Below are 115343 nucleotides of genomic sequence, written 5' to 3'. Positions count from 1 at the left end.
TACCCAGGGATAGTGAAAGCAAAGCACCGCCCCAACACCAATTGCTCCTAACGTCACCGAAAGAGCTCCGCTGATCCAGCCGTGCCCAAAGTGTTTTGGTTGTTCGTTCGCGATCATTTTAGGACTATTGAGATTCGCGGATCACCAATGAAATCAACCACCTGAGACCGCAGTAAAGATAGCAAGTTCGTCACCGTCGCTAATAATCTCATTGCCATCAGCGTATTGCTGGTTAAGTGAAATATGCAGTTCATAGGACGAGAGACTCGGGATTTGCAAAACGATAGCCTCAAGAACTCCGTTGGCAGTTAATCCATTTCCGACCGTCACACTAACCTCTCGCTTTTTCGCAATATGAGCCGTCGCACCGAAAAATAATACCCGAGCTGACATACCTTACTTTATCGCTCCGTCGATAGGACTTGACGCTGATGCATAAAGCCTCTTTGGCATTCGACCTGCGAGATAGGCAAGGCGTCCGGCTTCGACTGCAAGTTTCATTGCGGTAGCCATTTTCGCGGCATCGCGTGATTCGGCGATGGCTGTGTTCATTAAAATGGCATCGGCACCGAGTTCCATTGCGATTGCGGCATCGCTCGGGACACCGACTCCGGCATCGACTATGATAGTCGCATCAGGTAATTGTTCGCGCATAATGCGTAAATTAGCAGGATTTTGCACCCCCAATCCGGAACCTATCGGAGCGGCAAGCGGCATCACAGCCGGACATCCTGCGTCGAGCAGCTTTTTCGCCATTATCAGGTCGTCGGTAAAATACGGCAGGACGATAAACCCTTCTTTTACAAGCACTTTAGCTGCTTCGAGAGTTTGTTCGTTGTCGGGAAGCAGCGTCACCTGATCGCCTATGACCTCAAGTTTGATCCATTCGGTATCGAGAGCCTCGCGGGCAAGCCTTGCCGTGCGAATTGCGTGTTCAGCGTCATAACATCCGGCTGTGTTCGGCAGGATTCGCATTTTCGGGTTGAGGTGATCGAGAAACGACTCTGTTTTACCGTCCAGCGGCACACGATTAACGGCGACCGTCACCATTTCTGCTCCGGACGCCGTGTGAGCGGCCTTCATCTCGTCATAAGAACGATATTTGCCTGTCCCGATTATGAGACGTGAGTTGAAAGTTGTGCCTGCTAACAGAAAACTATCCGACATAAGAAAAGTTCACCACAAAGGCACAAAGAACACAAAGTAAGGAGAGTGCTAACTTTGTGTTCTTTGTGCCTTTGTGGTGAAAAAAATTAACCCCCGCCGACAAAATGCACGACCTCGATCTTATCGCCTTTGTTGACCAAGGTTTCGTGCCAATCGGCGCGGCGTACGACAGCGCCGTTCAACTCGATCGCCACTCGCTGTTTTGGCAAAGAAAAAAGATCAAGAAGTTGTTCTAATTTGATTTCGTCGGGAACTTCGCGGGTTTCACCGTTAAGTAATATGTTTACAGCGGCCATTTCTTAAATCTTCCGCTTTGGCCGCGTTAATTTCAAATTTGAAATTTGAGATCTGAGATCTTGTGAGATCAGCCCGGCGTGACAATGCGCCGCAGTTCAAGTTCTTCACCGCTGCTGATCGCTCGAATTAGAACAGCGGCACGACCGGCTTGAAAGTGAGGCAATTGCAGATGAACCTTTGCAAGCCCGTTTTGGTCGGTCTTGGCGTGAAAGATCAGCGGCCTGAAGCTCGATCCGAGAACCTTTATCATTATCTGCGCGTCGGTAACGACCTTGCGGGTGGTGCCTCGGCAAACCATTATATTGACGGTGGAGCGGTCGCCGCCTTTGAATTTTGTTTCGCCGAGCAACTCGAGGCTGAGCTTATTATGTGTAGGCCGGTCGGTGCCGGAAAGCTCACTGACAACCGCTACAGCTTCTGCATCAAGAACAGTTTCTTCCTCGACGATGCATACTGCGTCAAAGATCGGGCCGTCATCGAGTATCTCAAGGTCCAGACTGGAAATTGCGCCGTCGTCGGGCATTGAAATAGGCGTCGGAGACAATTCGTCAGCCGAAGCGGGAGAACTATAGGTAACGACCGTGTGCAGATCGACCACGCCGATCGGCTGAGGTTTATTGACGATCGGCTCGTAGGCAGCTTGAACCTCCGTTACCTGCTCTGCCTTTTCGCTCGAAGGTTTTTTGCCGATGTCGTCGGTCATTGCCTTCAGGTCGTTTATCCTGCCGGCCTTAACCGCTGCGCATATAAGCTTGTGCTGTTTCTGAAGCCGTTCCGCAAGCACATTTTCATCGAGTGTTTCGTTAGCAATATCTTCGTAAGACGAGCGCCTGCTGGCGAGAATTGTCCCACGATCATAGACCAGTGAGACAATAAGGCGCGACTTAAGGCCTTTATCTTCTGTCTGGATATGATAGACGACGTCGTCGAATTTTACGTCTGTATTAAAACCTGAGATCACTATGCAATTACCTGAAAGATTGGAGGAAAACGGCGGTTTGGCGATGTACTTCGCCAACATTAAAGTTACCATACGCTTATATTTGGGGTCAATGAATAAATGTTTTGGTAATGGGTCAATTTGAAATTTAGTTGTTTTTTTGTGGCCTCTGTTTCTTTACCTCAGTGACCTTTGTGTTTAGCTGATCTTTTAACACAGAGAACACGAATGTGAATACACAGAGGGCACAGATGCCATAGCGGTATTGCTGGTCCATTTTAGATCACGGAAATTATCGATATTTATGAAGCGGCTCGGAACTAATGCCACGTCTTTTTTAGTAAAAAAAACTGAGATTTGCCGATGGCTTTTTGGGTGTCTCCGATGGCTTTTTGGGGGGTCTCCGATGGCTTTTTGGGGTCACAAAATGGCTTTTTTTGACATGCTTTCTGATAAACCCTTGCAGATCATGTATTTAGCCTGACATCACAGCCATTTTGGAGCGCGCTGACGCTTCTCGTCCAGTATTCACACCCTCGTCAATTGCATCAGGCATTATTGGTTTCGTTTTGATAGTCAAACCCCTCCGTTTGCTGTCATTTAGAGGTGGGGAATTGGCTGTAATACAGAGATCGCAAAGCTAAACACACAGACGTTACGAAAAAACTGCGGCGGAGTCTTGATTTCGAGTTTTCTTTGGACGGTCGAATTGTGCTGATTTAGACACCTTGACACTATTGAACGCTTAACTTACGATTGAGTTTGTGCCAAAATTCTCAATGTTTTGAGTTAATTAAGAGCGGTATTTTCTTCACTTGATGTTGGAAAACCGGAAAAGGACGGCAGCCCGTAAATGTCTGAATACAATGTGTTCGATTACGTTCCGATAGCGATCATGTTTTTGGTCGCTGCGGGTTTCGGTGTGAGTCAGTTACTTGTCACGCAGCTTATCGGTCCGCGCAAGAGAACAGCAATAAAACTAATGCCGTACGAATGCGGCAAAGACCCGGTGGGCTCTGCTCGAGATAAGTTCTCGATCAAGTTTTATATTGTTGCTGTAGTTTTCCTTTTGTTCGATATCGAAGTCCTTTTCATCATTCCGTTTGCGGTTGCTTTCAAGAGCCTGATGGCAGAAGAAAAACTCAGCGGGATAGCGTTTGGCACAATAGCTTTTATCGAAATAATGGTATTTGTTTCGACACTTGTCATCGGTTATATATACGTTTGGAAAAAAGGCGTTTTCGATTGGGGCCTACAGGCCCGTGCGGAGGCCCGCGAAGAAGCAAAAGCAATGCTCAAAATTCGCCGCGAAGAAGCCGCGAGGATGAAGATAGCTGCTTAGGAAGTGGCGAGTTCGCAGAGTTCGGCGAGTTTTCAGACTCGTAACTCGCTGAACTCTGGAAACTCGGTAAACTATTCAATTATGGGCTTAGAAAATAATCTATTCGACTCGCTACCCGACGTGGTGACCGTCAGACTCGATGCCATTGTCAATTGGGCACGCAAATCGAGCCTTTGGCCGGCAACGTTCGGCCTCGCTTGCTGCGCGATCGAAATGATGAATACTGTTTCTGCCCGCAACGATCTTTCAAGGTTTGGTGCTGAGACATTTCGAGCCTCGCCTAGACAGGCAGACGTAATGATAGTCTCGGGCCGCGTTTCACGAAAGATGGCTCCGGTGCTTCGCAGAATTTACGATCAAATGCCTGAGCCTAAATGGGTTATCTCGATGGGTGCTTGTGCTACATCGGGCGGTGTATTTGATAATTATGCCATCGTTCAGGGCGTTGATAAGATCGTGCCGGTTGATATTTACGTTCCCGGCTGTCCGCCCCGGCCCGAAATGCTTGTACACGCTATCATGATGCTTCAGGACAAGATCATGAAGGAATCAGTAAAAGATCGCCGCGATACGTTTGAGTCCGAATCGCGTGAGTCGATGGTTCCCGGCACTTTGCCTGTTACAGAGGGCACCGCTTTAGAGCGTGAAATGGAAGTAGAGGTCGCAGCAGGCGAAACCTCGCGGCCATATTCAGTGCCGTCGCGTCACGAAAAACGCAGAAGTTCGTAGTCCGTGTCAGTAGCCCGCACGTAAGTAAGGGGCTTTCACTTACCAGAGGAGCCCTTACTTACGTGCGGGCTACTGACAGGTGCGGGTTACTGTTAAAAAGGTTTATATGACTGAAAAGCTCCACGCTTATGTGGAAAAGCTGAAAGAAAAGAACGAGACTTGGGTTAACACTGTAACCGAAGGCCACGGCGAAGTGACGGTTACTGTGCCGCGCGGATCGATAGTTGATGTGTGCCTTTTTCTAAAGGAAGGTCAAGGCTTTGATATGCTTGCCGACCTGTGCGGAGCAGACCGCGGTCCGGAAGAAGATCCGCGTTTTGAGGTCAATTATCACTTGTTTTCGACGACACATCACAGCCGTTTGCGGCTAAAAGTGCTTTTGAGCGAGGACGAGGCGAGTGTGGCGACGGTTTCAGGCCTTTGGAAAACGGCAAATTGGCATGAACGCGAGACTTACGATCTGGTCGGCGTAAAATTTGAAGGACATCCAGATCTACGCCGCATTTTGCTGCCGAGCGATTTTGACGGCCACGCATTGAGAAAAGATTATCCGCTGCGAGGCTATGAGCCGTACAGTTTGAACTAGTTATATGTCCGTTGGTGTAGACAGCATATCGAACCAGACAGGAGTGCTCGACAACGCGCTTGAGTCCGAGATGACTCTTTCGATGGGGCCGCAGCATCCTTCGACGCACGGTGTTTTGCGGCTTGATCTGCGGCTTGACGGCGAGCTGGTCGTCGGGTGTATTCCCGACATCGGTTATCTCCACACGGGAATGGAGAAGCTCTTTGAATACAAGAAATACCAGCAGGGAATCGTCATCACCGACCGAATGGATTATCTCAATCCGTTGGGGAACAATCTGGCGTATGTGATGGCGGCAGAGAAACTTCTCGACCTTGAGATTCCCGAACGGGCGCAGGTCATTCGCGTTTTGATGTGCGAATTACAGCGTATCGCTTCGCACATGGTTTGGCTGGGAACGCACTGCCTCGATATTGGAGCAATGTCCGTCTTTTTCTACTGTTTCCGGCAACGCGAAAAGATCTTGAACCTGATCGAAGCCGCGTCGGGCGGACGTATGACGCCGAGCTATTTCCGCATCGGCGGCCTGATGATGGACCTGCCTGCGGGATTTGAACGGCGATGTAATCAGTTCATGGCGGATTTTCCAGAGGCGATGAACACGTTCGACACGCTCGTCACCGGAAATACGATCTGGCACAGCCGAACGAAAGGCATCGGAATTATCGAGCGCGAAGAAGCCATTAATTGGGGCCTGACCGGCCCGTGTCTTCGCGGCAGCGGAGTAGATCTCGATCTTCGCCGTGACAATCCTTATACCGGTTACGAGACTTACGATTTTGACGTGCCCGTGGAACAGGATTGCGATGTTTGGGCCAGATTCAGGGTTCGTATGCGCGAATGCCTCGAATCGTACAAGATCGTTCGCCAGGCTTTAGACAGATTAAAACCGGGCCCGATCAAAGCCGATTCGCCAAAGGTCGTTCTGCCCGACCGAGATGATATGCGAAAGCATATGGATTCTCTGATCCACCATTTCCTGATCGTCGCCGAAGGCTTCAACGTTCCCGAAGGCGAGGTTTATCATGCCATTGAGGCCTCAAAAGGGGAACTCGGCGTCTATATGAAATCCAACGGCGGCCCAAAACCCGAACGCGTCCATTTCCGCGGCCCGAGCTTTGTAAATCTAGCCGCGCTACCAGTAATGTGCGAAGGCGAAATGGTTGCGGATGTTGTAGCGATCATCGGGTCGCTGGATATTGTGTTGGGGGAGATTGATAGGTAAACATCGATTATGTCTGAAGACAAATTAGATAAAATATCTAAAAAATTAGATGGCGTGGCAGATGATGTCCGATCTTCGAGTTACCGTATCGATAAGCTTGAAACCAGATTTGATTTGATGGGTGAAAAAATCGATACGCTCACGGATGTTATCCGTGATCTTTCAGGCAGCGTGAAAACAATGTCCGGTCAAATAAATTCGGTTATTCCGAAAATTCTAGACCATGAAGAACGTCTTAAATCTGTTGAATCTCGCGTGACCATGCTCGAGGCTGAAACACACTAATGGCAGCTCATACCGCAACAAGTTTTACCGACAAGGTTCTCGTTTCTGATGAGGTGGCGGAGTTTTCTCCGGCGGTCATTGACGAGATGAAGATGCACGTCGCTAAGTATCCGGCAGATCGCACACGGTCGGCTTTGATACCGCTTTTGTTTGTTGTTCAGCGCGAGCGCGGCGGGTGGCTTGATAATCCGGGTATCAATTTTTTGGCGAAGTTTTTGAATCTTGAGGTGACTGACATCTGGGAAACGGCGACGTTTTATTCGATGTTCAATCTGCGACCGGTCGGCCGTCATCACATACAGATATGCAAGACGCTTTCGTGCCGGATCATGGGCGAGCCTGATATCACCGAACATATTTGTTCAAAGCTAGGTATTCATCCCGGCGAAACGACCGAGGACGGCAAATTCACCATAACGATGGTCGAATGCCTCGGAAGCTGCGGCACGGCGCCGATGATGCAGATAGGGTTTGATTATCACGAAGATCTGACTACTGAAAAAGTGGATAAGATACTGGCGGAATGTAAATAGATGGAAATCAAAGCAATAGGCTGTGAACCATTGTCATTAAAGCGTATTGGCGTCAAAGACGGCCACACTCTTAAGGTGTATGCAGAGACTGGCGGTTACAAGTCGCTCGAAAAAGCGCTTTCGATGACGCAGGACGAGATCATCCAACAAGTAAAAGACTCCGCTCTGCGTGGACGCGGCGGTGCAGGATTCCCATCGGGAATGAAGTGGTCATTTGTTCCGCGTGATTCACCAAAACCGAAATATATCGTGTGCAACGCAGATGAATCGGAGCCTGGTTCGTTCAAGGATCGCTACTTGATGGAGTATGATCCGCACGCCCTTATTGAGGGAATGATCATCGCAGCCTACGCGCTCGGATCAAAAACGGGCTACATCTATGGACGAGGCGAATATCGATATCTCCTCGACATTATGGATGTCGCGATCAACGAAGCGCGCGAAGCCGGAATTCTCGGAGCAAAAGTGCTTGGCAATCAGAATTTCTCGTTTGATCTACACACGCACACTGGTGCCGGTGCTTACATTTGCGGAGAAGAAACCGCATTGCTGAGTTCGCTCGAAGGCTATCGGGGCCATCCGCGTATGAAGCCGCCGTTTCCTGCTATCGAGGGGCTTTATGCCTGCCCGACGATCGTGAACAACGTCGAAACATTGACTTCAATTCCTCAGATCATCGAAATGGGCGGAATCAAATGGCGCGATCTCGGCACAGAAAAATCGGGCGGAACTAAACTCTGGTCGATCAGCGGCCATGTCAAAAAGCCAGGCGTTTACGAGCTTCCAATGGGCTACGCCGATATGGAAAAGTTCATTTTCGAAGATTGCGGCGGAATGCTTCGTGACGACAAAAAGCTCAAAGCAGTCATTCCAGGCGGATCGAGCGTTTACATCATGAACGCTAGCCAGATCCTGGGTAAAAATGTGACGCTCGACTACGAAGGATTGGTTTCGGCAGGCTCAATGCTCGGAACAGGCGGAATGATGGTCATGGATGAGACGGTCGATATAATGGACTCGACCAAAAATCTGACCGAGTTTTACAAGCATGAATCGTGTGGATGGTGCACGCCTTGCCGCGAGGGGACGGATTGGCTCGTAAAGATTTTTAACCGTATCTCGATCGGCGAAGGCAGGCCCGAAGATGCACAGTTAATGCTCGACATATGCGACAACATCGAGGGCAAATCGTTTTGTCCACTCGGTGACGCAGCTGCGTGGCCGATACAGAGCGCGATTAAACAATTTCCCGGCGATTTTAAGAAATGGCTTTCGGATAAAGCCGGTCCAAACAGAGTATCGCCGAACGTATAAATGACAGGGAAAAGATTAAAAAGTAAGACGGAGAAATAAAACAATATGGGAAAGGGCGATAAACGAACACGAAGAGGCAAAATCTTTGCCGGCAGTTTTGGAAAGACACGACAGAAGCCGAAAAAAGCAGCTTTTGAAGCTCGGCCGGAAGGCTCGGCGGCCGCCGAAAAACCTGCTAAGAAAAGAACGGTGAAGCGAGTTCCGGCAGCCGAAGTGGCAGAATGAAATTTGGAGAGTCAAAAGAGAGCGGCTTTCACTCACAAATGGCAGGGCTGGTTGGTGAGTGGCGGGGCATGACGAAAACGTGGTTCGAGCCTGATAAATTGGCTGACGAATCCCCGATGTCCGGTAGTATTAGGACAATTCTTGACGGGCGGTTTGTTATGCATGAGTATTCAGGCAGTTTGCAAGATAAGCCGTTTGGGGGCGTTGCGATCTACGGCTTTGATCTTGCGACGAGTAAATTTCAGTCAGCGTGGGTTGACAGCTTTCATATGTCAACGGCGATCATGCTCAGCGAAGGTGAGGCTGACGACAATTTTAATGTGATGGGCAGTTATTTTGCCGGCGAAGGCGAACCTCGTTGGGGGTGGCGAACAGAGATCAGTGTGGTTGACGACAGCAACATTGTGATTACGGCTTATAACGTTACTCCTGATGGGGAAGAGGCAAAGGCAACTGAAACGCGCTACATGCGAAAGAATTGATGTCAGAACAGATAAAAGTAACCATAAACGAGATGGAATTCGACGTCGATAAAGGCGCACGGCTGATTGACGTGTGTCGCGAGAAAGGCTTTGGAATTCCGTCGTTTTGCTATTACAAAGACCTTGAATTGCAGGCCTCGTGCCGGATGTGTTTAGTGCGCATCGAGAAAATGCCGAAGTTGCAAACCTCTTGCACTATCATCTGCACCGACGGAATGGTCGTGACAACGCAGTCTGAGGAGGTCGAAAAAGCGCAGCGTGCGATGGGTGAATTTTTGCTTACAAATCACCCGCTCGATTGTCCTGTCTGCGACCGGGGCGGCGAATGTGAATTACAGGAAGTCATATTCGATTGGGGCGATGTCGAAGAGCGATTTTCAGAGAAAAAGAACGCTCAGCCGGAAAAATATCTATCGCCTATCGTCGCAAACGATCCTCAGAGATGTATTCTCTGCAAACGCTGTACGCGCGTATGCAGCGAGTGGATGGGAGAAGACGCTATTGAGGCCGGCAATCGCGGGTCGAATACTGTGATCGGAACATACGGCGGCTGGCTGAACTGTTCACAGTGCGGCAACTGCATAGAAGTTTGCCCGACCGGAACATTGCTCGACGGAGTTTACCGTCATGAAACAAGGCCGTGGGAACTCGACCAGACGGTCACAACGGATGTTTACGGTTCGGACGGAATGCAACTAAGCATTGGCTCACGCGGCGGTGCGGTACACCGTATTGTTGCCCGGGATCGCTACGTAAACGGCTTGAACGGTGAATTCCTGGATGTAAAGGCACGTTTTGCACACGAATTTATTAATCATCCTGATCGAATCAAGACACCGATGATCCGCTATTCAAAAGGCGGAAAGCTGATACCGGCGACATGGGATGCGGCGATAAAATTTGCCGCAGATAAGCTGAAGGAACACGGGAAATCGGTCGGCGTCATCGCAAGTCCGCGGCTGACAAACGAATCTGTGTTTACCCTTAAACGTTTCGCGTCAGATGCGGTCGGCAGCGATAACTTTGCTGTTTCGGATGTAAATGATCAGGCACCGGCTTTTAATAATCTCAGCGTGCCGCTTTGCACTCACGAAGAAATTCGTCACGCCAAAACAATTATTCTGATCGGCGGCGAGCCGGAAGAGGAACAGACCTACACCGCCAAACAGATCCGTCAAGCGGTTCGCAACGGCGGAGCGAAGTTCATTTGCGTTAACGATACACCGATAGAACTCTCACGTCGAGCAACTCAGTTTGTTCATGTAAATGCAGGCTCCGTTGATGCTTTTGCATTGGCCTTGGCAGATGCGGGCAGCGGTCAGATGGCCGCCGGAAAGCTCGGGGTCGATGCGGCACAGATCGATGCAGTCGGAAAGGCTATAAACGAGACCGAGGGTGACTTGATAATCATGTTCGGCAGCGAACTTTCACCTAACGCGCAGGCTGCGATCGCAGCGTCAGCCGGTTCTTTTAGTGCCGAAAATCGTCGTGTGTTGCTTCACCCGCTTCCGCGATATAACAATTCGGTCGGCGCTCACGATATGACGACGGGTCGAAGATCTGTCGATGAAGTCGTAAAGAATTCAAAGGCCGTATTGATTGGCGGAAGTTTGCAGGACGCAACCGCGCTGCAAGGCAAGGATTTTGTTGTTGTCCAAGAGCTTTTTCAGACGGATACAACAGAATTTGCAGATGTAGTGTTCCCCGCGGCAAGTTTTGCCGAAGTTGACGGAACATTTACAAATAACGCCGGCAATGTTCAACGTGTCCGAAAAGCTATCGAGCCAATTCACCAATCAAAACCCGATTGGATGATAGCCGCACTGATCGCTCGTGAAATGGGCATTGAATTTGGTTATGATTTTTCGGCCTCGATGGTCTTTAAAGCGATCGCTGATAGTGTTCCGGCCTATAACGGACTTCGCTATCCGATGCTGAAGGACGAATCAAATCCGGTCCAGGCGAAATACGCGATCACTGTTGGCAAAGATGTTTCAGCACACGTTCAGACGTTGAGAACGAAAGTTGAGGCAATGAGCGACTCGGCCGCGAAAAATTTTGAAGTTCCGAAAGTCGGACACAAACTGCATCGGCTGACAACGATGACCAGCAAGACGGCTCAGTTTCATCTATTGGCGCACGGTAATCCTAAACCGGAGAATCTGTTGGTTTCGCCGCTTGTTCAGTTTGGGCTTGATGGTGTTTCGCGTGAAGATGGAAAGGCAGAGGCCGCAACAGTGCATGCTTCTGACCGCTCTGCTCCGGTCAAAATAGTTTGATATGGAATCTGTACTAAAAACTGCATTTCCTTTCATCGTGATCAGCGTCGGTATCTTGCTCGCCTTTCAGGGCGTGCTGATGATCGTCGCTTACACGGTGCTTGCAGAACGCAAAGTGCTGGGCTGGATCCAAGGCCGCATCGGGCCAAATCGCGTCGGGCCGTGGGGCGTTTTGCAGCCGTTTGCCGATTTGCTCAAATTTATCTTTAAGGAAGATCTCGTTCCGGATAAATCGACGAAATTTGTTTATTTTCTGGCACCGATGGTCGCGTTGACGTGTGCGTTGATGCCGATCGTTGTTTATCCTTTCGGTCCGAGAATTAAAGATCCTCTGACTTGGATCTCTCCTTATTTGATCTCTGCTGTCGGATGGATTCCGGCTGTTGGCAGTTCGCTCGTGGATGCGATCAATTGGCTCGTGCCGCAGGCGATGAATATGCCGCTCACGATCGCCCGGATCGACGTAGGCGTGCTTTATGTTTTGGGCATAACGTCTGTCGGGGTTTACGGCATTGCTCTTGCGGGTTGGTCGTCGAATAGTAAATACAGCTTGATGGGCGGCTTGCGTTCGTCGGCGCAAATGATCTCGTATGAACTCGCGATGGGAGCGTCGGTGATCGGCGTTGTCATGCTTGCTGGAACGCTCGACCTCGGCGGTATCATTGACGCCCAGGTAAATTCGCCGTTCAAATGGTTTATCATCCCGCAGGTCATCGGTTTCTTTGTTTTCCTGATCGCGGCCTTTGCCGAGACGAATCGTGTTCCTTTTGATCTGCCTGAGGCTGAAACCGAGCTTGTTGCCGGTTTTCACACAGAATACTCGGCACTTAAATTCGCACTGTTTTTCATGGCTGAGTACGTGAATATGTTCACGGTCTCGATGATGTGCACCGTGCTCTTTTTAGGCGGCTGGTATTTGCCCGGATTAGGTTGGTTTGCCAGCGTTACAGGCTTGCAGGCTTGGATCGGCTGGGGAACTGTCGGTTATGCGTTGATCAGCCACATCGGATTTATCGTCAAGATATGTGCGTTTTTGTTTCTTTATATTTGGATACGCGGAACGCTGCCGCGATTTCGTTTTGACCAGTTGATGAATTTTGGCTGGAAGTTTTTGCTGCCGGTCGCTTTGGGAAATGTGATCCTGACGATCGTCGTAGTGTTTTTTTTGAATCGATAAAGAAATGGTCTCAACCGTTCTATTTTTCTTATTTGCTGGCCTTGCGATCGCTTCGGCGATCTCGATGGTCTATCACCGTAATCCGCTTTACAGCGCGATCTCGTTGGTTGGCGTGTTTATCTCGCTGTCGTGCATTTATGTGACTCTTGCGGCTCCGTTCATCGCGGCAGTGCAGATATTGATCTATGCGGGTGCGATCATGGTTTTGGTCGTTTTTGTGATCATGCTTCTTAATCTGGATGAGGATAAACCGCTTAATCGCCTGAAATATCTCTACGCACTTGGCGGCGGACTCGGCCTGATCTTGCTCGTTCAGACATTTTTTATTTTTTACGCTGTGATGCGTGCTCCGAATGTTCCGGCCGATCAATCCATAACTGCCGGAAAGACTTTGAGTATCGGACAAGCGATGTACACCGAATATTTATTGCCGGTCGAGATCGTCGGAGTTTTGCTCCTGATGGCGATCATCGGAGCGGTCATGTTGTCGCGGCGATTGGCGCAGCCTCAGTTGGAATTGGTCGTCGAGCATGAATCCGATCTGAGACATGACGAGCAGTGATGTCGAGTTTTTATTAAGTTGAGTGTTACGCCCTTGCCTTGTGCGGGCATTTGCAAAAGACATGGAACCGAGCTTAGCCAGCTATCTGGCGTTATCAGGAATATTGTTCACGATCGGCTGCGTCGGCGTTATTTTCAAACGCAACGCGATCGGGATGTTTATGTGCATCGAGCTGATGCTCAACGCGGTAAATCTGACGTTTGTGGCGTTTTCGCGTTATTACGGCGATGTCACGGGACAGCTTTTTGTTTTTATGGTAATGTCCGTCGCCGCCGCCGAAGCCGCCGTCGGCTTAGGCATCATCATCGCGTTCTTCCGCAACAGTCAGTCGATCGATGTGGACGATGCAAGTATTTTAAGGAATTAGTCACCGAGAATGGTTGAAAATAACCTTTTGAGTCTAATAATTTTTGCACCTCTTGCCGGGGCCGTGATCAATTGGCTGATCGGCGGTCGGCTGAAAAACGAGATGTTCAGCGGCCTGGTCGCTTGCGGTACTATTGCGGTCTCGACGGTTGTGGCGTTTATGATCGCTTTCGGTCATAACGGTGCTTTGCATTCGGAAAAGCCTGTTCTTGATCATCTTTGGACGTGGATACAGGTAGGTAGTTTTCGAGCTGATTTTGGGCTGGGAATGGACAGGCTGTCGGGCATTTACGCTTGTTTTATAACTTTTGTCGGCCTTTTGATCCATATCTTTGCGACAGGTTATATGAAAGGCGATAAAGGGTTTTATCGCTTTTTCGCTTATCTGAACCTGTTCATGTTCTCGATGTTGACTCTCATTTTGGCGGATAATTTTCTGCTGATGTTTGTCGGTTGGGAAGGTGTCGGCCTTTGCTCGTATTTGCTGATCGGTTTTTATCTCAAAAAAGATGAAGCACGGCGAGCCGCAAAGAAAGCGTTCGTAATGAACCGCATCGGCGACTGGGGCGTGCTCATCGGAATATTTTTGATCTTTTCACTGACCGGAACAATATCGTTTTTTGATAAAACTGTTGACGGCCAGCAAGTGCAGAGCGTTTTCACTTTTGTTCTTGCTAATATGTCGGCTGATCCGTTCACTTGGGGCGCGATCTTTGCCGGTGGATTGACGTCGGTCGGCGTGCTTTTATTTATCGGTGCGACGGGTAAATCGGCACAGATACCTCTATTGACCTGGCTGCCTGATGCTATGGCCGGCCCGACGCCCGTGTCGGCTCTCATCCACGCAGCAACAATGGTCACAGCGGGCGTTTATCTTGTTGTTCGTTCGAATGCTATCTATCAAATGTCGCCTACTGCGATGTGGATCATAGCAGTCATTGGCGCTGCGACAGCGATCTTTGCCGCGACAATCGCTATCGCCCAAAACGACATAAAAAAGGTGCTCGCATATTCGACAGTTTCGCAGCTCGGATTTATGTTTCTCGCCGCCGGTGTCGGAGCGTTTGTCGTAGCGATCTTTCATGTGATGACACACGCTTTCTTCAAGGCTTTGCTTTTCCTCGGTTCTGGCTCCGTCATCCACGGAATGCACCATGAGCAGGATATGCGAAAGATGGGCGGCTTGAGAAAGCACATGCCGATCACTTTCATCACGATGGCGATGGGCTGGCTGGCGATCTGCGGCATCCCGATCTGGGCAGGTTTTTTCTCGAAAGACGAGATCCTCTATAAGACATTTGCTACCGACAAATACTTTCCCGCTGGGCCGTTTCCCGGCGAAGAGGTTTTGTGGGCAGTCGCGGTTTTCACGGCTGTGCTTACCGCGATCTACATGACGCGAATGATGGTCATGACTTTTTGGGGCGAAGAGCGTTTTCACCATCAGATCGAGGGCGAGCATCATGGCGACGATCACGACGCACACGAGGATACGCACGCTCACGTTCATGACGACCACGATGAAGAGCATCACGCTCTGCCCCCGAATTTCAAACCGCACGAATCGCCTTGGGTGATGACCATGCCGCTTGTAATCTTGGCATTTCTTTCAACGGTTGGCGGTCTCGTCGGTGTGCCGTATGCGATGAGCTCCATATTTGGTGTGAAGGACGCGAATGCATTTGAACATGTTCTCGAACCCGTCGTCGCCGAAACGAAGATGCCAACTGCAATTGCCGCTCGTGAAGCTGCCAAATCGCATGCTCCGGAAGTCGTGCAAAAAGAACGCATGCTCGCCGGCCTGTCGATCGTGATGGCTGCGATCGGTATTGCGATCGGGTTTGCCCTGTTCCTAAAAACTCCGCTTCGAAAGATGCCGAAGATCCTCGAAGAGAAATGGCGGCTCGACGAACTTTACAACGGCTACATAGTCGATCCGATCACAAATCTGTCGAGAAACGGCCTGTGGAAGGGCTTTGATGTTGGATTTATTGACGGCATGGTCAACGGTATCGGGCATTTCGTGATAGAGGCAGGTTCGCTTGTTCGTCAGATACAGGTCGGCTTTGTCCGCAGTTACGCAGCGATTATTTTGCTCGGAGCTCTGGCCGTGCTTGGGTATTTTATTTACTACGGATTGAAATTGGTTGGCTAATGGACTTTATTACTAAAAATCTGTTGACGATCTTGATCCTGCTGCCTTTGGTTGGAGCGGTGTTGACGCTTGGCCACCAAATGTTTTGGAAGCAGGAAAGCCAACTAAAGTGGCTGACGCTCGGATTTACGCTGCTGAATTTTGCGGTTTCACTTTTATTGCTTACCAACAATGGTACGACATCTGCCAGCGGCTTCTATTTTGAGCAAAACGTTCCGTGGATCAGGGCGATCAATACCAATTATCACGTCGGCGTTGACGGATTAAGTTTGTGGCTGGTGATCTTAACGACTTTCATAGTGCCTATCGCGGTCGTCTCGACGTGGCACGCGGTCGAGAAACGGCGGACAGCTTTTTACATCTTTTTGCTGCTCTTAGAGAGCGCGATGCTTGGCGTTTTTGTCTCACTTGATCTGCTTGTTTTTTACCTGTTTTTCGAAGCATCGCTCGTGCCGATGTTTTTCCTGATCGGCATTTGGGGCGGCGACAATCGCATCTACGCGGCGGTCAAATTCTTTATTTTTACGGCGCTTGGCAGTTTGCTGATGCTGGTCGCTATCATCGCACTTTTTTACATTTACGCAGATCAGACAGGCCTCGGCGGCTCTTTTGATTTTGTTTCAATATTAAGTGCAATGAAGTCAGGCACTTTAACTATCGCTCCGCAAACAGGTGCGTTACTGTTCTTTGCATTTGCACTGGCGTTCTCTATCAAGGTTCCCCTTTTCCCGTTCCACACATGGCTGCCTGACGCTCATACCGAAGCTCCGACCGCTGGCTCAGTTATCCTCGCGGCTGTGCTTCTGAAAATGGGAACATACGGCCTGATGCGTTTTAATTTTGCATTGTTCCCTGATCAAAGCCGTGAATTTGCTCCGCTCTTCATCACGCTTGCGATCATCGGCATCATTTACGGAGCGTTGGTCGCGATGGTACAGCCGGACGTCAAACGTCTCGTGGCGTATTCGTCCGTCGCACACATGGGTTTTGTGATCTTGGGTATGTTCTCGTTCACCGAACAGGGAATGCAGGGCGCTCTTTTCACAATGCTCGCTCACGGCGTGACGACCGGTGCGTTGTTCCTACTAGTTGGATTTATTTACGAACGTCGGCATACTCGCGAGATCACGCAGTTTGGCGGCCTTGCGAACGTGATGCCGGTTTACGCGACGATCTTTGTCATCACGACGATGGCGTCGGTCGGACTGCCTTTCCTGAACGGCTTTGTCGGTGAATTTCTTATCATGGTCGGAATGTTCAAATCGACAGTCCTGAGTATGTCCGGCGCAACAAATTGGAACATTGTCGCAACGATGCTTGCCGGAACCGGTGTAATCTTTGCGGCTGTTTATCTGCTCTGGATGGTGCAGAGAGTTTTCTTTGGAAAGGTGACGAATGAAAAGAACAAAACGCTCGCAGATTTGAGCTGGCGAGAGATCGGACTGATAATTCCGCTATTGTTTTTGATGGTTTACATGGGCGTCTATCCGAAACCATTTTTGGCTCGAAGTGAAGATGCGATCAAGGCAATTCAAACGCGAGTGATGGGCCGGGCCGGCGGCAGCGTTGATCACGCCGAAGATCGTGGTCACACTCCGGTCGAAGTAGTTTCTGACGGCTGTGTCTGTGAGACGGAAACGAAGACGGAACAATAAATGAAAGCGGCAGTTCTATTGATAATTACAATGGTTGCTCTTGTGTCGGGCATTTCGGCACAGACTTTTTACGAAACGGATGACCTGACAGTTTTTAGAGAAGGCCGCGATAAAGAATTTCGAGATCGTAAAGAATCGCCGCTAAAGGAAGAAGATTTTGCCGCTTTCAAAAGGTTGAACTATTTTCCGGTTGATAATAATTTTCGCGTAGCGGCGCAGTTGACGCGAATGTCGAGTGAAAAGTGGATACAGATGCCGACGTCATCCGGTGTGACAAAGAAATTTATTAAATTCGGCATTTTGAAATTTAAGATAAACCGTAAACCGTTGACCTTGAGTGTTTATCAAATGGATCCGGCGGTCGCGGCAAAATTTCCGGAGTACGCAGATCTTTTATTTGTTCCTTTCAAAGATTTGACGAACCGGACAGAAACATATGGCGGCGGCAGGTATATCGATATAAAAATGCCAAAGGGTACATCGGTAATTCTAGATTTCAATCTGGCATACAATCCGAACTGTGCGTACGGTGGAGAAAAGTGGAATTGCCCAATACCGCCAAGCGAAAATTCGATAAAAGTAGCGATCGCGGCTGGTGAAAAGCGATTTGCCTACTCGGGCAAGGCTCAGTAGAGAATGATGAGTATTATGTTTGCAGCAGACCTGATAAATCCTAATGCCGATGTTAAGATCATTCGTCCAGAATTGGTCGTCGCAGTCACCGGGATCATAGTAATGGTCTATGACAGCTTCTTTCCGAAGCAGCGTTCGGTGACTGGCACGATCTCACTGCTTGGACTCGCCATATCTGCGGCTCTTTTAGGAACAATGTGGGACGGTGTTTACGGCTCGACATCGGGCTGGAACGGAATGATCATCCACGACAGCTTGCGGCTGAGCTTTTCATTCGTTTTTTTATTCGTCACGGCGATGACGATCTTGATATCGACGGTCTGGGTTGAGCGAGAGAATGTTCCAGCCGGCGAATATCATGCGCTTCTGATGTTTGCTACGTTCGGAATGATGATGATGGCGGCGGGCAATGATCTTGTCATCATTTTTCTGGGGCTCGAGACGCTTTCTATTGCAACTTATGTAATGGCAGGGCTTCGCAAAGGGGACCTTCGCTCAAACGAATCCGCGATGAAATATTTCATCCTCGGCTCATTCGCGTCGGCGTTCCTGCTCTATGGAATGGCGCTAATTTATGGAGCGACCGGCTCGACAAATCTCACTAAGATCGCAGGGCTTATGAACAGTCCTGATCTAAGTGTAAATTTCCCAGCGCTTCTGCTCATCGGCGCGGCGATGATGATCGTTGGGTTTGGATTTAAGATCGCTATGGCGCCGTTTCACGTCTGGACGCCTGACGTTTACGAAGGTGCTCCAACGCCTGTCACTGGCTTCATGGCCGCCGGGCCAAAGGCAGCGGCTTTTGCATCGTTCGTACGCATTTTTGTACTCGGCTTTCCGCTTGTCGCAGGGATGCAAGCATCGGGTTACCTTCATCAAACTTGGATAACCGCGATCGCAGTAATGGCGATGCTGACAATGTTTGTGGGCAATATCGCTGCGATCATGCAGACCAACGTCAAACGAATGTTGGCATACTCATCTATCGCACACGCAGGTTACGCGCTGGTTGGTTTTGTCGGCGCCGGAATGGCAAAAACTCCACAAGCCCGCGACGAGGCCGTCGCGTCAGTGGCGTTCTATCTGCTGACCTATGCGGTTACGAATCTCGGAGCCTTTGCAATAGTCACTCTTCTCGCCCAAAAGAATGACCGCCGCAACGATTTCGAAGATTACAACGGCATCGGATTCAAAGCTCCGGCGCTCGCATTCACTCTTTCGCTCTTTATGCTTTCGCTCTTGGGCTTGCCGCTCACTGCTGGCTTTATGGGCAAGGTGCTTGTGTTTCTTCCGGCGTTGGAAGCAGGAAGTGTGCTGCTCACCATCTTGGTCGTTGTTGCGGTGATCAATACCGCGATCTCGGCATACTATTATCTGCGGCTGATCGTCGTGATGTTCTTTCGCGAACGCACGAGCGAATGGAGCGCTCCAAAAATGCCTGTGGCCCTTACTGCGGCACTAATTATTACGGCTGTTGGTGTATTTTATCTAGGAATCTTCAGCGACAGCGTGATCGAAAAGTTTTCCCAATCGCCGACTTCCGCCGTCAGGGCTGAACGTTAATGAGTCCATGTTTACCGAATTAGACCTCGACGCCTGGCCCAGACGCGCCACCTACGAGTTTTTCAAAAATTACGACGACCCTTTTTTCAATTTCACTGCAACGGTCGATGTGACACATCTGTATAGTTTCTGCAAGCAGAATGATCTTGCATTTTCGCTGACGGCATTGTTCTGCTCGCAGCGTGCGGCAAATGAAATCCGCGAATTTCGCATAAGACTACTTGAAGGACGGCTCGTAGAATTCGATAAGATACATGCCACGCAGACGATCCTGAACGAGGACGAGACGTTTTCATTCTGTTATTTCGAGATGCAGGATGATGTGTTCGAATTTAATCGAGCCGGCCGCGCCGCCCTTGAAAAGTACAAGGCCTTAAGGAGCTTTGATGTCGAATCTCATCGTCTTGACATGAACTATTATTCCGTCATTCCTTGGGTCTCCTTCACAAGTTTCAAACACGCAAGCCGTCTAGATAAAACACAGACCGTACCGCGAATCGTTTTCGGAAAAATGTTCGATGAAGGCATCTCGAAAAAAATGCCGTTGTCTGTCGAAGCAAACCACACAATAATGGACGGCATTCACGTCGGTAAATTATTTAACCGCTTTCAGGAGATCGGCGATTCGCTGTAAGAAACAGGCCTTTTGTGAAGATCGAAGAAAAAATTCGCGAAACGCTTTCCGACGATTGGCTTCCGCACGTTTATAAAACAAAGGTGCGGCTACAGCGGACTCGTTCGGTACATCTCAACATTGCCGCGCGTGAGAATAAAGCTGAAATACTATATACGCTTCTTGGCATTGAGCTAAAGGTCGGTCGGCGCCGGTTTTCGTGTCCAGATCTGGCGACTGCGAGATATTTGCGTGTTTTTGCGCGCATTGGATGTCATGACTTTGCGATTCCCTACGACATTACACAAATATCGGGCATTGCCGACGAACTGGAGACGTCATGGCAACGATCGCTCGTTCTCGCCGAAGGGAAGCCGTCAAATCGGACCGCGCTGGTAAAGGCTTTGCGCTCAGAAGTCAACGCCTATGGTCCCGGCGACCCGATGCCGCTTTTTGACCGGGAGACCAGACAACGAAAGGGAGAAGATGGGTAAAAAGCCATTTCCAACCCCGAAAAAGCCATATCTGAACCTCAAAAAGCCACTTCAGAAGCCCAAAAAGCCACTGAAAAAAACGTCAGCGAACGATGCATGATACTCCCCATCATGGTTTTCCGCGTATAGGATCACCCGTTCCCATTACGATGCCCTTCATTGCCACCTATAACTCTAGTCACCAAATCCTGCTTTGTGTTCGAGAAATTGATGGTATAATCGGAAAATACGCCTAGTTTAGGCGTGTAATGTAGATTTAACATAGCTATGTACGATGCAGTAACAAAGGTAACCGAGCCCGAAAAGCTTCCTTTTCCGTATAACAAGAGCACGTTTTGCCGTTACGAGCCGATCGAGAAGCGGATCGACTATGCAAAGGTCTTGATCGTCAACGATCTGCTTAGGTACGAGTCCGACCTGTCCGAACTTGCCCACAAAGACTGGAACGGCACGACCAAAAGCAAGCTTGAGTTCGAACGCAAGGTTTCGGGCATGGCTTGCAACAACATTGCAAAAAACGTTTTGCGGCTAGTAAAAAATCCCAAAACAATGACCGTGCATCTCTCAGAGATTGCCGACGCAGCGGAAAAATTTGCTCCGGATGCGATCGTGATGAGCGGAACGTTTGCCGATTTTGATTATTACAATCCCGACCACATAGCGAGCTTTAAGAAATTCATCCAAGAGACAAAAATTCCTGTGCTTGCGATCTGCGGTGCGCATCAATTGGTCGCAATGGCATTTGGGGCGTCGCTTAAAACGCTTGACGATCTAGACCTCGATAAAAAACGCACCGACCGCGTGGTCGAGTATCAATACCGCTTTGTAAAGATCGTCGATAAAACGGATCCGATCTTTGAGGGTAACGATGACGAAAGATCGGGCATTTGGCAGGATTATACAAAGCAGGACGACATCTTGCGCGTCTGGCAAAATCACGGTGTTCAGGTCAACGGACTGCCAAATGGATTTAAGCTTCTTGCCACTTCATATCTCTGCAAAAATCAGATGATGGTCAAGAAATCCGAAGACCAGCTTATTTACTGCGTTCAATTTCACCTCGAAAAATCATTCGAGGACTGGTCAAAAAATCCGACCCGCTGGGAACACCCGAACGAAAGCCGCGACGGCCGCGTTTTGTTTGAGAGTTTTCTTAGATTGGCTCTAGAGCACGCACACGCTGACTAGCCTTTATTCAACACCTTTTCAAGATCATCTAATTTTCTCGCCAAGTGTTCGTGGATGTGATCCACTTTTTCGTGAAGGTGTGAAATTTCCATCTCGGCTTTGATGTTGACGTCGTATTCGATGTCGGCGCGGATCTTGTCTTTTGCTGCCTGACGGCTTTGTGAGATCAAGACAAAACATGACAAGAAGATCGCTTCGAGTGAGACGATCATTGTGAGCAGGCCAAAAGGGAACGGATCGAACTGCTTATCGGGCGGCGGAATTGTGTTTGCAAGTATCCAGAGCATGAACCAAAGGCCGTTGATGATGAGAAACTGCATACTGCCGGAAAACCAGGCGATCCAGTCTGCAATACGCTGCAGCGTGGGCAGCTTTTCTTCCATCTCATCATTAACATTGCGCGACACGCGCGTGCGTAGCAGCTTGTCAGCTTCGCGCATCATGTCGCCCATCGCTGTGAGCATGTTTAGAGCGGCGTCGGGTTTTTTCTGAAAGAGAAGCAGCAGGTCATCGCGGTCGAGAACGAATAGTTCTGTATCGGTCATTGCAACCGCAGTCGCCGAACGTGGGCGATTATCAAGCATCGATATTTCGCCAAACAGATCGTCCTCTCCGGCAACTTTCAGTACGATCTTTTGCCCAGCCTTGTCCTTGATCGACAGCTCAACCTTGCCGAAATTTACTATGTAAAGACAGTCGCCAAGATCACCCGCGCGAAAGATTATTTCTCCGCCAGCGATCTTTTCCGAATCGATCACGGCGGCTAGTTCGTTAAGCTCGTCTTCGTCGAGGAACTCAAAGAGTCTGACCGTGGATAGATCTTGAGCATTACAGGGCATTGTGGTTTAAATTACTGAGATATCGGCGGGCTAATCAAAGCACTTCTCGGGTACATTTTCGAGCGTGTTCTTCATCAGCATATCGACGACGGCGTTAAAATCACCGCCCGATTCTTCGAAAACACGCAACTGTTCATCTGCCGAAGTGCCGCGTTCGAGTATCGTATGAATATGATTGATCTCGTCGCGTGAGCCGAGCGGATCGACGACCTCATCGACAAAATCGAGCAACTCGCGGATCAGGTCGCGTGCCGGAACTTCTTTTTGTTTGCCGAGATCGAGCATCATTCCGTCGAGGCCGTAGCGGATCGCCCGCCATTTATTTTCGAGGATCAAACGTCGCTTATAGATGCGAAATCCGATATTGCCCTCATTCAGCACCATCAATTTTGCGACGATCGCCTGAAACAAAGCGGCGATGGCGATAGTGTCGTCAACGCGCGTCGGGATATCGCAGATGCGAAATTCGAGCGTCGGGAACAGGTGATGCGGCCGTACGTCCCACCAAATTTTTGAGCCGTTCTGGATACAGTTCATCTTGACCAAGAGGTCAACGTAGGCTTGAAACTGCGGATACGATTCGAAGGTGTCGGGAATCTCAGTGCGAGGAAATTTCTTAAATACTTCTGACCGATACGATTTCAGCCCGCTGTTGTGTCCCAGCCAGAAAGGCGACGACGTTGTCAATGCCAAGACATGGGGCAAGAAATAACGTGCCGCGTTCATTACCTGAATACGTTTCTCGAGATCGGGTATCCCGACGTGGACGTGTAACCCGAAAATCAATAGCGAGCGGGCGACCATTTGCAGTTCGTCAACCAGCAATTTATACCTGTCGCCGTCGTAGATCTCCTGCTCCGACCATTTTGAAAATGGATGCGTCGAAGCCGCGACGATCGCCATTCCCTTTTTCTGTGCAAGCCCGGAAATGATGCAGCGCAGCGTGGAAAGATCCTCGCGCGCTTCTTGAATATTGGCGCACACGCCGGTGCCGACCTCGATCATCGACTGGATCATCTCAGGCTTGATCTTTTCGCCGAGAAGCATTTTGCCTTCTTCGAGGATCTCGGAAACATGCGACTTCAACTCGCGCGTCTCAGGATCGACTATCTGAAATTCTTCCTCAATGCCTAGGGTAAATTGATCGAACATAATTTTTATGAGTCTTGAGTCGCTAGTCTTAAGTAAGAACTCTCAGTCTTTCTCAAGACTCCAGACTTTCGACTCCAGACTAATTCTTACATTAGTGCCAGTTCCTGCCGCAGAATGCCTTCGTCACTCTCGTTTAGGTCCTTGAATCTCACACCGACGCCGTGGCCGGGATCGGAATAGACGACGACGCCTTTGAGGTCTAGTTTCTGGCCGTTGATGCTGATGGTCATCATGATAGGCATACCTGTATCGAGATCGGCGGTCGTGGTCATATACATACCGCCAACCCCAATGTCGCGCGTATTCGCGATGCCCGTTCCGTCGCCGCCGTCAAACCGCACATCGACAATCAGCTTCTTACGTTCGGACGTCCGCCTCTCCGATGGTGAAACCGCCTCACCCAAATCTATCTCAGCCATATTTTTCCGCCTGTTTTAGAAGAATAAACTATTAACCCAACGAATTCCAACAAAAACTTTGCTTCACATTCTAACCCAGATCGCCGTCGATAGTGAATAGTGAAAAGTGAAAAGTGAAAAATGAATAGTGAAGAGATTCCTCCTCTCCAACACTATTCACTGTTCGTTATTCGTTATTCGTTATTTACCCGCTTTCCCGATGATCACCGTTTTGTTTAGTTCGAGCCGCATCATACCTTCGCGGTCGATCTCGATTGCGTGAAACAGCACCGTCCGGCGAATGTCGAACCCGAAATTTCTGCAAAAAGGGCTCATATGGACGGTTCGGAGATTATGTTTGCCCTTCTGTTTTACCGGAAAGGAGTTCGTGTGTTGCGGGTCACCGGGCTTGAGGCCGATCACTCGCCTGTTCTCCTCATACATCAGCTTCACCGCCGCCGGCGAGCCCAAACCCTCATACGCCACCTTATTCATATGAAGCACGCCCCGATTATTCAACGTCACCCTAGCCTCATCCGCACCGACCTTATTCGGCCTCCCCTGAAACTCCGTCCATATCTCTGTCTTATGTGTTCTCCTTTGTCTTTTGTGTAAAATTGGAAATTATCCGTTGAGTATATTTGCACAGCTGCAACACGCTGTCAAGTGCGAAGTTCCAGAATGTCGCCTTGTCAGAACCGGGAGCGATAGCGACTGGGTTCTTCGGTTTTTTTGATCTGCGGCTCCGCCGCCTCACAGTGCGGTTAGGCTTGCCTGACCGTTTGGACAAAATCCCCGCGTCGCGTCAGCAACGGCTAAATCTTTCGGGCTTAGCCCAATCGCCAAGCGGAAAGGCTATGCCTTTCCGTGAAGGTGCTATCTAGCATTTGCGGCTATGCCGCTTCGCACTGCGGTTAGGCTTGCCCGACCGTTTGGACGCCCAGAATATTTTCTCCCCCACTTCTCCCGCATCCTGAGACCAAGCTCGGCCTCAGGATCCGGGAGAAGTGGGGAGAAAAGGAATGGACTTCACGCAAGTGTTGCAAGCGCGCGTTCATTTAAATCTTTAAGCCAATTGATTGCAATCAAGACGCGCGAAGCGATAACAATGAATTCATTTACCAGCATGTCCGTAGAGTGCGGAATGGCAGTCCATGCCAAAAAACTAGCCCTGTAATTATTGTCATTAGCGTGAGCTAAGTCGCCATATAACATTGTGTCTATCATCTCGCGACGGGTAAGGAATTTACCCTTTTCTTCAAGCCGAATTTCGTGCGTATCATCTAAGTATTCATTTAATGTTTTTCGAATGTCTCGAAACTCCTCGCGGATATCTTCAGGTAATAAGATACTGGAATAACAAGATTGAAGATTTCCGATGGAACACTGGTCGTTATTCTGAAGAAACATTCGAAGCGTTAAAACGAACGCGTCAATGGATTCGGCATCTGGTCCTCGTCGCTCGCTAGTCACCGTAAACAACCCGTCGTCACCTCTCTTTCCTGAAATGCTCAATCCAGTGTCAGTTTTCTGAACAATTTTGGCAAAACTTAGGGAATTAAGCTTTTCCGCCTTAAGATTAAATAACTCCAACTGCTTTTTGATTTTGATTGCGTCACTCATTCTATGCGCCTTCAACAAGTTTAATTTCGTCGGGGGTTAGGTCGTAGAGTTTATAGACTGCGTCGTCGATGGTTCGCTCCAGCGAATCATAACAGGAGATGTTTCACCCGTTGCTGGCGCGATGCGGATAATTTTACAACAGCTTTCCGTGGGTTGAAACTCACGGCTACATTCATTCTTGCCGCTGACGCGGCAAAAGGCGGAAACGGTGACGAGATAGAAGTGACCGATTCGGTGAATTCCACGCGAATCCGTTGACGAGATTGGGGTTGCCGATTCGGTGAAAACAGTGAATTCGGTTGACGAGGTTAGCACTGACGGATGCCAAAATATGAGCGACGCTGGAGTGGAGGGTTGAAACTGGTCCTTGGCAAAATGGCACTAAAAAGGCGGTTTTAAAGATGGCTTTTTGGGGGTCTCCGATGGCTTTTTAGGGGGTCTCCGATGGCTTTTTGGGGTCATAAGATGGCGCTTTTTCTCCGCTTTGACGATAAACCATTGCAGATCATACATTTAGCATAGATTCACGGCTTTTTTGACGCAGGAAGGCCGTTATCGTCTTCTATCCACATCCTCGTCAATTACATCCGGCATTATCATCATTATTTCACTTGTCGCGCACCTGAAAAACGGCATTACGTTCAAGTTGAGTGTAACGCCCTTACTCACGTGGGGGCTTTCGCATAAATCAGCGAGATTCGTTAGCCCTTTCCTGTCCAAAGATATAAAATCTATTACAGATAAATTACGTTTTTATGGGTTTTTCAACAACTGCTATACACGCGGGCAACGAGCCTGACATTGCCACGGGAGCGGTCAGCGTTCCTATTTACCAGACATCGACCTACGCCCAGGAAGGGCTTGGGCGGCATAAGGGTTTCGAGTATGCTCGTACCCAAAATCCGACCCGTTCGGCACTCGAAAAGAACATCTCGGCACTCGAAAATGCACGGTTTGGCTTTGCGTTTGCGTCGGGAATGGCGGCTATCGACACGACGCTAAAGCTTGTAAAATCCGGCGATCACGTTATTCTCGGTGACAACACTTACGGCGGTACGTACAGGCTTTTTAGCAAGATCTTATCGAACTACGGCGTCGAATTTGACCTTGCTGATACATCGGATGTTACAGGGCTTGAAAGTGCATTTAAACCGAACACAAAGATGGTCTTTGTCGAGACTCCGACCAATCCGATCATGACCATTACCGACCTAAAAGCCGTCTCAGATATGGCCCACGCAAACGGTGCCAAGGTCGTCTGCGACAACACGTTCATGTCGCCTTATTTTCAGCGTCCGATCGATCACGGCGTCGATATTGTCGTGCATTCAACGACAAAATACCTGAACGGACACTCGGACAGCGTCGGCGGTTTTATTGCCTTAAATGACGAAAAGGACGCCGAATGGATAGGCTTTGTCCAAAACGCCATTGGAGCGATCCTTTCACCGTTCGACTCGTTTTTGGTGCTACGTGGAACGAAAACGCTTGCTGTTCGGATGGAAGCTCATGATCGTAACGGCCGCGTGATCGCAAATTTTCTTGCCGAGCATCCAAAGGTGCAAAAAGTCTATTATCCCGGCCTTGTATCTCATCCGCAGCATGAATTGGCAAAACGCCAGCAAACAGGCTTCGGCGGGATGGTCTCATTCGAGACAGGCTCGTTAGAAAATGCGAAAAAAGTGCTCGAAAGCGTCAAATTATGTACTCTTGGCGAGAGTCTCGGCGGTGTCGAAAGCCTTATTTCGCACCCTGCTTCTATGACTCACGCATCGGTTCCAAAGGAAACTCGTGATAAACTTGGCATTACCGACGGGCTCGTAAGGATCTCGGTCGGCATCGAGGACGTTGAGGACATTATTGCAGATGTCGATCAGGCTCTTTCATAATCCTGAGTTAAATTTTGACTCACGACTCACGACTCTATAAACTCTTGACTGGTAAATATGTTCACTGTTGAGATACACGCAACCTCACATATCGGACGCGTCCGAAAGGGAAATGAGGACAACTATTTATTGCTCAACATTTCCGGAGCAAAGGCATGGACAGGTTCTCAGGACGACGGTGAATTTGTTATCGAGAGCCAGCAGTTTGACGTTGACGAGAACGGTATCGTAATGGCCGTGTCAGACGGCATGGGCGGAGCACTCGCGGGCGAGGTAGCCAGTACGATGGCCGTCGAGACCGTAAGCGAAAAGCTCCTCGACGAAGACCCGGAAGAAACCATTGCCGCCGATACCATCGATCATCACCTTATCCACAAGCTTCACAGCGCGACGGTTTTTGCTAATTATCTCATTCATCAACAGGGACGCAGCGACCCGCAGTTTCAGGGTATGGGAGCGACGTTTACCGGCATGGGCATAACGCCGAAAGGCGCCGACATTATCCAAGTCGGCGACAGCCGTGCTTATCTTGTGCGTAACGGCAAGATATATCAGGTCACAAAGGATCAATCGCTTGTTCAGCAACTGATCGACGCAAATCAAATCACTCCCGAAGAGGGGGAGACTCATACCCTAAGAAATGTGATCTTGCAGGCGCTCGGCGCTCAGAATGAGATATATCCGGTTTCGGCCCGAGTAACGCCGCATCGGAACGACGTTTTTCTGCTTTGTAGCGATGGGCTATCAAATAAAGTTCCGGCAGCAGAAATGCAGCGGATCGTTGTCGATAATTTCGATGAGCTTCAAAATGCCTGTGTTGAACTGGTAACAGAAGCCAATAAAAATGGCGGCGAAGACAACATCACGGTTATCGTCGCAAAATTTAGTGGTGAAGGCCTGTCAGAACCGATTGATGATGAAGTTAAGCTGGAATTTTTAGAATTTGGAGAGGGCCTTCATGACACAGCAAATCCAGATGATATAGACACCGCAGAGAACCTAGATATAACAGAGACGGCAGACAGTCCGGACAAATAAATACTTCAAAACTTAGATCATTGCGTTCGCCATTCGGGCAGTTCGTCTCGGACTCGCCGGACGTAGAGCGACGAACCTTTAACCTCGACCACCTCAACTTTCTCACCCGCAGTCAATGCTGTTTCACCATCGATAGGAAATGCTGTCCATGTCGATCCGAAGACCTTAACTGCCGCTTCGTTCAATGCTCCATTGCTTGCCGTTGAAACCGTTCCGATCTTGCCAGGCAGAGAATCGACGCCGGACTTCATTGCGTTGTTGTCTCCATGCGGAAAGTACTTTGAAAAGATCGTGCGTGACATCGCCGTAAGTGCGATCGACACAACCGCAAACGCCGCAAACTGCCACGCCAACCCAAGTCCCGCAAATGCGACGACCGCCGCTGCAAACGCTCCGATGCCAAACCAGAGAAGTACAAACCCAAGCGTAAATGTCTCGGCAATAATTAACCCAACCGCAAGCACAAGCCAAAGAATCCAAGCAATTTGATCCATCGCTTTCAATATACACGAATTGGCGTGGCAAGTCTTGAGTCTGGAGTCTTGAGTATGAAGTCTTGAGCTTCCTACTTAAGACTCCAGACTTAAGACTCTCGACTCGCGCCTTAGATGCCAAACGTGATAATCTCAAAATCGCGTGCTGGGATGGCGGAATTGGTAGACGCCCAGGACTTAAAATCCTGTGCCTTTAGGGGCGTGCGGGTTCGATTCCCGCTCCCAGCACCACCTTTGCTCGAAAAGAGTACAACCTTTCAACCCTTAAGGAGAAAAGCTATGTTGTCGTTTACACGCAGGCATCTCGTCATCGCCATTGTGTTCTCTTGCTGCGCGGTTTTTGCACTGGCAAATTTCAGCTCGATCGGAAAAGCATATGTTGATAGTGCGATAGTAGTGCCTAAGACAGCGGCACGAGTTGGCGGCATTTCGGTCTCGTTGCCACATGTTAATGCGATGCCGGGAATTGTGTTGATACCAATTACTGTTGGAGATACAACGGGGCAGGGCATAATCTCCTATGACCTGAACATCGATTTCAATCCTGCGATAGTGCAGCCTGCAAGTCCCGCGTTTGAACAGGCAGGAACGTTGAGCAGCGCGATGTCCATCACTCCAAACTCGAACAATCCTGGACACCTTATTGTTTCAGCTTTTCAGGCGGCGAATTTAACAGGCGCTGGAACATTGTTGATATTGAGATTTAACGTGATCGGAGGTGCCGGACAATCGACAGCTCTGACTTTTGCGGATTACACCGATCCGGGCGGTATTTTCCATCCAGGGTTTGTGTTCAATGAAGGCGATCCGACAGTTTCGCTGACAAACGGCAGTGTAGCAATACCGAGCGATCCAACTCCGACCAGCACAGTTACCCATACTCCGACGAATACCAACACGCCTACAAACACACCGACTCCGCCTCAGTATCAGATATTCGATATTGGCGTTGTACAGTCGGGCGACGGTGCGTCGCAGGGAATGGGCGTTTCACCGGGCGGCCTTGCGGTTGGGCGTTCGGTTCGAACGGGTGGAGCACAGGCATTTACTTATATCGGCGGAGCGGGCATTGCCGGACTTCCAAATCTCGCGGCTCGTCCGTTCTGTGTTTCAAATTCGGCAGCCGATACGGGAATTGGTCATATCGTTGGAACGTGCTCGACGACCTTATTTGGTACGAGCCGTCTGCCGACGATCTGGCAAGGCGGAGCGGTTTCGCAACTGCCGTTGCCGTCGGGCGAGACACTAGGTGACGCCTATGATATGAACTCCTCGATCATTGCTGTCGGGTCGGTGGGTAGCGGCAGCTTTCAACGCGGAGTTATTTACAACGGAGCAACGGCTACCGTCATTTCGCAAACAACCTCGAACGGCAGCTTCTTTACAACGGCGTTCGGCATCAATGACTCGAACCGCATTGCGGGCATCGGTATCGACCCCAACAACGCCGCACGTAATGTCCCGATGGTCTATGACATTGGAGCAGGCTCTGCGATCGACATCGGTGCATTGTCCGGCTTTAACGGCGGCATCGCGTTCGGTATCGGCAACGGCGGACACGTTGTTGGTTCGAGTATGTTAAATCAAGGTTCAGGCCTGCCGTTCATCTGGACTCAGGCCGGAGGTATGGTTGCGATCCCGCTGCCTGACGGAACTACACAAGGCTCAGCAAGAGGCGTCAATACCGCAGGCTGGGCGGTCGGAACCGCTTCGTCGGCATTTGCGATACCATTTCTTTACACAGGCTCAGCGACGTTCAGGCTTGCCGATCTCATCCCGTCCGGCACTGGCTGGGACCTCTCAACCAACACTTCCTCATCCGCAATGGGAATCTCCGACAACAACATTATCGTCGGAACCGGTGTTCTCAATGGTGCGGTTCATGCTTATGCGATGGTTCCGGCTTTCCAATCCACACCCACAAGTACAGCAACAGCCACAGGTACGGTGATAAATACCGCAACTGCAACGGCAACTGGGACCGTGTCATTCGAAACAACGACGCCGACACCGACGAATACGTCGACAGCAACGAGTACACTAACAAACACGCCGACGGCAAATCCAACGATGACCATTTCGCAAACAGGAACACCAACACCGACGGCGACAAACACGCCGAGGCCAACTGATTTTGGGACTATGACGCCGACATTTACGTCAACTGCGACGCCCTCGGCAACCCCCGTCATTACGTTCAGCTCGGCAACGTATATCGAGGATGAGTCGCAGATTGCGATAATCTCGATAACCAGGACCGGCAATTTATCGGGTACAAATGTAGTTGCTTTCTCTACTGCAGATGGCACGGCGACGGGAGGAGCGTCTTGCAGCACCGGCGTTGATTACATCAGTGGCAATGGGCAGCCTGTAACCTTTTTTCCGAACGATCAGACGGTGATTGTCGTGGTCACGATCTGTGGTGATTCAATCACCGAACCTGACCAAACTATCAATCTTTTGTTGAGTGGGGCAAATCTCGGCTCGCCTTCGACAGCTGTGTTGATGATAAATGATACGGCATCGACCTTCCGCAGTACGACTCCTGTTGTATTTAATCAAGGCCAACCGGCCGCACCTTATCCGTCGAACTTAACTGTTACTGGCGGTCCGACGCAGATCGGGTCGATGCGTGTGACTTTGTACGATTTTACGACTACTTCGGTGTCTGTCCGCAACACGCACTTTCTGCTAGTAAGCCCCTCAGGACAACATTTTGTTTTGATGGCCAACACCGGCGGAACTGCAACTAATGGACTGGCAACTGTAAATTTTACCGACACCGCCGGACAGATAGTTCCTAACAATGCTTTCCTTGTGACAGGAGATTATGAACCGACGTCTTTGGGAACGGTTCCGATCTTTCCATCACCGGCACCGTCGCCGCCGTACAATCTGCCGGGCGGCACGGTTGGAGGCACGGGAACGCAAACGCTATTAGGCAATTTTGGCGGAACGAACTCGAATGGCGTTTGGAGTTTGTACATACGGGACTCAGGTAATGTGTTCGTTCCAAGCGGCTCTGCCGGTGAAATATTCGGTGGTTGGGGACTTGAATTCTTGCCATCCACGGCGGCTGGCGCTTCGATCTCTGGACGTGTATTAACTGCCGACGGTTTCGGCATACGCAATGCGAAGGTTGTTATTAGCGGCAACTCGCTTAGCGAACCGCTTGTCGTGACGACGGGATCATTCGGGTACTTCACATTCGACGGACTTGCGGTCGGCGAGACGTATGTTGTGACGGTCAATTCGCAGCGTTACAGATTCAGCACGCCAAGCCGAGTGATCAGTCTTATCGATAATGTGACTGAAGCCGATTTCGTTGCCGATCCTTTGGAATGAGCGTTCTCGACATTGATTAAAAGAAAAAGGCGGCTTTCGGGCCGCCTTTTATCATTATCAAACTGCAAATAATCTATATTGTCCAGATGTTAAAGGATATCAGAGCCCGAGGCGGATTCGTGAAAGAACAAATGTGTAAGGCGTTGTCGTTGTGATTTGCTGGGGTTGAGATCGTCCGCCAGATCTTCAAAATGGGGCAGTATCTCGCCTTCGCCGCGTTTTAGGATCTGTTCGAGGTCATGCGGAAGGGTATAAACGTATGTGTGGCCCGTGAGAAAGGCGCGGTGTTCCGTTGGGGAATTGTTGTCGTAGATCGGCACACGGTCAGGCCATTGGAGTATCTCGGCCTCTTGCGGTGCCCATAAACGAAGATCCTCGATTCGAAATTGAAACTCAGCCATTGTTTAGATTGATTACTGCTCCTTTATTATAGTTGCTTACAATCGTACAGTGCATTGAACAAGTCAAAAAATACATCGCAGCCGCATTTTATTTCGAAACTGTAACATTATTTGCCTCAAGCGTTTTACCAATAGAACGATTGAATTCCGAGACAGCTTTGTTGAGATCGGTTCGCGCCTGAAGTTCCCGTCCGCGAGCTGTGCTTAACTCGGTCTGGCGCTGCAACACAAGATAAAATGTCGTCGTGCCTGCTCGAAACTGCCTCTCTTCGCTTGCGTAAAGCTCTTCTGCTGCGGCGCGGGCATTTGTTGCGGATTCGAGACACGATTCCGCAGAGCGCAGCGTTTGCAAAGCATTTCGAACATCAGCCTCGACGATCTGTTCCTGCTGAGCACGATTATTTGCAATCTTGTCGCCCTCGACTACCGAGCGACCGAGGTTGGCCTTTGCGGTTCGATTCCGCAAGGGCAGGGAGATATTCACGCCGACATGATACGACGGATAACGCAGAGCAGCCAAATTTCCAAGTGATGTAAACAAACCTCCGACAAGTTGCGGCGGAACGCGGCTCAGACCGGTCGTGGGATTGATCGACGCGGGCGTTTCGGTACCGGAAAGGCCTTGCGATGTGTATGTTGTGACAAGATCGATCTGCGGCTTTGTTTGATTGCGAAAGAAACGCTGGTCAATGCGGTTAATGTCCGCAGTGATCTCAAGCTGGGTGATCTCGGCACGATTCCTCATTGCTTCTGTAACCGCGACATCAAGACCGATTCGCGGAACGTCGGTATTCACCGGCGTAACGGGCGTCAAAGCCCGCGACCATTCCGCCGATGTTCGGTCGGGAAGTATAAAAGTTTTCAGTACATTCTCGGCGCGCGTTATGTTTTCCTGTGCAGTATAAACCGCTTGTTCAAATGTTGAGATCTGAGCGTTCGCGGCAACTACCTCAATAGGAGCAAGCACGCCCTTTGCGGCGAGCCTTTTATTGCTCTCAAGCTGTTCCTTTGACTGTTTTAGAGTATCGATCTGCACTTGCAGATTGCGCATCGCGAACGCAAGGTCCCAATATGCCTGCTCGACTCCATACACAACCGTAACGGCTTTGAGCTTAAGCTGTTCGTCGGAAAGGTCGATGGTTTTTTTGGCGATCTGGATCGTCCGGCGGTTATTGTCTATAGACCGATTTCGCCAAAGAGGCTGGACGTATTCAAATACAAGCGACGACGGATACTGCGGATTTAGAAAGGAATTTGTGTTGCTCGTCGTCGTTCTTGAAGCGTTGAAAACCGTCGAATAATTTCCGCCGGCAAAAGGAGAAAACCCGCTCAAACCTGCAGTGGAAAAAAATCGCTTCTGCGTCACCGCACCATTTACCGCACCGCCGATCGCTGAGGCAGTTGGTGTAGTCAGGCTTTCGTAGTAATTTTCCGAGACCAAAAGCGGGTCGTAAACACCTTTTGCTCCCAAAAGACTGAAGTCGCTGATCTGTGAATCGTTTCTTGAAGCATCAATATCATTATTGTTTTTGAGCGCCATTTCGATGGCCTGCTCAAGCGTCAAAGACAACTGATTATCCAGCTCGACGCCGACTCTTTCCGAGCTTGGCAATGGGCGAGCAGGCGTGTCGAACGTCGGAGCGACAGGCATCGGAGCGTCGGGTGTTGGAGTGAACGCGACGGTGGGTGTAGTAGTTTGTGCCGCGCTATCGATGCACAGCATAAGAACGCATACGGCGAACATAACTGCCGTCAATGCTCGCTTTTTTCTATTAGCACTCAAGATCATCAATTCTTTTCTAAATGTACTGCATCTTCATCAGCTTTATTCCGCTTAAATATAGATGTTACAGATCCGAGACGACGACCGATGGATCGAAGAATGTTTGCCTCTTGCGCGTCGTCGAAAAGGGAATAAAATACCGGAACCGCTAGCAGCGTAAGAAGCAGACACATCGATTGTCCGCCGACAACTAAAATGCCGATGGAACGATTTGTCGCTGCGCCCGCTCCGCTGCCAATGACTAAAGGTATCATCCCGGCAACCAGTGCAATTGTTGTCATCAAGATCGGTCGCAGACGGTCGCGATTTGCCTGAATTATTGCGTCGTATCGGTTCATGCCTTTCGCTCGCAAAGTATTAGTATGGTCGATCTGCAAGATCGCATTTTTCTTTACTATTCCAAACAGTAGCAAGATGCCTAGCGCCGAGAATATGTTCAGCGTTTGTCCTGCTATCGCTGTCGAGAGCAAAGCAAAAGGTATCGAAAGCGGCAGCGTAATAAGGATCGTTACCGGATGGATAAACGATTCGAACTGAGCCGCCAAAACCAGATACATAAAAACGAACGAAAGCAGAAACGCCAGCATGAAAGAACTGTATGCACGCTGAAGCTCTTTTGACTGTCCCGTCACACCAGTCGAATATTCTGCTGGTAAATTCAACTGCTTTACATACTGTTCGAGCTTTGCGAGAGCATCGGATTCAGAAGAGTTTGGCGGCAGGCTCGATGAGATCGTAACAATACGCTGGCGGTTGAGACGCGGAATCGAGGACGGGCTGACGCCTTCTTCGATGCTAACCAATTTGTCGAGGCTCACTGTTCCGCCCCTCGACGACGATACGGTAAAATAGGCAAGATTTTCTCGCGTTCGGCGAAAAGGCTCATCGGCCTGTACCAAAACATCGTATTGCTTCGTGCCCGAACTGAATGTAGAAACACGCTGGCCCGCTGCGGCAATATTCAAAGCTCGCGAAATATCAGCTGCCTGAACTCCCAGATCTGCTGCCCTCACTCGGTCGATAACAAACCGCACTTCGGGCGAGCCTGTATCAATTGACGTGTCAGGGTCGCGAAACGTCGGATCCTGTTGTAATTTCGCAAGGACCTGATTTGCGTAATCGTTCAGCTTGTTTGTGTCCGGCCCGGAAATGAAATAACCGACTCCCGAACCGCCGCGTCCCAAACCGATGCTGCCTGCGATCGACGATGCCGCCGAGACCGTCACGCGATAATCTTTTGACGAATATTTCTTAACCAGATTTCGAGTTCGTGCGATCAGATCCGACTGAGAATGCTCTCGCTCGCTGAGGGACTGTAGGCTTACATTTACTTGCCCAGAATTTCCACCGCCACCGCCACCACCACCGCCGCCACCGCCGATATTGACGACGGTATCTTTCACGCCGGGCACTTGCTCACGGATGTCGCGCGCGATCCTATCGAGCATCGACTGAGTCGCCGCGAGCGATGTGCCTTGCGGCGCTCGTAAGTTCACTTGATAAAGCGACTCGTCTTCGTCCGGCAAGAACGCCATACCGACAAAGTTATAAAGCGGAGCTATCGATGCTACAGCAATGACACAAATAAGCACGATCACCCACCGAAACCGCATTGATAAATGGAGCATCCATGTATAAATGCCGTCGATCTTTCCGTAAAACCAGCCCGACTTAGAACCGCTTTCATGCTCAGAATGTTCATTTTCGCGAACGCCGTCAAGGATGATGGCGTCATCTTTTGGATCAGCACCTGGTTTATGTTTTGGCTTGATCCACCGCGCCGCAAGCATCGGTGTGAGCGTGAAGGAAACTATCAACGAAACGGCGATCGCGGCTGCCGACGTAAGTCCAAAGGACGACATAAATCTACCGACTATGCCTGTCATGAACCCAACCGGAATAAAAACTGCGAGCAGAGCCAAGGTTGTCGCAAGCACCGCGAGACCGATCTCTCGCGTGCCTTCGACGGCGGCGCGAAACGGGTCCATCCCTTTTTCTTCGACAAAACGATAGATGTTTTCGAGAACTACGATCGCGTCATCAATAACAATGCCGACCATAAGCGTCAACGCCAGCATCGTCATCTGATTGAGCGTATAGCCCATCGCTGCGATCGCTGCAAAAGCCGCAATTATCGAAGTCGGTATTGCAAGCGCAGCGATAAAAGTAGTTCTGACATTCCACAGAAAGAGAAATACGATAATGGCCGCAAAAATGCCGCCGAGGATCAAGTGTTCTTCAATTGCATGAAGCGAGGTCTCGATAAATTCAGATTGGTCGCGAATTACGCTAACCCTGACATCGTCGGGCAGCGTCGGAATGATCGCGGCCATTCTTGTTTTGACGTTGTTGATAAGGGCGACAGTGTTCGAGCCCGATTGTTTTCGGATCGCGACGGAAACCGACTGGACGCCATTGAGCGAAGTTGACGAAGTCGCGTCCGCTCCCGCTTCTTCCACTCTGCCTACGTCTTTGAACTTGACTGGAAATCCGTTGATCGTTGCAATAACGATCTCGTTAAACTCTTTTACGTCGGTCAGCTTGCTTAGCGTTCGGAGCCCGACCGTTTTCGCTCCCTCGACAAGCGTGCCGCCGGGCAGCTCTTGATTCTGCGCCGTGACGGCATTTGTGACCTGCGTGACGGAAAGGTTGTAAGCACGCAACCGGTCAGGATCAACATAGAGTTTTATCTGCTTCGAGCGTCCGCCAAAAATGACGACCTCGCCGACGCCGTCAGCAGACTCGATGCGTTCCTGTATCAAAGTCTCTGCCATGTCTGTCAGATCGGCGACCTTTCGCGGAGCGCTTATCGCATACATTAAGACCGGCTGCGAATCGGGGTCGGACTTGCGAGCGACGGGCGGATCCGCATTCTCCGGCAGCCTGTTAATAACCGTGCTGAGTTTTTGCTGGACTTCCTGAAATGCCTGGTCGGGATCTTTTTCGAGATTAAAGGTTAAGGTAATGTTCGAACCGCCGCGTGACGATGTTGATCGCATCTCGTCGATGCCGGGAACGGTGTTGAGAGCACCTTCGATAATGTCGGTGACCTCATTCTCCATTTCTTCAGGAGCTGCACCGGTATTATTTGTGGATACGGAGATCGTCGGAAGATCGATCTTGGGAAAACGGTCAACGCCGAGCGTAAAGAAGCTGAAACCGCCGACGACCGTCAAAAACATCACAATTACGGTCGCGAAAACCGGACGGTGAACACAGATCTCAGCCAGCCATTGCATAACGAGAAACTAGAAACTAACTTTTGCTCCTTCGAATAATTGGTCAAGATTGCTTGTAGCGATGGTTTCATCCGCAGCGACGCCGGATAGTATTTGATATGAGTCGCCCTCTTCGATACCAAGTTGGACAACGCGAAGTCGTGCGACATTTTCTTCGATGACAAAAACCTTGAAGGATTGCGTTGACTGGTCGTTGAAAACCGCGATCTTTGGAACGAACACAGCCATATTGCCGCCTTCGCGATTGATGGTCGCGGTGACGAACATACCTGAACGAATTGCGTTGTCACCGTTCTCTATAGTTGCTTCGACTTGAGCAGCACGCGACGCAGCATCTATCGAAGGATTGACGGCGGATACCGTGCCGGCAAATTTACGGTCTTTGTAAGCATCAACCTCGATCGAAACGCCTTTGCCTATCGAGACAGAGGGCACGTCTGCTTCGGCGATCTGTATCTGAGCCTTGATCGGATTTGTTCTAAGTACTGTCGCTACGATCGACGCCGACGAAACATATTCGCCGACCGCAACAGGACGGCTGCTGACAAAGCCTGAGAACGGAGCCAGGATAATTGTATCGGCAATCGCTCGCTTTGCGTTTGCTACTTGTGTTTGCGCAGCTTCGACCGCAGCTTTTGCGGACACAATTGCTTGATTGCTCTCGCGTGCATTATTAGCTACTGCATTTAGCATTTCTTTGGCATTGTTAGCTTTTGCTCGAGCCGTGTCGCGGGCAGTGAGGTATTGCTCATAAGCGATCATTGCAACGTCGCCTGACTGCACTAGGTCGCGATAGCGAGCCTCATTCGCTTCTGCCTGTTTCTGTTCGGCGAGTGCTAGCTGATAATTTGCATTTGCGGCGCGAACCTCAGGGATAGTCGATGCATTGAACGAACCATTTGGCTCAAGCCCAAGTTTTGCCTCCGCCTGACGAACGGCCGCGACAGCCTGCTTCACCTCAGCCTGTGAGGTTGCCAGCTGTGCTTTTGCATCTTTGTCGTCGATCTTTGCGATAGGCGAACCGCTCTGTATAAAACGGCCTACGTTCACATATACATTTGAGATCTTTCCCGCGGTTTTTGGAGCCACGTCCGAGGTTTCGTCGGCGAGCAAACTTCCTGTTGCTTTGATGGCCGATGCAATTTGCCGGGATTCGCTTTTGCCAACGGTGATAGCGATGGCAGTATCCGTTTTGCTTTGATCGGTGTTCGAGTTGCCGCGGCCAGTTCGGTTTGAGCTTTGCGAGCCGCAAGAAAGCGACCCAAGCAAGAACGCCGCGCACACAAATAGTTTCAAGGATTGATGAACCATAAAGAAGAGGGCCGATGCCCGTCACGTTAGCTGCCTGTCGGCTATCCAACTAATTTATCAAAATCTGCTGATAAACGTTGTATTCGAGCATACTTTACGAAACAGTTTCGCCCTGTGATGGATGGGGAAATTAAGCGCTACTCAGGTCATTAAGATGCCGCAAAAAATGAAAAAGTCGGTAATTTTTGCCGAGCCTAGTCATAACCATATCGTGCATTCTGTAACGGAATAGTGAGCAAAAGAGTTTCATAGTCATTTTTTTAGCAAAAAAATACTCGTATATACAGCGTTTTGTGTTTTGGTGCATCCAATAATTTACTGGCACACGCGTTGCTTAGTGATTTGTGAAGATTGGCCCTTGCCGCAAGGCGAAGGTCATTCAGGAAAAAGCCCGATGCGAAGGGGAGAGCGCATCGGGTTTTTTCTATGTGTAGAGATAATCCGATGCCGATATTTGCGGGAATTTTCTACTCAGCATAAAATAGGTTCTTTAATTACACACGCAATTAGATAACTATTTTAAGAGAGGAAAATAATGACTGGAAGAAATAAGGTTACGGTCGTCGGTGCTGGAAATGTCGGCGCGACGGCTGCTCATTGGATCGCTGCTAAGGAATTGGCGGACGTGGTTTTGGTTGATATCGTCGAGGGAACACCGCAAGGCAAATGCCTCGACCTCGCACAAGCTGCTCCAATTGACGGTTTTGATGTAAAACTTGTCGGTGCAAACAGTTACGAAGAAACGGCTAACTCAGATGTTGTCATTATCACGGCCGGATTGCCTCGCAAACCAGGTATGAGCCGCGATGATCTTTTGAAAACAAACTCAGACATCGTCGGCCAGGTTACCGATCAAGTTGCTAAATATTCGCCCAATTCGATCATCATCGTCGTTTCAAATCCGCTTGATGCCATGGCACAGGTCGCGTTTCGTCGCTCGGGTTTCCCGAAAAACCGCGTTATGGGCATGGCTGGAGTGCTTGATTCGGCTCGTATGCGTTGCTTTGTTGCTGAGGAATTGGATGTGTCAGTCGAGAACGTCACATGTTTTGTGCTAGGCGGACACGGCGACACGATGGTGCCGCTGCCGCGATATTCGACAGTCGCCGGTATCCCGATTACGGAACTCATCGCCAAAGACAAACTCGACGCGATCATCACCCGCACAGCCAACGGCGGAGCCGAAATCGTCGGCTTGCTCAAGACCGGCTCGGCCTACTACGCACCAAGCTTAGGTGCGGTCGAGATGACCGAAGCGATCCTCAAAGACAAAAAGAAGATCCTGCCCTGCGCAGTCTTTCTCGAAGGTGAATACGGCGTCAGCAATCTTTTCGTTGGAGTGCCCGTAAAACTTGGCAAAAACGGCATCGAGCAGATCATAGAGATCAGCCTGACCAACGACGAGCGCACCGCTCTCCACAAGAGCGCCGCTGCGGTTCAGGAGCTTGTCGATATTCTGAATGTATGATCTTTTAATGTTCGGTTTTCTCTAGATCTTTGTTAGAGAACAAGATTAAGGCTGCCTGAGAAGGCAGCTTTTTTTGTTTTCATTTTCTTCAAAAAAGATGGAAAGATTTTTTCAAAAAGTGAATTTAAAAATCGCGCTTGTATGGCCAATTTTAAATGTGGCACGTGCCACATTGTTGTGATTTGTTAGCAAAATCGCTGTTCTTTTCTCGAATAAGCTAAAGTGTGGGGTTATGCTGTCAGTGTTAAATTGTTGAATTTATTGTACTTGTTCGAATTGCCTATTTTCTTTTTGCCAAAAAGCCACCTTTGAGGGTCAAAAAGCCATCGGAGACCCCCCTAAAAGCCATCGGAGACCCCCAAAAAGCCATCGGGCGAAAGGCGATTTTTTGGCTTTTTTAGAAAAGTCTCCATTCAGGTTCTGTCGTTCTCTTCATTAACCTTTTCCATTCGTGTTCGTCGGTGTCCTCATTGGCGTAAATGACACCGATGGCATCTGGTTCGTCACGGCTTCGTTCACTCCTAGAGCGATTGCAGCGATCATGGAGACCACTCACACACCATTGTTATTTTCCGTCATGCCGTAAGAATCTGCTCATCGAGGAGAAATGTTCCAAAGGAAAAGCTGTTTGTTTTCAACGACATACGGCCTCTAATAACTTTCTAATAACTTTCTCATCGAAAACAAAGGACTTTTTTGGGAAGAAAACCCGAAGATGTGATTTTCAAACGTGCTTTTTATTTGAAAATGGCACCATTCGCGCCGGACAGGAACTTAACGGGTTCGCACCAAGAGATAATCAACAGGAAAAACCATGAACAAGAAATTTTACGTCGTCACATTAGCTATATTTTTGATGCTGAACTTAGCGTTGGCTGCTCGGGCGCAGTCGGCACTCGATGGTTTCGAACCTAACGCCAACGGCATAGTTCAAGTCGTTGTCGTTCAGCCGGACGGCAAGATCCTGATCGGCGGTGATTTTACCGTTGTTAAGGGTATATCACGCAACCGGATTGCACGGTTGAATCCTGACGGTTCGCTTGACGCTCTGTTCGATCCAAGTTCATCAGGCTTTGTGTCGGCCATCGCTCTACAGGCTGATGGAAAGATACTGGTTGGCGGCAGTTTTAACGGCGTCAACAGCATCGGCGGACAGACGCGCAACTACATCGCGCGTCTGGACGCGGTTACGGGCTTGGCGGACTCTTTCAATCCGAACGCGGACGGTCAGGTCAGCGCAATCGCGGTGCAGGCCGACGGCCATATCTTGGCAGGAGGACAATTCGCCAGCATCGGCGGGCAAACACGTAATCGAATGGCGCGGCTGGATGCTATTACGGGATTAGCAGATGCGTTCAATCCAGCCGTTACCGGCCTACAGGTCAACGTCATCCTGCTTCAGACAGATGGCAAAATTCTTGTCGGCGGAACTTTCGGTAACATAGGGGGACAGCCGCGCAGTCATATTGCCCGACTCGATCCGGCCACCGGGCTGGCTGATTCGTTCAATCCGAGCGCGAGCGCAGGGTTTTTTGCTGTTACAGCCTTTGCGGTGCAAGCGGACGGTAAGATTTTAGCAGGCGGCATTTTTAACAGCATCGGCGGGCAGAGCCGTAATCAAATTGCGAGACTCGATCCAGTCACAGGTTTGGCAGATTCGTTCAATCCAAACCCGGACAATATTATCCGCACGATCGCTGTACAGCCTGACGGCAAGATTCTAGTCGGCGGCGATTTCACTAACATCGGCGGACAGATACGCAACCGGATCGCGCGGCTTGACGCCGTAACCGGGTTGGCCGAGTCGTTTAACCCTGACGCATCCGCACCTGTTAGTTCCATAGCAGTACAGCCCGACGGCAAGATCCTGGTAGGTGGATATTTTGTCAATGGTATCGCCCGAGTCGAAACCAACGGCCTGCTCGACCAGACACTTAATCTAAGCATAGTCGGAACTGTGGTGTACGCCACCGCCGTTCAGCCGGATGGCAAGATCCTTATAGGTGGCGAATTTACCTCCGTTTTAGGTGTGACACGTAACGGCATTGCACGATTGAATACCGACGGCACGCTCGATACTGCTTTCGACCCAAACCCGGACTTAGGCAATAAAATCTATTCCATAGCTATACAAGCGGACGGTAAGATCTTAGTGGGCGGACGGTTCAGCATCATCGGAGGGCAGGCGCGGAATAATATAGCTCGGGTTGATGCGACAACCGGATTGGCTGATTCGTTCGCCCCGAACGCTAATAATGATGTCTTTGCCATCGCGCTACAGGCGAACGGTAAAATTCTAGTCGGCGGCTCTTTCAATGCTATCGCAGGGCAGCCACGCAACCGCATCGCGCGGCTCGATCCGGTGAGCGGAGCGGTCGATTCGTTCGACCCGAATGCGGACAATGTAGTCGATACGATCGCAGTGCAGACTGACAGCAAGATTTTAGCGGCTGGAGTGTTCTCCAACATCGGCGGACAACCTCGCCCCCGCCTTGCCCGCCTTGATGCGACGACCGGATTGGCGGATTTGTTTAGTACGACCGCTGACTTTCGCGTCCACGCAATTGCGTTGCAGCCGGACGGCAAAATTCTGGCTAGCGGGCAATTTCAAGCTATCGGGGGGCAAACGCGCCAATATTTCGCCAGGCTGGATGCCACAACAGGTTTGGCGGACTCTTTCAACCCGAGCCCAAACAGCACCGTTAATTCGATCGTTTTGCAGGCGGACGGCAAGATTTTAGCAGGCGGAGAATTCACCAGCATCGGCGGGCAGATACTTAATCGTCGCCGTATTGCCCGGCTTGATCCGACAACGGGATTGGCCGATCTGTTCAACCCGGACGCCGACGGTGGAATCCTCGCAGTTGCGGTGCAGACGGACGGCAAGTTATTGGTAGGCGGTACTTTCGTAAATATTGGTGGACAGTCGCGCCTTCGTTTCGCTCGGTTGAGTAATGACACTCCAGCTCTGCAAAACCTATCGGTCACGCAAACCACAGTGACCTGGACACGCGGCGGTTCGAGCACGAGACTCTCGCGTGTTACTTTTGAGTCCTCAACCGACAATGTTAATTACAGTTTCCTTGGCAATGGCACAGAAACTGGAAGCAACTGGGCACTGACAGGCCTGAATCTCCCTACCGGACAGAACCTATACATCCGCGCGAGAGGTCATTATCGTAGCGGCTTCCATAACGGCTCGGAGAGCATCACGGAATCAGTGCGGAATGCGTACCTCGTTGCCGGGCCGACTGCGACGGCGACGAGTACGCCGACCAATACTGCGACAGCTACACAGACGAATACTCCGACACTCACGCCAACAAATACTCCGACGCTTACACCGACGAATACACCCACAAACACGGCGACCAACACTGCGACAAATACTCCAACGCCGACGCCGACTGCGGGACCTTGCACTGTAGTTACGAATACGAACGACAGCGGCACCGGAAGTCTGCGCAACGCGATCATCTGCGCGAATGCGGCCGGAGGGGTTGACACTATCAGCTTCAACATTCCCGGCGCAGGCCCGCACACGATAACGCCGGCCACCGTTCTGCCGACAATTACCGACCCTGTAATTATTGACGGCTACACGCAGCCCGGTGCGAGCGTTAATACGCTTGCCGCCGGCAACAACGCCATACTGCTGATCGAATTGAATGGCACGAACATTTCGAGTTCTACAGGTTTATTCATTACCTGTGGAGGTTCCACAGTTCAAGGTTTGGTCATTAACCGTTTTGGCACGCAGATCCAGTTAGATAGTGTTGGCGGCAACACGATAACCGGCAACTTTATCGGCACAGACCCGTCAGGAACCGCATGGGCAACGCTCGGATCAGGAGTTCTGTCCGGCATTCTTGCTAATTCGGGAAGTAACCAGTTGGGAGGCACTAACGCTGCGGATCGAAACATTATTCTCGCAGGAAGCAACTTTTTTCAGTCACACGCTATTGAGATCAGCGGCTCAGGCAGCATCGTACAAGGCAACTATATCGGCACGAATAAAGATGGCACCGCTAAACTCGGAAATGTGGCGGTCGGCGTGTTTCTTGCCAACGCGAGCGGAAGCAATAATACGATCGGCGGCACAACCGGCACAACACCGGGCGGCGCCTGTACCGGAGCTTGCAATCTAATCTCAGGCACAAATACGGGTATCCAAAGCAACGGACCCGGATCGAACACTATCATACAGGGCAATTTTATAGGAACAAACGCTAGCGGCACTGCCGCGATAGCCAGTAGCAACAATGCCATCCGTTTCAGTTTTCTATCTGCGGGAACCGGCCACCTGATAGGCGGAACGACCGTTTCGGCCCGAAACATAATCAGCGGTAATGTTGGCCTCCCGATCCAGATAGAAACCGGCCCGACCGTAACAATACAAGGAAACTACATCGGGGTTGCGACAAACGGGACATCGCCGGTAGCCAACTTAGGCGCTGGCCTTTACCTGCAAGCCAATAATACGACGGTAGGCGGAATTATCACCGGAGCAGGCAATGTGATCGCTTATTCCGGCGGCCTCGGAGTGCAGGTTGCGGGAAGCGGGATTTCGATCCGCGGCAATAGCATCTACTCGAACAATAACCTCGGCATCGATCTGGGCTCCGATAACGTCACTGCTAACGACAATACCGACCCAGACACGGGTCCAAATAATCTGCAAAATTATCCGGTTGTGACCAGTGCCGCCATAGGCAGCACCACGGTTGGCGGTACTCTCAACAGTTCGCCGGGCCAATCGTTTTCGATAGATGTTTATTCGAACAGCGTCTGCGACCCTTCCGGTTACGGCGAAGGACAGACTTATCTTGGAACAGCGACAAGTGCCATCACCGATGGTTTGGGTAATGCAAGTTTCACCGTCACGGTGCCTGCAATTGTCGCCGGCCAGCCCATAACGGCGACGGCTACCGATGCGGGAGGCAACACATCGGAGTTCTCTCTGTGCTTCACTCCGGCAGCCAGCACGCCAACCGCGACAAACACATCAACACCGACACCGACACCTGCGGAAACGCCGTCTGTCAGCGGAACGGTTATTTATGGTAATCCGGCGTCGCCGACGACGAAGTTCATTTCGAACGCGGAAGTCAGCACCGCCGGCCTGGCCGTTCAGTACACCAATCCTCCAGGCCCGACTGCGGGACAATATACGATGACCGGATTTGAATCAGGCCTCTATATTGTCTCGGTCTCGAAATCAACCGGACAGAACGGCATTTCGTCGGCCGATGCGGCGAGGATCGCGCAGCACGTTTCGGGTGTTTCGCTCATTCCCACCGACCGCCAGAAGATCGCTGCGGATGTGACAAACAACGGTGCAATATCATCAACCGACGCAGCACAGATCGCGAGGTTTGTGACAGCGCTTGGGCCGCCTGTTGGGCTTACAAGTCAATGGCGATTCTTCGTGCCGGACGTATCACAACCGACTTTCCCAATCGGAGGATCACCGACGACGAGGTTTTACATTGATCCGACCGGCAATCAAACCGGCCAAGACTACATAGGCATTCTTGTCGGCGATGTCACAGGCAACTGGAACCCGACAGCGGCAAGAGGAGTGAACAGTGGACAGTGGACAGTGGACAGTGAAGAAAAGGACTCCGAACGGCAACCGATAGCGGTAGCGGTCCAGGAAGTTTTGACGGCAGCGGATAAGGAGATCGTTGTTCCGGTGACTGTTGAGGGCATTGCGGACAAGGAAGTGATCTCTTATGAGTTTGATTTGCGTTACGATCCTTCGATGATGCAGCCGCTTGTTGAACCAGTCGATGTTTCGGGAACTGTCAGTCGTGGACTTTCGGTGGTGACGAATGCGACTGAGCCGGGGCTTTTGAGGGTGGTTGTTTATGGGGCGTATCCGATAGACGGCGACGGAGTGTTGTTGAATTTGAGGTTTACGTCTGTCGGTGCTGTTGGTTCAGTGTCGCCGATCTCGTTCGAGCGGATAATGTTTAATGAGGGCGAGTCGCGGGTTATCGTGACCGACGGGAAGATCGAACTGTTTTAACTTAAAGCTCGATGCAGAAGCCCGCGCATCAGCGAGGGCTTAACATTCAGGTTGAGTGTTAAGCCCTTACTTACGTGCGGGCTTCTGCAAAAGAATGGCCTTACTTCGTGCGGGCTTGTGCAACTGGCCCGCTGCTTACGCAGCGGGTTCTGACACGATGTGTCTTTTTGTGGTTGAAAATCATTCAATCTGACCGATTCGGTCATTCGGATTGACTGAATTCTTTGCATTCCCAGCGCCCTCAAATTCCCGCAACCTTAGTTATTGCTTCATTTAACGCTTTGGCACGAGAGTTGAAATAGATATTCCCGACAACGGCTGTGTGCCGGAAATAATTTTGAACCTTACGAGAGGATATTATGTTCAACAAACTTAGATTCAAACAAACTTTTGCCAAGCTGGTGCTATTAGCATTATCGATCCAGCTGGTTTCTTTTAGTGTCATTGGCCAGTCGTTTAAGAACGCCAGGTCTGAAGAGGTTGCGACCGAGAAACAGATCGACCCGATCGATGAGGCTCCGCAAAGCAAGATCGCTCCGGACCTGCAGGAAAAAACTGACGACCTGTTTTCGGGCCGTATAGGCGACAGATCGGAAAAGGTAATTATCCGATACAAGTCTGACAGCAGTCTAAACGACATGTCGGGTAACGACATGAGCGACAAAGAACGAGTTCAAATGTTTGCTCAGGAAGCCGAAAGCAATCAGGAAATAGCGGGCATTCTTGTTACTGACCTTATTTCGTTGGGCGGGGGAGTTAAGGAATCCTACGCCAAGGTTGGAATGGCAAGTGCTGTGCTTCCGCTGTCGAAGATCCGGGAGCTTTCGGAGAATCCGAACGTCGCTTATGTTTCGCCTGATCTGCCAGTCCAGTCTTTCGGAAATATTACAGCCACAACCGGTAATGACAATCCAGGAATCTGGGATAACGGTGATGCCGATCCGAATACGTATCTCAATGGAAGTTTTGGGACGATGGTGGTGATCGACAGCGGCATCGACGTAAACCACCGCAATTCAAAGTGGAGCGATGGAAATGTGAAGGTCGTTTATAGTCAGGATTTCACCGGCGAAGGCGTAACTGGCGATCCGTATGGACATGGAACCCACGTTGCGTCCATGGCTACCGGCGATGGTCTCGCCAACTGGGCATACACTGGGCCGTCTGCGGGCGCATCGGTAATAAGTCTTCGCGTACTGAACGGCCTTGGTATTGGCTCCACAAGTAATCTTATAGCCGCATTGGATTGGACGGTTGCGAACAAGGCAGCAAACAACATCCAGGTCATCAACATGAGCCTGGGAACAGCCGCAAGGGACAGCTACACCAATGACCCACTCTGTTTAGCAGCACGACGTGCGGTAAACGCCGGTATCGTCGTTGTTGCATCAGCCGGAAATTTTGGCAAGAGCCTGACCGGCGAAAAACTCTACGGTACGATCGGTTCGCCGGGCATTGAGCCTTCGGTTATTACCGTCGGTGCAGCAAATACGCTGGGAACTGAGTATCGCAGTGACGATACGGTTGCTACGTTCAGCTCGCGCGGTCCGACTCGCGGATACAAAACGCTTGCAAACGGTGCAAGAAAGTACGACAACCTAATAAAGCCGGATCTCGTCGCTCCGGGAAACAAAATAATCGGGTCGCGTGCCTATCACAACGGCACGGAAAATCTACTGGCCAGAACATTGACCATGCTCCGAACCGGTACATCGACCGTCAATACTGAGAAGGTAATGTATATGTCGGGAACGTCGATGGCCGCACCGATCGTGGCCGCTGCGGCAATGAACCTAAAGCAAGTCAACAATAAGCTTACACCCAACCTGGTAAAGGCCATATTGATGTACTCGGCACAACCGCTTTCGGGCTTTAACAGTCTCGAACAGGGAGCAGGCCTACTCAACATCGATGGAGCCGTTCGCATAGCCCGGCTGGTTAAGACGACGTTGCCGACATCGAATGGGGCCGCGCTTCTATCGAAGTCACTTCCGACATCTCAGACAAGTTCCATTTGGGGCGAGACGATCTATTGGGGCAAGGGCGTCATCACCAATTTCGGTTTCCTTCACGGCAACGACCTGATGACCAAATGGCAGGGAATGTACGCCAACGGCGTCCTCGTCGGTGATGGAACGACGTTCTCAGGCAGCACCCTTACACGCTCGACAACGCTTACTCAAGGAACAAACATGACCTTGTATCAAGGTGCGATCAAGAACAATGGCGTCCTCGTCGGCGACGGCACACTTTGGCTTAGCTCTAACGCAATGGCTAGCAGCCCGACGCCGATCGTTAATTCGCAAGGCGTCCTGGTCAGTGACGGCGTCCTTGTAGGAGATGGCGTGCTGGTCGGCGATGGCGTATTGGTTGGTGATACATTCGCGACCATGGCACATCTCGCAATGGTCGGTGACAACACCGCATGTATGCTGCCAGTTCGTTAAAAGCCCATCGGTGACAGTGTTCTGTTAGGAGATGATACGCCGGGAATGCAGTAATAATATCGTAGCAAATAAATGTAATAAGGAGGATAAACAAAATGCTAAATCCAATTACTGCAAACATATACGAAACACCGCGATCTAAGATCGCACCCCATCTGATGGTCGCTCCGGATATGACGAGAGTCAGTGAGTTGCGACAGGAAGACACAAAGGAAGTTCTCAATTTCCTTAGCTTCAGGCCGGTACACACGGTGGTCATGACTAGCTGGATCACAGACAACGGTATCGTGAGCGACCTTAACAGAGGCAAATTCTACGGTTACCGGAATATATCCGGCGTGCTCGAAGGAGTTGCTTTGATCGGTCACTCGACGCTTGTCGAAGCCCGCTCGGATAAAGCCCTCAAGGCACTTGCAATCACGGCTAGAAAGGCAGAAACGCCGATCCACCTGATAATGTCGAGCGGAGACGATGCGGAAAGGTTCTGGAAGTATCTCGACGGCGGTGTGAACGCTCCGAGATTGACCTGCACCGAGGCATTGTTTGAGATCTCGTTCCCATTCGCGGTTCAAAGAAGCGAGTGGAAGATCGAGAATGCGACGATGGACCATTTGATGGAAGTCGCCGAGGCTCAGGCTGAGGTTGCGTTTATCGAAAGCGGAGTTGATCCGATGATCCGTGACCGTGAGGGATTTCTCAAACGTGTCGCTCGCCGGATACAACAAGGCCGTGTTTTCGTCGCACTCGACGGTGACAAGATGGTCTTCAAGGCAGACATTGTTGCTGAAACCGACAACACCATCTACCTAGAAGGCATCTATGTCTCGCCCGATTACCGCGGAAATTGTACCGGCTCTAAGTGTCTTTCGGCCTTGTCGCTCGAATTGCTAAACCGTGTGGAGAACATCTGCATGCTTAGCAACGTCGATTTCAAAGGAGCTCACAAGAGCTTTCAAAGGGCAGGGTATAAGAATACCGATCAATGTACGACGTTGTTCGTATAATATTGGTTCAAATTAGCTAAATGGAGAAGGTCGGGTTCCCGGCCTTCTTTTTTCTTCTTAGAAACCCGCTATTCAAGGATGAAAATAAATATTGTTTAACATTCTACCGTGTGCTACAGTAAAATCGTGTGCAGTGGCACACTGACCCACACTAACACCGCTCCACCTCTCACTCATTCTCGCTTCGCAACCCAAGATCATTGATGAATACAGCCAACAGGTTTGATGCCTCAAAGCTATTTATGCTTTTTGTGACGGCCGCAGGTCTAGCGGCCCTTGTATTCACTCTGTCTCAAGTGAATGCCGGCGAGTTGGGCGAAAGCTATTTGATATTCTCAATGGTCACGCTGCTATTTGCGTCACGTGTTCACGTAAAAATACCTCGCGTTGAGAGTCACATTTCCGTTTCGAATACGTTTGTTTTTCTTGCCATACTTCTCTACGGAGGAGAGGCCGCGATCATTTTGGCTGCGGCTGATGGATTGTTTTCTTCGCGCAAAGTAACAAAGAATCCGTTAACATTTGCCTATAATGTTGCGGTCTTTACCTTGTCAACATTTGTCACTGTTTTCGTGATACGTCTGTTCTTCGGGCAGATCAGCGATCTAAGCGGTCCTGAGTTTACGCCGAAATATGTTGGTGTAATTTGTCTAATGGGACTGCTGCAATATGTGATGAATTCAGGGTTAGTTGCCATTGCGGTCGCTCTGAGAGCAAAAAAACCGATATGGCAGATGTGGAAAGACAGCTTTCTCTGGACATCGATCACCTACTTTGCCGGAGCATCGGCTGCCGGTTTGATTGACAAGATGATCGGTCATTTTGGCCTCTTTGCGTTTTTGGCATCTGTGCCGATAGTGACGGTTGTTTATCTTACATATACTACCTACCTGAAAAATGTCGCGGCGGCCGCTAAGCAGGCCGAGCTAGCCGAAAAACATGTAGAAGAACTGTCCCATCACATAGCCGAACAAGAACGCATAAGCCGTGCTTTGAAGGAAAGCGAAGAGTATTTTCGCAATGCGTTCGACAATGCCGCCGGAATGGCCGTTATCAATCCCGATGGACAATGGATGCAGGTTAACGAATCTCTCTGCTCGATGCTCGGTTACACTGAGGAAGAACTGCTCGTTAAGGGATTTCAGGCGATAACCCATCCGGGCGATCTGGGGAACGATCTTGCAAATCTATATCAGTTGTTAGATAGAAAAATATCTAATTATCAACTCGAAAAACGCTACTGTCACAAGAGCGGTAACACCGTCTGGGTTCTCCAGAGTGCGTCTGTAGTTCATGATGCCGACGGGCAACCGCGTCATGTGATTTTTCAGATTCAGGATATTTCGGATAGAAAGAAAGCCGAAGAATCCATTCATCACGCCGCATTTCACGACGCTCTGACGGGGTTACCAAACAGGACTTTGTTTTCGGACCGCTTGAGAATGGCGGTGGAAAGAGCCAATATGTCGCCGGATTATCAGTATGCGGTCATCTTTGTTGACCTCGACCGGTTCAAGATCGTTAACGACAGTCTGGGCCATGACCATGGCGATCTACTTCTCATCGATCTTGCCCAGCGACTGTCGTCCTGCCTGCGCGAAGAAGACACCGTAGCACGCTTGGGCGGCGACGAGTTCGGAGTGCTTTTGGATGGAATAAGCTCACTTGAAGATGCAACAGCGCTCTCCGACCGCATTCAAGGCTCCCTGAATGAGCCTTTCAATCTTGGGGGGCATGAGTTTGTCTCGTCGGCATCAATGGGAATTGCCTATTCCAAAACAGGTTACCGAAGTCCCGAGGATGTATTGCGCGATGCCGATACGGCGATGTACAGCGCAAAAGCGAAAGGAAAAGCGCGATATCAGATATTTAGTAAGTCAATGTACGCGAAGGCGGTTAACGCTCTTTCTATCGAAAACGAGCTGAGACGTTCGCTAGAGAATGGGCATATCGTGCCCTACTACCAAGCTGTAATCGATCTTCAGTCTGGGGAAATCGCCGGATTTGAGGCTCTTGCGCGTTGGCTTCACCCGGAAAGAGGGTTGGTGTCGCCCGCGGATTTTGTTCCGCTTGCGGAAGAGACGGGGTTGATCGTCCCCATAGGACTCTCGATCCTTAGCCAGTCTTGCAATCAGTTTGCGATCTGGAAGAAGGAACATCGCATGCCAGACCTTTCGCTGAGCGTTAACTTGTCTGGTAAACAATTCGCCGAATTGAATTTAGTCGAATCGATCACGGCCGTTTTGATCGAATCCGGGCTGATGCCGGGATCGCTGAAATTGGAGATCACCGAGACCACTGTCATGGAAAATACTCTGATGTCTATTGAGATGATAATGAAATTAAAGGATATCGGCGTCAAGATATCGATAGACGATTTCGGAACGGGTTATTCCTCGCTCAGCTATCTTCACAGAATTCCATTTGACGTTCTAAAGGTTGACCAGTCTTTTGTAAGCCGCATGTTGATGGACAAGGAGAGCCGAGCGATCGTCAAGACAATAATCACGCTTGCTTCCGAACTGGAGAAATCGGTGATTGCGGAAGGTATTGAAGAAAATGGCCAGCAGGCTATGTTGGCCAAGTTGGGTTGCCAATATGGCCAAGGGTATTTGTTTTCGAAACCGGTTGATGCGACGTCTGCCGGACAATTACTGGCCGGCGGCTCGCCGTGGTCAGAGATTCAGACCAGCGTTTTTCACGATCACCTTGCAGACGTAACGATGATCAAAACCGGCCTAGAAATGTGATCTATGATGCCTGGCACCCTAACTGTGCGGCCGCCAGCGATTGCAGAAGCCTATTCGATTGGATTTTCTACATCCTTCCCAATCTGAACCCTTTAACTGCGATTGGAACATATAAATGCTCAGCCGCGGAGACTTCGAGCACGGTTGGAAGAACTTCTTTAAAGCGGATCTTATGGAAACACATCAATCCAGGACACTAGTTGTTTAACATAAGAAAACAATAGACAAACATTGTGAAATAGACGACAATTAAGAAGGCTGTTAATCGGCCTTCTTTTTTGCATATTTGGACAAGTCTTTCCCGTTCAACTCCTTCGCCACCATATTTTTTCAGTTCTTATGACTATAACGGCCCTGTGGGTCTGGAATGGTCTTGTGCTAGGCAGGTGTTTTAGTAATGGATAGGTCAAAAAGCTCAGAACGGTTTATGGCGGCAGTGATTGTCGTCGGGACTCTGTGCGTTTTGTTTGCCTTGACAAATATCGAGACTGCTCGGATCGATTTTTATCTGGTGCTACTTGCAGTATTCACTATCGCGGTGGGTTCGCGGGCCACAGTACAGATACCAAGGTTTAAGTCACATGTCTCGGTTTCCGACACATTTATTTTTTTAGTTCTCTTGTTATATGGTGGCGAGTTCGCGATCCTTCTGGCTGCGGTGGAGGCAATGGCCTCGGCATGGCGCTTTTGCAATCGTAAGATCACCGTATTCTTTAATGCGGCTACGATGGCTGTATCGACGTCCGTGGTCGTGGTCGTGTTGAGGTTGTTTGGCCTCTACACTGAAAATACATTTGACGGACGTGCATTTTTTTGGGACAACCAAATTGTCGCGCTTTCTCTGATCGCACTTGTTCAATTTCTAGTCAATACCGCTCTCGCTTCGACACACGCATCGCTTAAGGAAAACATCCCGCCGTGGGAAACCTGGAAGACGAAATATGTCTGGACATTTTTCTCCTATTTTATCGGCGCCGCCGGTGCGGGCATTCTTGTAGTCTTAACCAAGACAATGGGCCTTGGGATCGTATTGGCAGCTCTACCTGTCATTTTCTTTGTATTCCTCTCGTACAAAATGTATCTGAAGAATGTCGAGATTTCGATGCAGCAAGCTGAGCAGGCAGAAGAATACGCCAAGGTCCTAGAAACTCAGTCTGATGCTCTTCGTGAGTCGGAGGAGCGTTTCCGTAGTGCGTTCAATTATGCTCCGATCGGCATCGCCCTGGTCGCTCCGGCGGGAAAATGGCTAAAGGTCAACCGCGCCATGATCAAGATCCTTGGTTATTCGGAAGAGGAATTTTTGGCTTCTGACTTTCATTCGATGATGATGCAGGACGATCTGGGTGATGCTTTGGTCAAGGTCCACGAGCTACTCATCGGTAAGATCGCCAGCTATCAAAAAGAACGGCGCTATATCCATAAAAATGGTCACATTGTTTGGACGTCTTGGAGCGTATCGACTGCCAGCGATGGAAAATCTGAACATCCTAATCTGATCTTTCAGATACAGGACATTACAGCAAGAAAGTCTGCCGAGGAGAAACTGCAGCATGAAGCAACCCACGATGCATTGACCGGCTTGCCCAATCGTGCATTTTTCATGAAGCATCTTAGCGATGCCCTCGATAAGGTCCGCGAAGTTCAGGACTACAAGGTGAGCGTCCTGTTTATCGATCTTGACCGCTTTAAGTATGTCAACGATAGTTTGGGCCATCTTATCGGGGACGACCTGCTAAAGGAAATAGCAGCCAGGCTTATCGAATGTATGCGTCCCGAGGATATTGTCGCCCGTCTCGGCGGAGACGAATTTACGATTCTCGTACAAGGAAGATACGACATTAACGAAGTAACACGAATTGCCGAGAGGATCCAAAAGAAATTCGCAATGGCATTCAATCTTCGCGGTCACGAAGTTTACAGCTCGGCTAGTATTGGAATACTTCACGCATCTGAAAAACATCTTGTCTCGGAAGACATCATGCGCGACGCAGACACAGCAATGTATCAGGCCAAGCGCGCCGGCAAGGCAAGGCACGAGGTATTTGATGAAAAGATGCACAGTGCAGCCAAGGAGATATTACAGCTTGAAACAGACTTGCGTCGTGCTGTAGAACGCGAGGAAATAGTCGTCTGCTACCAGCCGATCTATGCACTGGCAACCGGAAGGCTCGAAGGCGTCGAGGCTCTTGCCCGTTGGAACCATCCGAAACTTGGTAAAGTGTCGCCCGGAAAATTTATCCCGCTTGCCGAGGAGATAGGCCTTATCGACCGGCTTTGCGAACAAGTGCTCCGTCGTGGCTGCCAGGAGATCGGGTCGTTAAAAGATGAGATAGGAAATGATGTTCCATTATCTATGAGCGTGAATCTGTCGTGTCGGCAATTTGCCCAGCAGTCATTGGTCAAAAGTATCGAGGGAATTCTCGATGAAACTGCTTTTTTGCCGAAGGACTTAAAACTTGAAATTACAGAATCCGTGTTTTTTGAACATGCCGATCGGGCAGTTGAGATGCTAAACAGGCTTCGTGACTTAGGGATAGAAATCGACATTGACGATTTTGGAACCGGATATTCCAACCTTAGCTATCTGATGAAACTTCCGATCTCAAAACTAAAGATCGACAGATCCTTTGTTTCAATGATCGATGACGAAGGCGGAAATGATGAGATCGTTCGTGCAATTGTGACCCTCGCTCGAAATCTAAATTTAGGTGTCATAGCTGAGGGCGTCGAGACCGAATCTCAGCTTAAAAAATTACAGATGCTTGACTGTGAAGGCGGACAAGGCTTCCTCTTTGCTAAACCTATGCCCTATGAAAAACTCAGAGAATTTCTGATCGAGGGTCAGCAATTTGAGATCCCCGGAGCGGTCTTTAGTGATATTCCTGCGATCTCATTGATCCAATAAAGGGTTTGTGAAATAGGTTCGTTTGACGAACCCGCACACTGCGGATAACAATTAAGCCTTGGACAAGGTATGTATCGCAGGCCAAAATTTTTGGAGATGCTGCTCGAGATACGTCGCGAGATGGCTCTCGAAGCAGATTACGACATGGATCTTTTTGTAGGACATGTGCGCGCCGGTTCGTCGCCTGCACAAAGTAAGGTTCTGCCCGAATCCGCACTTGTTCTTGAGCCAAAGGTTGCTTACAAGAAGGTCGCGACTGCTCCAAGACGCACTCGAAAGGTCAAGGAAGGTTAATAATGCTCCGGTACATCATTTCGTGTGTATTCGTCATGGCGGTTGTTTGTTTGGCCGGCGCATATTTTTTTCCTAAGTACTGGGTGACTCGCTATGATGAATTGATCACGCGACAAGCTCACGTTTACCGCCTCGAAGAGAAACTCGTCTGGAGTCTGATATACGAAGAAACATATTTCCGAGCATGGAAGACCGGAGCGGCGGAAGAAGTAGGTCTAATGCAGGTCACGCCGGGCGTTGCTCGTGATTGGGCAAAAGAAACCGGTTTGCGAGAATACGAAAAACAGGCGTCGGAAAATGTTGTCGAACTTCTTCGCGATCCCGAACGCAACATTCAAGTCGGTTGCTGGTATCTCGAAAAAATGCGAGAGAGTTACCGTGGCCGTCCGGCAGAAACCGCGATGATGCTTGCCGCCTATAATGCCGGAGCGAGCCGCGTCGAAGATTGGACCAAAGATATTGATGCTGCAGCGATCTCAGAAAATGATTTTATTGAACGCATAGGAATACCTTCGACAAAAAATTATGTAACTTCTATTCTCACCCGTTACCGCGCTCAACCCGTTCAACAATAAAATGAAGATCCTTACCGCTAACTATGTCTTGCCGATCGCCTCCCCGCCGATCGAGCACGGTGCTGTCGCTGTTGAAGGCAGTGAAATAGTTGCGGTCGGAATGCATCAAGAGATAGTCGGTCAATTTCCCGATGCTGAGGTTGAGGATTTTGGCGAAGCTGCTATTTTACCGGGGTTTGTAAATTGCCATTCGCATCTTGAAATTACGTCGATGCGCGGCGCACTAGACAATGTCGAACATGATTTTTCAGCCTGGCTGTTAAAGCTAAATGAAATTCGAGCCGGTTTGTCGGATGATGACATTCGCCAAGCCGCGATCGCCGGAGCGATGGAAGGTGCTCAGGCTGGCGTTACTTGTTTTGGCGATATTGGGAGATTTGGAGTCGCAGGATTTGAGGCGTTGAAGTCGGTTGGATTGCGGGGCATTTTGTTTCAGGAAACTGAATTTTCTCCCGATGACGCGACTGCTGAATCAGATTTTGAAAAGCTGATCGACAAATTTGAATCACTTCGTGAAACCGAAACCGAGCTTGTAAAGGTTGGCATCTCGCCGCACTCGCCTTACACCGTAAGTCCGCGGCTCTTTCAACTTATAGCCGACTTTGCGGCCCAGAATGAGATCAACCTCACCATTCATGCAGCCGAATCACTTGATGAAGATGAGCTTTTACAAAGCGGAATCGGATTTTTTACTGAGGTCTATAAAAAGTACGGCGTTACATGGCAAAGCCCACATTGTTCGACGATCGAATATCTCGAACGCCTCGGAGTTCTCCGCACCAAACCCCTGCTCGCACACTGCGTCACAGTTAGTGACGCTGATATCGATCTAATTGCCAAGAGCGGTTCTTCAATAGCACATTGTCCGAAATCGAACGCGAAACTCGGCCACGGACATGCGCCGTTCGAGGCTTTTCTTGATAAGGGAATCGCGGTTGGTTTGGGCAGTGATTCGGTAGCGAGCAACAATGTCTGCGACCTGCTGGAAGAATCTCGTTTCGCGGCTCTTGCGGCAAGAAACCGCGCCGGCAAAAAGCGATTTATTACGGCAAAAGAAATGCTCGAAACAGCAACGCTCGGCGGCGCAAAAACTCTAGGCCTCGATCATCTCATCGGTACTCTCAAACCCGGCAAACAAGCCGACCTCATAGCCATCTCGCTCACCCACGCCGCACAGCAACCGATCAACGACATCCATACGGCGTTGGTCTTCGCATCAAACTCCCGCGACGTGGCCATGACAATGGTCGCCGGAAATGTGATCTCCACCGCTTCCGCATCCGTAGCCCGCACGTAAGTAAGCGCCCCGATGAAATACTTGAGATCGATAAAGTTGATGAGTTCGAATCCACAATGCAGAAGCCCGCACGAAGTAAGGGCGTTCTTAGCCTTCGACAAGCTAAGCCCCGCCAAAACTTTGAGGCTAAACCATTCTGTTGCATAATTTGTAAAAACAAATATGCAAGACGACTACGGAATTGAGATTTGTGAAGAAAACGAATTTTCGATCGCTTATCTTTTGACGTTTCGCACTTTCGGCACATGGTTACATGGTGATGAACGCGAGTCGATAGGACGGGATGGAAGAAATCAGTACGGCAAGCCAAGAATTCAGCCGAAACCCGAATTCGAATTAGCGATGAAAGAGGAAATGAAACAACCTCCTTTCATTCTTACAAAACCTATGCGACGAATTGTTGAATTGGCGTTCAAAGAACTTTGCCAACGTCGTGGTTACGGTTTACGAGCAGCTAACGTAAGAACAAATCACGCTCACGCGGTCGTTTCTGCTCAGATGAAGCCTGAACGATTAGCGGACGCACTAAAGGCGAACGCAACGAAAATGCTTCGAGAGGCATTGCTGATCTCTTCGGATACAAAAGTATGGTCACGAGGTAGGAGCCGTCGATATCTTTGGAAACCTAGGCATGTTAGCGGAGCGATAGATTACGTACTTTATTGCCAGAGTGACCTGCCGTTCGACCTTGTTGATTAGTAACCGAGAACGCCCTTACTTCGTGCGGGCTTCCGCATTCGGAGTGATCGTCCTCCCGCTTAGGTAAAAAACTCTCCACGTGTGGCTACAATTATTCCGCCTGCTCCGCGGGCTTGATTCGGCTGCTGGAATTCTTGTCTTTGTACTTATTACGGTTGCGGTAATGGTTGATGACGCGGTGCGGTACGTAGGCGGTGCGCAGGTTGAGGACGAGGAGACCGTCTTCGTTGATCTCGGCATCGGGGAAAAGGATCGTCTGCGGCAGGTCGATCCGGTACTCGCGGATGAGGCGGTAAGCCCGGACCTTGATGCCATTGCGGCTGTAGGAGCAGACCCGGAAGGAGTTTTTTATTGAAAGTCCTGACGGCTGCAGGCCGATGCGGTTATTAACCTCGTCAAAAAAGATCAAAAATGCTGTGGGTTTGTCGAGCAGCTCGTAGGTCGCCTTGTTCATCGCTATTTGGCCTTTGGGATTCATCGTCACATAGATCCCGGCAAATTGCGGCATAATGTCTCCGTTCGGAACTTCTTTCCAATTTGCTTTCATAATGCAATAGTGTTTCACAGATAAAAATAAAAGTCAAGTGTAAATTAAAAAAAATAGTGTCTTAATATGATCTTTTTGTGTTCTCTGTGTCTGCCGCTCTGTGTCCTTTGTGTTAAGTGGCTTTTAACACAAAGACCACAAAGATTAAGACACGGAGTTCACAGAGGTGCGTCGTCGCGTACTTCCCAACATCAAAGGCGGCAATGAGGGCAGGATGAACCTTTGACATCGACGCGGGTACCGGAAAACATCGACGAGAGCATCAATCGCTTGGCGTCCGAAAATTTCCGATGGCTTTTTGGGGGTTGCCTGATGGCTTTTTGGGGGGTCTGCGATGGCTTTTTGGGCTCCCCAAACGGCTTTTTTGAGGTCGTTTATCCACACACTATCGTAGGCCGCGCCCTCGGCCTCTCTTGTGCTGCTAAAAATCGCTTACCAGTTTTTGATGACCCAACTAACAAAAAACACCCCGATAATGATAAAAGTTGCTGCCAACAGAGGTATTTGAAGGACAAATGCCACTACAAACACAATGGCGATAATCCCTAATGTCTCGAGAGGTCGTTTGTGGTTTAGAAAGCGTGTAATCTTCATAGTGTCCATTAGGCTTCGGAATTTTTTGCACTAACGAGCAAATCCTTCAGATCATTTTGCGAGCGTCGCTTCCAATTCCTTCAGCAGTTGTCCAGACGACCACTCATTCCCCGGCAACATCTTCGTAACCTTGCCGTCAGGGCCGATCACGACCGTTCGCAAATTATGATTGATCTGGGCCTTGTCGCTTTGATCGACCTCGTACCGCATGCCGAAGAAATCAGCGATCTTTCGCACTTCGGCATCCTTGCCAACGGCGAGCTGCCAAACATCAAATTTTGCCTTTGGATCATTCCCGAGATAGCCGATACCGTATGAACGCAGCTTTTCGGGAGTGTCGTTTGCAGGGTCAAAAGAGATGCTAAGGAGCCTGATCTTGTCTTTTAGATCGGGGTTCGCGGCTACCTGATTTGCAACGTCGCTAAAATGCGTTGACATTCGGATGCAATAATCCGGGATCGGGCATTTTGCGTAGATGAACGTTATCGCAAGCGCTTTGCCGCGAAAATCTCTGGGCGAAATGCTCTTGCCGTCCTGATTCGTCAGCGAAAAATCAGGCACTTCTTTTCCCACTTGAGCAAAATTCTCATTCAACGGTACCGGCGGCTGGTCAGGGTTTGGAGCGGCAATTATTCCAACATTTTCGAGATAATATGGATCTTTGGCTGCGTTGTCGACAACCAGTTCGGCCCGAACTTCGGAACCGGGCGTCAGGTCGTTCCATATCCAGTCGGCATGGATCGGAAAGTCCATCGTCATAGCTTCCATAAAGCCTTCGATTTTTTCATGCTCGATCTTAGCTCTTTTGGCGGTGCGGTCAACGGAAATGACTTTGCCTTTTAACTGGTAACGCTTTGCGTTTGCCGATGTCTGATTAGAATCGACACCGTTTTTGCAGGCAGTAAACAGAAGAAGTAGCGATAAGAAAAAAATAATCGTGCGCATATTAACGATGATTTTAGCAAACTTGAGCCGTTTCCTGTAAAATCACGTCAAAACAGTTATGACAGCACGGATATTAAGCGGAAAAGCCATTGCGGATGCCATACAGACTGAGATCGCCGAAAATGTGAAGGCTTTGGAAGTCGAGCACGGTTTTCGGCCCTGTATAGCTGTTGTTCGAGTCGGCTCTGATCCTGCATCGGAAGTTTATGTTGGGAAAAAGGTTAAGGCTGCTGCCGAGTTGGGCATTATTTCCGAACATCATCATCTGTCTTCCGAAACGACACAGGCTGAATTGCTGGCTCTTGTAGCCGAACTTAACGGCCGCGATGAAGTTGACGGAATACTCGTGCAACTGCCGCTGCCGACTCAGATCGATGAGAGTTTCGTTCTCGAATCGATCGATCCGGCAAAGGATGTTGATGGTTTTCATCCTGAGAATGTTGGCAAACTTTCGCTTGGCTATCCCTCGCTGGTTCCTTGTACACCGGCAGGCGTGATCGAGATATTAAAACGTTCCGATATTGAAATTGCGGGCAAACACGCGGTCATCGTTGGCCGCAGCAACATAGTTGGGAAACCTTTGGCGATGCTGCTTTTGCGCGAAAACGCGACTGTCACAATATGCCACTCACGAACGTCGAATTTGGCTGGAATGACAGAGCAAGCTGATATTTTGGTAGCCGCGATCGGTCGCGCCGGATTTATTTGCGGCAAGCACATAAAGGAAGGTTCGACTGTGATAGATGTGGGCATAAATCAAGTTGAAAGCGAAGCTGTAGCACGCGAATTATTCGCTGATGACGAAATTGAAAAACGCCTAAAGGCTATTGAGGCTCGCGGTTTCACATTAGTTGGCGACGTAAATCCGAAAGAAGCTATGGAAAAGGCCGCAAATTTCACGCCCGTTCCAGGCGGCGTCGGTTTGTTGACCGTCGCGATGCTGATGAAAAATACGATAGAAGCCGCCAGATTGAGAAGGAAGATTTAACGCAAAGTCGCAAAGATAAACACTTGTCTTTTTTAATTCGCTATCTAAATTCCTATTTTTGCGACTTGGCGACTTTGCGTTGAAAATAAATATATGAACTTTGAAGAATACCAAACTGAAGCGAGCCAAACGGCTCTTTACCCGAGGCGTTTGAGCAACCTTGAATACCCGACACTTGGGCTTGCCGGTGAAGCGGGCGAGGTTGCGAATATCGTTAAGAAGATACAGCGCGATCACGGCGGCGTGATTAACGAAGAGATTCGCGCCAAGTTACAGGACGAACTTGGCGACGTGCTTTGGTATATCTCGGCATGTGCTGATGAGCTCGGTTTAACGCTTACCGAGATCGCGGAATTTAACGTAAACAAGCTTGCCAAAAGACATAATCGCGCAGCGTAATGTTAAAAGTTGGCCTCACCGGTTCGATTGCTGTCGGCAAATCGTATGTTTGCGAGTGTTTTCGCGAACTTGGCTGTCATGTGCTCGATGCTGATAAAACCGCTCGCGATGTTGTCGGGCCTGGAACGTCAGGCCTTGTGCAAATTGTGCGTGAGTTTGGCAGCGACTTTCTGCAGCCGAACGGGCATCTTGATCGCAAAGCTCTCGCAAACTTAGTCTTTGCCGATGATGACAAGCGCCAACTTCTAAACTCAATTGTTCATCCATTAGTAATAGAGGAACAGGATGGTTGGATAAGAGCACTCGAAAGGGACGATGCTCACGGCATCGCGATCGTTGATGCAGCCTTGATGATCGAATCCGGCAGCTATCGGCGGTTCGATAAAATCGTTGTCGTATGGTGCGAACCTGCGATACAATTGAGCCGCCTGATGGCACGCGACAATTTGAGCGAATCGGAAGCAAAACAACGCATTGCTGCTCAAATGTCGCAGGAAGAAAAGAAGAGCTTTGCCGACCATCTGATCAATACTTCTGCCGATGTTGAAGATGTTCGCCGACAGGTCGCTCGGGTTTTCGAACAATTGTGGGCTAACTCGACCTAGAAATGGTAATGGATCGAAAAAATCCTGGTAAATGGAAATGGAAATCGTCCACATTTTTTCTGTGCGTGATTTCTATTTTTCTCTCAGCTTGCGCAGAGATTCAGAAACCGGAGCCTGAGCCGTTTTACGCCGAAACCGCACCGCCCGCCAAACAGGAATTTCGTTGGAGCAACGGCAAAACTCCAAAGAGTTTTGATCCGGCACGAGCTGCAGCGGCGCCAGAGACCGATATTGTCCGAGCCCTTTTCGAAGGCCTAACCGACATCGATACTCGTTCCCTAAAAGAAGTGCCGGCCATTGCGGAAAAATGGACAAGTTCTCCTGATCGCCGCGTGTGGACCTTTCAGCTTAGGAAAGACGCGCGCTGGTCAAATGGAAAACGCATCACGGCTGATAATTTTGTTACATCGTGGAAGCGGCTAGTGGCTCTTGGCGACAAGGCGGGACATCCCGAGCTTTTTCAGAACATTATTGGAATGCGCGCCAGTAGGGCCGCTCCATTACCGATCGGCGATCTTGTTGATTTTACATCTACCTTTGGCGAAGAGCTACAGCCGCATCATGAACAACCCAATTCAGTCTCGGCCACAAAAACACCGGTCATAAATACACCGCCTGCAAATACGAGTTCAAATCTGCAGACGGAAAATAAAATAGTCACAGTCTCGAAACCCGCGAATGAGAAATTTGGTGTCGAAGCTCTCGATTCCGCAACGCTTCGGGTCACTCTCGAATTTCCCGACCGGGATTTTCCAAAACTCGTTGCAAACCCTATCTTTCGACCAATTTACGGTGATGGTGCTGAATTCGACACCACTCCGCTGGATGCTGATGTTGTAACGAACGGTGCTTTTACAGTTGCGAGCGTCGGCAAAGACGGCATCGCTCTTGATCGCTCCGATATATATTGGAACAAGTCAGCTGTAAGTCTCGAACGAGTTAAGTTTGTGTTCAAGGAAAGCGCCGAAGCCGCCCTTTCCGCGTACAAAAAAGGTGAGATCGATGCCCTGACAAATGCCGAGTTCGAACCGCTGGCATTAAAGATCCTTTCCCCGTATGACGATTTTCGGCAGACCACACACAGCGCACTGAATTTTTACGTATACAATACAGAGAAAGCTCCATTCAACGATCGGCGAGTCCGTGAAGCGTTGGCAATCTCGATCGACCGCGAGCGAATTACCGACGTTGAACTCGAACGAACGGCTCGGCCTGCAACTTCGTTTTTGCCGCTCGGCGAAAGAAATAATGCGCAGCTTACGCTTGATGCTCAAAAGGCGAAATATCTGCTTGAGGATGCCGGTTTCGCCGGCGGAGCCGATTTTCCAACGATCAGGCTCGTTATCAATCGAAACGACACTCAACAGCGAGTCGCCCGAGCGGTAGCCAAAATGTGGAAGCAGAATCTAAACCTTGACACCGACATTATCGTAAAAGAACTGTCGGAGATCGATGCCGCGCGATCATTGGGAGAATACGATCTCGTTCGACGTGGCGTGGTGCTTCCAACAATGGACGAATCTGTCGGAATGGCAATCATATTTGGATTGCCGAAAAGAACGGAAGCCGTACTCGATCCGTCGCAGTCAGCCAAGGGGCGAGAGCTAAATAATGAAAAATCCTTGATAAAGACTCCGATAGAAAATAATCCGGACGATCCTGAGGCAGAGGAACATTCAGAGTTGTCACTTGCAAAAAATGGCATCCTCAATGAGGTCGATGCTTTTTTTGAACTCAATGCCATACCATTGTATTTTCCTCTGGCCTATTCGCTTGTAAAGCCCTACGTTAGAGGGTTTGAAGTGAACGGGCTCGATGCAACGTCGCTTGAGGACATTAGCATCGACAGCAGTTGGCAGCCGAAAACTGCTAAAGGTGGTTCTTAGACGGTTTGCATTATTTCCTGATTCGCATTAACTTTTTTACACGCTCTCGAATGCGTAAGCGTTAGGTGTCCAAGCCCGCAATCTTTTTTGGAGTTTAAAGTATGGCCGCAACAAGATTCCGCCGATCTCAAATGCTTGCCGCTTTTTTCGTCTTAAGCTCGGTTCTTGCGGGGTGTTCATCGTCTGCAGGCAGCCGATATTTTGGAAAGACTGTTGCGCCTAAAGATAAGGTCCTTCGCTACGTGAGTGGCTCAGAGCCGGAAACGCTCGACCCACAGCTTCCCGACGGCCAGCCGGAAGCTCGCATATTTATGGCGCTTTACGATGGTCTTGTCGAATACGGCCCAAAGGACCAGCAGCCGATACCGGCAATCGCAAAAAGCTGGGAGATAAATCCGAATCTTGACGAATTCATTTTTCATCTTCGTGACAATGCAAAATGGAGCGACGGAAAACCCATAACCGCGAGTGATTTCGTTTACAGTATGCGTCGCGGTTTTGCTCCCGAGACGATCTCACGAACTGCGATTGCGCTCGGCGGTGTGATCAAGTATGCCGAGGCCTTCAATGCTGAAGCGGTCTTTGTGAAAAAGGGCGACAAGTTTCTTCTAGAGAGCGATCTGGCAGTTGAGGGTGAGTCAAAAGCTGTTCTGCCATTTGGTCCTGATACCGAATTTCATAAAGCCGTAAACGCGACGCGTGTCACGCTCGACGGCGATGAAAAGAAACGCTCAAAGCAATTGGACGCCGATCCGAAGCTAAAAGCTGCAGTCGAAGGTGCGGAATTTGTTCCCGTTAAAGCAGAAGACATCGGCGTCGAGGCTATCGACGATTACACGCTTCGCATAACGTTAAGGCAAAGCACGCCGTATTTTGTCGGCATGCTCGCTCATCAGTATTTTCGTTTTGTGCCGCGTCAGGCTATTGAAAAATATGGCAAGGAATGGTCGCGTCCCGAGCACATCGTTACCTGCGGAGCATTTCGAGTAAAGGAACATCGTCCGTACGACAAACTCGTTGTTGAAAAAGATCCAAATTATTGGGACGCTGCAAATGTGCACCTTGACCGCATTGAGTTTTACCCGCTCGAAGAAAACGCGACCATTCTAAATCTTTACAAGGCAGGATCGATCGATGCATTTCTCAATCACACGGTTCTGACATCGTGGATAAATGATGTGCGCAGCTACAAGGATGAGTACATGAATTTTCCTGAGGCTGCGACTGCTTATTACTCGATGAACATGAAAAAGCCGCCGTTTGACCAGGTGAAGGTCAGACGGGCGTTTTTGTTAGGACTCGACCGCGAAGCTGTTTCCAGTTTTCGTAAAGTCACGCAGCCTTTATACGGAAAAGTTCCGACAGGAATCTTTCCTGCGTACGACAAGGCGGCCGCAAAGGTTAGCGAAGAACTACGTGCCGAAAAAGGTGTTTCATCCGACGTATGGTCGAATAGATATAAGTTCAACGCGGACGAAGCTCGAAAGTTGCTCGGCGAAGCCGGTTTTCCGGTGCAGAAGAATGGTGACACATTCTCGTGTCCGAGTTTTCCGACCGACCGAGTTTCGATCACGTTCAATACAAATGAGAACAATAAGGCGATCGCCGAATTTGTTCAGGCACAGTGGAAGCAGAATCTCGGCATAACGATCCCGCTCAAGACGATGGAGTTTAAGACCTATCTGCCTTACTTCAAATCGCTGCAGTACGAAGGGTTTGCGCAGTTCCTGTGGTCGGGCGATTACATGGACCCGTACACTTTTCTTGGGCTTCAGTACGGCGAGGAAAATGAAGGCGGTTCGGGATTTCACGAAACGAAATACGACAAGATGCTCGACGATGCAAACCGCGAACTTGACCCTGAAAAACGGTTGGAAATTTTGGCGCGTGCCGAGGAATATTTGATGGAGCAATTGCCGATGATCCCGCTCACGGTCAATGCGACAAACTGGATGAAAAAGCCTTACGTCAAGGGAATGTATCCAAATCCCGGCACGTTAATAGCTTGGAAATTTGTTTATATTGAGCGCGATCCGACGAATTGGGATAAGAACGTTGCAAGTATAATGACGATTCCCGATCCGCAGTTTGAAAAACAATTGCAGGATCTTGAAAGCACGCAAAAGGCAGTCGCAAAATAAATAGATGCTGAGTTTCATCATTCGCAGATTACTGATAATCATCCCAATGGCGTTGCTCGTCGTAACGCTGACGTGGGGCTTGATCAGGCTCGCACCCGGCAATTTTTATACAAGCGAAAAGAAACTGCCTGCTGCTGTCGAAGCAAACATTCGAAAAAAGTATGGCCTCGATCTGCCGTGGTATCAGCAATACGGCATGATGATGTCGAATATCGTTCGTGGCGATTTTGGCGACTCGGTTAAGTATCAAGGGCAATCAGTAAACGAAATTATAAAGCGGCACTTACCCTATTCGGCGACGATCGGCCTGCTTGGTTATCTACTCGCTCTCGCAATCGGATTGACCGCTGGAACGGTTGCCGCATTAAAGCAGAATTCGGCATTTGATTACGGATCGATGTCGTTAGCAATGCTTGGGCTGTCAGTCCCGAATTTTGTTCTCGGGCCTATTCTCGTGCTCATTTTTGGTTTCTGGTTGTATTGGTTTCCGCCTGCGCGATGGGGCGGGATCGAATCGCTCGTGCTGCCGGTTTGTTCACTTGCCGCGATCTATGCGGCCTACATCGCGCGGCTGACGCGGGCCGGAATGCTCGAAGTGATGCGTTCTGATTTTATCCGCACGGCCAGAGCAAAAGGGTTGGACGAGAAGACTGTTTTGTTTCGTCATGCAATCCGCGGCGGTTTGATTCCCGTGATCTCGTTCACCGGCCCCGCTCTTGCAGCATTGCTCGCCGGAACAGTTGTCGTGGAAAAAGTTTTTGCGATTCCCGGGCTCGGTAATATTTTTATCCAGTCGGTGCTCAATCGCGACGAACCGCTGACGCTCGGCATCGTTGCGTTTCTTTCGATCCTGATAATGATATTTAATCTGATCGTCGATATCAGCTACGGATTTTTAGATCCGCGTATTCGTTACGAGTAAATTTCTATGGCGGAGAATGTAGAAATAGTTAAAGGGAGTTCGCTGTGGCGCGATGCGTGGAAGCGCCTTTTGCGAAACAAACTCGCTGTCGTGGGCATGGTCGTTCTTGCGATCATGGTCGTCGCGGTTATCATCGGCCCCGCTATAATTTACTGGACAACAGGATACACCTTTGACATGATCCCGACCGACAGGTCGTTAGTTAAGGCAATGCCGCCTTCGCTGCAGCACCTTATGGGAACGGACGATGCCGGGCGCGATATTTTTGCACGTGTGCTGCAGGGCGGACGCATCTCGCTAATGGTCGGTGTTATTTCGACAACCGTTTCGCTTATCATCGGCGTATCTTACGGAGCAACCGCCGGTTATCTCGGCGGTCGCATCGACAACTTAATGATGCGCATCGTCGATATTCTCTATTCCATTCCTTATATATTGATCGTGATCGTTTTGCTTTCTGTATTCGGCGGGCCAAGCACGCCGGCTTGGATACAGTGGATCTCGTCCACTTTGGGCGGAGCGGGAAATCAAGGTTTGAGCCAGATATTTTTATTGTTTTTTGCACTCGGACTCGTTTCGTGGTTGACGATGGCACGCGTAGTTCGCGGTCAGATATTGAGTCTCAAAAATCAGGAATTTGTAATGGCAGCAAAGGCGACGGGCGTTTCGACCATTGGAATTATTTTCCGTCATCTCATTCCGAATGCTCTTGGGCCGGTGATAGTTTACGCAACACTCACCGTGCCGAGTGTTATGCTGACCGAGGCATTTCTCTCGTATCTTGGGCTTGGTGTTCAGGCTCCATTTGCTTCGTGGGGAAGCCTCGCTGCTGACGGTGTGAAGAACATTGCGATATTCCCTTGGCAACTTTTGTTCCCCGGTTTGACGATGGCATTGACGTTATTTTCACTTAATTTTCTTGGTGATGGTTTGCGAGACGCGTTGGATCCGCAGACGCGAAAATTCTAATTGATGAGCGAACAGAACGGCACAATTTTATCCGTCAACGATCTGAAGACCTATTTCATGACCGAGGACGGCGTTGTTAAGGCGGTTGACGGCATCACGTTTGAGCTGAAAAAGGGAGAGACGCTGGGCATTGTCGGTGAGTCGGGCAGTGGTAAGTCGGTGACCAATCTTTCGGTGATGAGGCTTATTCCTGAGCCGCCGGGAAAGATCGCGGGCGGCAAGATCGTGTTTGACGGGATCGATGTGCTTGGCCTTCCTATCGACGAAGTGCGAAAGATACGCGGCAAGCGGATGGCGATGATCTTTCAGGACCCGATGACATCGCTCAACCCATTTCTAAAGATCTCGACGCAGTTGATGGAGGTCACGCGGCTTCATCTCGGTCACGACAAGAAACAGGCGCGAGCGCATGCGATCAAAATGCTGCAAACGGTCGGCATCTCCGACGCCGAAGAGCGGATCAACAGTTATCCGCACGAATTTTCCGGTGGTATGCGCCAGCGTGTGATGATCGCGATGGCGCTCAGCTGCGATCCCGAATTACTGATCGCGGATGAGCCGACAACGGCGCTCGATGTAACTATTCAGGCGCAGATACTCGAACTTATCAAAGATCTAAGATCGCGGATGGGCACGAGCGTCATACTAATTACGCACGACCTCGGCGTTGTTGCCGGAATGACCGACAAGATAATTGTGATGTATGCCGGCAAGGTTTTTGAACAGGCTCCGACGCGCGAACTTTTCGCAACACCTGCAAATCCATATACAAAGGGTTTGCTAAAAAGTGTCCCTGACCCGGCGCACGAACAAGGGAAAGAACTATATCAAATTCCCGGATTGCCGCCGGACGTTGCGCACCTGCCGCTGGGTTGTCCGTTTGCCGAGCGGTGCGAACGCGCCGAAGATCTGTGCCGCCGCGAATTTCCGCCGTTCGTTCAGATAAACGAAGGCCATCATTCGCTCTGTCATTTTGCGAGCGACGTTTTTGCCGAATCGAAGAAAGAGAAATTGGCCGCAGATGTACGCAGATAAACACAGATTCCAGATAAACACAGATTCTTTATGCTCTGTGCTCTCTGTGTCTCTGTGGTGAAATAAATGGAAGAAAACGAAAACAACCTGATCTCTCTCCAAGATCTAAAAGTTCATTACCGCTCCGGCGGCGGGCTGTTTAGTGCGGCCAAAACTGTAAAAGCGGTTGACGGTGTATCGCTCGATATCAAGAAAGGCGAAACGCTCGGTCTCGTTGGCGAATCCGGCTGCGGCAAATCGACTCTTGGCAAAGCGATTCTTAGACTTACCGAACCAACCGGCGGCAAAGTATTTTACAACGGCAAGGACCTTGCACATCTGCCTCAATCGGCAATGCGCGACCAGCGAAAGCATCTGCAGATGATCTTCCAAGATCCGTACGCTTCGCTAAATCCGCGAATGACCGTCGGCAACATTATCGGCGAACCGATCCGCACTTTTGGCCTTGCAAAAGGGAAGTCAGTCGAATCGCATGTGCAGGAATTGATGGAGACGGTCGGCCTCAGCCGCCGCTTTGTAAAGCGTTACCCGCACGAGTTTTCCGGCGGCCAGCGCCAGCGTATAGGCATCGCGCGTGCATTGGCAGTTGACCCGTCCTTTATCGTCGCCGACGAACCGATCTCGGCTCTCGACGTTTCGATCCAGGCACAGATAATGAACCTGATGGAACGCCTTCAGGCCGAAAAGAATCTGACGTATCTTTTCATTTCGCACGATCTGCGTGCCGTTCGCCATCTTTCCGACCGCGTCGCCGTGATGTATCTCGGCCGCATCGTCGAACTCGCCGACGGCAAAGAAATTTACCGCGATCCGCTGATGCCCTACACACAGGCCCTCATCTCCGCCGTGCCAGTCCCCGACCCCGAGATCGAATCAAAACGCGAACGCATCATTTTGAAAGGCGACGTTCCGTCACCGATCAATCCGCCAACCGGCTGCCATTTCCACACCCGCTGCCAATTCGCGATCCCCGAATGCAGCACGACCGTTCCACAACTAGTCGAGATAAAACCCAAACACTTCGCCGCCTGCATCCGCATCAGCCCTGAGCATCCAAACATCAAAGAAAACGCCGACGCAAACCATGGAGCCTTCAACGTCACACGCTAGATGCAAAAGCCCGCACCCGTCAGAACCAGGAGCCGTAGCGACTGGGTTCTTATGCAGAAGCCCGCACGTTAGTAAGGGCTTAACACTCAACATGAATGTTAAGCCCTCGCTCACGCGCGGGCTTCTGCATCGAGCTTTAAGTTAGAACAGTTCAATCTTTCCGTCAGTGATCGTCACCCGCGCCTCACCCTCATTAAACATTATCCGCTCAAACGAGATCGGCGACACCGAACCCGATTCACCAACCGCAGTAAACCTTAGATTCAACAACAAACCGTCGCCATCTATCGGATAAGCCCCATAAACAACGACCCTCAAGAGCCCCGGCTCAGCCGCATTCGTCACAACCGAAAGCCCGCGACTAACCGTCCCATTCACATCAACCCCATCACCAACCGGCTGCATCACCGAAGGATCATACCTAAGATCAAACTCATAAGAGATCACTCCCTTATCCGCGATGCCTTGCACATTCACCGGCACAACGATCTCTTTGTCAGCAGACGACACTAATTGCGGCAGATCAACGGTCACCGCCTTACATTCCGCATTCCCCACTCCGCATTCCGCATTCAGATCTCTGTCCACCGCCCACTGTCCACCGTTCACTGTTCCCGCCGGTCTCGCGGCTGTCGGGTTCCAGTTTCCGGTGACCTCTCCGACCAGAATACCGATGTAATCCTGACCGGTGATATTTCCGGCAACAGGATCATAGATTCGTGTCTGCGGCGACGGGCCTATCGGGAACGTTGGGAATCCCGGGTCAGGAACAAAGAATCTCCACTGCCCTGTAAGTCCGATCGGAGGCCCAAGCCCCGATACAAACCTTGCGATCTGTGCAGCGTCGGTTGACGACAGTGCACCGTTGTTGGTAACGTCCGCAGCGATCTTCTGTCGGTCACTGGTGATAAACGATGTTCCGGCTACATGCTGTGCAACCCTCGCCGCATCGCCCGACGATATGCCGTTCTGGCCCGTTGTTTTTGCGAGTGAGACTGTATAAGATCCGGCACCAAAACCTATAAGTGTGTATTGCCCCGCCGTTCCGCCCGGAGCCGCTGTCGTCGTCGAGAGGCTCGGCGAACCAACCGTACTTGATACCGTCACATTCGAGATGAACTTCGTCGTCGGAGATGCCGGATTGCCGTAGGTAACGGCTCCCCTTATCGCAGGTGACAAACACTTTCCCTGCGTTCCCGCATCGAAAATCGCTTGAATCTCCGCTTCGGACAAGGCTCGATTAAATACATCTACTTCGTCAATTTTTCCAAGGAACTTGTTTGAACCAAGACCTCCCGAACCTATCTTAAAGGTTTCCGTAGTAGTGTTTATACTTCCGCTGAGACCGTTGACAGTCCTGGTCAAACTGCCATTAACAAAGGTCTTTGCCGTGCTGCCGTCGAAGGTTAGGGCCACATGTGTCCAGGTATTTAGCGGTACGGCTCCGCCCGAATCGACCCAACCTCCGCCGTCGTCCGGGAGCCCGTTCAAGCGGTGCTGATTCGGGCTAACCAAATTGAAGACCAGATTTCCGTTCGGGATCGAATTAACGTTAGACGAGAGTGCAAACTCGTATTGAATTGTCCAGGTAAGCGGGCTATCAGATTTGCTCAAAATGAACACCGAACCGTTACCGTAACTGGTCGGATAAACCCACGCATCGAAAGTCAACTGTTGCACGTTAAGGCTGGGATGGTTTGGAACAACGACCTCTCCGGTGCCGTCAAACGCAAACGCTTGTCCAACTATACCGCTTTCGTAAGTCACACCTCCTTGAGTGGTACCGTCGTTCAGGTTTAAAACATCACTCGCCGCTTCCCTCACCACGCCACCATCCAACGAGATTAGCGGGGGCAGTGACACAGTTTCCGGGAGTTGGAGTAAATGATGCGGTCGCACTGGGAGTTCCCGTCGCTGTCGGTGTGGTTGTCTCGGTTGAGGTTGAGGTCGGCGTGAACGTCTCCGTTGCCGTTGCCGTCGGAGTAAAAGTTTCTGTTGCCGTTGCTGTCGGAGTAAATGTTTCTGTAGCAGTTGGGGTCGGTGTATCCGTAGCAGTAGATGTTGCCGTCTGAGTGTTCGTCGCCGTGTGAGTTGGAGTATTCGTAGGCGTGCTTGTCGGCGTATCCGTTGGGGTCGGTGATGCCGGCCCAAGTCCGGATAAGACGTAAGCCGCGCCGGCAGCGCCGGAACTCTCGTTGGGCGTGGAGTTCACCCCTGTCGTGTTGCTGTCCTCCCCGTAAGCCCCGACGATTACTGTGTCGCCATCGACCGCCACCGATCCGCCAAAACGGTCATTTGACTGCGTAGCGCCGACGGCGGCTGGCTTTAAATAAGCCTGCTGCGTCCAGATGCCGGCGCTGCTCGTGAAGACGTAGGCCGCACCGGCCAGGGCGGAGCTCTCGTTTGGCGTGCTGTTCACGCCGGTCGTGTTGCTGTCCTCCGCGCTAGCCCCGACGAGCACCGTGTCGCCCTCGATGGCCACCGCAACGCCGAACCCGTCACCCGCCTGCGTGGTGCCCACGGCGGCGGGCTTGAGATAGGCCTGCTGCGTCCACACGCTTGCGTTGCGTGTGAATACATAAGCCGCTCCGGAATCGGTAGAGCTCTCGTTTGGCGTCCCGTTCACGCCCGTCGTGCTGCTGTCCTCCGAGACAGCTCCGACAACCAGTGTATCGCCCGAGACGGCCACCGAGTAGCCGAAACTGTCACCTGTCTGCGTGGTGCCGACGGCGGCGGGTTTAAGATATGCCTGCTGCGTCCAAACGCCGGCGCTGCTCGTGAAGACGTAGGCCGCACCGGCCAGGGCGGAGCTCTCGTTTGGCGTGCTGTTCACGCCGGTCGTGTCGCTGGCCTCCCCGTTAGCTCCGACGAGCACCGTATCGCCCGAGACGGCCACCGACCGGCCGAAATAGTCAACTTCCTGGGTGGTGCCGACGGCGGCGGGCTTGAGATAGGCCTGCTGCGTCCACGCGCCTGCACTGCGTGTGAAGACGTATGCTGCACCGGAGTTGAAGTTGGTGCCGCCGGTGTCGTTGGGCGTGCTGTTCACGCCCGTCGTGCTGCCATCCTCCTGCCAGGCTCCCACGACAATCGTGTCGCCCGAGACGCCTACCGAGACGCCGAATTGGTCACCGAACTGCGAGGCACCGACGACGGCGGGCTTAAGATACGCTTGCTGCGTCCACACGCCTGCTGAACGGGTAAACACATAGGCCGCGCCGGAACCATTGGCGCCCTCGTTTGCCGTGCTGTTCACGCCCGTCGTGCCGCTGTCCTCGCCGTTCGCCCCGACGACTACCGTGTCGCCCGAGATGGCCACGGAGTAGCCGAAAAGGTCACTTATCTGCGTGGTGCCCACAGCGGCGGGCTTTAAATAGGCCTGTTGCGTCCAGACGCCTGCGTTGCGCGTGAAGACATAGGCGGCGCCCGCACCACTGCAACCCTGGAATGGCGTGCTGTTCACGCCCGTGTTGCAGCTGTTCTCAAATAAGGCTCCGACCACCGCCGTGTCGCCCGAGACGGCCACCGAGTAGCCGAACTGAGCACCCGACTGTGCAGTGGCGAACGAGGCGGGCTTTAGATATGCCTCCTGGCCAATGGCTGTAATGTCGAGGGGGCGGCCCGCCTCATAAGCCGCGCGAATGCCGTCCCAATCTGACCGCGACAACCCATCCGGCACGTCATTTCCCGTTATATCTTGACTCTCGCTCGTTGGAACATCGGTCGCAGCGAACAGGTTAAAGCCAGATCCGCTGCCCCAATTGGCGTTTACAGCCACTACTGCGATAGTGATCAGGATCGAAGTGATAACAACATTCAGCGACCGTGAGAAAAACATAAAGAGATCTCCTTTTATTTCAGATATGAACTGCATGTTCGCATAAGGTAGCGAATGATATGTCGAAAGTAATTAAAAACCGGCTAAATTTCTGCTAAATTTTGAGTTATAGTTGCTAAATGTCTTCCGTAAACGATTTAGAAAAGACGCTAAAGGAAACTACGTCTCCGCATATCTATAAATTTGGCGAGTTTCAAATCGATATTGCTGAGGAAAAACTGTCCAAAAATGGCGAAACACTAAATATTAATCGGCGGATGTTTCAGGTTTTGAGCTTGATGATCGAACGGGCCGGAGAAATAGTTAGCAAGGAGGAGTTTTTCGAAAAAGTTTGGGCTGGCAGTTTTGTTGAGGACAACAATTTGACGGTGGCGATAACCGGACTCCGCAAGGTTTTAGGCGATGACGCGAGGCAAGCAAAATATATTGAAAATCGACCCCGCAAAGGGTATCGGTTCATTGGCGAGGTCCAGAGCATCGAACCCGCGCCGAAAATTCTCAAATCTGAACCCACGGTCTTACCCCCGCCGACAGCAAAAGCGGGAATCTCATCAATTTTCAAAAAACCGCAATTTCTAACTGGGATTTTGGCGACCAGCTTACTGATTTTATTGATCGTCCTCGTATTTAATTATCGAGGCGGTTCGACTTCTGCGAATCTATCAGCAAGCATCGGTCAAGTTTCATCCATAGCTGTTTTGCCATTCGAAAATCAAAACCCTGATATCGAATATCTTTCGGACGGATTAACTGACAGCATTATTAACAATCTCGCGGAATTGCCGCATTTACGTGTGATCAGCCGTAACTCAGCCTTTCAGTACAAAAACAAAGAGCTGGACTTGGCTGCTATCGGGCGCGACCTCAATGTAGGTTCAATATTGACCGGCAGGATCGAGCCGCGCGGCGATATTCTGGTTATTACGGCTGAACTACACGATGTAGGGACAAAAAGAAAGGTTTGGAGTCAGCAATACGATCGCAAACTATCAGAAACTCTTGCATTTCAACAGGAGATCTCACAAAAAATCTGCGAAATACTGCGCACAAAACTGACAAGTGAAGAATGGAAGCGGCTGACAAGCCATCAAACCGATAGTTCGGAAGCCTATTTGCTTTATCTGAAGGGAACTTATCATTGGAATAAGCGAACAATTAAGGATTTTGAAAAAGCCGCCGATTTCTTTAATCAAGCGGTCGATAAAGACCCGACATACGCTCTTGCGTATGTCGGCTTAGCCAATTGTTATTCTACCGGAGACTTTAGTTTTATCAATTCCAATCAGGATAGAACTCGGATAGTGCTAGCAACAGTCCAAAAGGCCTTGGATATTAACGGGACTCTCGGCGAAGCATACGCGACAAGGGCTCTTGTGAAGACGTATTACGAATGGGATCGGCCAGGAGCAGAGGCAGAATACAAACTTGCGATTGCGTCAAGCCCAAATTACGCGACAGCCCATCATTGGTATGCCGAGTTTTTGTCAATGGACGGGCGATTTGACGAGAGTATCGCTGAATATAATCGCGCATTGGAGATCGACCCGCTCTCGCTTGCTATACAGACGGATTTAGGAATGTCCTATTACTATGCCCATGATTTCGACCGGGCCATTGAACAGTTTGAGATGGTGAAGGCGATAAATCCCGACTATCAGCGCACATATTCCAACCTTTTCCTGACTTATCGCGAAAAAGGAATGTTTGAAGAGTCTATTGCATCTCTGGAGCAATGCCACAAACTGCAGCGAAAAAATCTTCAGATCACAGATGTAAAATTGTCGATGTTGTCGGCATGGATGCAGCGGCTTAGGAACAATGCAAAAGCTTCGGGGGCGAAAGGATACTGGCGCACTTTGATTGACTTCCAAATCGAAGAAGAAAATGGAAATCCAAGCCCTTTTTACGCAGCTTCATATCATTCGAAGCTCGGCGAAAATGACAAAGCTTTGTATTTTCTCGAAAAGGCATTTAAAATACCCGAATCCTCCTCCTTGGTATGGCTGAAAGTAACTCCAGAATTTGACAGTATTCGCCCAGACCCTCGGTTTGTGGATCTAATGCAGAGAGTGGGATTGAGGGAATGACTTATGTTAATTCGGCCGATCCTCTTTTTGCGGTTTTCGTGATGTTTGATCAGACGGGGTGGAACGGGCGCCGTTCGGACGTCGAAGATACAGTCTTCGTCGATGTCGGCGGCGACAACTGTAGCGAAGAGAATGACGATAATGAATGGAAAAGGTTAACGAGGAGAACGACAGAACCTGAATGGAGACTTTTTTAAAAAAGCCAAAAAATCGCCTTTCGCCCGATGGCTTTTTGGGGTTCTCCGATGGCTTTTAGGGGGGTCTCCGATGGCTTTTTGGCACTCTGAGATGGCTTTTCCGCAAAAAACAAATGTGCAATTCTTATAAGCACAATATATTCAACAACTTAACACTGACAGCATAACCCCACACTTTAACTCGTTTCAGCATAGCCGCTTTCACGAAACCGCGATTTTGCTGACAAATCACAACAATGTGGCACGTGCCACATTTATAAATCGGTCATTTTGGCGCGATTATTAAAAATAACCTTTTGAAAATTTTGGGCGCTAATTTTCCCCTGATTTGTGATGGGAACGGCGCAATGAAAAAGGCTGCCATTTCAGGCAGCCCCATCGAATCGTATTTCGAAATTAGTTAGAAACTTCCAGACGATGCAGCTTTGTCTTTTCCGGCATCACGGAGTTCTTTAATGCGGTTGTGGGCGGCTTGAATGCTCTGTGCTTGTTGACGAACGATGTCGTCAACATTTGCCGGAAGACTCAATTTTAATGCATCGGAGTAAGCGGCCTTAGCGCTGTCCTCACCGCGTTCGCACTCGTTGAGTACGCTGTTTTCGTCGCCTCCGGTAATTGCCGCTTTGATGTCGATCCAACCGCGATGGACCGCTCCGGCAAAGCTTCCTTCCGTTTCAGGCTCGCCGCCGAGCGACCGGACAAGGCCTTGCAGCACACCGGCAAATTCAGAGCGTTGCTGCGAGAATTCATAGAACAGCGATTTAAGGTCCGAGCGTTCGATGCCCTCCGCAGATTCCTTGTAGCCCTGCTGTCCGTCGCGGCAGATCTGTATCAAGCCGTTCAGCGTTGAGATAACATCGTCATTGGTCACTGTCGTTTCTGCGTTATTTTGATTATCCATATTTCTAACCTCCGTATTGAATTAATGCAATTTGCCGCGAACACTGGAATTATTATTACTCGCGGCGGTATCTACTTTAGGGTCTTAGAATATCCCGAAACTCCGCACCGAGTATGTCTGGTATATGACACAATGGTGACAAGCCATTAATATCACTCAAATTTAGTGAAATGTTATGCCTATTAACCGTTTTTGCGAGTTGAATGAAGTATCACTGTGATTGATCGTGGTTATCCATGGGACCAGCAAACTCGGTAATTTTCAAAGATGAGCGACGCCCAAAATATTATTGGCGGTGAGACTTTAGGCCGTCTCGCAGAGGACAACGGCATGGCAATAGCCATTGTCGATGACGATGCGCATCAGGTCGTTGTGTCAAATAACAATTCGATCTGCAGACACCTGAATCCGGGCAATACCTTCTCACCCGCCTGTGCCAAATTCTGTGGAAAGGCTCTCGAAAAAGCACTTGAAGCAGGCGGCATGATCGGCTTTGAATGTCATGCCGGCCTCGATTGCCGTGCGATCCCTTCCGGAGATTCAGAAAAGAGATTTGTGGCGATCGTCGGACGAACTTTTCTTAAAGCAGAGAACTATCGAAAGGCTACCGAACGAGCAATTACAGGCGACTGGAGCGAATTTCCGCCGGCCGAATTTTTTGAAAATACTCTTCTGTCTGGCTCATCTGACGCACTTACGAAAACAGCCGAACAGGTTGAACTCCTAATAAATGAGACGCGATCTCAACAACCGATCCTTGCAAATTCGGTGAAACAAGACGACGAGTCGCAACCCACAACTGAGCCAGAGTATCAGGAGAACGAGGTAATTGTTGCCTCGGAAGTGCCTGTTTTACAATCTGAAATTTCCGAGCCATATATTAAAAAAGCCGAAAACCGAAATGCTGAGGCACAGGCATGGCGTTCGTTTTTTGGATCGATCCTCAAGACTGATTACGCTCAGGCGATTGCTTCGATACTCGAATTTATCGCGCATCAATACGGGCTTACGGCTTTGGTATGGCTTGAAAAAAGTGGGGATAATTTTGAAAATTCGACAACGTTCGGAGAAATGAAAAATCGCAAGGTCCGCATCGGCATTTTGCCTGATGACCAACGGCTCGTTGAGGCATATCAAAACGAAATGCCGCTCGAACTGGGCGAACGTTCTGAGGAATCAACCAGAGTCATGAACTTGTTCCCGATAGGTGTCGGAGGCGATATTTCGGCGGCAGTGGCGATTTTGGACTCGATTGATTCGGATGTTACCAAGAGGCAGATCGCCCGAATCTGCCACTCGATCGCTCCTCAGCTTGAGATCCTTCGGCTTCGCAGCGAAGTGTCGGGCCGCGATGCGATCTCTAATGCTATCAGGCTGTTTGGTGAAAGCCTGAAAGGCATCGACATGGATGATTTTTGGGAGACACTGACGCGAAACGCCGCGGAGGTGATGCGTGCCGAACGAGCTTCGCTGCTTATCAAGGACGAAAAGTCCGGACGACTCGACCTCAAGGCTCTTATCGGAGCGCGAAACGAACCTGTTGAGGGAGAAGAGATCGGTGGCCGTGTTGCTAGGATCGTGTTTGCAAAGAACGAGGCCGTCGTCGTTTCCGATGTTGCCCAAACCAGCTTGCCGCCTGCTCCGGCGGAACGAAAATACAAGACGCCGTCTTTCCTGAGTTGTCCGATAAACATCGGGTCGAGAACGATCGGTGTTGTGAGTTTTACTGACCGTGTTGGCGGGGAAGCATTCGATAAAACGTCGCTGGACTTCTTTCAGGCTCTTGCTCCGCAGATCGCCGTGGCTATCGACAGGGCAACTCTTAAGGAAAAGGCCGGTGAGTTTGAACAGCTTTCAGTGACGGACGTTCTGACCGGACTGTTGAATCGTCGCTATATGGAAGAACGATTGTCGGAAGAGATCAAGCGGTCGAATCGTCATGGATTTCCGATGAGCTTCATGATGCTAGATGTCGATCATTTCAAATCATATAACGACGAATACGGTCATCCGGCGGGCGATGTAGCTTTGAAGATCGTAGCTAGTGTTATTCGCGAAACACTGCGAAGTGCTGATGTCGCGGCACGGTTCGGCGGTGAAGAGTTTTCTATTCTTCTGCCTCAGACTACGGCTGAAGAGGCCTCGGCTATTGCCGAACGCCTGCGGAGCAATATCGAGCATGCGGATTTTCCGCATCGACTCGTAACAACAAGCATCGGTGTTGCAAGCTGTTCAGCGGAACTTTGTGCCTCGGCCGATCTCGTCTCGGCAGCGGATAAGGCCCTTTACGAAGCAAAACGGCAAGGCCGAAATCGTGTGCGGACCTTTGAAGAAATGAACGCGAGTCTTTAGTAAGTTTTGATGAAACAAACTTTGTATAACAGTATTTTTGCCCGAACCGAGCCAACAGATTTTGTCGGCAGGGAAGCGGAGCTTGAACGCCTTTTGACACACGCAAAAGGTGAAAGCGATTCGAATGGACTGATTGTGTTTGCTGCTACGTCCGCCGGTACGTCCGAACTGTTGCGGCAGGCTTATGATCATCTCTTCGTCGCACATGAATCTTCGATCCCATTCTATTTCGAATTAAAATCGAGCGACCTCACCGCCAAAAATGCAGCAAAGCGTTTCTTGTTGGAATTCCTGCTTCAAGCCGTTGCTTATCGGGGTCGCGATGCCCGTATGATCAGCGTCTCACCGAAGATCGAGGAGATAGCCGAATTGTCGTTGCCATCTGACGCTCCGTGGGTCGAAAGGCTGCTGGAAACTTATAATACCGACACTAATGACGACCGCTCGTTCGTGCGAAATTGTCTGGGTGCTCCGCTGCGAGCTGCGGCAAACAATGCAAATTCGTTTGTGATGATCGACGATCTTCACGTTGCGGCACAGCTTGGCGGCGGCGAAGCGCTTATCGAAGATCTCATCGACATCTTTTCAAGAGCGTCGATCCCATTTGTCTTTGCCGGTCAGAGGCGATTTCTTTTTGCCAGAACTTCATTTCCTGCGATGGCGGTTGAGCCGCTTTCGTTCGCTGATGCCGGAACGTTTGCCGAGCGTCTTTCAGCAAGAATGAATGTGCCTGTCAACGACCAAACTCGTGATCTCATTGCTGTGCAGCTTGCGGGCAATGTGCTGCAGGTGTCATCGCTTTTTGCTGCGGCTTCGGCATATGGCGTTGTACTCGACCGTTTCGATCGCGTCGAACAGGTTTACACCGACGAGATTTTCGGCGGACGGATCGGAAAAAGTTTCGATGCGATCTTTAACAGTATCTTGCCCGACGCCGATATTCAACGAAATATTTTGCACCTGCTTTCTCAAAATCTGGCGGTCACCAATGGCAATGTTCCGGCTGCATATTGGAAAAGGCACGCCGGAATGACCGACTCGGAATTTCGTTCTGCTCTCGACGCTCTCAGGTACAGTGAGATCATTGATGTAAGTTCGGGCGTTGTTCATGTCGATCTGTCGAACATCGTTCTCTGCGATTACCTGCATGGCCGCGTCAGGCTTGAGATCGACGGAGACTCGCGTGCTCTTGTGGTCGGAGAAGCTCTGTCGGAAAACGTAAAGCGAGCTCCGCAGTTGATGGCGCGTTTCTATCGTCGAAGTTCGGCGATCGGCTTGCGTGAAATGCTGCGTACGTTTGACGGCCGTCAGGTGTCGCCTGCGTTGATTGACTATGGAAAGTTCAAGGACGAGTTCAAAGGCGGTGACGATGATAAAGTCCTCAAAGCTCTCAAAGAAGACAACTTAAAGATCAGCCTGCCGCAGATCGTTTACACTGCTCACACCGGCGATTTTTACTCAAAGCTGAACGAGCTTTGTGACATCGAGGTTTCGGCTGTTGCACTCGGATTTACTTACGCTGACGGACAAGAAGAAACGGCTTGGATAGCAGCCGAGGTCGAGTCAAAGCTAGAAGCCGGACGCGAGATCGTCGAGTTCTGGTGCGACCGTCTCGAAATGGCAGCGTTGAACTGTAACTTCGAACGTTTCAAGCTCTGGCTCATCGCTCCCGAAGGTTTTTCGCCCGAAGCGTTGGAAGTTCTGCATGCGAGAAACGCTTACGGCTCAAGCCGTAAACAGGTCGAGATGCTCGCAGGCATCTTGGAAGCAGAAATTCCGGTTTTAGCTGAGGCTGATGCGAACGAATATGAGTTCGTTTTTCCAATGGGTGAGAATACCGAAATGATCGCCGCTCACACTGTCGAAGAGATCGCTAAGCGTCACGCATTTCCGGCAAAGGCAATCAATCAGATCAAAACCGCTCTCGTCGAAGCCTGTATAAACGCGACCGAACATTCTCTTAGCCCTGACCGCAAGATCTATCAGAAGTTCTTGCTCGATGATGACAAGATCACGATCACAGTATCAAATCGCGGCTTACGGCTGGCCGATAAGATCGCCAAAACGATAACTCCCGACGAAGGCCGCCGAGGCTGGGGCCTCAAGCTCATCAAGGGCCTGATGGACGAGGTCCAGATCGAGCAAGTCGACGACGGCACCCGCATCACAATGGTGAAACGCCTCGCCTCAAACAACAACCCGCTCGTGATATAGATCGTTTCGTGAAGTCTGTCGATGCGTTTCTCGTCAATAGAAAATGACGCGAGTTGATAATGAGCACCGTTGACCCGAGCGTACATGATCGCGTTAAAAAGGGTCGCTATCCTAATGAGGTCAAAGTATTCCTCATTATGTTCCATCTCTGCTAACTGCTTTGTGGTAGCTGTGTAATTTAGTGTTCTGTGTATGTAGTGATCCATAGTTTTTCCTTTTGTGTTTTTAGTGTTTTCGTTTTTCGTTTTTCGTTTTTGTTTTCGTTGTGGTCTTCGTCGTTACCGCGTTTCGCGGCACATAGCCACGTCCCTTTAGGGCGTGGTATTCGTTCGCTCGAAAATTCAAAGGGCGTTTTAACGTCCTTGTCCGGCCTGCTTTAGCTCTAAGGCTAAAGCCGACATTGGTAAGCCCGTTAAAACGGGCTGAGAATTTCATTTCCATCTGACCACGCCATAAATGGCGTGGCTATGTGCCCTTCGGGAAAACGGCAAAGCCGCAAGGGTTTACGCGATAGGTAAATGTAACAGCCTTAACAGGTGTAACGGGTTAACAGATGTAACAGTTAACATATATATTCTTTTCAGTATCTTCTTACTTAGTAATCTCTAGTGTTAAGTTGTTAAGCTGTTAACCTTGTTACACTGTTACAGGTGTTAAGCAGCTTTTAGATATCGCGTAACAGTAACATGTGACAAACCAACTTCATCCGCGATATCGCGTGACGATTTACCCTCATCTGCCAGACTTTTTATCTTCGCGATCAACTCTTCTTTCTCTTTATCATTCGAGGCTTTCAGATGTTCTCTTTCCGTTGCGGTTCCTCTAAAAGCGAACTGCAATAGCGAATCGCGTTTCTCTATGTTGCAGAGTAAAACGTTGTCGGCGTGGTAGACGATTGCCGAGTTTCGGGATTTGATCTGCTTTAGGTATCGTGTTCCGGTTTCTTTGTGGCTTTCGCCGATGACAAACTACTTCAACTGCTAGTCAACTTTTCGGGCTTTATGAGCATCTATTCCTCGTATTGTAGGATAATGGTGAAATGATGAGAAAGATGCTGGTTCTATCCGTTCTAGTTTTGTGTTTGTCGGTAATGGCGTTTGGGCAGGCAGCGGGCGTTGTTAAGAAGGAACTTAGTCCGGCGGACATCGACCGGATAATTAAGAAATTTACGGCTAACGAAGGCGATTTTCGTGCAGCGTTGACCAATTACGTTTTTAACCGCTCGGCGACCGTGAATATTATCGGGTTGGGCGGGCAGATCGCCGGCACTTATCGGCGTGACTCGTTTATGACGTTCACTGCTGATGGTGGGCGGTTTGAAAAGGTTTTGTTTGCTCCGATAGCGACAACGCCGCCCGGATTTGTCACTCCCGAAGACCTCGAGGACTTAGGAGGAGTCAATCCTTTCGCTCTCGAACCGTCAGCCATCTCGCAATACAATATTTCCTACGTCGGCGTTGAGCGTATTGACGAACTCAACCTATATGTTTTTGATGTAATTCCCAAGATCATCCCAGACCCGAAGAAATCAAAATTGCGATTATTTACAGGCCGTATTTGGGTCGATGTTGATGATTTGATGATCGTCAAATCAAAGGGCAAGGCTGTACCGGAGACGAAGAACAACAAATTTCCGATAGTGGAAACGACACGCGAACAAATAGACGGCAAATACTGGTTTCCTTCGGATGCGAGAGCGGACGACGAATTAGTTTTCGGTGACGGGAACGTTACCAGGATAAGAATGCGTGTGAAATACACCGACTATAAACTCGGCCGCAGCGACGTTCGAATTCTTGACGATGAAGAACCGGTCAAACCAGCTCCGTCACCAACGCCGAAGAAATAGTGAAGAGTGACTAGTGGAAAGGGAATAGGGAATAGTGAATAGTGAATAGTCAAGAAAGAAATATACTCTTCACGTCTTACTTTTAGTTTTTAACTTGTTCGCGATAGCAGATCGCGTTTTTATTAACAATTCCATCAGATCATCTCCGGCATTTAGGCCTGAGGTTTCTATTGGCGGCAACAGTATCATTTCTATCTCACCGGAATAGGCCATGCCTGTTTTTTTGCCCATCATCCAATCGGTATTTTTCATAGCTACGGGAACGATAGGCGAATTGGTCTGCAATGCAAGATGAAACGCTCCTTTTTTGAAGGGAAGCAACTCGCCCGGCATCGCTCGAGTGCCTTCGGCAAAGACGCCAAAAGAGTAATCCTGTTTCATTACATCACGAGCTTTTTCCATTGATCGCAGGGCACGCTCAGGATTTGAGCGGTCGATGGCGATTATGTTTACAAAACTCAATCCCTGGCCAAACACAGGTACTTTTAGAAGCTCTTTTTTGGCAACAAGCCCCATCTTTTTACCCGCGCAGAAAAACAAAGTTGCCGTGTCGAGATATGAGCGGTGGTTTGAGATGAACACGTACGATCTGTTGGCTTCGAGATTTTCGATGCCGGTGACTTTTACCGTTGCCCCGCAAGCCTTGAGCCAATTCTTTGCTCCCCATTGAGCAATAGGAAAAAGCCAAATGCGTCGGCCAATTATCCACAAAAAAATAAGCGACGGCGTGCCCACCAACAAGAGCAACGAGCCAGCCACAAACCAACACCACCAATAGCGAAGTTTCGCGATGAAACGCGATCCAATCGGCTGTTGGACGGGAAACGTCAGCTTTTGATTTCTGTCATCGACGGTGAGCATCTTAGCAGCGATATTTTAACAAAAAGCAGAGGTTAAGCCTTTTTTTGATATTATTATTCTATGAAATTGCGAAGTTTTGCATTTATCATTGCGTTCCTCATTCTTACATACCAAAACATTTTTGCCGACAGCGGTTACGAGATCTTCACCTTAGCAAGCGAACCGTTTATACGCATAGGCTTGTCAACGAATGCCGGTTCAGTGTCTATTACTACGGCTGATTCGTCGTTGGTTGCGGTTAGTCCTGATGAACAGGGAAAGCTGCTTGCGACAAATAAGGTTACAGTTTCGGCTCGGGCATATCGTCCGCCTGAGATCGAAAATTACCGCATCGAATTTCAAAATCTGCCCACGCAAAATGATGCGAACAACTTAGCCAAAGATATTCGCGATGCGACCGGTGAAACGGCCCTCGCCAGCATCGACACGACAACGAACACCTGGAAAATTTGGGTCGGTTCGGTCAAAGATACGCCGGTCGATGCGGATGAACTTAAGGCGAAACTCGCTGACCAAGGTTTTGAAGACGCGGTCGTCATTACAGAAAAAAAGACGATCGTTTCTGCTGAAGCAGTTGCTTTGTCGCAGCAACTTAGAACTGCTGGAAAAAGCGAAGTGCGCAGCCTTACAAAAACAACTGGATCAACACAGACAACAGTAACCGGATCTGTTGATCCAAATTTGCGTGAGGTCATTATTAACGGATCGAGCGAAGAGGCAAAATACTCTTCGTTAAAATCTGTTGCATTCGCCTCGCTCAACGAGCGTGTAAATCCTGTCCGGCTGAACGGAAAGGCCTATCGCGGTAAACTCGAAGTTTTTGTAAACTCACGCGGTTCATTGACCGTTGTAAACGTCGTTCCGCTCGAAGAATACTTGCTTGGTGTAGTGCCGAGCGAACTTGGATTGCCGCAGCTCGAAGCTCAACGTGCACAGGCAGTTGCGGCTCGCACGTACGCTGTCGCAAATATCGGCGGCTATGGTAATCAAGGTTTCGATATGGTGCCGACGGTTTGGTCGCAGGTTTATAAGGGCGTTTCCATCGAGACAAAAATGGGAACGCAGGCTGTGCAATCGACACGCGGCATTGTCGCGACCTATCACGGAAAGCCGATCACTGCATTTTACACATCGACGTGCGGCGGACGAACTGAGAACAGCGAGAATATTTTCGAGAAAGCAGAACCTTATCTTCGCGGCGTCGAATGTTCGCTCGAAGGGCATCGGCATTTTGAACCATTCCTTATCAAGACCGACCGCAAGCCGGCAAAGGTCACAGACGAAGCCAATCTCGAACTCGTCCGTCTGATGTCGCTGTTTGCATCGAACGGTTTTTACCTTTCGACACCGCAGATGACCGACGAATGGTTTGAAAGCGTTCCGGCCGACAGCGAGATGTCGAACTGGTTGAATCAACTCGCAGGGCGATTTGGCAAGCCGTTTCCGAATGTGAATCGCGACACCACCAAGCCGCTTGAGCTGGCACGAATTGTCGCCTCTTTTATCTACGCCTCCGGTTATGCCGACACGCTGTTGAGTGATTCCGACGTGAATTATCAGTTAGCGTTTGAAGATGCAGCGGAGATACCAAAAGAGCGGCGAGCCGATTTTGCTGCGCTGCTTCGTGACGGATATTTTTCGCTTTATCCTGACATGACCATAAAGCCGAACAAGTCGTTTACACGAGCTCGAATGCTGCGCCTTATTCGACAGATCTACGAAAAGAAAAAATGGATGCCGGGCTTGGAAAGCGGAACGGCAAAACCAACGGGAGACGGCAAACTGATACTAAAAAGCGGCAAGTCAGAAAGACAGTTGACGGTGCGGCCGGACGTATTTTTGTTCCGCGAATTCGGCGGGTCGATGTATCAGGTTCGCGAAGCTGCACTCGTTGGCGGCGAGCAAGTTAGCTACCAACTCGACGCTCTCGGAGCGGTCAAATATCTCGAGATCAAGCCGACCAATACGCCGACCACCGCCGAAAGTATGTCGCCGTGGGTCTATTGGAACAAGTCGCTTTCAGCAGGCGAAGTGCAGTCGCGGCTTTCGCGATACGTTCGCGGCATCGGTACGCTTTACGATGTGAACGTAAAGAAAGTTGGATATTCGCGACGTCCGATCGAGCTTGAGATCATCGGTTCAAATGGCATCAAAACTCTGAAAGGCGGTAAGATACGTTCGGCTCTGCGGTTGCCGGAACAGCTTTTTATCATGAATAAACGCTACAACGGCTCAACTGTTGCGGGCTACACTTTCACTGGCCGAGGCTGGGGCCACGGTGTCGGTATGTGTCAATACGGAGCCTTTGGCCTCGCCAAAATGGGTGTTAAATACGACGAGATCATCAAGCACTACTACACGGGTGTCGATCTGACACAGGCCTACTAGAATTTTTACAAAATCAGTTTTTGTTCTACCTGTTAGCCGAACCGATATACGGTTTTGGATTGACTATAGATACGTAAACATTGTTTAATATTAATAGCGTTTCGAGACGCTCCTTTCTGATTTTTCTCCTGTAATCCTTTAATGAACTCCCGGAAGATTTTCCTCATAGGTATTTTTCTGCTTTTTTGTCTCATGGTGTGTGGACAAACGGCCGGGCAGTACCGGTTTGATACGTGGACGACAGACAATGGGCTGCCGCAAAATGGAGTGCGCCAGATCACTCAGTCGCCGGATGGATATCTGTGGTTTACCACCTTTGACGGGCTGGTCAGGTTTGACGGATTGCTGTTTACGACATTTAACAAAAGCAACACTAAGGGAATCATCAATAACCGGTTCACGGGTATTTTTGCCGACAATGACGGGACAATTTACGCAACCACGATGGACGATGGAGTTCTAACGATCTTTCGCGAAGGAGTATTTTCATCCCTTACGTCCGACGAGGTACCGGGCCACTACATTGAGCGTATCGAGCGAGGTGCTGACGGTGAATTGCGATTTTTGTGTGAGGACGACGATCACAAATCGCGAAGTTGGTATCACTTGCGGGAAGGAAAATTTGAGTTTATTGAAAGACAGGATAAAAGCGTCTTCGACATAATCTTTACAGGTAAATCCGGCACTCAATGGTCAATTCGATCAAACGGTGTCACGGAAACCAGAGATGGACAGTCGGTTTTTTGTCCGCTCGACTTGTCAGGGATCATTTTCAGGCCGGCTTACTTTGAAGATAGTGAAGCGAATCTTTGGTTGGGAGAATTTAAGGTGCACCGTGTCAAAAATGGTGAAGTGCGTACCTTTGGGAAAAACGAAAAACTGCCCGACAACACGATCTATCATTCGTTTTGGGATGAAGCAGACGGCAGCGTTTGGTTTGCCAGCGGCGGCGGATCAAGTACCGGTGTCGGTCTGATCCAGATCAAGGATGACAGATTGCACATTTGGGGAGGTAAGGATGATCTGGCAAACAGACTCATTCAAGATGTATTCACCGACCGCGATGGGTTGAAATGGATCGCCACTGACCGTGGCCTGAGCAGACGTCGCAATGAAGTCCTAAAAAGTTACAGCACCAAAGACGGACTCAATCATTCGGAAGTTTATCCACTCTATCGCGACCGGCAAGACAACATTTGGATCGGCTCGGCAAAGGGCTTAACCATTTTCAGAGACGGGAAATTTGAGCCTGTTCATTTAAATTCGCATCAGCCACGGAAAAAAACTGCAAGCGTGTGGTGGGACGGTGGAACTGCGGTGCAGTCGCTGTGGGAAGACGCGAACGGCGTGATGTGGGTTGGCGTCGCCGGCGGTATTTTTCTCATCCAAAACGGAAAAGCGGAACTGCTGCTCGAAGGCTCTCACGTCAATGCGATCAAAAATGACCGCCACGGAAATGTCTGGGCTGCGACAAGCAACGGACTGGTAAGATTTAACGACTACAAATTGTCTGCTCGGTACTCGAAGAAAGAGGGGTTGCCGAACGAGTTCATGACATTCATTTTTGAGGACTCAAAAAATAATCTTTGGTTTGGCGGTTTTGGAGGTTTGAGCAGATTTGAGGACGGCCGATTTACCAACTACGCAACCAAAGAAGGCCTTGCCGGTAATTATGTGCGGACGATCTATGAAGACGCCGACGGTGTAATGTGGATCGGAACGTATGACGAAGGCATGAGCCGATTTAAGGACGGAAGATTTGTCAGTCTCAAGGAACAGAACGGCCTTTACAACAGCGGCGTGTTTGCGATCGAGGAAGACTCGGAAGGATATTTTTGGATAAGTTCGAACCGAGGCATTTACCGCGTACAACGTCAGGAACTAAACGATTTTGCGGATGGCAAGATCTATAAGTTTCACAGCATTGGATACGGGAAAGAAGACGGAATGCTCTCGATCGAGTGCAACGGTGGACGTCAACCGGCGAGCCTTAAAGACAAGGATGGCAAATTTTGGTTTCCAACACAGGATGGTGTTGTAGTACTTGATCCGTTGGCCGAGCGATCCAATTTACCAATGCCGTCGGCGGTGGTCGAGGACATAATGGTCGAACGTAAGCCTGTTGATTTTCGCAGCGGCATAGCGATCGAACCGGGACAGAATGACCTTGAGATCCGCTACACCGGCATCAGTCTAATCAAAGCGGATCAGGTCAAGTTCAAATACAAACTCGAAGGCCACGACGAAGATTGGGTTGACGCAGGCACGCGACGGACTGCCAACTACTCGTATTTACCGCCCGGAAACTATGTGTTTCATGTGATGGCCGCGAACAGCGACGGCTTGTGGGGAAAGCAAAGTTCGACGATAAAAGTCGAGATGAAGCCGCATTTTTATCAGACAACTGTGTTTTATGTGTTGGTCGTACTTTTGATCCTGCTTGGGTTGTTCGCCGCATGGAAAATAAGCCTTCACCAAATGAAGGCACGTGAGCGTCGGCTCAAAAAACTCGTAAACGAACGCACCGGCGAATTAGCTGCGGCAAATGAAGCGCTTCATAATCTTGCCAATGCCGACGGCCTCACAAAGATAGGTAACCGCCGCAAATTTGAGAGTTTTCTAGCGGACGAATGGCATCGGGCCGTTCGTTTCAAGACTGAGATCTCGCTGATAATGCTCGACATCGATCATTTCAAACTTTACAACGACACCTACGGCCATCTGGCGGGCGACGATTGTTTAAAGAAGGTAGCGGAGGCGTTTGCAGAGACGATCAAGCGTCCGACCGATCTGGTCGCCAGATTTGGCGGAGAGGAATTTGCCATCGTTCTCGGCGGCACGGATGCTGAAGGCGCTTATAATATCGCAGAACAAGCCGTCGATAATCTGAGAAGCCTTCGGATCTCACACAGCCTGTCAACAACCAGCGAAATATTGACCGTCAGTGTCGGCATTGCAACTGTTTTTGCCACGTTTGATTTGTCCGAGGCCGACCTGATCAACATCGCCGACAAAGCCCTCTACAACGCAAAACGCAGTGGACGGAATTGTATTTACGTTCACGATGGGCAAAATCAAATGCCGCCGATACACGCCGGCGTTCTGACACAAGAACAGATAGTGAGAGATTCGCTATAATTGCAAAATGAAACTTTCCCGAAGTCAGATCATCGGAGCAGTATTACTGCTTGTCACCATTCTGATTTTCACACTCGTTCGCAGTATGCTGTGAGTGTGAGCGTAAGTTCAAAGGAAAATACCATTTATGCGATTGTCGGGCCGACGTGTTCGGGCAAGACGGCGCTGGGCGTTGCGCTTGCTTTGCATGTTGGAGGCGAAGTTATCAATTGCGATTCGGTGCAGATCTACAAGGGCATTCAGATCGCGACCGCAAAACCCACCGAAGAGGAAAAACGCGGGGTACCGCATCATTTGATCGATTATGTCGATCCGAATGTGAATTACACAGCGATGGATTGGGCACGCGATGCTGCAGAGAAGATCGTTGAGATCGAATTGCGTGGCAAAGTACCGATTTTAGTTGGCGGCACAGGATTTTATTTGCGGACGTTGCGACAGCCTCTTTTTGAAAGCCCAAAGACCGACGAAGATCTGCGGGAACGTCTGCGTGCAATACAGAAAAAACATGGCGCAGAGTATTTGCACAAGATACTGACAAGGGTCGATCCCGAAACCTCGTCAAAGCTGCAGCCGCGCGACTATGTTCGAGTCATTCGTGCTCTTGAGGTGTATTTTCAAACGGGCGAACGGCTTTCAACTCAGCAGCCGAACCGCATTGCACCGCCGGAATTTGCCGAACGGATAAGGTTATCTGTGCTTGACCCGCCGCGCGATGAGCTATACGCGAAGATAAATGAGAGAACCGAAGGGCACTTTGCCATCGGCCTTATCGAAGAGGTGAAACAATTAATTGCTTACGGCGTTAAAGATAATACCAACGCTCTCGGGGCACACGGCTATCGGCGAGTTTGTGAATATCTTCGCGGCGAACGTGACCTCGAATCGGCGATCGAGCGGTCAAAACAGGATGTGCGGAATTACGCAAAACGCCAATTGACTTGGTTTCGTGGCGAGCCTAACTCTAGCTGGCTCAAGGGTTTCGGTGATCAGCCTGACATCCTCGCCGGACTTTTGCGGGAGATCAATGACCGGTAAATACAACTATCGCCGCAAAGCCGAAATTTGATATAATTTTGATACGATCCTATGCACCTTTGTAGGGACCCGATCCCATTGTTTTTAATTGACTTTTGAAATTGAGGAATCGTTATGGAAAAGCAGGCCGCTCAGAACATTCAGGATGCATTTTTGAACTCCGCTCGACGCGAACGCATCTCGGTTGTCATTCATCTTCTACACGGATCAACTCTTACCGGAAGAATAAAAAGTTTTGACAAGTTTTCGGTCTTGCTCGATGTCGGCGGGCCGGATGTACTAATATTCAAACACGGCATTTCCTCGATCTCTCAGGAGCGGAAGCCGGTATCCGATATTCAGTCTTGAAGGGAAAATTCATCACGTTTGAAGGCATCGACGGCAGCGGAAAGTCCACGCAGATGCGTATGCTTGCCAGTGAACTCGCGAGTTCCGGCGTCGAGGTCATTACCACTTGTGAGCCTGGCGGTACTCCGCTCGGCAGAGCGTTGCGCGAGGCATTTCTCGAAACGAAAGAAACAGTCGCGCCTATGGCAGAATTGCTATCTTTCGCTGCCGACCGAGCACAGCACGTCGAATACCTAATTAAACCGGCACTTGAAATCGGAAAGATCGTTATCTCCGATCGCTATGCCGATGCAACATTTGCGTATCAGGGAGCGGGACGCGGGTTTGACGAAGAAAAGGTCAACCAAGTTATAGAACTCGCGACCGGCGGACTAAAACCTGATCTGACATTGTTTTTTGACATTACGGTTGAGGAAGCCATTGCAAGAATGGCAGATCGTGATGAAAATCACACGAAAAGAAATCGAATGGACGAGGAAACCGGTGAATTTTATACTCGTGTGCGAAAAGCGTATTTGGGAATCGCCCGACGCGAACCTGAGCGTTTTCGCGTGATCAAAGCCATGGGAACCATGGAAGAAATTCATGCTAATGTTGTTTCTATAATCTCGGAAACTCTAAATATCGATGTTTAGCAAACTCGTCGGAAAAGACAACGTAAAACATACGCTAAAACATTTACTCGCTAACGGCCGCGTGCCTAATGCTTTGCTTTTTGCGGGCGATGAAGGCGTGGGAAAACAGCAGTTTGCATTGGAGCTTATTAAGGCAATTATTTGCCCGGAACCCAATGACGGCGAAGGCTGCGGCGTTTGTGCGGTGTGCAGCCGTGTTGATGCATTTGCGATTCCTGAACCAACGGATAAGAACCGAGACGATTTCAAAAAAGTATTTTTCGGCGGCCACAGCGATGTCGGTAAGATCGTTGCACATAGACGAACGATCGCTGTCGATGCGATCCGTGACCTCGAGAAACACGCGCATTATTTGCCATACGAAGCAAAGGCACGATTTTTTATCATCGACGACGCCGACAAGATGAACGACGAATCGTCTAACGCTCTGCTAAAGACGCTCGAAGAACCTGCGCCGACATCCTATATTTTTTTGATCACGTCACGTCCTGATTCACTGCTTGCAACTGTCCGTTCGCGCTGCCAGACACTGAGGTTTGCACCTGTCGCGATCGAAGATGTTGAACGATTTCTCATTGAAGATCGAGCGTTCTCACACGACGAAGCAAGACTCGCATCAAGATTGTCGAGAGGCAGTATTGGCAGAGCGGTTTCGATAAATGTCGAAAAATTCCGGACCGCACGCGAAAGAATGCTCGGTATTGTCACAAATGCTCTCGAATCCGGCGACCGTGCCGCCATGCTCCGCACCGCCGAGGAAATGAATGATGCCAAGAATAAAGATCTGTTCGAGCAGAACCTCGATATTTTGCAATCGCTGATCCATGATGTTTGGACGCTAAACGTGAGCAGTAACGCAGTAAGAATTGTAAATACAGATCTCGCCGACAAACTTACATTGTTAGCCGACAACGCACGCTCTGCCGATCTTCCCGCGTGGCTCACCGCGATAGACACAATTCGTGAAAACCTCGTCGTAAACATTAACAAGAAGATCGCCGCCGATGCGTTGTTTATGGAGATGGCAGCATAAGTTATACTGACTGCGTTTCGTAAAGTAGTTATGCGGGCCGAACAGCAGATCACGCCTTTCACTATTTCAACAACCGCTGAGCGATCGATAGCGGCTGCTGGTGTCGCCGCGATCACCGCCGGTTCCGGAGCAGTTGCGTATTTTGATCCCTCAAAGGTCAATTTCCTTCCTGTCTGTCCACTCTTTACTTTGACCGGATTCGCTTGCCCGGGCTGCGGATTGACGCGCGGGTTTCATGCTTTATTTCATGGCGATATTTTGACGGCGGTGGATTTTAATGCGTTGATCCCTTTGTGGGTATTGGTCTTTGGCTATATTTTTGTTTCGCTTGTTTTCGTCACAGTGCGTGGAAAAGGACTGCCGATGTGGTTAACTCGTCCGAAGTTTTTGTGGGCGTTTATGATATTGCTTCTGGTCTTTGGCGTAGTGCGAAACATTCCGGCTCATCCATTTACGATTCTATTTCCTTAAGAATATTCACCACAAAGGGACAGAGAACACAAAGGTAAGATTAAAAAGCTTTGTGTTCTTTGTGCCTTTGTGGTGAATCTGCTTTATGTTATTTGGACGAGCGGTTTTTCTTTGATGAGCGATTTTGCGGCCGAGCCTTCTTTTCTTAAAATCTCGACTTCTTTTACAAACTCTTCGACGATGTCTTCGCCGGCTACGCGGCGCATCGGGATGCCGTCCTTAAATATCATTCCGACGTTGCGGCCGAATGTGATGCCGAGCTGCGAATCGTGAGCCTCGCCTGGGCCGTTCACTGCGCAGCCCATGATCGATAAGTGCAAAGGTTCCTCGACGTGAGCTAAGCGACGTTCGACCTCGGTGACGATCTCGACAAAATTATCAATATCGAGTCGTCCGCAAGTCGGGCAGGCGACGACCGTGACGCCGCGTTTGCGCAGTTCTAAAGATTTGAGAATTTCCCAGCCTACGCGGACTTCTTCATGCGGCTCGGCTGCTAAGGACACGCGGATCGTGTCGCCTATGCCTTCGTGCAATAAAACGCCGAGGCCGATCGCTGATTTAATGGTTCCGCCAAACGGTGTTCCGGCCTCTGTCACACCCAGATGAAGCGGGTAATCGACCTTGGCTGCCATCAAACGATACGCTTCGACCATTCGATTAACGTCCGAAGCTTTGAGCGAAATAATGATGTCGCCAAATCCGAGGTCTTCGAGAATGCGGATGTGACGCATGCCGCTTTCGACCATCGCTTCGGGCGTTGCGGTGCCGTATTTTTTTAACAGATCTTTTTCGAGCGAACCGCCATTGACGCCGATACGGATCGGTACTTTTTGAGCTTCGGCGGCACGAACAACTTCACGGACTCGGTCGATGTGGCCGATGTTGCCGGGATTGATACGAAGTTTGTCGATGCCGGCGTCGAGCGCCTTCAGAGCCAGCTTGTAGTGAAAATGTATGTCTGCAACGATCGGAACGTCGGTGCGTTTGCGTATCTCATACATCGCCGCCGCCGCATCATCGTCGGGCACGGCAATGCGAACGATTTCACAGCCTGCCTCGACCATTTCATCTATCTGCCGCAAGGTTCCGTCAACGTCGGTCGTGTCGGTTTTGGTCATCGACTGAACAACGACGGGAGCACCACCGCCGATCTGAATATCTCTGACCTTAACTGCTTTTGTAACTCGTTTCATATGTAACCGTGTCAGTATCCCGCACGTAAGTAAGGGATCTTCGTTACATTGGAGAGCCCTTACTTACGTGCGGGCTACTGACACGAACTATTTTCCAATCAATCTCGATACGTCAAAGAAAATCACAGTTACCATCAATAGCAGCACTATCGCGAGGCCAGTCAATTGGATCCGCTCGCGTGCGACCATCGACAGTGTTTTCCCAAACCACGACAGCACTTTCTCGATGCCGAGTACCATTATTTGTCCGCCGTCGAGCATCGGTATTGGCAGAAGGTTCATCACGCCTAGGCTGAGGCTGATCGCGGTTAGTATGAAAAGCAGTCCGAAGAAGCCGCTTGAAAACACGGTATTTACAATAGCCTGACCGATTCCAATCGGTCCCGAAACCGTGTCTCGTGCAGAACGTTCGCCCGCACCGACCTGACCCAGAGCAGTACCGGTCATTCTCAAGGTGCGAAGATTAGTATCGATCGCCCAAGAAATAGCCCCACCGACCGTAGAGGGTTCGTAATTTTCTAATTGGGACGAATCGAAGTGTATCCCGACAAGCCATTGATCATCCTTAAGGACGGCGTTGGTTGTGACCTCAGAGCGTTCGCCGTTGCGGATAAGAGAGAGTTTTATCGGTTGATCCTTCGCTTGGCCAATAAGGTCCTTCATTTCCTTAGGACTATTAACTGTCTTGCCGTTAACAGATACGATCAAGTCGCCCTTTTTAAGACCTGAGCTGGCGGCCGGCATATCGGGTTGTAATTTTCCGACGACGACTGGTTCCGTACCGTCATCAGTCGACATATCTAAGACTCCACCTGATTGTCCGCTCACGGTGATCTTGGTTGGACTTATAGAAAGCGGGATTCGTTGACCCTCGCGCTCTATGGCGACATCAATCGGCTTTTCTGGCCTAAGGAGAGCTTCTTCGTTAATCCGATCCCAAGAGGGGTTTTCAATGCCGGCAAAATTTACAATCCGGTCACCAACTTTGATGCCCGCCTTTTCAGCGGCACCATCAGCCTTTACCGAACCTATAACCGGAGCCGGAACCGCAGGGACTCCGTAAGCTAGAGCTATCCCAAAGGGTATCGAGAGAGCCAAAACAAAATTCATGAAAGGCCCGCCGAGCATTACGAAAAACTTTTGCCACCGCGGACGGAGTTCGTAAAGCTCACTTTCCGGAACCGGATCGCCTTGTGATTCGCCGCCTTCGAGCGGCCCGGTTGCTTCGTCGCCGTAAAGTTTGACGTATGCACCAAGCGGAATCGCGCTGACGCGATAGTCCGTGTGACCTACTTTAAACCCAAAGAGACGAGGGCCGAGTCCGAAAAATGAATATGCCTCAACACGCATTCCAAAAAACTTTGCCACAAGAAAATGGCCGAGTTCATGAATGTTTATGGCAACACCGAGAACAAAAAGAATAGCTAAAATTGCAATTAAAATATCTGGCATCAAAATATCCTTGAGCTAAAAAACCCTAACTTAGAGACCACTAATGCGGCGTAAGTTGTAAACTAAAAGTGTAAAACCCCCGCACAATCCAGTCAATCTAATTCGTGATCGCCGCCGAAGATACCTTTGCAGCTAATAACTTTTCCACACCGGCGCGTGCTTCGCGGTCGGCGTTCAATATGGTTTCTAGATCAGCCGCAGGCTTATTCTCGTGCGCGTGGATTACCCGTGCATTGATCTCGGCAATTTCAGAAAGTCTGATGCGTCCATCTAAAAATGCCTGAACAGTCGTTTCGTTAGCAGCATTCAGAGCCGTCGCCATCGTTCCGCCTGCCTTTAGTGCATCGTAAGCTAAGCCGAGGCAAGGGAATCGTTCGACATCCGGCTCTTCGAAATCAAGACGGCTGAGGCTGGCAAGATCGAGCGGCGGAAGGCAATTTTCGCGGCGGTCGGGATATGTGAGCGCGTATTGGATCGCGTGTTTCATGTCCGTCACGCCCAATTGAGCGATTATCGAGCCGTCGACCATCTCGACCATCGAATGCACGACAGATTGCGGGTGAACGACGACCGAAATTTGATCGGCGTCGAAACCGAAAAGCCATTTCGCCTCGATAACCTCAAAGCCCTTATTCATTAGCGTGGCAGAATCGATAGTGATCTTATCGCCCATATTCCAGTTCGGGTGTGCAAGGGCCTCTTCGCGGGTGGCGTTGGCGATCTCGGCTTTTGTCGATTCGCGAAACGGTCCGCCAGACGCTGTGAGGATCAGACGTTTCACTTCACCTCGTTTTTCTCCACGCAGGCATTGGTGGATCGCGTTATGCTCGCTATCGACCGGCAAAATCTCCGCACCCGATTTTTTCGCGGCTTCTGTCATCAATTCGCCGGCCATGACAAGCGTTTCCTTATTAGCCAGAGCTATACGCTTGCCCGCCTCAATGGCTCGCAGCGTCGGCACAAAACCAACAGCTCCAACAGTTGCGGAGACGACGATCTCGGCTTCAGGATGTGTCGCGACCGCGATAAGGCCTTCGGAATTAAGTTCGATACGCGGCGGCTTTACGCCGAGAGAGTGAAGTTCGCGTTCCAATATTTCGGCACACTCCTGATCGTCGCAGGACACAAGCTCAGGCTGAAATTCGGCTATCTGGACAGCGAATTTCTTCATATTGCGGCCAGCCGCCATCGCCACGACACGCAAGTCGCCGAGATGTTCGATCACTTTTAAAGTGTTGCAGCCGATCGAGCCGGTGGAACCAAGGATGGAAATGGACCTCATAAGAACGCGAGATAAAGATTAACACATAAGAACCTGCTTATAAACGTGTCCATTCCACTGCCGATCGCGGTGCCCGCGTCCGGCTGCCTCGAGTTCCGGCGTCGCTCTCAACTGTCCATTTGTCGCCAAAGAAGGATCAAGGAGCGGGCACATGAATGGGCGGCGTCATGGGAACAGTTATACGCGTGAGCAGGCAGGGTGCCTTTGGGTGTCCTCGGACTCGTTGATCGAAGGAGGCTTTTTCTCGCTGCCCATTCTTTTTCGATGGCTTTTTGGGGGGTCTCCGATGGCTTTTTGAGGTCGAAAGATGGCTTTTTGGGGTCACAAAATGGCTTTTTTGGACACGTTTTTAGTTAAACCGTTGCAGATCAGATGTTTAGCATGACATCCGCATGTTTTTGACAAGAGCCAACGTTTCTCGTCGTTGATCTACATCCTCGTCTATGACATCCGGCATCTTTGCCTTTATTTAGACAAATAAAAGGTTAAATTTTCTCAATATTGCTAAATTCGAAGGAAGCTTCTAAGCGATCTGTTTTAGATTCACCGGCGGCCTGTTTGTCGGCGAGAAATTGGTTGAACTCAGCAGAGCGGTTTTTGGGCACACTCAGAGTTTTCCAGTCCGCTGACTTGAAATGCTTGGCAAGCAAGACGATCTGGCCCACATGATAGGCGTAGTGCGTCATTTGGCGGTTTAGCGCCTCGGCAATTGTATGCGGCTCGCCGCGTATCGGCACAGTGCGTGAGAAATCTTCGACTGTCAGCGGTTCGATCGCTTCAAACAGCGTCTGCCAGCCTGTTTCCCAGAATTTCATCAACGATTCGCGGCTGTCGCCGATCAACTCAAACTCGGTATCGCGGTGACGGTCAGGCTTTTCGCCGTCGCTTGTCAAAAAATCGCGCCAACGCGAATGCAGGTTCCCGGCGATGTGCTTTACGATCAGTGCGACTGAATTGGCCTCGGGGTCAATAAGCGCAAAAAAATCTTCGTCGCTGATTTGTTCTATGGCACGCTCCGCCATCTTTTTGTAATTGCGGAAGGACTGGATCGCGTCAGCATGATAGTTCTCAATTATTTTCTTCATTTTGTCCTCTCAAGATCAATTGAATCAAGGTGTGCTTTGGCGATCTGCAGAGCGGTGAAGATATCACCGGCAAAGTGCTTACGTCCGACTTTGTCGACAAAACCGCTCTTTCGCATTACGCGGTAGACACTTCGCGAAACCGCCGAGAACACAATAACTTGATCATTCTCCAATGCTTCGTCAGCGAGTTCTTCAAGAACATGGATGCCGCTGGCATCGATGGTCGGGACCTGCCTCATCCTGAGGATAAGCACTTTTGGTTTGGTCGCGACGACACGGATCGATTCCTTAAACTGACGAACAGCTCCGAAAAACAACGAGCCGTAGATCTCAAATACCTCAACACCATCAGGGATCTCGATATCGGTCATATCGCGCCCCTGAAATTCTTCGTCTTCTTTCAAATTCTCAGTAATTAGATCGACATGCGTTTCGGTCGACATTTTTTCTAGGAAGAGGAAGGCGGCGAGCAGGATACCGACCTGTATGGCGACCGTTAATTCGATAAAGACAGTGAGAAAAAATGTTGCCAACAACACCGCGAGATCGCCACGTGGGCTGCTAAGTAAATGGCGAAACTCCCGCCATTCGCTCATGTTGTAGGCGACAACGACAAGGATCGCTGCAAGCGTTGCCATCGGAATCATCGCAGCCCATTTGCCGATGAATAGGAGAACAAGCAGCAGGAAAATACAGTGAATAATGGCGGAAACCGGTGTTGTGCCTCCGCTTTTGATGTTTGTTGCGGTGCGAGCTATGGCTCCGGTGGCGGGAATACCGCCAAACATGACGGAGGTGATGTTGCCTGCACCTTGGGCGATAAGCTCCATATTTGAGCGGTGCCGCGTTCCCATCATTCCATCAGCTACGACAGCTGCGAGTAGGCTTTCCAGTCCCGCGAGGATCGCAATAGTTATCGCAGGAGAAAACATCTCCTGTACCAGCGACCATGTGACGACCGGGAAATGCGGCATCGGGAGAGTACTGGGCACTCCACCAAATCGGGTCGCGATAGTTGCGACCGGTATTTGAAAATACTGAACCACGAATGTTATGGCAAGAATCGCTATTAACGGGCCGGGAACGCGGTGAGTCACCTTAGGCCACAAAATAATTATCAAAAGCGACGCCGATCCGACCGCGATCGCATAAGGGTCGACCGTCGCAATATGTCGAACGTACTCCAGCCATTTTTCGACAAAATCGGCAGGAACTCTTTCCAGCTTAAGTCCAAGAAAGTCACTTACCTGGGACGAGAAGATAATTAGGGCGATGCCTGATGTGAAGCCGATCACGACCGGGTATGGAACAAATTTGAGAAATGCACCCATGCGTGCAAGGCCCATTATGATCAGCAATATGCCTGCGATCAGAGTCGCAACGACCAAGCCGTCGTAGCCGTATTTCTGGACGACGCCGTAAACGATAACGATGAAGGCACCCGTCGGGCCGCTGATCTGTGCCCGTGATCCGCCAAGGACGGCGATCACAAAACCGGCGAAGATCGCAGTATAAAGCCCCTGCTCAGGCTTTACTCCCGATGCGATGGCGAGTGCGATCGAGAGCGGCAGGGCAACCACGCCAACCGTCAATCCACCGAGCAGGTCACCCTGAAACTGTTTTCGCGTATAACCCTCGCGTAATACAGTGATGATCTTCGGTTCGAGTTTTCGGTACATTGCTGGGTTAGGATGATTTGATATTCGCGGCGAGTTCTGACCTGTTGAAGGATTTCTGACCGCCTGTTTCCATCTCTTTGAGCGTCACTTTGCCTTCGGCGATCTCGGATTCGCCGAGGACGCAGACCCACGGCACTTTGATCGTGTCGGCATACTTCATTTGCTTGCCGAGCTTGTCGGCTTCGGGATAAAGCGTGACACGAAGGCCTTGTGAGCGGAGTTCGTTCGCGAGTTTGAGCGATTCTGCGACGGTTTCATCGCTCCAGATCGTCACCATCACATCCGCAGGCGTCGATTCCGCGATCTCAGGCGGAAACATCCCGCGTTCTTCCATTACAACAAGAATGCGTTCAAGCCCCAACGAAAACCCGCACGCGGGTATCTGCTCCTTCCCAAACATCCCGATCAACCCGTCATAACGCCCGCCGCCGCCGAGTGAACCTGCGAGGTCGGGGACGTTGATCTCCATGATCGTACCCGTGTAATAAGAAAGCCCACGAGCAAGAAAAGGCTGGACTACGACATTCTCACCCTTCACAAGATCGACGATTTGGTGAAGTCGCATCTTAGTATTGAACGACTTCTCTGCGTCTTTTCCATTGGGTACGCACTGTTGAAGTACAAGGCCATTCACGTCGACTTCGCCTTGCCAAGCGTTATAAACACTATGGTAAATTGCACGCAGTCTATCTACCGATTCATCGTTGATTCCTTTCGCTGCAATCTCGCCAAACACCTCATCTGGTGACATCTTGTCCAGCTTATCAATTGCTGTTAAAGCGATACCGTGTTGCTCGGATTCGATCCCGCAGGCATCGAGAATGTCGAATATAAGCTGTCGATCATTTATTTTAACGATGAAATTATTGAATTTGAGTTCCTTCAGTATTGCACACGCCGCCGAGATGATCTCGGCTTCGACGACCATGGAAGTCGAGCCGATGCAATCGACGTCGCATTGGTAGAATTCGCGAAAACGGCCTTTGGCAGGGCGGTCGGCTCGCCAGACGGGTTGGATTTGGTAGCGTTTGAAGAATTTGGGAAGGTCGTTTTTGTTGTTGGCAACGACGCGGGCTAGGGGAACTGTTAGGTCATATCGAAGTGCGAGATCGCTGAGGGCACGCTCGTTAACACTCGCGTTTCCGCCGTTCGCGAGGGCTTCGTCGAGTTTTTCTCCGCGTTTTAATATTTTGAAGACAAGCTGATTTCCCTCGTCGCCGTATTTGCCCATTAAGGTTTCGAGGTTTTCGACTGAAGGGGTTTCGAGGGGTTCGAAGCCGTAGGATTCGTAAACCTCTTTGATGATGTTGATGACGTAATTACGCTTTCTGACGTCGGCGGGGAGAAAGTCGCGCATTCCGCGGGCTGGATTTGTACTTGCCATAAGAATATTTTAGCCACGAATTACACGAATAGCACGAATCCGAATTCTTATTCGTAAAATTCGTGGCTAATTCAATTCACGCGTCCGTAAGCTCGACGATATTTTCAATGTCGAATGCGAATACGAAGTTTTCACCAACACAACCGCCATCGCCTAGAATGTCCAGCCCTGAAGTTCGTGCCTCGATCATAGTTCCGGGGCCATATGGCGGTTCGCAGGGCAATGCCGGATCGATAAGCACCGGCGTCCGTCCAGTCAACTGAAGTATCCTGCCGAGCTCGATCAGAGTCTCCGCATTAACTATGTTGAGCAAATTGCTTACTATCGTTCGGTTAATGTCGTGTTCCTGATTCAGTATCTCATCCGTTTTAAGAAAGAGATCGGCAAGGATCGTCGAAGCATTTTCGGAAACGCCGACTTCTAGTAATTCACTGACAAAGCCTTCGACATTGTATTTGTTAAAACTTCGGATGGCGGGAAAGGTTTGGTGCCGCAGAGTCTCGGTAACACGGACCGTTTCCAAAATACCTTCCAAAATACCGCCGTGACTTAGATATATTGCGAAATTTTTGATGCCCAGACGGCTAAGGGCTTCATTTACAGCAAGTATCGCGTTTGCCTCGACCGATTTATCGTCTCCTTCAATCTTCTTTTGGAATGTTTCGACACTTTCAAGCGGCTCAAAGCCGTAGCTTTCGTAAACCTCTCTAATAATGCCGAGTACGTATTCGCGTTTTCGGACATCCGAGGGCAGAAAATCGCTCATTCCAAGATCTGGGTTGGTGCTTGCCATAGACCTATTTTAGCTACGAATTACACGAATAGCACGAATACAAAAATTCTTATTAGTGTTATTTGTGTCATTCGTGGCTAAGAATATTGTTTTTTGAGTTCTGTGTAGTTTCGCCATGACTGGTCGAGATAGGCGAGTTCGTCGTGGGTGAGTTCGCGTTTTACCTTTGCTGGCGAGCCCATTACAAGCGAGTTTGGCGGTATTTGCGTTCCCGGTGTAAGCAGCGAACCTGCGGCGACGAGTGAGTTTCGGCCGACTCGGACGCCGTCCATTAAGATCGCTCCGATGCCAATTAAACAGCCGCTTTCGACGTGGCATCCGTGAAGCACGACGCGATGGCCGACGGTTATTTCGTCTTCGAGAATGGTTGAGTGCGTATTCGAGCTGACGTGTATCACCGTCATGTCCTGGATGTTTGTACGTGCACCGATGCGAATGAAATTTACATCGCCGCGAATTATCGAGCCAAACCATACACTCGATTCTTTGCCTATATGGACATCACCTATGACGACGGCATCTTCGGCGATGAATGCCGTTTCATGTATTTTCGGATGGATATTATTGAATGGCTTTAACATCAAGAAATTTTCCGCAAAGACGCAAAGAACGCAAAGTAGATCGGCAAAAACTTACCTACTGAGTTTGCGCCGCAACACTCCAAGCGCCTGCTCGAGTTCAGTGATACGAAGCAGCTTCGCCACTATCAAGAATATGACACAGCCAAGCACGATCGGGACCAATGCTTCTATTAGTCTGACGGTAAAGGCTTTGTCGCCAAAGTAATTTGTAAGCAGATAATAAGCGCCATAGGCCGTAGCGGACATAGCTGCGGATGCGATCAAAACGCGAACTAACGACGACAAAATGTCGCGGCCGTTGAGCCGTTTAATTCGCTTACGCATATACAAAGAAAGAGCAAGAAAATTTACGGAGGCGACGACAGATGTCGCAAGAGCGACACCCACATGACCGAATCCGTTTGGCCTTTCGGCTGAGACTCCGACCGTCGAAAGCAGCTGCATCATCCCAAAACTTGTCGGGACATGAATGAGGATCGACGCAAGACTTATATACATCGGCGTTTTTGCGTCGTCGAGGGCGTAGAATGCCGGCGAAAGTACCTTGACAGCTGCGTAACCTGCAAGGCCAACTGAGTACGCAGTCAATGCCCAAGCCGTCATATCAGTATCGAAAGCCGTGAATTCGCCGCGTTCGTAGATAAGGCCGATTATTGGCTGGCCGAGGACGATCAGGCCGCATGCCGATGGAATGGCAAGCAAAAACACCAGCTTAATTGCATCCGAAAGAGTCGAGCGGAATTTTACAATGTTTTCCTCGGAGGCAAGACGCGAAAGAGCCGGGATCGCTGCTGTGCCGATGGCGACGCCGAATACACCTATCGGAAACTGCATCAACCGAAATGAATAACTGAGCCACGAAGCTCCGCCGTCGATGCCCGACGCAACGATCGTGTCGACCAATACCTTGATCTGAATTGCTCCGGTGCCGATGATCGCCGGACCCATAAGCCGCATGACGCGGCGCACGCCTTCGTCCGCAAAGCTAAGCCGCAGCGAAAAACGAAAACCGACGGCAAACAGCGACGGCAACTGTATTAAAAGTTGCGCCGCTCCGCCAAGCAGCGTCCCTATCGACATTCCGATGATCGCCCATTGTGCTGCATCGCTTGGCACGACGATCTTATCGACCGAGCGTTCCCAAACGCCGCCGCTCAACCAAAAAGCAAACCCAAGCCCCGCGATGATCGAAACGACATTAAATGCCGTCGAAGCCGACGCCGGAATGCCGAAACGCCCTTTTGTGTTCAGAACGCCCATTGCCAACGCAGCAAGTGCAACGAGCAGAATGAACGGGAACATTATCTGCATCAACGTTGTGGCAAGTGCAGCTTTTTCGGGCGGATAATAGTGATTCGGGTCGCCGAGATAGTTGTAGGTGATTATTTTTACAAACAGCGGCGAAAGAAAGATACCTACGATGCAGACCACGCTTAGCACGACCGCAAGTCCGTTGAAGATCAGGCTCGCGAGCCGCCAAGCCTCTTTCTCGCTGTTCTTGATCTGGTAATCGGTAAAAACCTTAACGAATGCCGCAGAAAGTGCCCCCTCAGCAAACAGGTCGCGCAGCAAATTCGGTATGCGAAAACCAACAATGAACGCATCGTAAAGAAAACCAGCTCCAAAATATCTCGCAAATATCGTTTCGCGGATCAGCCCCAAAACGCGCGAGAACATCACCGCGATCGAAACTATGCCGGCAGAGCGAGCGACGCTTTTATGCTTTGTTACCGGAGGCTCGGCCTCGACGATCAGATTGGCATCGACAGGCTCGGCCAACGATTCCGGCGTTTCCGATTCGCTTTTTTCATTTTTGGGTTCGGTCATTGACAGGCGGCCATACGCATTGGCCAAACCGAAATTATCTCACGGGCGGTAAAAAGAAAAAAGGAAGCAATTCTAGTGCTTCCCTTAATAGACAGTTTGGTAAGTACGATATTAGTTGCCTCGGCGAGATCGTCCGTCCGGATAGCTTACTCGTGATCTTGCGAGGCGCGTTTCGAGCGAAATTGCGTCGTAGGGCATTGGGGCCGGGCCGCCGAATTGGCTTTGGACGAGCGTTACAAAGTTATTCTGAAAAGCGCGAAATCGCGGGACGCTGCCGCGCTGGTTAAAGATAACAAAAAGATACTTACCGTTTCGCGTGTTGATCTCACCGCAAAGTGCGCTCACACCGGCGTCGGTTTGGCCGAGCGTTCCTGTCTTTCCGACGACACTGCCGGTAGAAAAATCGGCATCGAAGCGGTTTTCAAGCGTTCCTTTGTCGATGCCGGCAACGGGCATGATGTCGGCGTATGTCATCTGATAACGAGCCAGATCTGTTCGAAGGGCACGCAAGAGCAGCATCATTGCGTTTGGCGTAACGCGGTTGTAGCCGAGGCCGCTCGATGTCTGGATCGAGAACTCTACGGGTGGAACGTTTGCATTAAGATGAACAAGTCGTGCGACAGCATAAGGACCGCCGATCATCTCGCCGAGGCGTTCGGAAAGAAAGTTGTTTGAATAACAAAGCGTGGCTTTGAGGATCTCACGGATAGGAGTCGATTCGTGCGTAAACAGCAACTGCAGGCTGCTCGGTATCGGTTGAGCATAGACCGATCCGGTGAAGGTGACGCTGGGAACAGGGTTTGCTTGGCCGTATCTTCCGGAATACGAAAGATAATTGAGCCATGAACGCGTCGCTGCGGCTGAACGCTTTGACGCGTCCAAAGAGGCGAAAAGCGATTGTCCGGATGCGAGCGAGGAGCCGGAATAGTTCATCGCGAAATTGTCCGTCACGATCAGATCGCCCGTTACCGTACGAATGCCGATCTTGTTCAATTCGTCTGCCACAGTCACCGCATGCTGGAATCCAAACATCGGATCTTTGCCCGACATATACACGTTGCCGTTGAGCGTGCCGGTCGACCGGTCGATCGCTCCGTCCGTGTAAACGATAGTTGAGAAACGAAAATCGGGGCCGAACGTTTTGAGGACTGCGTACGCTGTCGCGACCTTGACGTTCGAAGCCGGGTTGAATACCTGTGTCGAGTTACTTTCGATGACAACATTGCCTTCGAGCGATTCGATCAGAACACCCGAATAGCCCGGGATCGACACCTGTGCAAGAGCAGGGAAAAGGGTTCGGACGGCATTTGAAGAGACCGGCGCTGGTGAGACGCTACCTGTCTTTTGAATCAAATTAGGCGTCGATGAAGGCCTAACAACCTTTATGTCCTGAAGCAGCGGCTGAGGCGAACTCTGACCAAAATTAACGCCCGCAGTTAGGCACAATATCGCCGCAATGCATAACAAATTGATTGTTTTTCTTATAGATCGTGACATTGAAACCAGATTTTTCAGCAGGACCGAGCGGCAGGCTTTCGGGGCAGCGGAAAGCGACGCTAAAACTAATATACCACATTTTGACATCGAGGTTTCAAGTTTTGGGGTCTTCATGTTCATGCTAAGTGACAGGCGTTTTATATGATGACTTCAACCGGCAGGGCGATGCATGTCATTAAGCGGTGCTTATGGCAGCAATTGCTTTTGTTTATACACGAAGAAAATGAAAAATGGAAGTATTTTTTTCTGCTGGCTGCCGTCGACCTAATTTCTAGGTGCGGCCGGTACACTTAACGATGAACTTATCGCCCTTATTGATGTGCTGCCTTTAGTGCTGGCTTAAAGGTTAATCCACAAAATCGACATCGACACGGTGCGGTATGATGCCGGCCTTGTGGCCTTCGTCGAGGAGGCGGCGGACGGCTTCGCGGCCTCGGTCGCCGTAATCGAGCGTGAGGTCATTTACCCACATTGCTACAAATCTGTCGGCGAGTTCCGGCTTCATATCGCGGGCGAACTGCATCGCGTAGGCGAGAGCGTCTTCGCGGTTTTCCATTGAGTAAACGATGCTCTTGTGAAGGTGTTTTGAAACTTGCCGCATCAGATCTGCGCCGAGGTCGCGGCGGATAACATTTCCGCCCATCGGCAAAGGCAGGCCGGTTTTATCATGCCACCATTCACCGAGGTCTAGCAACTTATGAAGGCCGAGTTGGTTGTAAAAGAGCTGACCTTCGTGAATAAGCAGGCCGGCATGAACATCACCGCTTTTCACAACATCAATGATCTCGTCAAACGGCACGACGATATGCTCAAAATTCGGATTAAAGATCTTGAGAGCAAGATAGGCGCTCGTCAGTTCGCCCGGAATGGCGATCGTCATTTCGCCGATGTCAGCAGCATCACGAGGCTCGCCTGAAACTACGATCGGGCCGTATTTGTCACCGATGCTCGCTCCGTGCGGCAGCAAAGCGTATTTGTCGGCAACATATGCATAGGCGTGAAAGGAAATTGCCGTCACATCATAAACACCATTGTGAGCGTCCTCATTTAGTTTCTGGATGTCTTTAAGCGTGTGATTGAATTTCAGCCCTTCGGTCTCGAGCTTATTCGTCGCGAGTCCGTAGAACATAAATGCGTCGTCTGAATCGGGCGAATGCGCAACGGTGATGGTACGAGTTTTAGACATTTCTTTAGCTATTGCCGGCATAGGTCAAACCTGACAGTGATAAATATTGGTGTCGTAGAAAATCTCTATTCTATCGTTTTCAGCGTGTTTGGCAAACAGACGGAGCAGGTCTTCGAAAACCGTTTTAAATGTAGGATCTGATTCGCTGGGCATGTATGACGCAGAAAGCATTCTGCCCTTCAAGCCTTGGAAATCGAAGATCTGGCTGTTTGCAAACGTCGCCAATCCGTATTCTTTTTGAAAGAAATCGGCGATCTCGACGGCGTGGATATTCTCATGCCGTACGTGGACATAGTCGTCGGCATATTTAAGCAGAAATGCCTCATATTCGACAAGAAACGGCGTCGTGTCTAACTGGCGTTCATTCCATATTAGCACAATATGCCCGCCAGGCATTAGGATCCGCTTGAACTCGGGCCTCGTTTTTTCTGCGTCAAACCAATGGAACGCCTGCGCAGCAATGATCATATCGACGAACGAATCGGCAAGCGTGGTTTGATCTGATGTGCCGTCAACGGATGTGAAATTTGAAAAGGGTTCGAGATATTTTTCAGCTGCGTCTCGCATCGCAGCGTTCGGTTCGACACCGAAAACACGATTGCCATTTTCGAGGAACATCTTTGTCGAGATACCCGTTCCACAGCCGACATCGGCGATAACATGTTCAGATCTTAGGCCGCAATTTGCTTCGAGATAGCTAATTATTTCGCGCGGATAGTCAGGGCGATATTTGACGTAGTTTTCGACGCGGTTTGAAAAACGCTCTACTGTATCGGTCATATGAAAATTTTTAACGCAAAGACGCGAAGATGCAAAGACGCAAAGGAAAAAGAGTTATAGCCGTTAATTCTCTTTACTTTGCGGCCTTGGCATATTTGCGTTAACTCACTTTTACTTCTTCACCAGTCCACTGTGATTTTTTATCGTGAGGAATATCGAATTGATCCAAGATGCGAAAGCAGAGATGTTCGACGAGATCGTCAATGGTTTTTGGCCGATGATAAAAACCAGGGCTCGCGGGCAATATTCGTGCGCCGGCGTGAGTCAGCTTGAGCATATTTTCGAGGTGAATCGCGCTGTAAGGAGTTTCGCGCGGAACCAAAACCAGTTTTCGGCCTTCTTTTAGACAAACGTCAGCCGCTCTATGGATCAAATTTGTACCCGCACCTGAAGCGATCGCTCCCATAGTACCCATCGAGCAAGGAACGACAATCATTCCTGCCTGCTTGTTGGATCCGGACGAAGGCTTCGCAGCAAAATTGTCGAGCCGCCAGAAACGTATCAATTTTGAATCTACTGGCAAACCGAGCCATTCGTTGATCTTTGATGCGTCCGTTTCCTTTAGATTTACGCCCATTTCGACCTGAGCAACTGTCACTGCCGTGCCGGAGACGATCAGATTTAAGGCTTCAACAACGCCGCTTGCTGCGAGAAGCTGCAAGGTCCGGTGAGCATACATCGTGCCCGAAGCACCTGTGATCGCAACTGTTAATTCCATTTACTAAATATTATCTTATTTTCGACGGATAACAATAAAAAAGCATAACCTTTGCAACCAAGAGGCTTATATCACCCTCATAACAGAGGTTATGCGTAATAGAACGACTTTTTCGTCCCTCTTATTATTAATACTGCTATCTTACATTGCGGTTGACGGCCAAACTGTTCAAAGAAATCCCATCATTATTATTCCCGGTTTTTCAGGCACAGAAATAGTTGATGCTGAGGGAAGGACGGTCTGGTTCAGCGTAAAGCGGGGCAAGACGGACGATCTGCGGTTGCCTATACAATCGCCGGTTATCTCACACAATCGCGACAGCTTGCAGCCAAAGGATTTAATTCGTTCCGTTGATATTAAATTGTTTCCGGATATCGAAGTTTACCAATCACTGATCGACTCTCTCAAGGCAAAGGGTTATACCGAGGCTCAATGGAACGACCCAAAAGCGGCAAATGTTTTTTATGTTTTTCCCTACGATTGGCGGCGTGACAATGTCGAGTCGGCGCAGCTATTAATGCGCCGAATGGCGGCGGTTCGCAAAGCTGTTCGTGATCCGAAGCTAAAGTTCGACATTTTGGCGCATTCTATGGGGGGCCTTATCGCTCGTTATGCAGCAATGTATGGAACGGCCGATCTGCCGGCGGAAGGCGTACAGCCCAAACCCAATGGGTCAGGCGCGGCATTTATGAACAAAATCATGATGTTCGGCACGCCGAACGAGGGGTCCTTTAACGCATTTGAAGCGTTGCTAAGGGGTTCACCGATCATCGCGGACCGAAAGCTGCCCTTTGTCGACGACTTGCGGCCGGAGGATGTTTTTGCGACGCCGTCAATGTTTCAGCTTCTCCCGCATCCGTCAGCAGCTCGATTTTATGATGAAAATCTAAAGCCGATCGCTCTCGATCTTTACGACGCCGACACATGGCTAAAATACGGTTGGGGCGCGCTAGCCGACCCGAAATTCCTAGGCAAGCTAAAGGATGCTCCTCGACTGGCTCTTACAAATAAAGACATTAAACCAAAAGCACTTGATAAAAAGGCGAACATTGATGACCGTCTTACAGGTCGGACAACTTATGCGCAGGCGCGTTCATATTTTGTGTCGGTGTTAAGCAGGGCGAAGCGCTTTCATTCCGCACTTGATGTAGTGGAAAAAAATGTGCCGTTAGATCTGTATGCTTTTGGAGGGAACTGCTCGCAGACGCTTGACGGCGCCGTGCTCATCCATGACGAAAAGGACAATAAATGGACGACACTGCTTGAAGCAAAAGACATCAAGGCAAATGACGGCACTGAGTATAAAAAAGATCAGGTAAAAGAACTTATCTACTCACTTGGCGACGGGCGTGTTACGCAACGCTCACTACTTGCTGCAACTCAAAAGATGACCAACGGCAAACCCGAATTTGACGACGGCATCTACCCAATAAAAACCTCAGTTTTCGCCTGCGGCGTTCACATCAGACTCTTTCTGGAAAAAGAGATACAAGACAGCTTTCTAAGTGCTCTTCTCGTTGAAAAAGAGTCTACTCCCTAGAGCGTTCTATTTAAGGATTTAGCAGCACATAGAGGCGGTCGGCCCAGTCGGAGCGGGAATTTTTTAGGATCTCATACTGTACTTGCGCCATGTCATTATTGCCGAGTTTTATATAGGCGCGGCCGAGGTTGTAACGCGCCTTTTCGAAGTCAGGATTGTAGCCAAGTGCACTGTTCAATGCCTCAACGCTTTCTTCGGTCTTGCCGATCTCAAGATAACACTCGGCGAGGTAGTTGTACGTTTTTGCATCGGGCCGGTAGATCTTTAGTTGGTCAAAGGCCGTAGCGGCGGCGGCAAAACGGTTCTTTTTAAATAATGCGAGGCCGAGTTTTTCAATCGCATTGACGTGATCAGGTTTGATGGCTATGGCTCGTTGATAGGCTAGAATTTCTTCGTCCGTCCGGTTCATCTTGCCAAATGTAAGGCCGAGCGAATATTGAATGTCTGCGTTACCGTCATCAAGACGTAAAGCCGTTTTATATGCCTCAACTGCATCTTTGTATTGGCCGAGCGCAAAACTCGACACGCCAATATTGATGAAAGTTGCCGACCATTCCGGGCGAAGTTTTGCTGCTTGACGCGATGCACGCAATGCGTCGGCATGACGGCCAAGCACGCCGTAGCAATAACCTGCCTGATACCACGCCTCGGCATAATTGGCATCGGTCTCGACTGCTTTTTCAAAGTACGGCAAAGCTCTGGCGTAATCGTCACGTGAAAGTTGGGCGAGGCCTTGCGAATAGAGACGCTCGGCTGATGAGCGCTTGTTTTTTTGGCTCTCGGCACTCAGTGATGAAAAAGATTGAAGGTCGTTAATGCGAAGCTGTAAAATACGCTCGGCGGGAACAGCGAAATTCAGGTTTTGCCCCTCGGCGGCTTGCAGCGTGGCGACACCGATCACCTGTCCGGCCATATTCACGACCGGCGAACCGGACGAGCCGGGCGAGATCGAAGCAGTTATCTGAATTATTTTTCCGTAGCCGGAAATCTCACGCACCGCCGAAACAATTCCATTCGACACGCTGCCTTCGAGGCCATATGGGTTGCCGATTACGACTATCGATTCGCCTTCCTGAGGAACCGCCCGAACTATAGGAAGCGGAATTGCAAGTGCTTTCGGAACATCGACTTTCAACAATGCGAGGTCGCCTTCGCCGTCAACTGCCAGGACGCCACGAACCGGGAATTTCTTTCCGTCAAGAAGATGGATCTCAACGCGGGTCGATCTTTCGATGACGTGCCGATTTGTAATGATGCGATCAGGAGCGATAAAGAAACCGCTGCCGCGAGCGACGGTATTGTCTTTTGAATCAAAGGTCTCGATCGCGACCGCCGACGGTTTAATACGCTTTACCAACTCAGGCAAAAAATCCTGCGCCGTTGTTGTCACTACACCCAAAAAAGCGATGTAGATAAGAAAAAAGGTAATTTTTATGCTCGTTCGAACCATTATTGTGACAACCATTGATTATAAGCCGTTTTATAAGCTTCAACAAACTTTTTTGATAAATAAAGATGTAGCAGGGTTTCCGGCTAGCAACTAATAGCCAGTGGCTAGTAGCGGGAATTTAGTTGTTGGCTGCTAGCTGCTATCTATTAGCGACTAGCACATCAAATAATGTTCTAACAAAAAGACGCAGGCCGCTGCATGCCTGCGTCTGGTTTTGATCGTGTTTCCGGAGTCTATTTTACAATACCGTTACCATCGAGAGCGGTATAAACGTCATTTGAATAAAGGCCGAGCCATTTGTCGTGGTTCGGAGTTTGGAATATCTGATCGTAAACCCTTGCGTTTAGGGCTTCGAGGTCGCCGTTAAATCTTCTGTTGAGCCATTCATATAGCTTTGTGTGATATAGAAAATCATTTCGTGTCGAGTCGATCGCAACGAAATTGTCGAGCTTTGCAAAGAGAGCCTTGAACTCATCCTCTGTAAGGCCCGTTTTGCGATTTTGTCTGCGGACAAGTGCGATGCTGTCTGCGTCAATGTTTGATCTTGGCACATAAACGTCGGCGAGTTTGCTCCAATCGTCAAATTTGATTGACGGCTCAAACTTTGCAAAATCGTCAAACACGCGCAGTATCGAATACTCATCGACAACTATCGCTTTTGAAACAGCCATCGGTGCGGCGAGGATCGCAAGCGTTCCTGACTTAGTTTCTGTAAGATCGACGCCTGCTGTTTCGACTGTTTTTTTGCGGTTTGCGATGATCTGATCAAAGCTAGCCTTGCGGTATTTCATCAATGCTGACTGCCGTTTTGCTTCAGACAAAAACTGGACAGCTTTGTTTATTTCGCTTGCCTTCGCAATGTAATCAAGGAACATCACCGGACTGTAAAGGCCGGGAATTGCATCAATGATGCTGCCGTCAGACGAGAGAATGTAATGGACGCTATTGCCTGTGATAGTTCGCTCGATCTTTCGTCCGTCGCCGAAATCAATAGTGATACGCGGAGCCGGACGAACCGATTTCCAATGCAGGATATAGTTGTCGCGAAGATATTTTGAGATATCGGCGTTCGAATAGAGAACTGCCCGGAAAAGTCGGCTGTTGGCACACGAAAATTCTTCGTTCAGATTTCCCAGCAGCCGGAGACTTAGGATCGGTTTGTTTTGAAGCTTCGCGGCTTTTTTTGCTTGGTCGAGATCGGTGTACCAAAAGAGATGCGACGTGTAAACGTCCTTTTGCATTGCGACGGTGTCGAGAGCGCTTGCGACGCGCTTCCAGTTTTCGTCCGCTTCGCCCGTTTTTGTGTAACCGTCAATGTCGGCGGCATATTTAACAAAAAGAGCGTCGAGGCCCGCATTGCCCATTTTTCGAAGTTCGGTAATAGCGGCCTTTGATGTCGAAGACGTTTCCGAAACCGCGAGAACCGCAAGCTCGTCAACAGATGTACCAGCCGCAAAAAGAGTGGATGAAAGGAGAAAGACCGTTGCAAGAAGAAAGGAATATTTGATTTTCATTAGTTTGCTCCAAAAACGAGATTTACTAAACGAACGGTAGATGCTTGGACATCTTGCAGAGATTTTTATTTGCCCGACAGAATTCTTTGCCCTAGCCCACGATTGACGTGCGGGCTTGGGCAATCTGTTTTACAATTGGTCAAAGAGGAACAATTATGAAGATCGCACTTGCCGCCGACCACGCTGGATTTGAAGAAAAAGAAAATCTGAAGAAAATTCTCGATGAGATCGGCGTCGCTTATAAAGACATGGGCACCTATTCGTGTGATTCAGTTGATTATCCGGATTATGCGCGCAAGGTTGGCGAAGCCGTGGTTGACGGCCAGTATGATCGCGGGGTGCTTTTATGCGGTTCCGGAACCGGCATGGCGATAGCGGCAAATAAAGTTCCCGGCGTTCGAGCTGCCGTTGCATGGAACGAAGACATTGCAAAGCTCTCACGACAACACAACGATGCGAATGTGCTTTCGATCCCCGCCCGATTTATTTCGCAGGACGAAATGCAAAAGATCGTCAAGGCGTGGTTTTCTGCCGATTTCGAAGGCGGGCGACACGAGCGTCGCGTGGAAAAGATTGAGCAGATAGAAAAGGATGATCTAACACGATAGCAATGCTTCATCAGGCATATTTTCCAACATTTCCACTCGATCAGTTTATAGATGTGTTCATTTATTTCGAAGGCATTTATCACGCGCATGCAGTTGACCGGTTTTTGCCCAATGGCGACGTTGAGATACTGATCGATTTTCACGATACTCCGCAATATATTTACGACAATCACACGTTGAAGGAGATACAAGCTTGTAATCATGTGTGGGCATCGGGCTTGAGAACCCAGCCGATTACGATACCGGCGGGTAACGGCTCGGCGATGATGGTCATTGCCTTCAAAAAGGGAAAGGCCGCGCCGTTTTTTCCTTTTCCTATGGATGAGATTAAGGACAGCGTTGTCGATGCGGATCTTGTTTGGGGCAGCGATTTTGGACTATTGCGTGAAAGGTTGCTGGCCGTTAAGGATATTACTGAGCGCTTTAAGATCGTCGAGGATTTCTTAACTCGCAAATTTCATTCAAAGCTCGATATGAATCCATGTGTTGCT

94 protein-coding genes and 1 tRNA gene (2 of these 95 only partly in view) are annotated in these 115343 nt (G+C 49.9%); 58 read left to right on the top strand and 37 right to left on the bottom strand.

The genetic code is table 11. From position 1 onward, the window contains the following. From IPL32_05205 to IPL32_05185, 5 genes are all read right to left on the bottom strand, one after another. On the bottom strand, window positions 1–117 hold the beginning of the coding sequence (locus IPL32_05205; protein MBK8465209.1) for a sterol desaturase family protein. 996 nt of this gene lie to the left of the window's left edge; 117 of the gene's 1113 nt are visible here — the first part of the coding sequence; its start codon is at window positions 115–117; the stop codon falls past the left edge of the window. 36 nt (window positions 118–153) lie between these two features. Further along, on the bottom strand, window positions 154–393 hold the full coding sequence (locus tag IPL32_05200) for a MoaD/ThiS family protein (GenBank protein ID MBK8465208.1): 240 nt from the start codon (window positions 391–393) through the stop codon (window positions 154–156). Between the two features lie 3 nt (window positions 394–396). Further along, a complete protein-coding gene (locus IPL32_05195; protein MBK8465207.1) occupies window positions 397–1167 on the bottom strand; it encodes a thiazole synthase in 771 nt (256 codons plus the stop codon). 86 nt (window positions 1168–1253) lie between these two features. Next, window positions 1254–1463, bottom strand: a complete 210-nt coding sequence (gene thiS, locus IPL32_05190; GenBank protein ID MBK8465206.1) for a sulfur carrier protein ThiS — start codon at window positions 1461–1463, stop codon at window positions 1254–1256. A gap of 68 nt (window positions 1464–1531) precedes the next feature. Then, a complete protein-coding gene (locus IPL32_05185) occupies window positions 1532–2497 on the bottom strand; it encodes a hypothetical protein (protein MBK8465205.1) in 966 nt (321 codons plus the stop codon). Between the two features lie 760 nt (window positions 2498–3257). Between IPL32_05185 and ndhC the strand changes: the two genes are divergently transcribed. The 20 genes from ndhC to IPL32_05085 all read left to right on the top strand — a co-directional run bounded on the left by ndhC (window position 3258) and on the right by IPL32_05085 (window position 21810). Then, window positions 3258–3746, top strand: a complete 489-nt coding sequence (gene ndhC / locus IPL32_05180; protein MBK8465204.1) for an NADH-quinone oxidoreductase subunit A — start codon at window positions 3258–3260, stop codon at window positions 3744–3746. A gap of 81 nt (window positions 3747–3827) precedes the next feature. After that, window positions 3828–4475, top strand: coding sequence for an NADH-quinone oxidoreductase subunit B (locus IPL32_05175; protein MBK8465203.1), 648 nt, complete (start codon window positions 3828–3830; stop codon window positions 4473–4475). A gap of 106 nt (window positions 4476–4581) precedes the next feature. Then, entirely contained in the window at window positions 4582–5061 is a 480-nt protein-coding gene (locus tag IPL32_05170) for an NADH-quinone oxidoreductase subunit C (protein ID MBK8465202.1), read from the top strand. A gap of 70 nt (window positions 5062–5131) precedes the next feature. Then, window positions 5132–6286, top strand: a complete 1155-nt coding sequence (gene nuoD, locus IPL32_05165) for an NADH dehydrogenase (quinone) subunit D (GenBank protein MBK8465201.1) — start codon at window positions 5132–5134, stop codon at window positions 6284–6286. Between the two features lie 9 nt (window positions 6287–6295). Beyond that, entirely contained in the window at window positions 6296–6571 is a 276-nt protein-coding gene (locus tag IPL32_05160; GenBank protein ID MBK8465200.1) for a hypothetical protein, read from the top strand. Then, on the top strand, window positions 6571–7104 hold the full coding sequence (gene nuoE / locus IPL32_05155; GenBank protein MBK8465199.1) for an NADH-quinone oxidoreductase subunit NuoE: 534 nt from the start codon (window positions 6571–6573) through the stop codon (window positions 7102–7104). The genes IPL32_05160 and nuoE overlap by 1 nt, the downstream gene beginning before the upstream one ends. Then, window positions 7105–8418: an NADH-quinone oxidoreductase subunit NuoF gene (gene nuoF / locus IPL32_05150; GenBank protein ID MBK8465198.1), complete on the top strand. Its 1314-nt coding sequence runs from the start codon at window positions 7105–7107 to the stop codon at window positions 8416–8418. Between the two features lie 45 nt (window positions 8419–8463). Continuing rightward, window positions 8464–8643 carry a 30S ribosomal protein THX gene (locus IPL32_05145; GenBank protein ID MBK8465197.1) on the top strand — a complete coding sequence of 60 codons (180 nt, stop codon included), beginning with the start codon at window positions 8464–8466 and terminating at the stop codon, window positions 8641–8643. Continuing rightward, complete coding sequence (locus IPL32_05140; protein ID MBK8465196.1) at window positions 8640–9125, top strand: DUF1579 domain-containing protein; 486 nt, start codon at window positions 8640–8642, stop codon at window positions 9123–9125. The genes IPL32_05145 and IPL32_05140 overlap by 4 nt, the downstream gene beginning before the upstream one ends. Continuing rightward, window positions 9125–11404, top strand: coding sequence for a molybdopterin-dependent oxidoreductase (locus tag IPL32_05135; GenBank protein MBK8465195.1), 2280 nt, complete (start codon window positions 9125–9127; stop codon window positions 11402–11404). Before IPL32_05140 ends, IPL32_05135 begins: the two co-directional genes overlap by 1 nt. A 1-nt stretch (window position 11405) precedes the next feature. Beyond that, window positions 11406–12581, top strand: a complete 1176-nt coding sequence (gene nuoH / locus IPL32_05130; GenBank protein MBK8465194.1) for an NADH-quinone oxidoreductase subunit NuoH — start codon at window positions 11406–11408, stop codon at window positions 12579–12581. Between the two features lie 4 nt (window positions 12582–12585). Then, complete coding sequence (locus tag IPL32_05125) at window positions 12586–13143, top strand: NADH-quinone oxidoreductase subunit J (protein ID MBK8465193.1); 558 nt, start codon at window positions 12586–12588, stop codon at window positions 13141–13143. 61 nt (window positions 13144–13204) lie between these two features. Next, window positions 13205–13510 carry an NADH-quinone oxidoreductase subunit NuoK gene (nuoK, locus tag IPL32_05120; protein MBK8465192.1) on the top strand — a complete coding sequence of 102 codons (306 nt, stop codon included), beginning with the start codon at window positions 13205–13207 and terminating at the stop codon, window positions 13508–13510. A gap of 9 nt (window positions 13511–13519) precedes the next feature. Beyond that, a complete protein-coding gene (gene nuoL, locus IPL32_05115; protein ID MBK8465191.1) occupies window positions 13520–15664 on the top strand; it encodes an NADH-quinone oxidoreductase subunit L in 2145 nt (714 codons plus the stop codon). Then, on the top strand, window positions 15664–17319 hold the full coding sequence (locus IPL32_05110) for an NADH-quinone oxidoreductase subunit M (protein ID MBK8465190.1): 1656 nt from the start codon (window positions 15664–15666) through the stop codon (window positions 17317–17319). The genes nuoL and IPL32_05110 overlap by 1 nt, the downstream gene beginning before the upstream one ends. Next, window positions 17320–17952, top strand: coding sequence for a DUF1684 domain-containing protein (locus IPL32_05105; GenBank protein MBK8465189.1), 633 nt, complete (start codon window positions 17320–17322; stop codon window positions 17950–17952). A 3-nt stretch (window positions 17953–17955) separates the two neighbouring features. Then, entirely contained in the window at window positions 17956–19515 is a 1560-nt protein-coding gene (locus tag IPL32_05100) for an NADH-quinone oxidoreductase subunit N (protein ID MBK8465188.1), read from the top strand. Window positions 19516–19522: 7 nt separating this feature from the next. Continuing rightward, window positions 19523–20149, top strand: coding sequence for a hypothetical protein (locus IPL32_05095; GenBank protein MBK8465187.1), 627 nt, complete (start codon window positions 19523–19525; stop codon window positions 20147–20149). A gap of 14 nt (window positions 20150–20163) precedes the next feature. Then, window positions 20164–20622 carry a hypothetical protein gene (locus IPL32_05090; GenBank protein MBK8465186.1) on the top strand — a complete coding sequence of 153 codons (459 nt, stop codon included), beginning with the start codon at window positions 20164–20166 and terminating at the stop codon, window positions 20620–20622. 267 nt (window positions 20623–20889) lie between these two features. After that, complete coding sequence (locus IPL32_05085; GenBank protein MBK8465185.1) at window positions 20890–21810, top strand: gamma-glutamyl-gamma-aminobutyrate hydrolase family protein; 921 nt, start codon at window positions 20890–20892, stop codon at window positions 21808–21810. On the opposite strand, the gene IPL32_05080 is transcribed toward IPL32_05085, so the two are convergent. The 5 genes from IPL32_05080 to IPL32_05060 form a co-directional block, all read right to left on the bottom strand. Continuing rightward, a complete protein-coding gene (locus IPL32_05080) occupies window positions 21807–22649 on the bottom strand; it encodes a DUF1003 domain-containing protein (protein MBK8465184.1) in 843 nt (280 codons plus the stop codon). The two genes, IPL32_05085 and IPL32_05080, sit on opposite strands and share 4 nt — an antisense overlap. Before the next feature lie 30 nt (window positions 22650–22679). Beyond that, entirely contained in the window at window positions 22680–23801 is a 1122-nt protein-coding gene (locus IPL32_05075; protein ID MBK8465183.1) for a carboxylate-amine ligase, read from the bottom strand. A gap of 86 nt (window positions 23802–23887) precedes the next feature. After that, entirely contained in the window at window positions 23888–24220 is a 333-nt protein-coding gene (locus IPL32_05070; protein ID MBK8465182.1) for a PilZ domain-containing protein, read from the bottom strand. Window positions 24221–24400: 180 nt separating this feature from the next. Further along, window positions 24401–24694 carry a hypothetical protein gene (locus IPL32_05065; GenBank protein ID MBK8465181.1) on the bottom strand — a complete coding sequence of 98 codons (294 nt, stop codon included), beginning with the start codon at window positions 24692–24694 and terminating at the stop codon, window positions 24401–24403. 534 nt (window positions 24695–25228) lie between these two features. After that, a complete protein-coding gene (locus IPL32_05060; protein MBK8465180.1) occupies window positions 25229–25822 on the bottom strand; it encodes a hypothetical protein in 594 nt (197 codons plus the stop codon). A 755-nt stretch (window positions 25823–26577) separates the two neighbouring features. Here IPL32_05060 and IPL32_05055 point away from each other — a divergent pair. Together IPL32_05055 and IPL32_05050 are read left to right on the top strand one after the other, a co-directional pair. Next, window positions 26578–27711: a cystathionine gamma-synthase gene (locus IPL32_05055; GenBank protein MBK8465179.1), complete on the top strand. Its 1134-nt coding sequence runs from the start codon at window positions 26578–26580 to the stop codon at window positions 27709–27711. A gap of 57 nt (window positions 27712–27768) precedes the next feature. Then, a complete protein-coding gene (locus tag IPL32_05050; GenBank protein ID MBK8465178.1) occupies window positions 27769–28749 on the top strand; it encodes a serine/threonine-protein phosphatase in 981 nt (326 codons plus the stop codon). A gap of 17 nt (window positions 28750–28766) precedes the next feature. Here the strand turns inward: IPL32_05050 and IPL32_05045 are convergent, their stop codons facing one another. Beyond that, on the bottom strand, window positions 28767–29243 hold the full coding sequence (locus tag IPL32_05045; protein ID MBK8465177.1) for an NfeD family protein: 477 nt from the start codon (window positions 29241–29243) through the stop codon (window positions 28767–28769). 144 nt (window positions 29244–29387) lie between these two features. On the opposite strand from IPL32_05045, the gene IPL32_05040 reads away from it, so the two are divergent. Beyond that, window positions 29388–29474 (top strand) — tRNA-Leu (locus IPL32_05040). Window positions 29475–29522: 48 nt separating this feature from the next. Next, a complete protein-coding gene (locus tag IPL32_05035; protein ID MBK8465176.1) occupies window positions 29523–32588 on the top strand; it encodes a carboxypeptidase regulatory-like domain-containing protein in 3066 nt (1021 codons plus the stop codon). An 89-nt stretch (window positions 32589–32677) separates the two neighbouring features. Here the strand turns inward: IPL32_05035 and IPL32_05030 are convergent, their stop codons facing one another. The 4 genes from IPL32_05030 to IPL32_05015 form a co-directional block, all read right to left on the bottom strand. Beyond that, entirely contained in the window at window positions 32678–32989 is a 312-nt protein-coding gene (locus IPL32_05030) for a hypothetical protein (protein MBK8465175.1), read from the bottom strand. Window positions 32990–33077: 88 nt separating this feature from the next. Next, a complete protein-coding gene (locus IPL32_05025) occupies window positions 33078–34712 on the bottom strand; it encodes a TolC family protein (GenBank protein ID MBK8465174.1) in 1635 nt (544 codons plus the stop codon). A gap of 65 nt (window positions 34713–34777) precedes the next feature. Beyond that, window positions 34778–38011: an efflux RND transporter permease subunit gene (locus IPL32_05020; protein MBK8465173.1), complete on the bottom strand. Its 3234-nt coding sequence runs from the start codon at window positions 38009–38011 to the stop codon at window positions 34778–34780. 9 nt (window positions 38012–38020) lie between these two features. After that, entirely contained in the window at window positions 38021–39307 is a 1287-nt protein-coding gene (locus IPL32_05015) for an efflux RND transporter periplasmic adaptor subunit (GenBank protein MBK8465172.1), read from the bottom strand. Window positions 39308–39857: 550 nt separating this feature from the next. Between IPL32_05015 and mdh the strand changes: the two genes are divergently transcribed. The 10 genes from mdh (at window position 39858) to IPL32_04965 (ending at window position 58792) form a co-directional block, all read left to right on the top strand. Then, entirely contained in the window at window positions 39858–40790 is a 933-nt protein-coding gene (gene mdh / locus IPL32_05010) for a malate dehydrogenase (GenBank protein ID MBK8465171.1), read from the top strand. A gap of 814 nt (window positions 40791–41604) precedes the next feature. Beyond that, a complete protein-coding gene (locus IPL32_05005; GenBank protein MBK8465170.1) occupies window positions 41605–46821 on the top strand; it encodes a hypothetical protein in 5217 nt (1738 codons plus the stop codon). A 359-nt stretch (window positions 46822–47180) separates the two neighbouring features. Continuing rightward, complete coding sequence (locus IPL32_05000) at window positions 47181–49268, top strand: S8 family serine peptidase (protein MBK8465169.1); 2088 nt, start codon at window positions 47181–47183, stop codon at window positions 49266–49268. A 95-nt stretch (window positions 49269–49363) separates the two neighbouring features. Continuing rightward, a complete protein-coding gene (locus IPL32_04995) occupies window positions 49364–50272 on the top strand; it encodes a hypothetical protein (protein ID MBK8465168.1) in 909 nt (302 codons plus the stop codon). Between the two features lie 203 nt (window positions 50273–50475). Beyond that, complete coding sequence (locus IPL32_04990) at window positions 50476–53022, top strand: EAL domain-containing protein (protein ID MBK8465167.1); 2547 nt, start codon at window positions 50476–50478, stop codon at window positions 53020–53022. A gap of 397 nt (window positions 53023–53419) precedes the next feature. Then, window positions 53420–55927: an EAL domain-containing protein gene (locus IPL32_04985; protein ID MBK8465166.1), complete on the top strand. Its 2508-nt coding sequence runs from the start codon at window positions 53420–53422 to the stop codon at window positions 55925–55927. 96 nt (window positions 55928–56023) lie between these two features. Further along, a complete protein-coding gene (locus tag IPL32_04980; GenBank protein ID MBK8465165.1) occupies window positions 56024–56221 on the top strand; it encodes a hypothetical protein in 198 nt (65 codons plus the stop codon). 2 nt (window positions 56222–56223) lie between these two features. Then, a complete protein-coding gene (locus IPL32_04975; GenBank protein ID MBK8465164.1) occupies window positions 56224–56796 on the top strand; it encodes a lytic transglycosylase domain-containing protein in 573 nt (190 codons plus the stop codon). 1 nt (window position 56797) lies between these two features. Continuing rightward, the gene (locus IPL32_04970) at window positions 56798–58093 is read left to right on the top strand and encodes an amidohydrolase family protein (protein MBK8465163.1); all 1296 of its coding nucleotides are present in this window, start codon (window positions 56798–56800) and stop codon (window positions 58091–58093) included. Between the two features lie 162 nt (window positions 58094–58255). Continuing rightward, a complete protein-coding gene (locus tag IPL32_04965; GenBank protein MBK8465162.1) occupies window positions 58256–58792 on the top strand; it encodes a transposase in 537 nt (178 codons plus the stop codon). Between the two features lie 91 nt (window positions 58793–58883). Here IPL32_04965 and IPL32_04960 read toward each other — a convergent pair whose 3' ends face one another. Next, a complete protein-coding gene (locus IPL32_04960) occupies window positions 58884–59339 on the bottom strand; it encodes a hypothetical protein (protein ID MBK8465161.1) in 456 nt (151 codons plus the stop codon). A gap of 645 nt (window positions 59340–59984) precedes the next feature. Beyond that, a complete protein-coding gene (locus IPL32_04955) occupies window positions 59985–60878 on the bottom strand; it encodes an SCO family protein (GenBank protein MBK8465160.1) in 894 nt (297 codons plus the stop codon). A gap of 58 nt (window positions 60879–60936) precedes the next feature. Between IPL32_04955 and IPL32_04950 the strand changes: the two genes are divergently transcribed. From IPL32_04950 to IPL32_04910, 9 genes are all read left to right on the top strand, one after another. After that, window positions 60937–61866, top strand: coding sequence for a bifunctional 5,10-methylenetetrahydrofolate dehydrogenase/5,10-methenyltetrahydrofolate cyclohydrolase (locus IPL32_04950; GenBank protein ID MBK8465159.1), 930 nt, complete (start codon window positions 60937–60939; stop codon window positions 61864–61866). A gap of 93 nt (window positions 61867–61959) precedes the next feature. After that, a complete protein-coding gene (locus IPL32_04945) occupies window positions 61960–62265 on the top strand; it encodes a nucleoside triphosphate pyrophosphohydrolase family protein (protein MBK8465158.1) in 306 nt (101 codons plus the stop codon). Beyond that, window positions 62265–62870, top strand: a complete 606-nt coding sequence (locus IPL32_04940) for a dephospho-CoA kinase (protein MBK8465157.1) — start codon at window positions 62265–62267, stop codon at window positions 62868–62870. Before IPL32_04945 ends, IPL32_04940 begins: the two co-directional genes overlap by 1 nt. A gap of 8 nt (window positions 62871–62878) precedes the next feature. Further along, window positions 62879–64756: a peptide ABC transporter substrate-binding protein gene (locus IPL32_04935; GenBank protein ID MBK8465156.1), complete on the top strand. Its 1878-nt coding sequence runs from the start codon at window positions 62879–62881 to the stop codon at window positions 64754–64756. A 101-nt stretch (window positions 64757–64857) separates the two neighbouring features. Beyond that, window positions 64858–66897 (top strand): peptide ABC transporter substrate-binding protein, encoded by a 2040-nt coding sequence (locus IPL32_04930; protein ID MBK8465155.1) that lies wholly within the window; start codon window positions 64858–64860, stop codon window positions 66895–66897. 4 nt (window positions 66898–66901) lie between these two features. Then, on the top strand, window positions 66902–67819 hold the full coding sequence (locus tag IPL32_04925; GenBank protein MBK8465154.1) for an ABC transporter permease: 918 nt from the start codon (window positions 66902–66904) through the stop codon (window positions 67817–67819). A 6-nt stretch (window positions 67820–67825) separates the two neighbouring features. Next, window positions 67826–68788 (top strand): ABC transporter permease, encoded by a 963-nt coding sequence (locus tag IPL32_04920; protein ID MBK8465153.1) that lies wholly within the window; start codon window positions 67826–67828, stop codon window positions 68786–68788. 3 nt (window positions 68789–68791) lie between these two features. Then, window positions 68792–69823, top strand: coding sequence for an ABC transporter ATP-binding protein (locus IPL32_04915; protein MBK8465152.1), 1032 nt, complete (start codon window positions 68792–68794; stop codon window positions 69821–69823). 66 nt (window positions 69824–69889) lie between these two features. Further along, window positions 69890–70933, top strand: a complete 1044-nt coding sequence (locus IPL32_04910) for an ATP-binding cassette domain-containing protein (GenBank protein MBK8465151.1) — start codon at window positions 69890–69892, stop codon at window positions 70931–70933. Window positions 70934–71074: 141 nt separating this feature from the next. Here IPL32_04910 and IPL32_04905 read toward each other — a convergent pair whose 3' ends face one another. After that, window positions 71075–72796 carry a hypothetical protein gene (locus tag IPL32_04905; GenBank protein ID MBK8465150.1) on the bottom strand — a complete coding sequence of 574 codons (1722 nt, stop codon included), beginning with the start codon at window positions 72794–72796 and terminating at the stop codon, window positions 71075–71077. Then, window positions 72738–74771, bottom strand: coding sequence for an alpha/beta hydrolase (locus IPL32_04900; GenBank protein ID MBK8465149.1), 2034 nt, complete (start codon window positions 74769–74771; stop codon window positions 72738–72740). Before IPL32_04900 ends, IPL32_04905 begins: the two co-directional genes overlap by 59 nt. Before the next feature lie 119 nt (window positions 74772–74890). On the opposite strand from IPL32_04900, the gene IPL32_04895 reads away from it, so the two are divergent. Next, a complete protein-coding gene (locus IPL32_04895; GenBank protein MBK8465148.1) occupies window positions 74891–76858 on the top strand; it encodes a winged helix-turn-helix domain-containing protein in 1968 nt (655 codons plus the stop codon). Then, entirely contained in the window at window positions 76855–77055 is a 201-nt protein-coding gene (locus IPL32_04890) for a hypothetical protein (protein MBK8465147.1), read from the top strand. Before IPL32_04895 ends, IPL32_04890 begins: the two co-directional genes overlap by 4 nt. Before the next feature lie 400 nt (window positions 77056–77455). Here the strand turns inward: IPL32_04890 and IPL32_04885 are convergent, their stop codons facing one another. Next, window positions 77456–77926, bottom strand: a complete 471-nt coding sequence (locus IPL32_04885; GenBank protein ID MBK8465146.1) for a PA2169 family four-helix-bundle protein — start codon at window positions 77924–77926, stop codon at window positions 77456–77458. 297 nt (window positions 77927–78223) lie between these two features. Between IPL32_04885 and IPL32_04880 the strand changes: the two genes are divergently transcribed. Both IPL32_04880 and IPL32_04875 read left to right on the top strand, forming a co-directional pair. Next, window positions 78224–80308, top strand: coding sequence for a diguanylate cyclase (locus tag IPL32_04880; GenBank protein ID MBK8465145.1), 2085 nt, complete (start codon window positions 78224–78226; stop codon window positions 80306–80308). A 9-nt stretch (window positions 80309–80317) separates the two neighbouring features. Beyond that, window positions 80318–82522 (top strand): ATP-binding protein, encoded by a 2205-nt coding sequence (locus IPL32_04875; GenBank protein MBK8465144.1) that lies wholly within the window; start codon window positions 80318–80320, stop codon window positions 82520–82522. Window positions 82523–83175: 653 nt separating this feature from the next. Here IPL32_04875 and IPL32_04870 read toward each other — a convergent pair. Continuing rightward, window positions 83176–83361, bottom strand: coding sequence for a helix-turn-helix domain-containing protein (locus IPL32_04870; protein MBK8465143.1), 186 nt, complete (start codon window positions 83359–83361; stop codon window positions 83176–83178). A 200-nt stretch (window positions 83362–83561) separates the two neighbouring features. Between IPL32_04870 and IPL32_04865 the strand changes: the two genes are divergently transcribed. Continuing rightward, window positions 83562–84371 (top strand): hypothetical protein, encoded by an 810-nt coding sequence (locus tag IPL32_04865; GenBank protein MBK8465142.1) that lies wholly within the window; start codon window positions 83562–83564, stop codon window positions 84369–84371. A 69-nt stretch (window positions 84372–84440) separates the two neighbouring features. Here IPL32_04865 and IPL32_04860 read toward each other — a convergent pair whose 3' ends face one another. Next, window positions 84441–85232: a 1-acyl-sn-glycerol-3-phosphate acyltransferase gene (locus IPL32_04860; protein MBK8465141.1), complete on the bottom strand. Its 792-nt coding sequence runs from the start codon at window positions 85230–85232 to the stop codon at window positions 84441–84443. Between the two features lie 60 nt (window positions 85233–85292). Between IPL32_04860 and IPL32_04855 the strand changes: the two genes are divergently transcribed. The 7 genes from IPL32_04855 to IPL32_04825 all read left to right on the top strand — a co-directional run bounded on the left by IPL32_04855 (window position 85293) and on the right by IPL32_04825 (window position 94283). Beyond that, complete coding sequence (locus IPL32_04855; protein MBK8465140.1) at window positions 85293–87620, top strand: SpoIID/LytB domain-containing protein; 2328 nt, start codon at window positions 85293–85295, stop codon at window positions 87618–87620. A 192-nt stretch (window positions 87621–87812) separates the two neighbouring features. Then, the gene (locus tag IPL32_04850) at window positions 87813–90758 is read left to right on the top strand and encodes a diguanylate cyclase (GenBank protein MBK8465139.1); all 2946 of its coding nucleotides are present in this window, start codon (window positions 87813–87815) and stop codon (window positions 90756–90758) included. A 96-nt stretch (window positions 90759–90854) separates the two neighbouring features. Beyond that, window positions 90855–91796, top strand: a complete 942-nt coding sequence (miaA, locus tag IPL32_04845; GenBank protein MBK8465138.1) for a tRNA (adenosine(37)-N6)-dimethylallyltransferase MiaA — start codon at window positions 90855–90857, stop codon at window positions 91794–91796. A 114-nt stretch (window positions 91797–91910) separates the two neighbouring features. Next, a complete protein-coding gene (hfq, locus tag IPL32_04840; GenBank protein ID MBK8465137.1) occupies window positions 91911–92144 on the top strand; it encodes an RNA chaperone Hfq in 234 nt (77 codons plus the stop codon). Next, window positions 92141–92779: a dTMP kinase gene (locus tag IPL32_04835; GenBank protein ID MBK8465136.1), complete on the top strand. Its 639-nt coding sequence runs from the start codon at window positions 92141–92143 to the stop codon at window positions 92777–92779. The genes hfq and IPL32_04835 overlap by 4 nt, the downstream gene beginning before the upstream one ends. Beyond that, complete coding sequence (locus IPL32_04830) at window positions 92772–93812, top strand: DNA polymerase III subunit delta' (protein ID MBK8465135.1); 1041 nt, start codon at window positions 92772–92774, stop codon at window positions 93810–93812. The genes IPL32_04835 and IPL32_04830 overlap by 8 nt, the downstream gene beginning before the upstream one ends. 30 nt (window positions 93813–93842) lie before the next feature. Next, entirely contained in the window at window positions 93843–94283 is a 441-nt protein-coding gene (locus IPL32_04825; protein ID MBK8465134.1) for a DUF2752 domain-containing protein, read from the top strand. A gap of 83 nt (window positions 94284–94366) precedes the next feature. Here the strand turns inward: IPL32_04825 and ispG are convergent, their stop codons facing one another. The 13 genes from ispG to IPL32_04760 form a co-directional block, all read right to left on the bottom strand. Further along, window positions 94367–95476, bottom strand: coding sequence for a flavodoxin-dependent (E)-4-hydroxy-3-methylbut-2-enyl-diphosphate synthase (gene ispG, locus IPL32_04820; GenBank protein ID MBK8465133.1), 1110 nt, complete (start codon window positions 95474–95476; stop codon window positions 94367–94369). A gap of 87 nt (window positions 95477–95563) precedes the next feature. Further along, window positions 95564–96928, bottom strand: coding sequence for an RIP metalloprotease RseP (gene rseP / locus IPL32_04815; GenBank protein MBK8465132.1), 1365 nt, complete (start codon window positions 96926–96928; stop codon window positions 95564–95566). A 97-nt stretch (window positions 96929–97025) separates the two neighbouring features. Further along, on the bottom strand, window positions 97026–98210 hold the full coding sequence (locus IPL32_04810; protein MBK8465131.1) for a 1-deoxy-D-xylulose-5-phosphate reductoisomerase: 1185 nt from the start codon (window positions 98208–98210) through the stop codon (window positions 97026–97028). 485 nt (window positions 98211–98695) lie between these two features. Beyond that, on the bottom strand, window positions 98696–99295 hold the full coding sequence (locus tag IPL32_04805; protein ID MBK8465130.1) for a DUF1572 family protein: 600 nt from the start codon (window positions 99293–99295) through the stop codon (window positions 98696–98698). After that, window positions 99292–100974, bottom strand: coding sequence for a sulfate permease (sulP, locus tag IPL32_04800; GenBank protein MBK8465129.1), 1683 nt, complete (start codon window positions 100972–100974; stop codon window positions 99292–99294). Before sulP ends, IPL32_04805 begins: the two co-directional genes overlap by 4 nt. Window positions 100975–100981: 7 nt before the next feature. After that, window positions 100982–102358 (bottom strand): histidine--tRNA ligase, encoded by a 1377-nt coding sequence (gene hisS / locus IPL32_04795; GenBank protein ID MBK8465128.1) that lies wholly within the window; start codon window positions 102356–102358, stop codon window positions 100982–100984. Between the two features lie 76 nt (window positions 102359–102434). After that, window positions 102435–103151 (bottom strand): hypothetical protein, encoded by a 717-nt coding sequence (locus tag IPL32_04790; GenBank protein MBK8465127.1) that lies wholly within the window; start codon window positions 103149–103151, stop codon window positions 102435–102437. Between the two features lie 77 nt (window positions 103152–103228). Further along, complete coding sequence (locus tag IPL32_04785; GenBank protein MBK8465126.1) at window positions 103229–103732, bottom strand: gamma carbonic anhydrase family protein; 504 nt, start codon at window positions 103730–103732, stop codon at window positions 103229–103231. Between the two features lie 51 nt (window positions 103733–103783). Next, complete coding sequence (murJ, locus tag IPL32_04780) at window positions 103784–105559, bottom strand: murein biosynthesis integral membrane protein MurJ (protein MBK8465125.1); 1776 nt, start codon at window positions 105557–105559, stop codon at window positions 103784–103786. Window positions 105560–105670: 111 nt separating this feature from the next. Continuing rightward, window positions 105671–107056: a D-alanyl-D-alanine carboxypeptidase gene (locus tag IPL32_04775; protein MBK8465124.1), complete on the bottom strand. Its 1386-nt coding sequence runs from the start codon at window positions 107054–107056 to the stop codon at window positions 105671–105673. 346 nt (window positions 107057–107402) lie between these two features. Next, the gene (locus IPL32_04770) at window positions 107403–108242 is read right to left on the bottom strand and encodes an ABC transporter substrate-binding protein (protein ID MBK8465123.1); all 840 of its coding nucleotides are present in this window, start codon (window positions 108240–108242) and stop codon (window positions 107403–107405) included. Window positions 108243–108266: 24 nt separating this feature from the next. After that, on the bottom strand, window positions 108267–109022 hold the full coding sequence (locus IPL32_04765; protein ID MBK8465122.1) for a class I SAM-dependent methyltransferase: 756 nt from the start codon (window positions 109020–109022) through the stop codon (window positions 108267–108269). A 100-nt stretch (window positions 109023–109122) separates the two neighbouring features. Next, window positions 109123–109740, bottom strand: coding sequence for a UbiX family flavin prenyltransferase (locus tag IPL32_04760; GenBank protein ID MBK8465121.1), 618 nt, complete (start codon window positions 109738–109740; stop codon window positions 109123–109125). A 91-nt stretch (window positions 109741–109831) separates the two neighbouring features. Between IPL32_04760 and IPL32_04755 the strand changes: the two genes are divergently transcribed. Continuing rightward, window positions 109832–111280: a hypothetical protein gene (locus tag IPL32_04755; GenBank protein MBK8465120.1), complete on the top strand. Its 1449-nt coding sequence runs from the start codon at window positions 109832–109834 to the stop codon at window positions 111278–111280. A gap of 10 nt (window positions 111281–111290) precedes the next feature. On the opposite strand, the gene IPL32_04750 is transcribed toward IPL32_04755, so the two are convergent. Together IPL32_04750 and IPL32_04745 are read right to left on the bottom strand one after the other, a co-directional pair. Then, window positions 111291–112745, bottom strand: a complete 1455-nt coding sequence (locus tag IPL32_04750; protein ID MBK8465119.1) for a trypsin-like peptidase domain-containing protein — start codon at window positions 112743–112745, stop codon at window positions 111291–111293. A gap of 218 nt (window positions 112746–112963) precedes the next feature. Beyond that, window positions 112964–114244, bottom strand: a complete 1281-nt coding sequence (locus tag IPL32_04745; protein MBK8465118.1) for a hypothetical protein — start codon at window positions 114242–114244, stop codon at window positions 112964–112966. A 155-nt stretch (window positions 114245–114399) separates the two neighbouring features. Between IPL32_04745 and rpiB the strand changes: the two genes are divergently transcribed. Both rpiB and IPL32_04735 read left to right on the top strand, forming a co-directional pair. Further along, window positions 114400–114852 (top strand): ribose 5-phosphate isomerase B, encoded by a 453-nt coding sequence (gene rpiB, locus IPL32_04740; GenBank protein ID MBK8465117.1) that lies wholly within the window; start codon window positions 114400–114402, stop codon window positions 114850–114852. 2 nt (window positions 114853–114854) lie between these two features. Next, window positions 114855–115343, top strand: the 5' portion of a protein-coding gene (locus IPL32_04735) for a helix-turn-helix domain-containing protein (protein MBK8465116.1). The gene runs 330 nt beyond the window's last position; the window shows 489 of its 819 coding nt (coding positions 1–489); its start codon is at window positions 114855–114857; its stop codon lies beyond the right edge, outside the window.

Source organism: Chloracidobacterium sp., assembly GCA_016711345.1.
GTDB lineage: Bacteria > Acidobacteriota > Blastocatellia > Pyrinomonadales > Pyrinomonadaceae > OLB17.
Note: the sequence above shows the minus strand (reverse complement) of the source record. Positions and strands in the feature narration are given on the sequence as shown.

Coding starts and splice junctions, on each gene's coding strand:
- IPL32_04930 (MBK8465155.1), top strand. CDS start 64,858: ATGGCCGCAACAAGATTCCGCCGATCTCAAATGCTTGCCGCTTTTTTC.
- IPL32_04765 (MBK8465122.1), bottom strand. CDS start 109,022: ATGACCGATACAGTAGAGCGTTTTTCAAACCGCGTCGAAAACTACGTC.
- IPL32_05170 (MBK8465202.1), top strand. CDS start 4,582: ATGACTGAAAAGCTCCACGCTTATGTGGAAAAGCTGAAAGAAAAGAAC.
- IPL32_05060 (MBK8465180.1), bottom strand. CDS start 25,822: ATGAGTGACGCAATCAAAATCAAAAAGCAGTTGGAGTTATTTAATCTT.
- IPL32_04825 (MBK8465134.1), top strand. CDS start 93,843: ATGCGGGCCGAACAGCAGATCACGCCTTTCACTATTTCAACAACCGCT.
- IPL32_05020 (MBK8465173.1), bottom strand. CDS start 38,011: ATGCAATGGCTGGCTGAGATCTGTGTTCACCGTCCGGTTTTCGCGACC.
- IPL32_04970 (MBK8465163.1), top strand. CDS start 56,798: ATGAAGATCCTTACCGCTAACTATGTCTTGCCGATCGCCTCCCCGCCG.
- nuoF (MBK8465198.1), top strand. CDS start 7,105: ATGGAAATCAAAGCAATAGGCTGTGAACCATTGTCATTAAAGCGTATT.
- IPL32_04805 (MBK8465130.1), bottom strand. CDS start 99,295: ATGAAGAAAATAATTGAGAACTATCATGCTGACGCGATCCAGTCCTTC.
- IPL32_05055 (MBK8465179.1), top strand. CDS start 26,578: ATGGGTTTTTCAACAACTGCTATACACGCGGGCAACGAGCCTGACATT.
- nuoE (MBK8465199.1), top strand. CDS start 6,571: ATGGCAGCTCATACCGCAACAAGTTTTACCGACAAGGTTCTCGTTTCT.
- IPL32_05175 (MBK8465203.1), top strand. CDS start 3,828: ATGGGCTTAGAAAATAATCTATTCGACTCGCTACCCGACGTGGTGACC.
- IPL32_04910 (MBK8465151.1), top strand. CDS start 69,890: ATGGAAGAAAACGAAAACAACCTGATCTCTCTCCAAGATCTAAAAGTT.
- IPL32_04985 (MBK8465166.1), top strand. CDS start 53,420: ATGGATAGGTCAAAAAGCTCAGAACGGTTTATGGCGGCAGTGATTGTC.
- IPL32_04950 (MBK8465159.1), top strand. CDS start 60,937: ATGACAGCACGGATATTAAGCGGAAAAGCCATTGCGGATGCCATACAG.
- IPL32_04810 (MBK8465131.1), bottom strand. CDS start 98,210: ATGAGGTCCATTTCCATCCTTGGTTCCACCGGCTCGATCGGCTGCAAC.
- IPL32_04915 (MBK8465152.1), top strand. CDS start 68,792: ATGAGCGAACAGAACGGCACAATTTTATCCGTCAACGATCTGAAGACC.
- IPL32_04880 (MBK8465145.1), top strand. CDS start 78,224: ATGAGCGACGCCCAAAATATTATTGGCGGTGAGACTTTAGGCCGTCTC.
- IPL32_04945 (MBK8465158.1), top strand. CDS start 61,960: ATGAACTTTGAAGAATACCAAACTGAAGCGAGCCAAACGGCTCTTTAC.
- rseP (MBK8465132.1), bottom strand. CDS start 96,928: ATGCCAGATATTTTAATTGCAATTTTAGCTATTCTTTTTGTTCTCGGT.
- IPL32_04855 (MBK8465140.1), top strand. CDS start 85,293: ATGAAATTGCGAAGTTTTGCATTTATCATTGCGTTCCTCATTCTTACA.
- IPL32_04875 (MBK8465144.1), top strand. CDS start 80,318: ATGAAACAAACTTTGTATAACAGTATTTTTGCCCGAACCGAGCCAACA.
- IPL32_04850 (MBK8465139.1), top strand. CDS start 87,813: ATGGTGTGTGGACAAACGGCCGGGCAGTACCGGTTTGATACGTGGACG.
- IPL32_05000 (MBK8465169.1), top strand. CDS start 47,181: ATGTTCAACAAACTTAGATTCAAACAAACTTTTGCCAAGCTGGTGCTA.
- sulP (MBK8465129.1), bottom strand. CDS start 100,974: ATGTACCGAAAACTCGAACCGAAGATCATCACTGTATTACGCGAGGGT.
- IPL32_04995 (MBK8465168.1), top strand. CDS start 49,364: ATGCTAAATCCAATTACTGCAAACATATACGAAACACCGCGATCTAAG.
- IPL32_04785 (MBK8465126.1), bottom strand. CDS start 103,732: ATGTTAAAGCCATTCAATAATATCCATCCGAAAATACATGAAACGGCA.
- nuoH (MBK8465194.1), top strand. CDS start 11,406: ATGGAATCTGTACTAAAAACTGCATTTCCTTTCATCGTGATCAGCGTC.
- IPL32_04960 (MBK8465161.1), bottom strand. CDS start 59,339: ATGAAAGCAAATTGGAAAGAAGTTCCGAACGGAGACATTATGCCGCAA.
- IPL32_04990 (MBK8465167.1), top strand. CDS start 50,476: ATGAATACAGCCAACAGGTTTGATGCCTCAAAGCTATTTATGCTTTTT.
- IPL32_04865 (MBK8465142.1), top strand. CDS start 83,562: ATGATGAGAAAGATGCTGGTTCTATCCGTTCTAGTTTTGTGTTTGTCG.
- IPL32_04895 (MBK8465148.1), top strand. CDS start 74,891: ATGTCTTCCGTAAACGATTTAGAAAAGACGCTAAAGGAAACTACGTCT.
- IPL32_04790 (MBK8465127.1), bottom strand. CDS start 103,151: ATGGCAAGCACCAACCCAGATCTTGGAATGAGCGATTTTCTGCCCTCG.
- IPL32_05050 (MBK8465178.1), top strand. CDS start 27,769: ATGTTCACTGTTGAGATACACGCAACCTCACATATCGGACGCGTCCGA.
- IPL32_05135 (MBK8465195.1), top strand. CDS start 9,125: ATGTCAGAACAGATAAAAGTAACCATAAACGAGATGGAATTCGACGTC.
- IPL32_04745 (MBK8465118.1), bottom strand. CDS start 114,244: ATGAAAATCAAATATTCCTTTCTTCTTGCAACGGTCTTTCTCCTTTCA.
- IPL32_04770 (MBK8465123.1), bottom strand. CDS start 108,242: ATGTCTAAAACTCGTACCATCACCGTTGCGCATTCGCCCGATTCAGAC.
- IPL32_05160 (MBK8465200.1), top strand. CDS start 6,296: ATGTCTGAAGACAAATTAGATAAAATATCTAAAAAATTAGATGGCGTG.
- IPL32_04920 (MBK8465153.1), top strand. CDS start 67,826: ATGGCGGAGAATGTAGAAATAGTTAAAGGGAGTTCGCTGTGGCGCGAT.
- hisS (MBK8465128.1), bottom strand. CDS start 102,358: ATGGCAAGTACAAATCCAGCCCGCGGAATGCGCGACTTTCTCCCCGCC.
- thiS (MBK8465206.1), bottom strand. CDS start 1,463: ATGGCCGCTGTAAACATATTACTTAACGGTGAAACCCGCGAAGTTCCC.
- hfq (MBK8465137.1), top strand. CDS start 91,911: ATGGAAAAGCAGGCCGCTCAGAACATTCAGGATGCATTTTTGAACTCC.
- ndhC (MBK8465204.1), top strand. CDS start 3,258: ATGTCTGAATACAATGTGTTCGATTACGTTCCGATAGCGATCATGTTT.
- IPL32_05100 (MBK8465188.1), top strand. CDS start 17,956: ATGATGAGTATTATGTTTGCAGCAGACCTGATAAATCCTAATGCCGAT.
- IPL32_04925 (MBK8465154.1), top strand. CDS start 66,902: ATGCTGAGTTTCATCATTCGCAGATTACTGATAATCATCCCAATGGCG.
- IPL32_05125 (MBK8465193.1), top strand. CDS start 12,586: ATGGTCTCAACCGTTCTATTTTTCTTATTTGCTGGCCTTGCGATCGCT.
- IPL32_05185 (MBK8465205.1), bottom strand. CDS start 2,497: ATGGTAACTTTAATGTTGGCGAAGTACATCGCCAAACCGCCGTTTTCC.
- IPL32_04860 (MBK8465141.1), bottom strand. CDS start 85,232: ATGCTCACCGTCGATGACAGAAATCAAAAGCTGACGTTTCCCGTCCAA.
- IPL32_05030 (MBK8465175.1), bottom strand. CDS start 32,989: ATGGCTGAGTTTCAATTTCGAATCGAGGATCTTCGTTTATGGGCACCG.
- IPL32_04935 (MBK8465156.1), top strand. CDS start 62,879: ATGGATCGAAAAAATCCTGGTAAATGGAAATGGAAATCGTCCACATTT.
- IPL32_04760 (MBK8465121.1), bottom strand. CDS start 109,740: ATGGAATTAACAGTTGCGATCACAGGTGCTTCGGGCACGATGTATGCT.
- IPL32_04900 (MBK8465149.1), bottom strand. CDS start 74,771: ATGTTTTTCTCACGGTCGCTGAATGTTGTTATCACTTCGATCCTGATC.
- rpiB (MBK8465117.1), top strand. CDS start 114,400: ATGAAGATCGCACTTGCCGCCGACCACGCTGGATTTGAAGAAAAAGAA.
- IPL32_04890 (MBK8465147.1), top strand. CDS start 76,855: ATGACTTATGTTAATTCGGCCGATCCTCTTTTTGCGGTTTTCGTGATG.
- IPL32_05105 (MBK8465189.1), top strand. CDS start 17,320: ATGAAAGCGGCAGTTCTATTGATAATTACAATGGTTGCTCTTGTGTCG.
- IPL32_05080 (MBK8465184.1), bottom strand. CDS start 22,649: ATGCCCTGTAATGCTCAAGATCTATCCACGGTCAGACTCTTTGAGTTC.
- IPL32_04975 (MBK8465164.1), top strand. CDS start 56,224: ATGCTCCGGTACATCATTTCGTGTGTATTCGTCATGGCGGTTGTTTGT.
- IPL32_05095 (MBK8465187.1), top strand. CDS start 19,523: ATGTTTACCGAATTAGACCTCGACGCCTGGCCCAGACGCGCCACCTAC.
- IPL32_05035 (MBK8465176.1), top strand. CDS start 29,523: ATGTTGTCGTTTACACGCAGGCATCTCGTCATCGCCATTGTGTTCTCT.
- nuoD (MBK8465201.1), top strand. CDS start 5,132: ATGACTCTTTCGATGGGGCCGCAGCATCCTTCGACGCACGGTGTTTTG.
- IPL32_05005 (MBK8465170.1), top strand. CDS start 41,605: ATGAACAAGAAATTTTACGTCGTCACATTAGCTATATTTTTGATGCTG.
- ispG (MBK8465133.1), bottom strand. CDS start 95,476: ATGAAACGAGTTACAAAAGCAGTTAAGGTCAGAGATATTCAGATCGGC.
- IPL32_04750 (MBK8465119.1), bottom strand. CDS start 112,745: ATGGTTGTCACAATAATGGTTCGAACGAGCATAAAAATTACCTTTTTT.
- IPL32_04965 (MBK8465162.1), top strand. CDS start 58,256: ATGCAAGACGACTACGGAATTGAGATTTGTGAAGAAAACGAATTTTCG.
- IPL32_04775 (MBK8465124.1), bottom strand. CDS start 107,056: ATGTCACGATCTATAAGAAAAACAATCAATTTGTTATGCATTGCGGCG.
- IPL32_04830 (MBK8465135.1), top strand. CDS start 92,772: ATGTTTAGCAAACTCGTCGGAAAAGACAACGTAAAACATACGCTAAAA.
- IPL32_05145 (MBK8465197.1), top strand. CDS start 8,464: ATGGGAAAGGGCGATAAACGAACACGAAGAGGCAAAATCTTTGCCGGC.
- IPL32_05110 (MBK8465190.1), top strand. CDS start 15,664: ATGGACTTTATTACTAAAAATCTGTTGACGATCTTGATCCTGCTGCCT.
- IPL32_05085 (MBK8465185.1), top strand. CDS start 20,890: ATGTACGATGCAGTAACAAAGGTAACCGAGCCCGAAAAGCTTCCTTTT.
- IPL32_05140 (MBK8465196.1), top strand. CDS start 8,640: ATGAAATTTGGAGAGTCAAAAGAGAGCGGCTTTCACTCACAAATGGCA.
- IPL32_04940 (MBK8465157.1), top strand. CDS start 62,265: ATGTTAAAAGTTGGCCTCACCGGTTCGATTGCTGTCGGCAAATCGTAT.
- IPL32_05070 (MBK8465182.1), bottom strand. CDS start 24,220: ATGGCTGAGATAGATTTGGGTGAGGCGGTTTCACCATCGGAGAGGCGG.
- mdh (MBK8465171.1), top strand. CDS start 39,858: ATGACTGGAAGAAATAAGGTTACGGTCGTCGGTGCTGGAAATGTCGGC.
- IPL32_05045 (MBK8465177.1), bottom strand. CDS start 29,243: ATGGATCAAATTGCTTGGATTCTTTGGCTTGTGCTTGCGGTTGGGTTA.
- IPL32_05065 (MBK8465181.1), bottom strand. CDS start 24,694: ATGAATAAGGTGGCGTATGAGGGTTTGGGCTCGCCGGCGGCGGTGAAG.
- IPL32_04955 (MBK8465160.1), bottom strand. CDS start 60,878: ATGCGCACGATTATTTTTTTCTTATCGCTACTTCTTCTGTTTACTGCC.
- IPL32_05195 (MBK8465207.1), bottom strand. CDS start 1,167: ATGTCGGATAGTTTTCTGTTAGCAGGCACAACTTTCAACTCACGTCTC.
- murJ (MBK8465125.1), bottom strand. CDS start 105,559: ATGACCGAACCCAAAAATGAAAAAAGCGAATCGGAAACGCCGGAATCG.
- IPL32_05200 (MBK8465208.1), bottom strand. CDS start 393: ATGTCAGCTCGGGTATTATTTTTCGGTGCGACGGCTCATATTGCGAAA.
- IPL32_05075 (MBK8465183.1), bottom strand. CDS start 23,801: ATGTTCGATCAATTTACCCTAGGCATTGAGGAAGAATTTCAGATAGTC.
- IPL32_05025 (MBK8465174.1), bottom strand. CDS start 34,712: ATGCTGTGCATCGATAGCGCGGCACAAACTACTACACCCACCGTCGCG.
- IPL32_04980 (MBK8465165.1), top strand. CDS start 56,024: ATGCTGCTCGAGATACGTCGCGAGATGGCTCTCGAAGCAGATTACGAC.
- IPL32_04755 (MBK8465120.1), top strand. CDS start 109,832: ATGCGTAATAGAACGACTTTTTCGTCCCTCTTATTATTAATACTGCTA.
- nuoK (MBK8465192.1), top strand. CDS start 13,205: ATGGAACCGAGCTTAGCCAGCTATCTGGCGTTATCAGGAATATTGTTC.
- nuoL (MBK8465191.1), top strand. CDS start 13,520: ATGGTTGAAAATAACCTTTTGAGTCTAATAATTTTTGCACCTCTTGCC.